64 protein-coding genes, 1 pseudogene and 1 riboswitch are annotated in these 84,552 nt (G+C 74.6%); of the genes and pseudogenes, 24 read left to right on the plus strand and 41 right to left on the minus strand.

Translation table 11 applies throughout. The features are described from left to right. Nucleotides 1–280: 280 nt before the first annotated feature. A complete protein-coding gene (locus tag KJS59_RS18500; RefSeq protein ID WP_213454179.1) occupies nucleotides 281–2,590 on the minus strand; it encodes a putative bifunctional diguanylate cyclase/phosphodiesterase in 2,310 nt (769 codons plus the stop codon). Nucleotides 2,591–2,740: 150 nt separating this feature from the next. On the opposite strand from KJS59_RS18500, the gene ilvD reads away from it, so the two are divergent. Continuing rightward, on the plus strand, nucleotides 2,741–4,588 hold the full coding sequence (ilvD, locus tag KJS59_RS18505) for a dihydroxy-acid dehydratase (protein WP_213454180.1): 1,848 nt from the start codon (nucleotides 2,741–2,743) through the stop codon (nucleotides 4,586–4,588). 123 nt (nucleotides 4,589–4,711) lie between these two features. Here ilvD and KJS59_RS18510 read toward each other — a convergent pair whose 3' ends face one another. Together KJS59_RS18510 and KJS59_RS18515 are read right to left on the minus strand one after the other, a co-directional pair. After that, entirely contained in the window at nucleotides 4,712–4,849 is a 138-nt protein-coding gene (locus KJS59_RS18510) for a hypothetical protein (protein ID WP_213454181.1), read from the minus strand. Then, on the minus strand, nucleotides 4,846–7,287 hold the full coding sequence (locus KJS59_RS18515) for a glycoside hydrolase family 2 protein (protein WP_213454182.1): 2,442 nt from the start codon (nucleotides 7,285–7,287) through the stop codon (nucleotides 4,846–4,848). The genes KJS59_RS18510 and KJS59_RS18515 overlap by 4 nt, the downstream gene beginning before the upstream one ends. A 254-nt stretch (nucleotides 7,288–7,541) precedes the next feature. On the opposite strand from KJS59_RS18515, the gene KJS59_RS18520 reads away from it, so the two are divergent. Together KJS59_RS18520 and KJS59_RS18525 are read left to right on the plus strand one after the other, a co-directional pair. Then, nucleotides 7,542–8,576, plus strand: coding sequence for a LacI family DNA-binding transcriptional regulator (locus tag KJS59_RS18520; RefSeq protein ID WP_213454183.1), 1,035 nt, complete (start codon nucleotides 7,542–7,544; stop codon nucleotides 8,574–8,576). A gap of 63 nt (nucleotides 8,577–8,639) precedes the next feature. Next, nucleotides 8,640–8,727: riboswitch (ZMP/ZTP riboswitch) on the plus strand. A gap of 21 nt (nucleotides 8,728–8,748) precedes the next feature. Continuing rightward, nucleotides 8,749–10,020 (plus strand): serine hydroxymethyltransferase, encoded by a 1,272-nt coding sequence (locus KJS59_RS18525; protein WP_213454184.1) that lies wholly within the window; start codon nucleotides 8,749–8,751, stop codon nucleotides 10,018–10,020. Between the two features lie 61 nt (nucleotides 10,021–10,081). On the opposite strand, the gene KJS59_RS18530 is transcribed toward KJS59_RS18525, so the two are convergent. Next, a complete protein-coding gene (locus KJS59_RS18530; RefSeq protein WP_213454185.1) occupies nucleotides 10,082–10,816 on the minus strand; it encodes a class I SAM-dependent methyltransferase in 735 nt (244 codons plus the stop codon). A gap of 47 nt (nucleotides 10,817–10,863) precedes the next feature. After that, complete coding sequence (locus tag KJS59_RS18535) at nucleotides 10,864–13,530, minus strand: putative bifunctional diguanylate cyclase/phosphodiesterase (RefSeq protein WP_249714403.1); 2,667 nt, start codon at nucleotides 13,528–13,530, stop codon at nucleotides 10,864–10,866. Nucleotides 13,531–13,686: 156 nt separating this feature from the next. Between KJS59_RS18535 and KJS59_RS18540 the strand changes: the two genes are divergently transcribed. Next, nucleotides 13,687–14,178 (plus strand): PH domain-containing protein, encoded by a 492-nt coding sequence (locus KJS59_RS18540; RefSeq protein WP_213454186.1) that lies wholly within the window; start codon nucleotides 13,687–13,689, stop codon nucleotides 14,176–14,178. On the opposite strand, the gene KJS59_RS18545 is transcribed toward KJS59_RS18540, so the two are convergent. Beyond that, complete coding sequence (locus KJS59_RS18545) at nucleotides 14,149–15,078, minus strand: 2-hydroxyacid dehydrogenase (RefSeq protein WP_213454187.1); 930 nt, start codon at nucleotides 15,076–15,078, stop codon at nucleotides 14,149–14,151. The genes KJS59_RS18540 and KJS59_RS18545 overlap by 30 nt on opposite strands. Before the next feature lie 89 nt (nucleotides 15,079–15,167). On the opposite strand from KJS59_RS18545, the gene KJS59_RS18550 reads away from it, so the two are divergent. The 3 genes from KJS59_RS18550 (at nucleotide 15,168) to KJS59_RS18560 (ending at nucleotide 19,177) form a co-directional block, all read left to right on the plus strand. Then, nucleotides 15,168–16,304 carry a PQQ-dependent sugar dehydrogenase gene (locus KJS59_RS18550; protein WP_213454238.1) on the plus strand — a complete coding sequence of 379 codons (1,137 nt, stop codon included), beginning with the start codon at nucleotides 15,168–15,170 and terminating at the stop codon, nucleotides 16,302–16,304. Between the two features lies 1 nt (nucleotide 16,305). Next, nucleotides 16,306–17,430, plus strand: a complete 1,125-nt coding sequence (locus KJS59_RS18555) for a PQQ-dependent sugar dehydrogenase (RefSeq protein ID WP_249714405.1) — start codon at nucleotides 16,306–16,308, stop codon at nucleotides 17,428–17,430. An 82-nt stretch (nucleotides 17,431–17,512) separates the two neighbouring features. Then, nucleotides 17,513–19,177, plus strand: coding sequence for a metallophosphoesterase family protein (locus KJS59_RS18560; RefSeq protein WP_213454189.1), 1,665 nt, complete (start codon nucleotides 17,513–17,515; stop codon nucleotides 19,175–19,177). 7 nt (nucleotides 19,178–19,184) lie between these two features. Here KJS59_RS18560 and gatB read toward each other — a convergent pair whose 3' ends face one another. From gatB to KJS59_RS18625, 13 genes are all read right to left on the minus strand, one after another. Continuing rightward, nucleotides 19,185–20,681, minus strand: coding sequence for an Asp-tRNA(Asn)/Glu-tRNA(Gln) amidotransferase subunit GatB (gene gatB / locus KJS59_RS18565; protein WP_249714407.1), 1,497 nt, complete (start codon nucleotides 20,679–20,681; stop codon nucleotides 19,185–19,187). 686 nt (nucleotides 20,682–21,367) lie between these two features. Next, the gene (locus tag KJS59_RS18570) at nucleotides 21,368–22,747 is read right to left on the minus strand and encodes an AAA family ATPase (protein ID WP_213454191.1); all 1,380 of its coding nucleotides are present in this window, start codon (nucleotides 22,745–22,747) and stop codon (nucleotides 21,368–21,370) included. 27 nt (nucleotides 22,748–22,774) lie between these two features. Further along, nucleotides 22,775–24,250 carry an Asp-tRNA(Asn)/Glu-tRNA(Gln) amidotransferase subunit GatA gene (gene gatA / locus KJS59_RS18575; protein ID WP_213454192.1) on the minus strand — a complete coding sequence of 492 codons (1,476 nt, stop codon included), beginning with the start codon at nucleotides 24,248–24,250 and terminating at the stop codon, nucleotides 22,775–22,777. Between the two features lie 3 nt (nucleotides 24,251–24,253). Continuing rightward, on the minus strand, nucleotides 24,254–24,553 hold the full coding sequence (gene gatC / locus KJS59_RS18580; RefSeq protein WP_213454193.1) for an Asp-tRNA(Asn)/Glu-tRNA(Gln) amidotransferase subunit GatC: 300 nt from the start codon (nucleotides 24,551–24,553) through the stop codon (nucleotides 24,254–24,256). A gap of 71 nt (nucleotides 24,554–24,624) precedes the next feature. Then, on the minus strand, nucleotides 24,625–26,733 hold the full coding sequence (locus KJS59_RS18585; protein ID WP_213454194.1) for a putative bifunctional diguanylate cyclase/phosphodiesterase: 2,109 nt from the start codon (nucleotides 26,731–26,733) through the stop codon (nucleotides 24,625–24,627). A gap of 114 nt (nucleotides 26,734–26,847) precedes the next feature. Next, a complete protein-coding gene (ligA, locus tag KJS59_RS18590) occupies nucleotides 26,848–28,995 on the minus strand; it encodes an NAD-dependent DNA ligase LigA (RefSeq protein ID WP_213454195.1) in 2,148 nt (715 codons plus the stop codon). 295 nt (nucleotides 28,996–29,290) lie between these two features. Continuing rightward, the gene (locus tag KJS59_RS18595; protein ID WP_213454196.1) at nucleotides 29,291–30,313 is read right to left on the minus strand and encodes a uroporphyrinogen decarboxylase/cobalamine-independent methonine synthase family protein; all 1,023 of its coding nucleotides are present in this window, start codon (nucleotides 30,311–30,313) and stop codon (nucleotides 29,291–29,293) included. Next, nucleotides 30,310–31,533, minus strand: a complete 1,224-nt coding sequence (gene mnmA / locus KJS59_RS18600; protein ID WP_213454239.1) for a tRNA 2-thiouridine(34) synthase MnmA — start codon at nucleotides 31,531–31,533, stop codon at nucleotides 30,310–30,312. Before mnmA ends, KJS59_RS18595 begins: the two co-directional genes overlap by 4 nt. A 16-nt stretch (nucleotides 31,534–31,549) precedes the next feature. After that, entirely contained in the window at nucleotides 31,550–32,725 is a 1,176-nt protein-coding gene (locus tag KJS59_RS18605) for a cysteine desulfurase family protein (protein ID WP_213454197.1), read from the minus strand. Nucleotides 32,726–32,736: 11 nt separating this feature from the next. Continuing rightward, nucleotides 32,737–33,114 (minus strand): hypothetical protein, encoded by a 378-nt coding sequence (locus KJS59_RS18610; RefSeq protein ID WP_213454198.1) that lies wholly within the window; start codon nucleotides 33,112–33,114, stop codon nucleotides 32,737–32,739. Between the two features lie 31 nt (nucleotides 33,115–33,145). Next, nucleotides 33,146–34,126 carry an electron transfer flavoprotein subunit alpha/FixB family protein gene (locus KJS59_RS18615; RefSeq protein WP_213454199.1) on the minus strand — a complete coding sequence of 327 codons (981 nt, stop codon included), beginning with the start codon at nucleotides 34,124–34,126 and terminating at the stop codon, nucleotides 33,146–33,148. Between the two features lie 11 nt (nucleotides 34,127–34,137). Then, complete coding sequence (locus tag KJS59_RS18620; RefSeq protein WP_213454200.1) at nucleotides 34,138–34,917, minus strand: electron transfer flavoprotein subunit beta/FixA family protein; 780 nt, start codon at nucleotides 34,915–34,917, stop codon at nucleotides 34,138–34,140. 121 nt (nucleotides 34,918–35,038) lie between these two features. Then, nucleotides 35,039–35,866, minus strand: coding sequence for a GNAT family N-acetyltransferase (locus tag KJS59_RS18625; RefSeq protein ID WP_213454201.1), 828 nt, complete (start codon nucleotides 35,864–35,866; stop codon nucleotides 35,039–35,041). 24 nt (nucleotides 35,867–35,890) lie between these two features. Here KJS59_RS18625 and KJS59_RS18630 point away from each other — a divergent pair, with 24 nt between their 5' ends. From KJS59_RS18630 to KJS59_RS18650, 5 genes are all read left to right on the plus strand, one after another. Next, a complete protein-coding gene (locus KJS59_RS18630) occupies nucleotides 35,891–36,271 on the plus strand; it encodes a YidH family protein (RefSeq protein WP_213454202.1) in 381 nt (126 codons plus the stop codon). Next, nucleotides 36,268–36,564: a DUF202 domain-containing protein gene (locus KJS59_RS18635; protein ID WP_213454203.1), complete on the plus strand. Its 297-nt coding sequence runs from the start codon at nucleotides 36,268–36,270 to the stop codon at nucleotides 36,562–36,564. Before KJS59_RS18630 ends, KJS59_RS18635 begins: the two co-directional genes overlap by 4 nt. 45 nt (nucleotides 36,565–36,609) lie before the next feature. Continuing rightward, the gene (locus KJS59_RS18640; RefSeq protein WP_213454204.1) at nucleotides 36,610–36,996 is read left to right on the plus strand and encodes a PLD nuclease N-terminal domain-containing protein; all 387 of its coding nucleotides are present in this window, start codon (nucleotides 36,610–36,612) and stop codon (nucleotides 36,994–36,996) included. Between the two features lie 116 nt (nucleotides 36,997–37,112). Beyond that, nucleotides 37,113–37,988 carry an SDR family oxidoreductase gene (locus tag KJS59_RS18645; protein ID WP_213454205.1) on the plus strand — a complete coding sequence of 292 codons (876 nt, stop codon included), beginning with the start codon at nucleotides 37,113–37,115 and terminating at the stop codon, nucleotides 37,986–37,988. Between the two features lie 79 nt (nucleotides 37,989–38,067). Beyond that, nucleotides 38,068–39,255 (plus strand): serpin family protein, encoded by a 1,188-nt coding sequence (locus KJS59_RS18650; protein WP_213454206.1) that lies wholly within the window; start codon nucleotides 38,068–38,070, stop codon nucleotides 39,253–39,255. A gap of 71 nt (nucleotides 39,256–39,326) precedes the next feature. Here KJS59_RS18650 and KJS59_RS18655 read toward each other — a convergent pair whose 3' ends face one another. Beyond that, complete coding sequence (locus tag KJS59_RS18655; RefSeq protein WP_213454207.1) at nucleotides 39,327–40,949, minus strand: acetolactate synthase; 1,623 nt, start codon at nucleotides 40,947–40,949, stop codon at nucleotides 39,327–39,329. 94 nt (nucleotides 40,950–41,043) lie between these two features. Continuing rightward, the gene (locus KJS59_RS18660) at nucleotides 41,044–41,817 is read right to left on the minus strand and encodes an enoyl-CoA hydratase-related protein (protein WP_213454208.1); all 774 of its coding nucleotides are present in this window, start codon (nucleotides 41,815–41,817) and stop codon (nucleotides 41,044–41,046) included. Nucleotides 41,818–41,910: 93 nt separating this feature from the next. On the opposite strand from KJS59_RS18660, the gene KJS59_RS18665 reads away from it, so the two are divergent. The 3 genes from KJS59_RS18665 to KJS59_RS18675 are packed head-to-tail and all read left to right on the plus strand — an operon-like array spanning nucleotide 41,911 to nucleotide 43,780. Then, nucleotides 41,911–42,426 (plus strand): DUF6232 family protein, encoded by a 516-nt coding sequence (locus KJS59_RS18665; protein ID WP_249714409.1) that lies wholly within the window; start codon nucleotides 41,911–41,913, stop codon nucleotides 42,424–42,426. Nucleotides 42,427–42,467: 41 nt separating this feature from the next. Beyond that, nucleotides 42,468–42,944, plus strand: coding sequence for a DUF6232 family protein (locus tag KJS59_RS18670; RefSeq protein ID WP_213454209.1), 477 nt, complete (start codon nucleotides 42,468–42,470; stop codon nucleotides 42,942–42,944). Nucleotides 42,945–42,991: 47 nt separating this feature from the next. Further along, a complete protein-coding gene (locus KJS59_RS18675; RefSeq protein ID WP_213454210.1) occupies nucleotides 42,992–43,780 on the plus strand; it encodes a DUF6042 family protein in 789 nt (262 codons plus the stop codon). 15 nt (nucleotides 43,781–43,795) lie between these two features. On the opposite strand, the gene KJS59_RS18680 is transcribed toward KJS59_RS18675, so the two are convergent. Genes KJS59_RS18680 through KJS59_RS18690 form a run of 3 tightly spaced genes read right to left on the minus strand, consistent with a single transcriptional unit; the run spans nucleotide 43,796 to nucleotide 45,974 of the window. Then, nucleotides 43,796–44,209, minus strand: a complete 414-nt coding sequence (locus tag KJS59_RS18680; RefSeq protein ID WP_213454211.1) for a YccF domain-containing protein — start codon at nucleotides 44,207–44,209, stop codon at nucleotides 43,796–43,798. A gap of 27 nt (nucleotides 44,210–44,236) precedes the next feature. Continuing rightward, nucleotides 44,237–45,133, minus strand: coding sequence for a ribokinase (locus KJS59_RS18685; RefSeq protein WP_213454212.1), 897 nt, complete (start codon nucleotides 45,131–45,133; stop codon nucleotides 44,237–44,239). Between the two features lie 4 nt (nucleotides 45,134–45,137). Then, nucleotides 45,138–45,974 (minus strand): ABC transporter ATP-binding protein, encoded by an 837-nt coding sequence (locus KJS59_RS18690; RefSeq protein ID WP_213454241.1) that lies wholly within the window; start codon nucleotides 45,972–45,974, stop codon nucleotides 45,138–45,140. A gap of 18 nt (nucleotides 45,975–45,992) precedes the next feature. Here KJS59_RS18690 and KJS59_RS18695 point away from each other — a divergent pair, with 18 nt between their 5' ends. After that, entirely contained in the window at nucleotides 45,993–47,006 is a 1,014-nt protein-coding gene (locus KJS59_RS18695) for an ABC transporter ATP-binding protein (RefSeq protein WP_213454213.1), read from the plus strand. Beyond that, nucleotides 47,003–47,989: an ABC transporter permease subunit gene (locus tag KJS59_RS18700; RefSeq protein ID WP_213454214.1), complete on the plus strand. Its 987-nt coding sequence runs from the start codon at nucleotides 47,003–47,005 to the stop codon at nucleotides 47,987–47,989. The genes KJS59_RS18695 and KJS59_RS18700 overlap by 4 nt, the downstream gene beginning before the upstream one ends. Before the next feature lie 41 nt (nucleotides 47,990–48,030). Here the strand turns inward: KJS59_RS18700 and KJS59_RS18705 are convergent, their stop codons facing one another. Further along, a complete protein-coding gene (locus tag KJS59_RS18705; RefSeq protein WP_213454215.1) occupies nucleotides 48,031–49,206 on the minus strand; it encodes an ROK family transcriptional regulator in 1,176 nt (391 codons plus the stop codon). 176 nt (nucleotides 49,207–49,382) lie between these two features. Between KJS59_RS18705 and KJS59_RS18710 the strand changes: the two genes are divergently transcribed. Then, a complete protein-coding gene (locus tag KJS59_RS18710) occupies nucleotides 49,383–50,834 on the plus strand; it encodes a glycoside hydrolase family 3 protein (protein ID WP_213454216.1) in 1,452 nt (483 codons plus the stop codon). Here KJS59_RS18710 and nhaA read toward each other — a convergent pair. The 4 genes from nhaA to KJS59_RS18730 form a co-directional block, all read right to left on the minus strand. After that, nucleotides 50,818–52,008, minus strand: a complete 1,191-nt coding sequence (gene nhaA / locus KJS59_RS18715) for a Na+/H+ antiporter NhaA (protein WP_213454217.1) — start codon at nucleotides 52,006–52,008, stop codon at nucleotides 50,818–50,820. The genes KJS59_RS18710 and nhaA overlap by 17 nt on opposite strands. 4 nt (nucleotides 52,009–52,012) lie before the next feature. After that, a complete protein-coding gene (locus tag KJS59_RS18720; RefSeq protein WP_213454218.1) occupies nucleotides 52,013–53,305 on the minus strand; it encodes an ArsB/NhaD family transporter in 1,293 nt (430 codons plus the stop codon). A 189-nt stretch (nucleotides 53,306–53,494) separates the two neighbouring features. Beyond that, complete coding sequence (locus tag KJS59_RS18725; RefSeq protein ID WP_213454219.1) at nucleotides 53,495–53,941, minus strand: CBS domain-containing protein; 447 nt, start codon at nucleotides 53,939–53,941, stop codon at nucleotides 53,495–53,497. 99 nt (nucleotides 53,942–54,040) lie between these two features. Then, the gene (locus KJS59_RS18730) at nucleotides 54,041–59,014 is read right to left on the minus strand and encodes an NAD-glutamate dehydrogenase (protein ID WP_213454220.1); all 4,974 of its coding nucleotides are present in this window, start codon (nucleotides 59,012–59,014) and stop codon (nucleotides 54,041–54,043) included. Nucleotides 59,015–59,186: 172 nt separating this feature from the next. On the opposite strand from KJS59_RS18730, the gene KJS59_RS18735 reads away from it, so the two are divergent. Then, nucleotides 59,187–61,109 carry a penicillin-binding transpeptidase domain-containing protein gene (locus KJS59_RS18735; protein WP_213454221.1) on the plus strand — a complete coding sequence of 641 codons (1,923 nt, stop codon included), beginning with the start codon at nucleotides 59,187–59,189 and terminating at the stop codon, nucleotides 61,107–61,109. Nucleotides 61,110–62,016: 907 nt separating this feature from the next. On the opposite strand, the pseudogene KJS59_RS18740 reads toward KJS59_RS18735, so the two are convergent. The 7 genes and pseudogenes from KJS59_RS18740 to KJS59_RS18770 all read right to left on the minus strand — a co-directional run. Continuing rightward, nucleotides 62,017–62,920 (minus strand): annotated as a pseudogene (locus KJS59_RS18740) (arginase family protein); the annotation flags it as partial. A 27-nt stretch (nucleotides 62,921–62,947) separates the two neighbouring features. Further along, nucleotides 62,948–63,868 (minus strand): tetratricopeptide repeat protein, encoded by a 921-nt coding sequence (locus KJS59_RS18745; RefSeq protein ID WP_213454222.1) that lies wholly within the window; start codon nucleotides 63,866–63,868, stop codon nucleotides 62,948–62,950. Nucleotides 63,869–63,874: 6 nt separating this feature from the next. After that, nucleotides 63,875–66,946 (minus strand): FtsX-like permease family protein, encoded by a 3,072-nt coding sequence (locus KJS59_RS18750; protein WP_213454223.1) that lies wholly within the window; start codon nucleotides 66,944–66,946, stop codon nucleotides 63,875–63,877. After that, nucleotides 66,943–70,119: an FtsX-like permease family protein gene (locus tag KJS59_RS18755; protein WP_213454224.1), complete on the minus strand. Its 3,177-nt coding sequence runs from the start codon at nucleotides 70,117–70,119 to the stop codon at nucleotides 66,943–66,945. Before KJS59_RS18755 ends, KJS59_RS18750 begins: the two co-directional genes overlap by 4 nt. Then, nucleotides 70,116–70,988, minus strand: a complete 873-nt coding sequence (locus KJS59_RS18760; protein WP_213454225.1) for an ABC transporter ATP-binding protein — start codon at nucleotides 70,986–70,988, stop codon at nucleotides 70,116–70,118. The genes KJS59_RS18755 and KJS59_RS18760 overlap by 4 nt, the downstream gene beginning before the upstream one ends. Before the next feature lie 263 nt (nucleotides 70,989–71,251). Next, nucleotides 71,252–72,940, minus strand: a complete 1,689-nt coding sequence (locus tag KJS59_RS18765) for an acyl-CoA mutase large subunit family protein (RefSeq protein WP_213454226.1) — start codon at nucleotides 72,938–72,940, stop codon at nucleotides 71,252–71,254. A 70-nt stretch (nucleotides 72,941–73,010) separates the two neighbouring features. Further along, nucleotides 73,011–73,727 (minus strand): Asp23/Gls24 family envelope stress response protein, encoded by a 717-nt coding sequence (locus KJS59_RS18770; RefSeq protein ID WP_213454227.1) that lies wholly within the window; start codon nucleotides 73,725–73,727, stop codon nucleotides 73,011–73,013. Nucleotides 73,728–74,002: 275 nt separating this feature from the next. Between KJS59_RS18770 and KJS59_RS18775 the strand changes: the two genes are divergently transcribed. Next, the gene (locus tag KJS59_RS18775; protein WP_213454228.1) at nucleotides 74,003–74,785 is read left to right on the plus strand and encodes a class I SAM-dependent methyltransferase; all 783 of its coding nucleotides are present in this window, start codon (nucleotides 74,003–74,005) and stop codon (nucleotides 74,783–74,785) included. Nucleotides 74,786–74,818: 33 nt separating this feature from the next. Here the strand turns inward: KJS59_RS18775 and KJS59_RS18780 are convergent, their stop codons facing one another. The 4 genes from KJS59_RS18780 to KJS59_RS18795 form a co-directional block, all read right to left on the minus strand. After that, on the minus strand, nucleotides 74,819–75,475 hold the full coding sequence (locus KJS59_RS18780; RefSeq protein ID WP_213454229.1) for an ABC transporter ATP-binding protein: 657 nt from the start codon (nucleotides 75,473–75,475) through the stop codon (nucleotides 74,819–74,821). After that, nucleotides 75,472–76,359 (minus strand): ABC transporter ATP-binding protein, encoded by an 888-nt coding sequence (locus tag KJS59_RS18785; protein WP_306345179.1) that lies wholly within the window; start codon nucleotides 76,357–76,359, stop codon nucleotides 75,472–75,474. Before KJS59_RS18785 ends, KJS59_RS18780 begins: the two co-directional genes overlap by 4 nt. Before the next feature lie 116 nt (nucleotides 76,360–76,475). Then, nucleotides 76,476–77,426, minus strand: coding sequence for a methylmalonyl Co-A mutase-associated GTPase MeaB (gene meaB, locus KJS59_RS18790; protein WP_213454230.1), 951 nt, complete (start codon nucleotides 77,424–77,426; stop codon nucleotides 76,476–76,478). Further along, nucleotides 77,423–78,607 carry an acetyl-CoA C-acetyltransferase gene (locus KJS59_RS18795; RefSeq protein WP_213454231.1) on the minus strand — a complete coding sequence of 395 codons (1,185 nt, stop codon included), beginning with the start codon at nucleotides 78,605–78,607 and terminating at the stop codon, nucleotides 77,423–77,425. The genes meaB and KJS59_RS18795 overlap by 4 nt, the downstream gene beginning before the upstream one ends. A gap of 52 nt (nucleotides 78,608–78,659) precedes the next feature. Here KJS59_RS18795 and mce point away from each other — a divergent pair, with 52 nt between their 5' ends. Continuing rightward, the gene (gene mce, locus KJS59_RS18800; RefSeq protein WP_213454232.1) at nucleotides 78,660–79,136 is read left to right on the plus strand and encodes a methylmalonyl-CoA epimerase; all 477 of its coding nucleotides are present in this window, start codon (nucleotides 78,660–78,662) and stop codon (nucleotides 79,134–79,136) included. On the opposite strand, the gene KJS59_RS18805 is transcribed toward mce, so the two are convergent. Beyond that, nucleotides 79,133–79,906, minus strand: coding sequence for a class I SAM-dependent methyltransferase (locus tag KJS59_RS18805; RefSeq protein ID WP_213454233.1), 774 nt, complete (start codon nucleotides 79,904–79,906; stop codon nucleotides 79,133–79,135). The two genes, mce and KJS59_RS18805, sit on opposite strands and share 4 nt — an antisense overlap. Before the next feature lie 260 nt (nucleotides 79,907–80,166). Here KJS59_RS18805 and KJS59_RS18810 point away from each other — a divergent pair, with 260 nt between their 5' ends. From KJS59_RS18810 to KJS59_RS18820, 3 genes are all read left to right on the plus strand, one after another. Further along, nucleotides 80,167–81,441 carry a DivIVA domain-containing protein gene (locus tag KJS59_RS18810; RefSeq protein ID WP_213454234.1) on the plus strand — a complete coding sequence of 425 codons (1,275 nt, stop codon included), beginning with the start codon at nucleotides 80,167–80,169 and terminating at the stop codon, nucleotides 81,439–81,441. 86 nt (nucleotides 81,442–81,527) lie between these two features. After that, nucleotides 81,528–83,042, plus strand: a complete 1,515-nt coding sequence (locus KJS59_RS18815; RefSeq protein WP_213454235.1) for a Laminin subunit beta-1 — start codon at nucleotides 81,528–81,530, stop codon at nucleotides 83,040–83,042. Nucleotides 83,043–83,125: 83 nt separating this feature from the next. After that, on the plus strand, nucleotides 83,126–84,280 hold the full coding sequence (locus tag KJS59_RS18820; RefSeq protein WP_213454236.1) for an AI-2E family transporter: 1,155 nt from the start codon (nucleotides 83,126–83,128) through the stop codon (nucleotides 84,278–84,280). Nucleotides 84,281–84,552: the final 272 nt, after the last annotated feature.

Raw genomic sequence — 84,552 nt, forward strand, 5'->3', positions numbered from 1 at the left:
GGCGAGTGGGGCGCCGGCGGCGTGGGGCGCGGCCTGCGCGCCGTGCGCTGCCGCGTGGGCTCGGTGGGCGAGGGTCTCTGGCGTGGGTCTGGTCATGGCGAATCCGACCTTAGGCTCGACGATCGTGGGACTGGTCCGCTACGGGGCTGCTCGCTACGAAGATCCATTTTTGACCAACAAAAAGGCCCACCGTGCCGAATGCACGGGGGCCAGCGCACTCTCGCGGCAGCGGGAGTGCGCTCAGGTAAGTACTCGGAGCGACCAAGTCAACGACATGGGGCTAACTCTTGCGCATCTCATGCCCTGAGTCAACTTGTCCCACCTGATGGGCCCCGGACGGGGACACCGGACCGGCTGCCGGCCGGGACGCGGGCGGCGACCCGTCGCGCTGGAGCGGCACCAGCGGCGGCGGGCTGGCGGCCAGCCGCGCCTCCAGGTGCTCGGCCGGCACCGCCCCGCCGAACAGCCAGCCCTGGCCCCAGCGGCACCCGGCCCGCTCGACGGCGATCCGGTGCCGCGGCTCCGCCATCCCCTCGGCGATCACCTCCAGGCCCAGCTTGTGCCCCAGCCGGACGCCGATGTCCACCAGGGGCGCCTCGGCTCCGCCGGGGCCGGCCGCCACGTCGGCGACCAGCCGCTGGTCGATCTTGAGGATGTCCACCGGCAGCGTGCGCAACTGGCCGAGCGACGAGTAGCCGGCGCCGAAGTCGTCCAGCGCTATCCGCACCCCGGTGTCCCGCAGCGCGCGCAGCCGGCGCACCAGCTCCGCCAGGTCGGTGGCCACGGCGTGCTCGGTGACCTCCAGCACCAGCCGCTGCGGCGGTACCCGGTGCGCCCGCAGCGCGCCCGTCACCCGTTCGACGTAGTCCGCGGCGTGCAGCTCCCGCGGCGACACGTTCACCGAAACCCACACGTCGTGCCCCGCGGCCAGCCAGAGCGACAGCCGGTGGCACGCCTGGCGCAGCACCCAGGCGCCGATCGGGACGATCTGCCCGGTCTCCTCGGCGATCGGCACGAACTCCTCCGGCGACACCGCGCCCAGCTCCGGGTGGTCCCAGCGCAGCAGCGCCTCGGCGCCGACCGGGCGCACCGACGGCAACGTCACCACCGGCTGGTAGGCCAGGCGCAGCTCGCCCCGCTCGATCGCGCGGCGCAGCTCGTGCTCGATCGTGCTGCGGCGGCGCAGCAGCCGGTCGTACGCGACGTCGTACGGCTCCACCCGGGACTTGCCGCGCTGCTTCGCGTACCGCAGCGCCAGGTCGGTGTTGCGCAGCAGGGTGGGCACGTCCGGGGCGCTCGCGCCGCTGGCCAGGCCGATGCTCACCGACAGGAACAGGGAGGATCCGCCCAGCTCGTACGGCTGGCCGAGCACCCCGAGCAGCCGCTCGGCGACCCGCCGCGCCTCGGCCGGGTCGGCGGGCATGAACACCGCGAACTCGTCCCCGCCGAGGCGGGCCGGCACGTCGTCCGGGCGCAGGCTCGCGCGCAGCCGCCGGCCCACCTCGACCAGCACCGCGTCGCCCACGTCGTGGCCGCGCATGTCGTTGACGTTCTTGAACCCGTCCAGGTCCAGGCCGAGCAGCACGCACGGCGGGCCGCCGACCGTGGCGTACATGGCGCGCAGCAGGCCGCGCCGGTTCGCCAGGCCGGTCAGCGGGTCGGTGTGCGCCAGCTCACGGAAGTGCGCCTCGCGCTCGGCCAGCCGCTGCGCGTACCGGCGCACGTCGCGCAGGGCGAAGAACTGCCGGCCGGCCAGGGCCAGCCCCTCCAGCATCCCGGCCACCAGGCCCACCGCGTCGTAGTGCCCGCCGGCCATCAGGTGGTACAGCGCCGCCACCGACATGGCGAGCATCGGCAGGAACGCGTACGCCGTGCCGGCGCGGACCAGGTTCGCGTCCAGTTCGGCCGGGCGGTCCCGGGCCCGGGAGACCAGCGCCACCATCGGCAGGCCGACGCCGACCGCCACCGCGGCGCCCCCGACCAGGCCGTTGCGGCCCTCGCACAACCCGCTGGCCAGCACCCCGCCGCCGGCCGCGGTCAGCGCCACGCCGGCGCCCGCCAGGCCGGCCCAGTGGCGCGGGGCGGGGCAGCGCACGGCGCACACCACGGCCAGCCCGAACGCGAACGCGGCCAGCGCCGCGGGCAGCAGCGCCTGCGCGCTGGGCGGGGGCAGGCCGCGCTCGAACGGGAACACGTGCACCTTCAGCAGGGCCCAGCCCACGTACCAGACGGCGGCGGCGGCGACCACCGCGTCCAGCCCGTGGCGGAGGATCAGGCCGGGCGTGCCGCCGATCCCGGGCAGGCTCAGCACCCCGGCCAGCAGGAGCAGCACCGCGATCACGATGCCGGCCGAGACGCCGGTCGCGGCGGCCACCGAGTCGACGCTCGGCGGGCCCTCGGGCAGCGTCAGGGCCACCGCGACCCCACCCACGGCGGTCACCCCGGCCAGCGCCGACCCCGCCGCCAGCAGGCGGTGCCCCAGCCGCGCCGGGCCGGTGCGCCGCCGCGCCGACGCCAGCAACTGCGTCACCCCGGCCGCGGCGGTGACCGCCGTCACGGCCGCCGCCCAGGCGCTGGAGTGAGGGAGCACGGGTCCACTGTGCAGGATCACGGCCGGGCCCGGGGGGACGGGCGGTGCGATGTGTGACGATCTGGCACAACGGGCACCGGCCGTCCCGGAAGATGGACGCCGGGCGGGCGCGGGCGGCGGCCCGGTGCCGTCCGGGTGCACACTGGCAGGATGCCTGAGCTGCGGTCGAGGACCTCAACCCACGGCCGGACCATGGCCGGCGCCCGCGCGCTGTGGCGGGCCACCGGCATGACCGACGCCGATTTCGGTAAGCCCATCGTGGCCATCGCCAACAGCTACACCCAGTTCGTACCCGGCCACGTGCACCTCAAGGATCTCGGCGGGCTGGTCGCCGACGCGATCGCCGAGGCCGGCGGGGTCGGCCGGGAGTTCAACACGATCGCCGTGGACGACGGCATCGCCATGGGCCACGGCGGCATGCTGTACTCGCTGCCCAGCCGCGAACTGATCGCCGACGCGGTCGAGTACATGGTCAACGCGCACTGCGCGGACGCCCTGGTCTGCATCTCGAACTGCGACAAGATCACTCCGGGCATGCTGCTCGCCGCCCTGCGGCTCGACATCCCGACCGTGTTCGTCTCCGGCGGCCCGATGGAGGCCGGCAAGACCGTCGCGATCGAGGGCGTCGTCCACGAGAAGCTGGACCTGATCGACGCCATGATCGCCTCCTCGAACGAGGCGGTCACCGAGCAACAGTTGGACACCATCGAGCGGTCCGCCTGCCCCACCTGCGGCTCCTGCTCCGGCATGTTCACCGCCAACTCGATGAACTGCCTCACCGAGGCGATCGGCCTGGCGCTGCCCGGCAACGGCTCCACCCTCGCCACCCACGCCGCCCGCAAGGCGCTGTTCGAGCGCGCCGGCCGCCTCGTCGTGCAACTGGCCAAGCGGTACTACGACGGCGACGACGCCTCCGTGCTGCCCCGGGCGATCGCGTCCCGGCCCGCGTTCGAGAACGCCGTGGCCCTCGACGTGGCGATGGGCGGCTCCACCAACACGGTCCTGCACCTGCTGGCCGCCGCCCGCGAGGCGGACCTCGACTTCTCCGTGGCCGACATCGACGCCATCTCCCAGCGGGTGCCCTGCCTGGCAAAGGTCGCCCCGAACACGCCCAAGTACCACATGGAGGACGTGCACCGGGCCGGCGGCATCCCGGCGATCCTCGGCGAACTGGACCGCGGCGGCGCGCTGAACCGCGACGTGCACGCCGTGCACTCCCCGGACCTGGACAGCTGGCTCGCCGAGTGGGACATCCGCGGCGGCAAGGCCGGGCCGGAGGCGGTCGAGCTGTTCCACGCCGCGCCGGGCGGGGTCCGCACCACCGAGCCGTTCTCCACCGCCAACCGCTGGGCGACCCTGGACACGGACGCCGCCGGCGGCTGCATCCGCGACCTGGCGCACGCGTACTCCGCCGACGGGGGCCTGGCCATCCTGTTCGGCAACCTCGCCCCCGAGGGCGCCGTGGTCAAGACCGCCGGCGTGCCCGAGGAGTGCCTCCGGTTCCGGGGTCCGGCCCGGGTCTTCGAGTCCCAGGACCAGACGGTCGAGGCGATCCTGCGCGGCGACATCGTCCCCGGCGACGTGGTGGTGGTCCGCTACGAGGGCCCCAGGGGCGGCCCGGGGATGCAGGAGATGCTCTACCCCACCTCGTTCCTGAAGGGCCGCGGGCTGGGCCGGAGCTGCGCCCTGATCACCGACGGCCGGTTCTCCGGCGGCAGCAGCGGCCTCTCGGTCGGCCACGTCTCCCCGGAGGCGGCCAGCGGCGGGCTGATCGCCCTGGTCCGGGACGGCGACGAGATCGTCTTCGACATCCCGGCCCGCACCGTCTCGCTGAACGTCCCCGAGGACGAACTGGCCGCCCGCCGGGTCGCCCAGGAGAAGCGGGACCGCCCGTACACCCCGGAGAACCGCGACCGCCCGGTCTCCGCCGCGCTGCGCGCGTACGCCTCCATGGCCACCTCGGCCAGCGACGGCGCCTACCGCCGCGTCCCGGACTGACGGTTCCCGGGCGCCCAGCCCTCGGTGCCGGACTCGAACGAGGCGATGCGGATCGGGGCGCCCGGCGGGGGCTGCACGGTGACGGTCAGGGTGGCCACGTCGCCACGCCGGACAGCGCGGCGATCACCGCGGCCGGGTCCCGCCCGTCGGGGTCCGCGCGACCGCGCGGGCCCGGATCGTGCCGTCCGGGGCGACGACGGCGGCGAGTTTGGTGCCGCCGACGTCCACCGCGAGGACGGCACCGGTCGCGCCGCCGGTCACGCTCCGCCCGCCGGCAGGTCGTTGACGCAGCGCAGCACCGGCCGGGAGGTCAGCGCGACCGGGTCGAGGCCGACCGCCCCGGTGACCCCGAACGTCACCGACTCGCCGGGCAGCAGCGTGACCAGTGCCCGGTCCACCTCGGCGGCCGGGTCCAGCCGGTCCGGGAACAGGGTCAGGTCGCGCAGGATCGTGCGGGCGGTGACCGTTACCCGGGTACCGCCGTCCGTGGGCTCCACGGCGGCGTCGTAGGCGGCTTGCGGGTAGGCGACGTCCTTGTCCTCGGCGAAGAAGCGCAGGGCCAGCCGCTCCTCCCCGGCGTCAGCGACCAGCAGTTCGGCGCGGGGGTCCCCGGCGGTGCCTACCTCGGCGGGCAGCGGCACCACCCGGGCCGACCGGGGCTCCACGGCCAGGTCCACGGCGGTCTTGGCGAGCGGCTCGCCGGCGAGCGAGACCCGCGTGACGGTGACCGGGTCGCGCCAGGCGGTGCCGGCCTCGTTGACGGCGACCAGCGCGAGCCCGGCGCCGTGCGGCTGGATGGTGAGCAGCCGGTCCGCGTAGAGCCGGCGCAGCGCATACCACAGCGGCTTGCGCCGCCCGTCACCGTCCACGGCGGACCATGAGGTGACCGGCCAGCAGTCGTTGAGCTGCCAGACGATCGTGCCCATGCACACGGGTTGCTGCGCCCGGTACCGCTCCACCGCCAGCTCGATCGCCCGCGCCTGGTTGAGCTGGGTCAGGTAGTGCCAGTCGTCGAAGTCGCGGGGCGGGGGCAGGTGCCCGTCCAGGCCCCGCTGGAGCTTGGCGTCGCCGTCCACCGCCTTCTGGTGGTGGCGCATGCCCGGCGAGTCCACCGCCAACGGGTCATCCGACAGGGCCCGGCGCAGCGTCGCGTACGCCGGCGGCGCCTGGTACCCGAATTCGGCGACGAAGCGCGGCGAGTACCCGGCGTACCTCGTGTAGTCGTCGGTGTTCCACACATCCCAGATGTGCATGGTGCCGTGCGCCGGGTCGTTCGGGTGGATGTCGCGGCTGCCCGAGTACGGGCTGCCCGGCCAGTACGGGCGGGTCGGGTCCAGTTCCGCGACGATCGCCGGCAGCAGCTCGAAGTAGTACCCGGCGCCCCAGGTCCGGTCCCCGAGTTGCTCGCGCCAGCCCCAGTCCTCGCGGCCCCAGATGTTCTCGTTGTTGCCGGTCCAGGTGACCAGGCTCGGGTGGCTGGCCAGGCGCACCACCTGCTCGCGCGCCTCGGCCGCCACCTCGGTGGCCAACGGCTCCTCCTCCGGGTAGGCCGCGCAGGCGAACAGGAAGTCCTGGCCGACCAGCAGCCCCAGCTCGTCGGCCAGGTCGTAGAAGTCCTCGGACTCGTACCGCCCGCCGCCCCAGATCCGCAGGTAGTTCACGTTCGCGGCGCGGGCCTGGGCGAACCGGCCGGCCAGCCGCTCGCGGGTGATCCGGGTGACGAACACGTCGTCCGGGATCCAGTTCACCCCGCGGACGAAGACCGGCACGTCGTTGACGACCAGCGTGTACGGGGTGCCGTGCGGGTCCGGGGTGGTGTCCAGCCGGACGGTGCGGAAGCCGATCCGACGGGACCAGGTGTCGCCCCCGCCCAGGGTGACCGTCAGGTCGTAGAGCGGCTGGTCGCCGTAGCCGCGCGGCCACCAGCGCCGCACGCCCGGCACGGTCAGCGCCAGCACGGCGGCGGTCTCGCCGGGCGCGATCGTGGCCACGGCCCGCACCCCGGCCACCTCGGCGGCGACCGGCAGTGGCCCGTCGGCGGCGCGCTCCACCCGGACGTGCACCTCGACCCGCCCGTCGGCGCCATCGACCCCGACCAGCGGGCGCACCTCGGCCAGCCGGGCACCGGACCACGCGTGCAGCCCGATCTGCTGCCAGATGCCGGCGGTCACCAGGGTGGGTCCCCAGTCCCAGCCGAAGTTGCAGGCCATCTTGCGGATGAAGTTGAACGGCTCCCGGTACGCGGCGGGCCGGTCGCCCAGCTCCTCCGCCAGCCGCTGCGTGTACCGGTACGCCGAGTCGAAGCGCACCCGCAGGTCGTTCGCGCCGGGGCGGAGCAGGGCGGCCACGTCGAACCGGTACCCGCGGTGCATGTTCGCGGTGTGACCGACCTCGGTGCCGTTCAGCGCGACCGTGGCGACCGTGTCCAGGCCGGCGCAGACCAGGTCCACCCGGTCGTCGCCGGCCGGCTGCCAGTCGAACGTGGTCTCGTAGACCCAGTCGGTGCGGCCGATCCAGCCCAGCCCGACCTCGTTGTCGTCCAGGAACGGGTCCGGGATGCGGCCGGCGGCCAGCAGGTCGGTGTGCACGCAGCCCGGCACCGTCGCCGCCACCCGGCCCACGGACGCCGCGGCCGGCAACTGCGCGCCGAGCGCCGGGGCCACCGTCCAGCCGTCGTGCAGGGGGCGGTACGAACTCATGCTGGCTCCACGGTTACTGAACCGGATAAGTACGGCCAACCGTACGGCCGGCCCGAATGGGTGTCAATGGAGTAGCGGAAGCGGCCGGTTGGCGTAACGTAAACGGTTCGGCGGGCCGCCCCGCACACTTAACCGCGCAAGCGCCGCGGGCCGAACGGCGGAGCGCGCGGGGGCCGTCCGGCGCCAGGTAGCGTGATGAGCCGTCCGCGCAGCCCACGTGCGGGGCACGTGGCCGCGGCCAGAGAGGAGTCCCGGTGAAGCGCCCCACGATCGCCGACATCGCCCGGCGCGCCGGCGTCTCCAAGGGCGCCGTCTCGTACGCGCTCAACGGGCAGCCCGGCGTCTCCGAGGCGACCCGGCGGCGGATCCTGGACATCGCCGAGGAGATCGGCTGGAACCCGAACAGCGCCGCCCGCGCGCTCTCCGGCGCCAACGCCAAGGCGGTCGGCCTGGCCCTGTGCCGGCCCGCGCGCACCCTGGGCATCGAGCCCTTCTACATGGAGCTGATCAGCGGGGTGGAGGCCGAACTGGCGGACCGCTCCTACGCGCTGACCCTCCAGTTCGTCGCCGACCAGGCGGCCGAGGTGGCCGTGTACCGCCGCTGGTGGGGCGAGCGCCGGGTGGACGGCGTGTTCCTGTGCGACCTGCGGGTGGACGACCGCCGGGTGCCCGCCCTGGAGGAGATGGAACTGCCCGCCGTGGTGATCGGCGGCCCGACCGGCGTGGGCCGGCTGGCCAGCGTCTGGTCGGACGAGGCCGCGGCGCTCGCCGAGACCGTGGAGTACCTGACCGCGCTCGGTCACCGCCGCATCGCCCGGGTCGGTGGCCTGCCCGGCCTGCTGCACACCGAGCAGCGCGGCGAGGCGTTCACCGCCGTCTGCCGCGGCCTCGGGCTGGCGGACGCGGTCACCGTGCCGTCCGACTACACGGGCGAGGAGGGTTCCCGGGTCACCCGCCGGCTGCTCAGCGCCGGGGCGAACCGCCCGACCGCGGTGATCTACGACAACGATGTGATGGCCATCGCCGGCCTCGCGGTGGCGCAGGAGATGGGGCTGTCCGTCCCCGGGGACCTGTCGATCGTCGCCTGGGACGACTCGCCGCTGTGCCAACTCGTCCACCCGCCGCTGACCGCGCTCAGCCGGGACATCCCCGCGTACGGGGCGAACGCCGCCCGCCAGTTGCTGGCCGCCATCGCCGGCGAGCAGATCACCAGCTACCAGGACGAGACGCCACACCTCACGCCGCGGGGCAGCACCGCGCCACCGGCCACCGCCCGGGGCGCCGCCTAGCCAGGGAGCCGCTCCAGGGGTGCTCAGCGGCGCATGGTCCCCCCGCCGCGCTGGGTAGGATGCCGGGGTAACCGCGACTGGCGCAGCAAAAGGTGGAACCGACCACCGGGGAGCGACCTCAGACGCGGCACCGCGCGCCTGGGTGCCCGCGCCGACCCGTAGGAGCGCGCCCATGCACGTACCGCCGATCCCGACGCTCACCGCCGCCGACCCGCAGATCGCCGATCTGATCGAGCGGGAGAGCCAGCGCCAGCACGACAAGCTGCGCATGATCGCCTCGGAGAACTACGTCTCCGCCGCCGTGCTGGAGGCCACCGGCACGGTGCTGACCAACAAGTACTCCGAGGGGTACGCCGGCAAGCGGTACTACGAGGGCCAGCAGCTCATCGACCCGATCGAGACGCTGGCCATCGAGCGCGCCAAGGCCCTGTTCGGCGTCGAGCACGCCAACGTCCAGCCGTACTCCGGCTCCCCCGCCAACCTCGCCATCTACCTGGCCTTCCTGGAGCCGGGTGACACGGTGATGGGCATGGCCCTGCCGATGGGCGGCCACCTGACCCACGGCTGGTCCGTCTCGGCCACCGGCAAGTGGTTCCGCTCGGTCCGGTACAACGTCTCCCGGGAGACCGGGCTGATCGACTTCGACGAGGTCCGCGACCTGGCCCGGCGCGAGCGGCCCAAGGTGATCTTCTGCGGCGGGACGGCGATCCCCCGCACCATCGACTTCCCCGCCTTCGCCGAGATCGCCCGGGAGGTCGGCGCCGTCCTGGCGGCCGACATCGCGCACATCGCCGGCCTCATCGCGGGCGGCGCCCACCCGTCCCCGGTCGGCCACGCCGACGTCATCTCGACCACCACGCACAAGACCCTGCGCGGGCCCCGGGGCGCCATGCTGATGTGCACCGCCGAGCACGCCAAGGCGATCGACAAGGCGGTCTTCCCCGGCCTGCAGGGCGGCCCGCACAACCACACCACCGCCGGCATCGCCGTGGCCCTGCGCGAGGCGTCCACCCCGGAGTTCGGCGCGTACGCCCACCAGATCGTGGCCAACGCGCGGGCCCTCGCGGCGGCGCTGATCGAGCGCGGCTTCGACCTCATCTCCGGCGGCACCGACAACCACCTCATCCTCGCCGACCTGAGCAGCAAGGGCATCGGCGGCAAGCCCGCCGCCCAGGCGCTGGACCGCGCCGGCATGGAACTGAACTACAACACCGTCCCGTACGACACCCGCAAGCCGTTCGACCCGTCCGGCATCCGGCTGGGTACCGCGGCGCTGACCACCCGGGGGCTGACCGAGCAGCACATGCCCCAGGTCGCCGCGTGGATGGACGACGCGGTGTCGGCGGCCCGCAAGGAGGACGAGGCCGCCCTGGAGCGGATCGCCGGCGAGGTTCGCGACCTGCTGGCCGCCTTCCCCTCTCCCGGCTGGGCCGCCACCGCCTGACGGCGTACCCGGCCCCGCCCGCCGCGACCGTCCACGGGTCGCGGCGGGCGGGGCCGCCGCGTCAGCGCAGGACCAGCAGGTCGAGGTAGTCCATCGCGGGGCGGGTGTCGGGTCCGGCCGCGGCGGCGCGGAGGCGGGCCAACCCCGCCCGGTACTCGCCGTCGGCCAGCAGGCGCAGCGGCGTGTGCGCGGAGCGGTTCAGGGTGGCCGCCAACTCCATGACGCGGGGCGCGGGCTGGCCGACGGGTTCGAGACAGACCCGGCGGTAGCCGGCGGTGGCGAACGCCGCCTCGACGGCGGAGACCGCCGGGTAGCGCTCGTCGATCACGCGGCCGGCCTCGGGGAAGTACCGGAACAGCGCGATCCGGTGCCAGCGGCCGGGAAAGGTGCCGCGGATCAGCACCGGGGCGCCCGGGGTGAGCACCCGGCGCAGTTCGCGGGCGGCGGCGGCCAGGTCCGCGATGTGGTGGACCACCGTGGACAGCCAGCCCGCCCCGGCGACCCCGGCGGCGAGCGGCAGGGCGGTGGCGGTGCCGGCGCACCAGTGCACGCCGGGCGAGCGGGTGGCCAGGCGCAGCATCTGCGACGACGGCTCCACCGCCAGGACCCGGGTGCCGTACCAGCCGGCGAACGCGTCGGCGAAGACACCCGTGCCCGCGCCAACGTCGAGCAGGGTGCCGCGGCCGGACAGGTAGGGCTGCACCGCGACCCGCCAGCCGGCCAGGCCGGAGCGCGTGAGCCCGCGCTGCGAGACGAAGCCGCGCGCGGCCGCCGCGTCGTACTCCATCATGGCCATGCAGGCAGCGTTCCAAACGCCGGGCGTTACGGCCAGCGTGCGTTCGGTTACAGGGACGGGGTGCGGTGCTCCTCGAGGTACGCCTCGATGTGCTCGGCGGGGGCCGGCCGGCCGAGCAGGTACCCCTGGCCGTACCGGCAGCCGGCGCCGACGACGAGGTCGCGGTGGGCCGCCGACTCCAGCCCCTCGGCGACGATCTCCACGCCGAGGCGGCGGCCGAGACCCACCACCACGTCGACCATGGAGGTCGCGGCGCCCTGCCGGCCCGCGGGGTCGACGAACAGCGCGCTGTCGACCTTGAGCACGTCCACGGGCAGGCGGCGCAGGTGGGCCAGGGACGCCTGGCCGGCGCCGAAGCCGTCCAGCGCGGTACGCACGCCGAGGGCGCGCAGGCCGGCGAGCTGGGTGACGGCGTTCGGCAGGTCGGCGCCGACCTGGGACTCGGCGATCTCGACGAGCAGCCGCTCCGGCGGGGTCGCGTGGGCGGCCAGCACGCGGGCGACCGAGCCGACGAAGCCGGGGTCGGCGAGCTGGCGGACGGAGACGTTCACCGCCAGCCAGACGTCCCGCTCGTCGCGCAGCCAGCGGGACATCTGCCGGCAGGCGGTGCGCAGCACCCAGTCGCCGACCTCGCCGACGACGCCGAGCTGCTCGGCGACCGGGATGACCTCCGCCGGCAGGATCGTGCCGAGCACCGGGTTGCGCCACCGCAGCAGCGCCTCCAGCCCGACCGGCCGGCCGTCGGTCAGGTCCACGATCGGCTGGTAGACCAGGTCCAGCTCGCCCCGGCCGGCGGCACCGGGCAGCTCCCGCTCCAGGTCCAGCCGGCGGACCAGCTGCTCCTCCAGGGACTCGTCGTACCACTCGACGCGGTCCCGCCCGAGCTGGCGGGCGCGCCGGCGGGCCAGGTCGGCGCGGGAGAGCACGTCGTCCACGCTGTCGTCGGCGCCCAGGTCGGCCAGGCCGATGCTGGTGTGCAGGTGCACGGTCGCGCCGGGCAGCTCGTACGGGCGGGTCAGCTCGGCGAGCAGCCGGGTGCCGAGCGCGTACGCGGGGACCGGCCCCTCGGCGGTGACCATCCCGAACTGGTCCCCGGAGAGGCGGGCGACCAGGTCGTCCTGGCCGGCGACCGCCCGGAGCCGGACCGCCACCTCGATCAGTACGGCGTCGCCCACGTCCCGGCCGCGCAGGTCGTTCACGCCGGTCATGCCGTGCAGGTCGATCACGAGCAGGGCCCCGCTCGGCCCCGGCCCCCCGCGACCGAGCCGGGCGGCGACGGTGCGGGTCAGCTCGCGCCGGTTCGCCAGCCCGGTGAGCTGGTCGGTGAAGGTGAGCTGGTGCAGGGTGCGTTCCAGGTGCTTGCGCTCGCCGACGTCCCGCAGGTGGATCACCAGCGCGCCCACCTCGGGGGTGGCCCGCTGGTCGCTGACCGTGGACTCGGTGTCCCGCCACCGCCCGAACCCGTCCCGCAGCCGCGCCTCCACCAGCGTGGACCGGCCGGGCCCGTCCTCCCGGCTGCCGGGCAGGTTGCGCAGCGACCGCGCGACGCCGGCCGCGTCCTGCGGGTGCAGCAGGTTCGCGAAGGGGTGGCCGAGCACGTCCTGGTCGGAGAGGCCGAACTGGCGGGCGGCGGCCGGCGACTGCCATCGGACGATCAGCTCCTCGTCGAGGACCATCGTCACGTCCTTGGCGCCGGAGACCAGCGCCCGGAAGTGCGCCTCCTGGGTGACCAGGCGCGCGGCGTAGCGGCGCACGTCCACGACGGCGAGCGCCTCGCGGGTGACCATCGCGGACGAGACGCCGATCGCCAGCAGGATCGACGTGTGGTCGAACTCACCGCCGGTGAGCAGGTGGTACCCGGCGGCCAGCACCGCCATCCCGAGCGGGAGGGCGAGCACCGGGTACCCGGCGAAGGCGCCGTCGGCCTCGGTCGGCGACAGCGCGGGCGGCCTGGCCTCGACCCGCTGGGCGCCGGCCCAGACCAGCAGCGGCCCGGCCACGATCGGCGCCGCGGGCAGCAGCAGGGCCGGCTCGGGCGCCCCGTAGGCGATCATGGCCACGGTCCCGGCGAGCCCGAGCACGGCCAGTTCGGCACCGCTGGCGCAGAGCAGGGCGGCCCTACGCTGCCGGGCGGAGCGCAGCCCGTTGAGCGCGACGGCCGGCGTGGCGACCGTGACGGCCAGCGCCGCGAGCAGCGCCGCCGGCGGGATCGGCCCGCCGGCGGGCAGTAGCACGTACGCCACGAACGAGAGGCTGACGCCCACGCTCAGCCCGTCCAGCGCGCGGCGCAGGCGGACCTGCGGGCCGAACGACATGCCGGGCAGCATGAACAGCCCGAACGTGTACACCGCGACCGCCACGACCAGGCCGAACGCGCCCCCGAGCGCGCGCATCGACGCGGACCACAGGGGCAGCGACCCGGTGGTCAGCGCGGTGAGGATCACCGCGATCCCGAGGAAGCCGGCCCCCCGGCAGGGCCCGAAGCTGCGGGTGGCGCGGTGGATGGACAGCGCGTGCCGGATCAGCCGGAACGCCGGGCCGGCGGCCGCCAGGACCACCGCGACGGCGATCGTGACCAGCGGCGGCAGCAGCCCGACGGCGCCGCCGCCGAGCACCGCGCCGGCCAGCACCCCGGCGCCGGCGAGCAGCAGGATGGACCGGCCGGAGCGGGCGGGCCGCCCGGGCCGGTGCCGGGACGAGAACGCCATGGACATCTGCTGGCGATCCTCTACAGGGGGCGACAACGGGGGGTGGTGCGGGGGCGCCGCCGGAAACGGCACCACCTACCAACGGTCAACGGGCGCCGGCCGTTCGGGTTACGCCCGGCGGTCGAACAAAGATCACAATGCGACGGGTGGCAGGATGGCCGGATGAGCGCCCCCGACCCGTCCCCCCGCACGCCGACGCACGGGCTGCGCTTCCGCCCGCACGGCGCGCTGGCCGTCGCGGCCCTGGTCGCGGCGCTCGGGGGGCTACCGCTGATCAGCACCGCCTGGTACACGGCGCCGGTGCTGCTGGTCCCGCTGGCCGTGGTGGTGTGGGTGCTGCGCTCGGGCACCGTCGCGGACGCGACCGGCCTGCGGGTCCGGGCGCTGCTCGGCGAGCGGTTCGTGCCGTGGACCGAGGTGGAGGAACTCGCGGTGGAGCGCCGGCGCCGCGTCGTGGCGGTCCTGCACGGGCACCGTTCCGTGTGGCTGAGCGCGGTGCGGCCCGCGCACCTCCCGGCGATCATCGCCGTCGCCGGTGGCACACCGCCACCCGCGCCGCCGTCCCCCGAGCAGCCGCCCCCCGCACAAACGCCCCCCGCACACACACCCCCGGCGCAAACGCCCTCAGTAGCCGTCGACCACCCGGTTGACTAGCGGCTCGCCGGCCAGGTAGCGGCGTAGCTGGTCGACGACCAGCCGGTAGGCGCGGGGCAGCAGCCCGTGCACCGCGCCGCCCGTGTGCGGGGTGATGAACACGTTCGGCATCGCCCACAGCGGATGGTCGGCGGGCAGCGGCTCCGGATCGGTCACGTCCAGGGCGGCGGCGATCCGCCCGGTGGCCAGTTCGGCGGTGAGCGCGGCGGTGTCCGCGACCGGCCCCCGGGCCGCGTTGACCAGCAGCGCGCCGTCCGGCAGCCGGGCCAGGAACTCCGCGTCCACCATGCCCCGCGTGGCATCCGTGTGCGGGACCACGAGGACCGCCACGTCCGCCTGCGGCAGCAGGGCCGGCAGCTCGGCCACGCCGTGCACCCCCTCCGCGGGGCGGGGCCGCCGGGCCACCAGGGTCAGCTCGACCTCGAACGGCCGCAGCCGCGCGGCGATCGCCGCCCCGATCGAGCCCGCACCGATGATCAGCACCCGCTTGCCGGCCAGCTCGTCGGTGGGCGCGTACTCCCGGTTCGACCAGCGTCGCTGCGCCTGCGCGCGGGCGAACGCCGGGAACTGGCGCAGCACGCCCAGGACGGCGCCCACCACCCACTCGGCGGTCGGCGCGTCGTGCACCCCGCGCGCGTCGCACAGCGTCACCTCGCCGGCCAGCCGCCCGACCCACGCGTCCGCGCCGGCGCTGAGCAACTGGACCACCCGCAGCGCCGGCATCTTGGCGGCCAGCCCGACGGAGTCCGCCTGGGCCAGGAACGGCGGCACCCAGAACCCCACCTCGCCCGGGTCACCCGGCGGGGTGGCATCGCCACTGGGGAAGACCCGCAGGACGACACCGTCCGGCGGCGTTCCGATCATGGCCAGGCCCTGCTCGTGCGGGATCCACATCTCCACGCCGTCCGACACTAGCCGGGCGGCATTCCGGCGGGGACGGCGCCACCGGCGACAGCGGCTACCCTGGGCCGGTGAGCTTCCCGTACCGCATGGCCCTGGCCGCCGCGCTGGCCGCGACGCTCGCGGCGACCGCGTCGTGCAGCTTCGGGCCGCCCAGCGCGGACCGGGCCGGCCAGCCGCCCACGTTCCCCACCCCGACCGCCACGCCGAGCGGGGTCAACGAGGCCGCCGCCGCGATCACCACGGTCCTCGCCAAGCGGCTGAAGGTTCCGTGGGGGGTGGCGTTCCTGCCGGACGGCGGCGCCCTGGTGACCGAGCGCGACACCGGCCGGATCCTCCAGGTCGGCCCCGGCGGCGGGGTGGACGGGCTGAAGGTCGCCGAGGTGCAGACCATCGCGGAGGCGGACAGCCGCGGCGAGGGCGGCCTGCTCGGGATCGCCGTCTCGCCCGACTACGCCACCGACAAGACCGTCTTCGTCTACTACTCCACGGCGCGGGACAACCGGATCGCCAAGCTGACCCTGGGCGGCGCCCCGAAGCCGATCGTCACCGGTATCCCGCTCGCCGGCATCCACAACGGCGGCCGGCTCGCCTTCGGCCCGGACGGGTACCTGTACGCGACCACGGGCGACGCGTCCCGGCGCGAACTGGCGCAGGACAAGCGCAGCCTGGCCGGCAAGATCCTGCGGATGACCCCGGACGGCAAGCCCGCGCCGGGGAACCCGTTCCCGCGCTCGTTGATCTGGTCCTACGGGCACCGCAACGTGCAGGGCATCGCGTGGGACGAGGGCAAGCGGATGTACGCGACCGAGTTCGGCCAGGACACCTGGGACGAGATCAACCGGATCGAGCCGGGGAAGAACTACGGCTGGCCGACCGTGGAGGGCAAGGGCGACGACCCGAAGTTCACCGACCCGATGGTGGTCTGGGCCCCGAAGGAGGCGTCCTGCGCCGGCGCGGCGGTGGTCGCGCAGACGCTGGTCGCGGCGTGCCTGCGCGGCGAGCGGCTGTACCTGATGTCGCTGACCGGCCGGGGCGCCCTGTTCGGGGCGCCGCAGCCGGTGCTGACCGGCGACTACGGGCGGCTGCGCACCGCCGTCGCGGCGCCGGACGGCTCGCTGTGGGTCACCACCTCGAACCGGGACCAGAACGGCAAGCCGGGCCCGGACGACGACCGCATCCTGCGGATCGTGCTGCCCGGCGGTGGCGGCGCCGGAAAGAGCTGACGTGCGCCGACTCGCCGCGTCCGGGGTCGCCCTCGCGCTGCTCGGCACCGCCGCGTGCGGCACCGGACGGCCCGGCCCCACACCGACCACCCTGCCCGTCACCGGGCCGACCACCACCGCGCCGGCACCCGCGACGAGCGCCGCCCGCCCCGCACCCGGCCCGCCGAGCGTGATCGCCACCGGGCTGGAGGTGCCGTGGGAGGTCGCCTTCCTGCCGGACGGGGCGGCGCTGGTCACCGAGCGGGACAGCGGGCGCATCCTGCGGGTCGAGGCGCCGGCCGGCGGCGGGCAGGCGCGGGTCAGCGAGGTGCGGCGGATCCGCCCATCGGTGCACCGGGGCGAGGGCGGGCTGATGGGGCTGGCCGTCTCACCCGGCTACGCCACCGACAAAACGATCTTCATCTACTACACGACCGGCGACGACAACCGCATCGCCCGGCTGACCCTGGGCGGCGAACCGCAGCCGATCGTCACCGGCATCCCGGCCGCGGCCAACCACAACGGCGGGCGGCTGGCGTTCGGCCCGGACGGGTACCTGTACGCGAGCACCGGCGACGCCGCCGACCGGGCCCGCGCGCAGGAGCCGGGCAACCTCGGCGGCAAGATCCTGCGGATGACCCCGGACGGCAGGCCCGCGCCGGGCAACCCGTTCGGCACGCTGGTCTGGTCGTACGGGCACCGCAACGTGCAGGGCCTCGCCTGGGACCGGGCCGGCCACCTGTACGCGACCGAGTTCGGCCAGAACACCTGGGACGAGATCAACCTGATCGAGCGGGGTGGGAACTACGGCTGGCCCGCGGTCGAGGGGCGCGCCGGCAACCCCCGGTACATGGACCCGGTGGCGCAGTGGCACACCGGCGAGGCGTCCTGCTCCGGCGCGGCGGTCGTCGGCGACGTGCTGGTCGCGGCGTGCCTGCGGGGCGAGCGGCTCTGGGCGATGGACCTCAAGCCCGGCGGCGGGCTCGCCGGCCAACCCCGCGCCCTGCTGCACGGCGACTACGGCCGGCTCCGCGCCGCGGTGGTCGCCCCGGACGGCGCGCTGTGGGTCACCACCTCGAACCGGGACGGCCGGGGCAGCCCGAGCGCCGCGGACGACCGGATTATCCGGGTCACCGACGTCGGTTGATTTCGCCCAACGCCCGGTGCATGCCCCGATCAGTGCCGCCGTGGTTTCGCCAACCCGCAACCAGGAAAGGTCATGATTAACCATGGCCGAATCGGACCAGACCCCCACCGACCCGACCCCCAACCCCCGACGCCGACCCACCGCCGCCCGCGCGGCCGCGGTGGCACGGCGCGCGGCCGGTAGAGCCGGCCGGGTGGCGGGGCGCGTGGCGAGCGCGATCGCCCACCCCGGGCGGGCACGGCGGCACCCGGTGCTGTGGCGCGCCGCCACCGTCCTCGCCGTCCTCGCGGTCGGGGTCGGCGGCGCGGTCCTCGGCATCCTGCTCTTCGGCCGGACCGGCGTCGACGTGGGGCCGTTCCACGCCGAGATGCGGCTCTCCCCGTCCGCCTCCGGCGGCAGCCAGGTCAACATCCCGCCGCTCGGCGCCCTGCACCTGGCCACCCACGCCGGCCCCGCCCACTTGAGCATCACCCTCGACTCCCTCGACCAGCGCCGGACCGAGGAACTGATCACCGACCCGAACGCGATCACCCGGGCCAGCCAGACCGCCGTCTCCGACGTGACGAACGGGGTGATCCGCCTCAGCCTGCGCACGCTGGCCGTGGCCGTGCTGACCGGGCTCCTGCTCGCCGCACTGATCTTCCGGCGGGTGCGGCTGGTGGCCTGGTCGGGCACGGTCGCGCTGGCCACCACGGCGGCGAGCCTGGGCATCGCCGCGGGCACGTTCCGGGTCGGCGCCATCGAGGAGCCGCGGTACACGGGCCTGCTGGTCAACGCCCCCGCCGTGGTCGGCGACGCGCGCCGCATCGCCGACCGGTACGACCAGTACGCGGCGCAGTTGCAGTCGATCGTCGGCAACGTCAGCCGCCTCTACACCACGGTCTCGACGCTGCCGGTGTACCAGCCCAACTCCGAAACCACCCGGGTGCTGCACGTCTCGGACCTGCACCTGAACCCGACCGCGTGGTCGCTAATCCGGACCGTGGTGGAGCAGTTCGACATCGACGTGGTGATCGACACGGGTGACATCAACGACTGGGGCAGCGAACCGGAGGCGTCGTTCGTCGACACGATCGCGCTGCTCCGGGTGCCGTACGTGTACATCCGCGGCAACCACGACTCGTACCTGACCGAGCGGGCGGTGGCCCGGCAGCGCAACGCGATCGTCCTGGACAACTCGATCCGCACCGTCGCGGGACTCACCATCGCGGGCATCGGCGACCCCCGGTTCACCCCGGACAAGCAGGAGTCGCCGCCCGGCTCCGGCAGCCTTCCCGGCACCATCGACAGCGTCCTGAACTCGGGTCGGCAACTCGCCGACACGATCCACGCCTCCGGCCGCCAGGTGGACATCGCCCTGGTGCACGACCCGGCGTCGGCGGGGGCACTGGCCGGCGTCTGCCCGCTGGTACTCGCCGGGCACCTGCACAACCGCACGGTCAGCGAACTCGACCCGCCGCCCGGCAGCCTACCGGGAACGAAGCCGACCCGGCTGCTCGTGGAGGGCTCCACCGGCGGGGCGGGGCTGCGCGGGCTGGAGGGCGAGCAGCCCACCCCGCTGGCGATGTCGGTGCTGTACTTCGACCGCCTGCACGCCCTACAGGCGTACGACGACATCACCGTCGGCGGGACCGGCCAGTCCCAGGTCGAGCTGAAGCGCCACCTGGTCGGCGAGCCCCAGCCGGCGGGGACAGCGACACAGGCGCCGCCGCCCGCGCAGTCCCCGCCGCCGACCCCGACCCGCTAGCGGGACGCTACTGGACGCCCAGCCGCGACAGGATCAGCTCGCGGACCGCCTTCGCGTCCGCCTGCCCGCGGGTGGTCTTCATGACCGCCCCGACCAGCACCCCCGCCGCCGCCACCTTGCCCTCGCGGATCTTGGCGGCCACGTCCGGGTTGGCGGCGATCGCCTCGTCCACGGCCGCGCCCAGCGCGCCGGTGTCCGACACGACCTCCAGGCCGCGCGCCGCCATCACCTCGGACGGCGTGCCCTCGCCGGCCAGGACGCCCTCGAGCACCGTCCGGGCGAGCTTGTCGTTGAGCCGCCCGGCGTCGACCAGCGACTGCAACTCGGCCACGTCCGCCGGCGTGGCGCCGACCGTCGACAGGTCGACCCCGGCCTCGTTCGCGCGCCGGGCCAGCTCGCCCAGCCACCACTTGCGGGCGCCCTCCGGCGACGAACCCGCCGCCACCGTACGCTCGATCAGCTCGACCGCGCCGGCGTTGAGCACCGCCTGCATGTCCAGGTCGGACAGCCCCCACGCCTGCTGGAGCCGGGCGCGGTGCACCCGCGGCAACTCCGGCAGTTCGGTCTTCAGCCGGGCCACCCACTCCGGGTCCGGCGCCAGCGGCACCAGGTCCGGCTCCGGGAAGTACCGGTAGTCCGTGGCCGTCTCCTTGGACCGCCCCGGCCGGGTGTCCCCGGTCTCCTCGTGAAAGTGGCGGGTCTCCTGCACGATCCGCTCGCCGGCGTCCAGCACCGCGGCCTGGCGCAGCATCTCCGCCCGGACCGCCCGCTCCACCGACCGCAGCGAGTTGACGTTCTTGGTCTCGGTGCGGGTGCCCCACTGGTCGCCCGGCCGGTTCAGCGACGTGTTCACGTCGCAGCGCAGCGAGCCCTGCTCCATCCGTACGTCCGAGACGCCGAGCACCCGGATCACGTCCCGCAGTTCGGTCACGTACGCGCGGGCCACCGCGGGCGCGTCCGCGCCGGTACCCGGGATCGGCCTCGTCACGATCTCCACCAGCGGGATGCCGGCCCGGTTGTAGTCCACAAGCGACTCGGTGGCGCCGTGGATCCGGCCGGTCGCGCCACCCACGTGCAGCGTCTTGCCGGTGTCCTCCTCCAGGTGCACCCGCTCGATGTCGATCCGCACCGGGCGCCCGTCCACCTCGACGTCCAGGTAGCCGTCCGTGCACAGCGGCTCGTCGTACTGGCTGGTCTGGAAATTCTTCGGCATGTCCGGGTAGAAGTAGTTCTTCCGGGCGAACCGGCACCAGGACGCGATCGTGCAGTTCAGGGCGAGCCCGATCCGGATCGTCGCCTCGATCGCGGCGGCGTTGGCCACCGGCAGCGAGCCGGGCAGCCCCAGGCACACCGGGCAGACCTGGGTGTTCGGCTCGGCGCCGAACCCGGTCGGGCAGCCGCAGAACATCTTCGTCCGGGTACCCAGTTCGACGTGCGTCTCCAGGCCGATCACCGGCTCGAACCGGGCGGTCACGTCCTCGTACGGAGGCAGCGTGATGGTCATCGTCGCTCCTGACTGTTTGGGCGCTTGACGGCTACCCGCCCACAAAACATCAATCTCATTGACGCCGCCGGTAGCTATGTGAACGGGAGCATCAGCCGTGGAGTCCTGCCATTCAAGGAAGGACGGCACAGACCGCAGCCTCTCGAGCGATATCAACTCGGCCAAGCGTTCGAAGTAGTTTTCAACGGGCCGCCCGATACGCGTTCCAATCTTCGCGAGTGGAACCTTGGGATCGTGAATTCGTTCCACGTCGCAGGCGCGGACAGGTACGCCCAGCTCCGGATCACGCCAACGCACGCCGAGCGCCCGGCGAAGGGCCTCCCCGTCAGCCAGAACCCAGGACTCGGTCTCCCTGACGGGAATGACCATGACCAGTTTCTCCGGTCGCGGCCCCCATCCCGCCACGAGCGGTTCGACCCATTCTCGCTCGCACCGGGCGCGATTAGCTCCCTGATCCCGATGCACAAACACCACGGAAAAACTACCGCGGTTTCTGTCCACCAGCCGAAGTATTTCATCCCGCGAAGGCGGCCCTGACCTGTGCCGAACCACCGTGACATCCGGAATCTCGATGGCATCCAGAAACGCGGTAGCGCACAGGTCGTCGAGCGCGCGCCCCAGCAGCCTGGGCAACAGCCGATCGTCGGTGGCGCCTTCCGAGATGAGGGCGGATGTCAAGTATCGCATCAGACGCCCAGCGCCTCGCTGACCTCGAAGTCCGCTATCTCCGCCGGACTGACCACCGCGCCGACGTCCAAGCCCGGGCCGGTCTGCTCCATGGCGGAGACACCTCGCACCCGCGTAACGCGGCTCTTCGGCGAGCCCGGCGTCACCTTGGCGGCCGTGTCCACAAAGACCACATCTCTGCGCAGCCCGGTGCCGTCCGCCGAGCGGAGGGCACGCAATATTGCCGGGGAATGGCTGCTGAGGATGAGCTGGTTCAGAGAGGACCGATCGTCGGTAAGCCGCCGCTCAAGTGAACGGTCCACGAGTGTACGCAGATGCCGCACGAATTGCGCCAGGCGTTCGGGATAGATTCCGTTCTCGGACTCTTCAAAGCAGATCAACCCGGGCCCTCTGGGGTCATATAGAGCCGCAAGCAACGCGATGGCCCTAAGCGTGCCGTCTGACGCGACGCGGGCCGAGAACGGGGCCTCGTCGCGCGCGACGACCTGAACTTGGCGCTGGCGGCGTGCCTCATCCTCGTCGAGGCCGACCCCAACGACTTCAGGAATGACCGCCGCGAGGTCTGCGGACAGGTCGTTCAGGACACCGTCCGGCCGGTCAGCGCTGCCGGTCTCCTGGGCTATCCGTCGAAGAGCGTTTGCCAGATGAGCGCCGTTTGCGCCGAGTACATCGGGGTCGTCGTAGGAGTCGGCGGCGCGCAGCGCCGTGGGGTCCAGATGCAGCAGCTTCCACGACCGGAACTCGGCTCTGAGGGCATACAATAGAGGGAACTCATTCGCCGTGGTGAGACTCGAAAGAACGGTAGCGGTCGCCTCGCTGGCGGGCAGTTCCCGAGGACGGCCCTGCGCACCCTTCTGTTGCCTGATCACGAACTTTGGTCGCGCCGGATCGCTCGTATCCGTCTCAAGGAGATCGGATGTGCGCGAACTGTAGACAGCCAGTCCCGGAGCGAATGTGGCGATCCATGTGTCTTCGCTGCGCCTGATCGGTCTGACTGACTCCCGGACGACGTACGGCCGCAGACCGCGCGACTCCCGCAACTCGATCGACACTTCATATCTCAGCCGCGAATGGCCGACAGGCGCCGTATCACCGAAGGCGTCGGTAACACTGCGATCAAGCAGGACCTCCGCGGCGAAGGTCATGCACGTCGCTCTGCCGCCGTCGCTGTAACGATGAAATAGCTCCGTAACCTCGCCCCGCGCGTGCTGAGCGGCTTCTAGCAGCGACCCGTCAGCCAGCAGACGGAGAAACTGCAGCGCGTCGAACAGGTTGGACTTACCGGCCGCGTTGCGTCCGAGCACGACAAGAAAGGGGGGCACGTCCAGAGCGAAGTCTCGAAACGTCTTAAACCCATCTATCTCTATTCTCGTCAGCATTAGCTCTCCCCTGCCCTCCAGTCGCCATCACAGCGCCGGCGGGGTGAGCGTGCCGACGGCGGACTCCAGCGCCGCGGCCACCCGGTACATCCGGTCGTCGGCCATGGTCGGCGCCATGATCTGGAAGCCGACCGGCAGCCCGTCCGACAGGCCGCACGGGACCGAGATGGCCGGGCCCCCGTACAGGTTCGTCGGGATCGTGAACAGGTCGGCGAGGTACATCTGGTACGGGTCGGAGGTGCGCGAGCCGAACGGGAACGCCACGAACGGCGTGGTCGGCGACACCAGCACGTCGACCCGCTCGAACGCGGCGGTGAAGTCCCGCGTGATCAGCGTGCGGACCTTCTGCGCCTGCCCGTAGTAGGCGTCGTAGTAGCCGGACGACAGCGCGTACGTGCCGATGATGATGCGCCGCTTGACCTCCGGGCCGAAGCCCGCCTCCCGGGTCAGCGACATGACCTCCTCCAGCGAACGCTGGCCGTCGTCGCCCACCCGCAGGCCGTACCGCACCCCGTCGAAGCGGGCCAGGTTCGACGAGCACTCGCTCGGCGCGATCAGGTAGTACGCCGGCAGCGCGTACTCGAAGTGCGGGCAGGACACCTCGACCACCTCGGCGCCCAGCTTGGTCAGGCGCTCCAGCGCCTCGCCGAAGGCGGCCATCACCCCCGGCTCCGCCCCCTCACCGGAGAACTGACTCACCAGGCCCAGCCGCACGCCGGACAGGTCGCCCGTGGCGCCCCGGCGGGCCGCGGCCACCACCTCCGGCACCGGCTGCGGGATCGACGTGGAGTCGCGCCGGTCGTGCCCGCCGATCACGGCGTGCAGCAGCGCCGCATCCACCACCGTGCGGGCGCACGGGCCCGGCGTGTCCAGCGACGACGAGAACGCGATCAGCCCGTACCGGGACGTGCCGCCGTAGGTGGGCTTCGCCCCCACCGTGCCGGTGACCGCGCCCGGCTGGCGGATCGAGCCGCCGGTGTCCGAGCCGATCGCCAGCGGCGCCTCGTACGCGGCCAGGGCGGCCGCGCTGCCGCCGCCCGAGCCACCCGGGATGCGTCCCAGGTCCCACGGGTTGCGGGTCGGCCCGTAGGCCGAGTACTCCGTCGACGAGCCCATCGCGAACTCGTCCATGTTCGTCTTGCCGACGATCACCGTGCCGGCCGCCCGCAGCCGCTGCACGATCGTCGAGTCGTACGGCGGGCGCCAGCCCTCCAGGATCTTCGAGCCGGCGGTGGTCGGCACGCCCCGGGTGGTCAGCACGTCCTTCACCGCGACCGGGACGCCCGCCAGCGGGCCCAGCTCCTCGCCGGCGGCGCGGGCGCGGTCCACCCGCTCCGCGGCGGCCAGCGCGCCGGCCTCGTCCACGTGCAGGAACGCCGCCACCTGGCCGTCCACCTCGGCGATCCGGTCCAGGTGGGCGCGGGTCGCCTCGACCGCGGACGCCTCGCCCCGGGCGATCGCCCCGGCCAGGTCCGCGGCGCTCAGCCTGATCAGGTCGGTCATGGCTCAGGCCTCCTCGTCCAGGATCCGCGGTACCCGGAACCGGTCCTCCGCGGCGTCCGGCGCACCGGCCAGGACCTCCTCGCGGGGCAGGCACGGCTCCGCCACGTCGTCGCGCAGCACGTTGGTCAGCGGGACCGAGTGCGACGTGGGCGGGATGTCCCCCGCGGTCACCTCGCCGACCCGGGCCACCGCCTGGAGGATCACGTCCAGCTGGCCGGCGAACGTGTCCAGCTCCGCCTCGGTGACGGCGAGCCGCGACAGGCGCGCCAGGTGCGCGACCTCCTCGCGGGAGATGGCGGCCATGGGTAACTCTCCCTGTCCGTGGACGACCGGTGGCGCGCGCGGCGTCCCACGCGCGCGGTGACCCCGCGAGTCTATTTGCCGCCCGCCGCGCCCGAGATGCTGGGTGGCTTCCTGTGCCGCCCACCGCCGCCCGACACCGCGGGCGGCCGGTAGCGGGCCAGCCAGCCGATCAGCTCGTCACCCGGCATGGGGCGGCCGAAGAACCAGCCCTGCGCCGCGTGGCAGCGCGCCTCGCGCAGCCGCCGCCAGGTCGCCTCGTCCTCCACGCCCTCGGCGACGACGCGCAGCCCCAGGGCCCGCGCCAGCTCGATCGTGGACGTGACGATCGCGGCGTCGTCCGCGTCCTGGACCATCCCCAGCACGAACGAACGGTCCACCTTCACCTCGGTCACCGGAAGCCGCCGCAGGTGTTGCAGCGACGAGTACCCGGTGCCGAAGTCGTCCAGGGCGATCCCGACGCCGATCCGGTCCAGCCGGGCGATCGTCGCCAGCACCCGGCGCGGGTCCGCCATCAGCGCGCCCTCGGTGATCTCCAACTGGAGCAGCGCGGCCGGCACCCCGTACCGCGCCAGCCGGTCCGCGACGCGGTCGGCCAGCTCGCCGGTGTGCAGGTCCCGGACGCTCACGTTCAGCGAGGCGCGCAGCCGCACCCCGCTCGCCGCCCACTTGGCCATCTGCTCCACCACGTCGTCCAGCACCCGGTGGGTGAGCAGGCGCATCACCGCGGTGTGCTCGGCCGCCCGGATCAGCTCCTCCGGGTTCACCCGCCCGCGCCGCGGGTGGTGCCAGCGCAGCAGCGCCTCCACCCCGACCACCTCGCCGGTCTCCAGTGCCACCTGCGGCTGGTAGTACATGGTGATCTCGTCGCTGCCCGGGGTTTCCAGGGCCCGGCGCAGGTCGGCGAGCAGGCTCAGCCGCTCCGGCGAGTTGTGGTCGCTCTCCGGCGCGTACACCGAGACCGTGGCGCCCCGGCTCTTCGCGTCGTACATCGCCACGTCGGCGTGGCGCATCAGGGTGGCGAAGTCGTCGCCGTGCTCCGGGTACAGCGCCACGCCGATCGCGGCGCCCACGTCCAGCGGCAGCCCGTCCAGCCACACCGGCTCGGCCAGCGCCAGCGCCACCCGCCCGGCCGCCGCGCGGGCGTCGTCGGCGTCGACCAGCCCCGGCACCAGCACCGCGAACTCGTCCCCGCCCAGCCGGGCCACCGCCGCCGCGTCGCCGACCGTGTGCACCAGCCGCTGCCCCACCTCGACCAGCAGGCGGTCGCCGACCGCGTGCCCCAGCGCGTCGTTGACGTGCTTGAACTGGTCCAGGTCCAGCAGCAGCAGCGCCATCCGCCGCTCGGCCGCCCCGTCCGCCGCCCGGGTGGCGTGCGCGGCCGCCTGGTCCGCCACCTCGGCCAGCAGCGCCTTACGGTTGGCCAGCCCGGTCAGCGGGTCCATCCGGGCGAGCTGCTCGTGGTCGACGGAGGCCCGGACCATCCGGTGCACCGCGTACAGCGGCAGCAGCACCAGCGGGATCAGCGCCCAACTCGCCGCCGCGGCGGCCAGCAGCACCGGGCCGAGCAGCAGCAGCGCCCCGGCGCAGATCGCCTCGAACAGCAGCGCCCGCGCGTCGGCCGCACCCGCCGCGGGACCGAGCCGCAGCCGCGCGCCGGCGGCGTCCAGCCCGTACCGGACCGCGAACCAGGCGCCCGCCGCGGCCACCGTCACGGTCACCGCCGACCACCGCGGCTGCCCGCCGAAGGCCAGCTCGCCGTGCCGCGCCAGGCCGACCACCAGCGCGGCCGCGGCCAGCGCCAGCTCGTACTGCGCGACCGCCAGTCCGACCTGCCACGCCGGCTGCCGCAGCCGCAGCGCGCCCACCGCGACCGCCACCGCCTGCACCGCCACGGCCGGGCCCAGGCCCCAGCCCAACATGATCGCGAAGGAGAAGCAGATGGACGGGTAGATCGGCGAACCGAGCCCGCGCCCCTGTGGCGCCAGCGGCCGGGCCCCGGCGGCGACCGCCAGCCCCGCCATCACCCACCACGCCACCGGCAGTTCGGGCAGGCGGGCCGGCAGCCCCGCGAGGGGGACGGCGACCGCGGCCACGGCGAGCGCCGCCACCGCCGCCACGAAGCCGAAGAACGGCACGGCCCGGTCCGGCGGTACGGAGCTCCGCAGAGCGGCGCTCTCCATGCGCACCTCCGTACGCGGAAGGAGGAACTACCCACTTGGGGTAACGCCTGGGGCCGTTCGTAGCCACTAGTCGCGACTAAGTTGAAATAGACCACATATCCGAATTACCGGCGGTCACTCCTGGGCCTCATCCCCCGACCGGGCCACTTCAAGCGCCGCCTCGGCGCCCCGGGTCAGCAGCACCTCCAGGCCCGCGTCGTCCAGCACCGGCACCTTCAATTGCACGGCTTTGTCGTACTTCGACCCGGGGTTGTCGCCGGCCACCACGAACGACGTCTTCTTCGACACCGAGCCGCTGACCTTCGCGCCGCGCGCCTCCAGCGCCTCCTTCGCCCGGTCCCGCGAGTAGCCGCTCAGCGTGCCGGTGACCACGACAATCACCCCTTCGAGTGGCCTCGGCCCGGTCTCCTGGCGCTCCTCGGCCATCCGCACCCCGGCCTCGGTCCACTTGCGGACCACCTCGCGGTGCCACTCCACCGAGAACCACTCCAGCACGCTCTCGGCGATCGTCGGGCCGACCCCCTCGGCCGCCGCCAGCTCCGCCACGCTGGCGTCGCGGATCCCCTGCACCGAGCCGAACTCCCGCGCCAGCGCCCGCGCCGCCGTCGGCCCCACGTGCCGGATCGACAGCGCCACCAGCACCCGCCACAGCGGCCGCGCCTTCGCCTCGCCGAGGTTCTCCAGCAGCTTGACCGCGTTGCCGCCCAGCGAGCCGTCCTTGTTGACGAAGAAGTCGCAGCGACGGAGTTTGTCTTCGGTCAGGTCGAACAGGTCGCCCTCGTCCGCGATGATCCCGGACTCCAGCAGCGCCTGCGCGCCCTTGTACCCCAGCACCTCGATGTCCAGCGCGCCCCGGCCCGCCAGGTGGAACACCCGCTCCCGCAACTGCGCCGGGCAGGACCGGTTGTTCGGGCAGCGGATGTCGACGTCGCTCTCCTTCGCCGGCGCCAGCGGCGTGCCGCACGCCGGGCAACTCGTCGGCATCTCGAACGCCCGCGCGTCCGCCGGCCGCCGCTCGATGACCGGCCCCAGCACCTCCGGGATCACGTCGCCCGCCTTGCGCACCACCACGGTGTCGCCGATCAGCACGCCCTTGCGCTCCACCTCGCGCTGGTTGTGCAGCGTCGCCAGCGCGACCGTCGACCCCGCCACCCGCACCGGCTCCAGCACCGCGAACGGCGTGACCCGGCCGGTCCGCCCCACGTTCACCTGCACGTCCAGCAGCTTCGTGGTGACCTCCTCCGGCGGGTACTTGAACGCGATCGCCCAGCGCGGCGCCCGGCTCGTCGAACCCAGCCGCCCCTGGATCGCCACCGGGTCCACCTTCACCACCACGCCATCGATCTCGTGCTCGACGTCGTGCCGGTGCTCCGCGTAGTGGTCGATGTACTCGCGCACCCCGGCCAGGTCGTCCTTGAGCTGCCACCGGTCGCTCGTCGGCAGCCCCCACGCCCCCAGCGCCGCGTACGCCTCGCTCTGCGACCGCGGCTGGAACCCCCGCCGCGCGCCGATGCCGTGCACCACCAGGCGCAGGCCCCGGGACGCCGTGATCCGCGGGTCCTTCTGCCGCAGGCTCCCGGCGGCCGCGTTGCGCGGGTTCGCGAACGGCGCCTTGCCCTGCTCCACCAGCCCCGCGTTCAGCTCGGCGAACGCCGCCACCAGGAAGTAGATCTCGCCGCGCACCTCGATGAACTCGGGCACGTCGTCGCCGGTCAGCCGGTCCGGCACCGGCCGGATCGTGCGGACGTTGTTGGTCACGTCCTCGCCGGTGTGCCCGTCCCCCCGGGTCGCGGCGCGCACCAGCCGCCCCTGCTCGTAGGTCAGGTTGATGGCCAGCCCGTCGACCTTCAGCTCGCACAGGTACGGCACCGGCCCGCCCGCGTCCCGCTCCGTCCGCTCGACCCACGCCGCCAACTCGTCGAGGTCGAAGACGTTGTCCAGCGACATCATCCGCTCGGCGTGCCGCACCGGCGTGAACTCGGTGGAGAACGTGCCGCCCACCCGCTGCGTCGGCGAATCCGGCGTGCGCAGCGACGGGTAGTGCTCCTCCAGCGCCGCCAACTCGCGCAGCATCGCGTCGAACTCCGCGTCCGAAATGGTGGGCGAATCCAGCACGTAGTACCGGTACTGGTGCTCGCTGACCTCCGCGCACAGCGCCGCGTGCCGCTCCCGTTCCGCCACCGGCGGCTCGGCCAGCAGGCCAGCCGCCGAGGCGGCCCGCTCCGCCGCCGACACCCGCTCCGCGATACCGTCCTCAGACACCGGCTGACCTCCGTCTTTCCGCACCACAGCGGAAACGGTATCGGCCCCCACCGACACTCCGCCGCCCCCGCTCGTTGTGTCGCACGGCGCTTTGCACTGCTCCCTTCCCGATGGGAAGCACCACCCCTGACACCGCCGCCCGAGGGGCAGCCCCGGGGCGAGATCTTGGTACGACACGCCGCTTTTCTGGCCAGATCGGTACCAAGATCTCCGACTCGCGACCGTCACGGGCGCCGACCGGTGAGGGGTGGTGTTTCCTCCAGGAAGCGGAGCAGGCAGGGGGTGGCACCCGAGCTCAGCCGGCATCCTCCGCCAGCCGGCGCCCGGCGTCCCGGCACGCGGCGAGCACGGCCCGCGCGTACGGCACCGGCGCGCCGGCCAGGCCGCACGCCGGGGTCACCACCACCTGCGCCGCCGCGGCGGCCGGCGGGAAGCCCAGCTTGCGCCAGATCTCGCGGACCCGCTCGGCGACCTGGGCGGACGACGGCGCGCGGGATGGGAACGGCGGGGTGGTGGACGCGGCACCGGCCAGCAGCCCGAGGCCGGCGTCGATGGCCTCACCGAGCGCGTCGAGGTCACCGACCCGGTCCAGGTCCAGCGCGACCGCGGTGGCGCCGGCCTCGCGGAGCAGCGCGAGCGGGGCGTCCGCCGCGCAGCAGTGGACGATCACCGGGGCGCCGACCGCGGCCACGACCGTGCGCAGGCGCTCGCGGGCGACGGACGCGTCGACGGCGCGCAGCGTGCCGAGGCCGCTCTCCGTGGGCACCCGGCCGGCCAGCACCGCCGGCAGCGCCGGCTCGTCGAGCTGGAGCAGCACGGTGGTGCCGGGGACGCGGGCCCGCACGTCGGCGACGTGGGCGCGCAGCCCGTCCGCGAGGGACTGGGCGAGGTCGCGCACGGCGCCGTGGTCCCGCAGAATGGCGCCGCCGAGCGGCAGGTCGACCGTGGCGGCGAGGGTGAACGGGCCGCCGGCCTGGATCTTCAGCGGGCCGGTGTACTCGCCGGCCTGCTCGGTGAGCTGGTCGAGATCCCGCTCCCACAGGTCCCGGGTGCGGCGCAGGTCGCGACCGGGGCGGCCGGCGATGCGCCAGCGGGCGGCGTACAGCTCGACCGGCAGCTCCACCAGCAGGCCGGCGGTGCGGCCGACCAGTTCGGCGCCGGGACCGCGGGCCGGCAGCTCGGGCAGGTGGGGCAGGTCGGGCAGCTCGCCGAGGACGATCCGCTGCGCTTCGGTGATGTCGGTGCCGGGCAGCGACCCGATGCCGGTGGCCGACCCGGGCGCCCAGGGCCAGGCGCCGCCGGCCTCCGCCGCGCTCACCCGGCACCGCCCCCGGAAACAGCGGGCCCCGCGAAAACCGCAGGCCCCGCGGAACCGCCAGACCCCGCAGAAACGCCAGGGCCCCCGGAAACAGCAGGGCCCCCGGAAACGCCAGACCCCGCGGAAACGCCAGGCCCCGCGGCGACGGACGCGGACGTGATGGTGGCGGAGAGGAGGACCACGTCGCCGGCCCGCTCCGGGCGGTACGCGACCAGCGCCTGCCCCGGTGCCACCCCGCGCGCCGGGCGGTGCAGGTCGGCGCGGACCCCCTCGGGCGTGGCGACCAGCGTGGCGGGCAGCGGCTCGCCGTGGGCGCGCACCTGGACTTGGCACTCCATCGGCAACTCCAGCCCCGGCGCCGTCCACACCGGGCGGTCGGCGCACACCGCCGAGACGTCCAGCGCCTCGGCCGGGCCGACCGTGACGGTGTTGGTCACCGGGGTGATCGACAGCACGTACCGGGGGCGGCCGTCCGGCGCCGGCCGCTCCAGGCGCAGGCCGCGCCGCTGGCCGACCGTGTACGCGTACGCGCCCTCGTGGCGGCCGAGCGTCTCCCCGGTCGCGGCGTCGACGATGTCGCCGGGGGCGGCGCCGAGGCGGCCGGCGAGGAAGCCGCGGGTGTCCCCGTCGGCCACGAAGCAGATGTCGTGCGAGTCGGGCTTGTCGGCCACGGCCAGCCCGCGCGCGGCCGCCTCGGCGCGGACCTGCGCCTTGGTGGCGTCGCCCAGCGGGAACATGGCGTGCGCGAGCTGCTCGCGGGTCAGCACGGCCAGCACGTACGACTGGTCCTTCGCGGCGTCGACCGAGCGCCGCAGCAGGCCGTCGGGGCCGAGGCGGGCGTGGTGGCCGGTGACCACCGCGTCGAAGCCGAGGGCCAGCGCCCGGTCCAGGACCGCCGCGAACTTGATCTTCTCGTTGCAGCGCAGGCACGGGTTCGGGGTGCGGCCGGCGGCATACTCGGCCACGAAGTCGTCCACCACGTCGGCGTGGAAGCGGTCCGCCATGTCCCACACGTAGAACGGGATGCCGATCACGTCGGCGGCGCGGCGGGCGTCCCGGGCGTCCTCGATGGTGCAGCAGCCCCGGGCGCCGGTGCGGTACGTCTGCGGGTTGCGGGCGAGCGCCAGGTGCACGCCGGTGACGTCATGCCCCGCCGTGGCGGCCCGGGCCGCGGCGACCGCCGAGTCGACGCCGCCGGACATCGCGGCCAGCACCCTCATGCCCACGCCGCAAAGCCTATCTGGCCGGCTTGACCGCGCCGGCCCGGCGGGCCCGCTCCACGGCGCCGGGCAACGCCGCGATCAGCGCGTCCACGTCCGCGCGGGTGGAGGTGTGGCCGAGCGTGAAACGCAGCGACGAGCGGGCGCGGTCGTCGTCGGCGCCCATCGCGAGCAGGACGTGCGACGGCTGCGCCACCCCGGCCGAGCAGGCCGACCCGGTGGAGCAGGCGATGCCCTGCGCGTCCAGGAGGAGCAGCAGCGCGTCGCCCTCGCAGCCGGGGAAGGAGAAGTGGGCGTTGCCGGGGAGGCGCTCCGCCCGGTCCCCGTTGAAGACCGCGTCGGGGACCGCGGCGCTGACCCGCTCGACCAGGTCGTCGCGCAGCGCGCCGACGGTGGCGGCGAAGTGCTGCTGCTGCTTGACCGCGGTCTCGACCGCGACGCCGAACGCCACGATGCCGGGCACGTCGAGGGTGCCCGAGCGCACGTCCCGCTCCTGGCCGCCGCCGTGCAGCAGCGGCGTGCACGGCACGTCCCGGCCGAGCAGCAGCGCGCCCACGCCGACCGGGCCGCCCAGCTTGTGCCCGGTGACGGTCAGCGCGGCCTGACCGCTGGCGGCGAAGTCCACCGGCACCTGGCCGACGGCCTGCACCGCGTCCGTGTGCGCCGGCACCCCCGCCGCGGCGGCCGCGGCGGCCAGGTCGGCGACCGGCTGGACGGTGCCCACCTCGTTGTTGGCCCACATGGTGCTGATGACGGCGACCTCGTCGCCGCGCGCCGCCAGTTCGGCGCGCAGCGCGGCCGGATCGAGCCGGCCCCGGTCGTCAGCCGGGAGCCAGGTGACCTCGGCCCCCTCGTGCGCGACCAGCCAGGCCACCGAGTCCATCACCGCGTGGTGCTCGACGGCGCTGGCGACCACCCGGTTGCGCCGCGGATCGGCCGCCCGGCGGGCCCAGAAGATGCCCTTGACGGCGAGGTTGTCGCTCTCCGTCCCCCCGGTGGTGAAGATCACTTCGGACGGGCGGGCGCCCAGCGCGGCAGCGATCCGCTCCCGGGACTCCTCCACCCGGCGGCGGGCACACCGGCCGGGGGCGTGCAGCGACGACGCGTTGCCGACGTCGCGGGCGGTGGCGGCGTACGCCTCCAGTGCCTCGTCGAGCATCGGGGTGGTCGCCGCATGATCCAGATAGGTCATCGCCGTCCAGCCTAGTCCTTGAACCCGCTGGCAGCGGTGCCGCCAGGGGCGAACGTCACCCGACACGCGAAGCGGTCACCCGCGCCAGCACGGCCTGCCACGGGTGACCGGGATGGGCGAGCGCCAGCGCGTCGCGCAGCCAGGACCTGCCGGGGGCCACCTGAATCTGGTCCAGGACCGGGACGCCCGTGAGCCGGCTCGGCGAGTACCGGATCGGCGAAGGCGTCCACCAGGCAGGCGGCGCCCACCGGCGTCGGCCCGTCAAACGCGATCAGAACCGCGCCCACCCCGGGACGGGCGAGGCGGTGGGCGAAGTACTCGCCCTCGCCCACCGCGAGGACCAGGCTGTCCAGATCCTCGCGGCGGGCGGGGCGGATGTCGACGGTCATCGCGTGACCCTAGAGCAGGGCCGCGCGGCCGTCACGTGCGTTTGCGGATCTCCTCGGCGGCCTGCGGGACGACCTTGAACAGGTCGCCGACGACGCCGAAGTCGGCCAGTTCGAAGATCGGCGCCTCGGGGTCCTTGTTGACCGCGACGATCGTCTTCGAGGTCTGCATGCCGGCCCGGTGCTGGATCGCCCCGGAGATGCCCAACGCCACGTACAACTGCGGGGACACCGTCTTGCCGGTCTGCCCGACCTGGAACTGGTGCGGGTAGAACCCCGAGTCGGTCGCCGCCCGGGACGCGCCGACGGCGCCGCCGAGCAGGTCGGCGATCTCCTCGACGAGCTTGAAGTTGTCCGCGCTGCCGACCCCCCGGCCACCGGACACGACGACGTTCGCCTCGGTCAACTCCGGCCGGGTCCCCTTCTGCTCGGCGACCCGCTCGACGACCCTGGCCAGGGTGTCGTTCTCCCCCAGCGCGACCGCCACCGCCTCCACCGCCGGCGCGGCCGCCGGGGCGGGGGTCGGGGTGACCGAGTTGGGACGCACCGTCACCAGCGGCAGGCCCCTCGTGACCCGGGACTTGACGATGGTGGAGCCGGCGAACGCCACCTGCGTCGCCGTGCCGTCCGCGGCCAGGGCGACCACGTCGGTCAGCAGGCCGTTGTCCAGCTTCACCGCGACCCGGCCGGCGATCTCCTTGCCCTCCTGCGTGGAGCCGATCAGCACCGCCGCGGGCTGGACCCGGCGGATCAGCTCGGCCAGCACGGTCGCCTTCGGCGCGACCAGGTGAGCGGTGATCTGCTCCCCTTCCGCCGCGTAGACCTTCACCGCGCCGTACTCGCCCAGCTTCGCGCCCAGTTCCTGCGCGCCACCCGGGGCGCCGAACACGACGGCGGCCGGCTCGCCCAGCTCGCGGGCGAGGGTGAGCATCTCCAGCGTGACCTTCTTCACCCCGTAGCCACCAGCGGCCCCCACCGCCCCGGTGGTTTCGACGACGACCAGAACCTCAGCCATGCCACACCCCCTTATACGAACTTCTCGGCCGCGAGGAACTCGACCAGCCGCACGCCGCCGTCGCCCCCGTCGGTGATCTTCTGTCCGCCGGAGCGCGGCGGCCGCTGGCTGTGCTCCACCACCGCGCTGGTCGCACCCGCCAACCCCACCTCATCGGCCGGAATGCCCAGGTCGGCCAGGGCCAGCGTCCGCAGCGGCTTCTTCTTCGCCGCCATGATTCCCTTGAACGACGGGTACCGCGGCTCGTTGATCGTGTCCCACACCGACACCACCGCCGGAGCCGGCGCGGTGACCACCTCGTACCCCTCCTCGGTCTGCCGCTCGACCGTCAGCGTGCCGCCGTCGACGGTGAGCTTCCGCGCGCCGGTCAGCGCCGCGACGCCGAGGCGCTCGGCCAGCATGTGCGGCACCACCTGAACCCGCCCGTCGGTGGACTCCGCGCCGCAGAGCACCAGATCGGGGCTCAGCGTGCGCAACGCCGCGGCGAGCACCTTCGAGGTGGCCACCGCGCAGGAGCCGTGCAAGGCGTCGTCCACCACGTGGACCGCCCCGTCCGGGCCCATCGACAACGCCTTGCGGATCGACTCGGCGGCGCCGGCCGGGCCCATGCTCAGCACGGTCACCTCGCCGCCGTGCGCCTCCCGGATCCGCAGCGCCTCCTCGATGGCGTACTCATCCATCTCATTGATGACATTGCTCGCCGACCCCCGGTCGACCGTGCTGTCGTCAGAACGCAGGTTCCGCTCCGCACCGGAGTCCGGCACCTGCTTGACGAGGACGACGATGTTCATCGCGCTCGGGACCCTCCTGCTTGTTCGCGTGTGGCCGTGTTCGGAATGTTACTCGCTAGTAGGTTGTTGCCGTCCCGCCACTCAGCGTGACGCCCCTCACCGCGCCGGGAGCGACCCGGTGTCACCGGTTCGGGTCGAACACGTACGGCGTCGTCGTGGTGACCGCCACAAACCCCAGGCGCTGGAGGACCGGCCGGCTGTCGTCGGACGCGTCCACCTGGAGGTAGACGAAACCACGCGCGTCGGCCAGCCGGGCGCGGTGGGTCACCAGGGCCTTGTAGATGCCCTGACGCCGCCACGCCGGCAGGGTCGAGCCGCCCCACAGCGTCGCGAAGCCGGTACCGGGCACGTAACGCACCCAGCCGGCGCTGACCACCTCACCGCCGCCCGCACCGCCAGCGCCCACGCCGGTCTCCGCCACCACGACCGACAGCCCGTCCGGGTCGGCGGCCAGTTCGCGCTCCAGGCCATCGGCCAGCCACCCGCGCGAGTCGCCCCAGACCCGCTCCTCCATCCGGGCGATCCGCTCCAGGTCGACGCGGTGGGTCACCTCGCGCAACCGGATGCCCTCCGGCAGGACCGGCATGGTCGCGGCCAGCGGGGCGGCCGGGCCGATCACCACGGTCTCCTCCGGCTCCGGCAGGAAGCCGGCCGCGCGCAGCCGGTCGCCCAGGTCAGCCGGCTCGTCGTGGCCGTGCAGCTTCCACTCCACCGCCTCGCCGCGGGCGGCGAAGAACTCCCGCTGCCGCCGGATCAGCCCGTCCAGGTCCGGGCCGTCCAGGCCACCCAGATCCCGGTACGTGAGGAAGCCGCCCCGGTCCAGCCCGCTGATCCGCAGCAGGGGGCCGTCGCGGTCGGTGGTCGCCCCCGGCGGCACCGGATCGGGTTCGCGGGCGCGCACTTTCGTGTCGTACGCGACCCGCAGGGCCACCGGGTCCAGATCAGTCATGTGGCCAGCCTAAATAATGGCCACATGATCGGCTTCGTGAGGCGGTGGTTCGACCCGGTCGACCTACGCCAGGCCGGCGAGCGCCCGGACTACCGGTTCTCGCTGGCCAACGAGCGCACCTTCCTGGCCTGGATCCGCACCGGCCTGGCCCTGGTCGGCGGCGGGCTGGCGGTGGCCCAGTTCCTGCCGCCGCACGGCGGCCTGCGCACCGTGCTCGCGATCGCCCTGCTGCTGCTCGGCGCCCTGGTCGCGCTGCGGGCGGTCGATCACTGGGCCCGCGCCGAACTGGCCATGCGCCGCCGCGAGGAGTTGCCCACCTCCCGCTTCCCGGGGTTGCTGTCCATCGTGGTCGGGGCGGGCGCGCTGGCCCTCGCCGTCGCGGTCCTGGCGGGCGTACTCGGGTGAGCGCCCCCGACGGGCTGGCCTGGCAGCGCACGCAACTGGCGTGGCGGCGCACCGTGCTCGCCGCCGGCGTCGTGGCGCTGCTGGCGGTCCGGCTGGCCGTGTACCGCGGCGCCGACCCGGCCCGGCTGGTGATCGCCGCCGCCACGCTGGCCGGCTGGTCCGCGCTGGTGGTGCTGGCGAACCGGCGGTCCCGGGCCGCCGAGCGGCCCCCGTCCCGGGCCGCGCTGCTGCGGGTCGCCGCGCTGGTGGTGGGGTACGGCGCGATCGGCGCCACGCTTGTCATCCTATTGTGACGCTCCGTAGTAGGCGGTGCGCCGGGGCGGCGTCATCATTGGGCGATGGTCCGCCTGTACCTCCTGCTCTTCCTCTCCGGCCTGTCGCTCACCGTCGTCGCCGTGATCGGCTGCCTGTCCGCCGAGCCCGACCGGGTCCGGGTCCTGTCCCGGCCGGTCTGGCTGCTGGTGATCCTGCTGCTCCCGGTGGCCGGCGCGATCGCCTGGTTCGTCACCGGGCGCCCGCTGCCGGTCGGGACGGCCCCCGGCCAACACCCCGCGTCGGGCCGCACGCCGCCCCGCCCCCTCGCCCCGGACGACAACCCCGAGTTCCTCCGCTCCCTCGACGAGGCGCTGGGCCAGGAGCGGTCCGAGCGAAACCAGGAACTGTTCGAGCACTGGGAGGAGGACCTGCGCCGGCGACGCCGCGCGGACGGCGAGGAACTCCCCTAGCCATCCTCGGCCCACGGACCTCCCCCTGTGCCACCGGACGACTGAGCGCACCGGCGGACGGCGACTTCGCCGGGGAAGGCCGGACGCCCCGCGGCGCGGGGTGACATGGTGGTGGGGTGGGCGGCCCGCTGGCGATCACCGGTTCGACCGGCCGGCTGGGCGGGCGGATCGCGCGGCGGCTGGCGCGGGCGGGCGTGCCGCAGCGGTTGCTGGTCCGCGACCCGCGACGGGCGCCCGAACTGGCCGGCGCCGAGGTCGCGGTCGCCGGTTACGGCGACGCGGCGGCGGTCCGCGCCGCGCTGGCCGGCGTCGGGACGGTCCTGATGGTCTCCGCCGCCGAGAACGAGCACCGCCTCGACGAGCACCGGACCTTCGTCGACGCGGCGGTCGCGGCCGGGGTGCGGCGGCTGGTCTACACCTCGTTCGCGGGCGCCTCGCCGGGTGCCACGTTCACGCTCGCCCGCGACCACTGGCACACCGAGCGGCACATCGCCGCCAGCGGCCTGGCGTACACGTTCCTGCGCGACAACCTGTACCTGGACTTCCTGCCGCTGATGGTGGGCGCGGACGGGGTGATCCGGGGGCCGGCCGGCGAGGGGCGGGTGGCCGCGGTGGCGCTGGACGACATCGCCGACGTGGCCGTGGCGGTACTGCGGGCGGCGGACGACCGCGGCAGCCCGCACGACGGCGCCACGTACGAGCTGTCCGGACCGCAGGCGCTGACCATGGCCGAGGCCGCGGCGGCGCTGACCCGGGCCACCGGCCTCAGGGTCACCTACCGCGCCGAGACGGTGCCCGAGGCGTACCGGTCGCGCGCCCGGTACGGGGCGCCGCCGTGGCAGGTGGACGTCTGGGTGAGCACGTACACGGCGATCGCCGCCGGCGAACTGGCCGAGGTCACCGACGCGGTGGACCGGCTCTGTGGCCGCCCGCCGATGAGCCTGGAGCAACTGCTGGGCGTCACCGCCCGGCTGCGCGAGCTTGACAGGTGATCGCGGTTCCGGGGGCCGCTCGCATCCGGGCCCGCTCGCGCATGCGTGACACCGCCCGCCGCGGTTAGGCTTCGGCGGCATGAGCGCTGGGCTGGAACAGGGCACCGTGGCGGCGGCGAACCGGCTCACGGCGGGCTGGGTCGAGCGGCTGGCGGGCACCGGCTCCACCGTGCTGTCCGGCGCCGGCGCGTGGCCGCTGCTGGCGCTGCTGGCCGCCGCCGCGGCCGACCCGGCCCGCGCGGAACTGGCCGCGGCGGTGGGCGTCCCGGCCGAGGGCGCCGAGGCCCGAGCCCGGGAGCTGCTCGCCGCGGTGGCGGCGGCCGAGGGCATGGACGGCGCCTTCGGCGTGTGGACCCGCGCCGACCTGCCCGTCGCCGACTGGTGGCGGCAGCACGCGCCGTCGGGCGTCCATGGCACGCTGACCGGTGACCCGGCGACGGACCAGGGCGTCCTCGACGCCTGGGCGGCCGGGCACACCCGGGGGCTGATCCCCCGCATGCCGGTCGCGGTCGGGCCGGATACGCCCGCCGTGCTCGCCACGGCGCTCACCGCGGTCACCACGTGGCCCGAGCCGTTCCGGGACACGCCGCTGCGGTCCGACGAGGGGCCGTGGTCGAGGCCGGCGCCGATCGCCGGTCTGGTCCGCACCGACCGGGATCTCGGGGCGGTGACCGTCGCGCGGACCAGCGCCGGCCCGGTCACCCGGTACGCCGTCGCCGGCGCCGGCGACTTCGACGTCCATCTTGTACTCGGGGAGCCCGGCGCCCGCCCCGGCGCGATCCTGGCGGCGGCGGTGCGCGGCGAGGGCACCCCGGTACCCGGCGCGGAGCTGCTGGCCAACGGCGCCGGCGGCCCCGGGCTGCGGGTCACCGAGGAGAGCAGCTTCGACACCCGGCCGCGGGTGCGGGCCACCACGGTCCGCTTCACCGTGGCCGCCGAGCACGACCTGCTCGCGCGGGCGGACCTGTTCGGGCTCGCCGCCGCCGCGCGGGAGGGCGCGTTCCCCGGGCTCAGCCCGGTGCCGCTGCGGATCGGGGCGGCCCGGCAGGCGGCCATGGCCACGTTCACCGCCGAGGGTTTCAAGGCGGCCGCCGTAACCGCCGCGATGATGCTCGTCGGCATGCCGAGCGGCACCGCGCCGACCCTCGCCGTCACCTTCGACCGCCCGTTCGGCTTCGTGGTGACCCACCGGCGCAGCGGGTTGGTGCTGTTCGCCGGCTGGGTCGCCGAGCCCGAGCCGTACCCGCCGGACACCGGCCCGTGGTGAGCCGGCCGCAGTGAGCCGGCCGCAGTGAGCCGGCCGCAGTGAGCCGGCCGCAGTGAGCCGGCCGCGAGCCGCTAGGCCAGGTTCGCTGACCGGGGGTAGGCGTCGGCCGGGTCGGTGAGCACGTTCACCAGGTACGGCACGCCCGCGTCGAACGCCCGGGTCAGCGCCGGCCCCAGGTCGGCCGCCCTCGCCACGGTCTCCCCCGCGCCGCCGAGCGCCCGCACCACCTCGTCGTACCGCAGGCCCGGCTGGAGGTCGGCGGCCACGTCGTACCCGTACATGGCGCGCATCGGGTGCTTCTCCAGCCCCCAGATGCCGTTGTTGCCGACCACGATCACGACCGGCAGCCCCTGCCGGGCCAGCGACTCGGCGTCCATCAGCGAGAAGCCGGCCGCGCCGTCGCCCATCAGCACGCACACCTGGCGGTCCGGGTAGGTGAGGCGGGCGCCCATCGCGTACCCCATGCCGGTGCCGAGGCAGCCGTACGGGCCCGGGTCCAGCCAGGTACCGGGCAGCGCCGGCTCCAGGTAGCGCCCCGCGTACGAGACGAAGTCGCCACCGTCACCGATCGTCACCGCGTCCCGGTCCAGCACGCGCCGCAGCTCCCCGTACACCCGGGCCGGCTTGATGGGGTCGGCGTCGGCGGCCATCTCCCCGGCGTGCCGCGCGGCGGCGGCCGCCTCCCGCTCGCGCAGCCCGGCGACCCAGCCGGCGTGGTCCGTGCGGGGGCCGGTGTGGTCGGCGAAGGCGGTGAGGATGAGCCGCAGGTCCCCGGCGGGTGAGACGGCCGGCTCGACGTGCCCGGCCCGCTGGCCCGGCGCGTCCACGACGTGGATCACCGTGGCGGCGCCGAAGTCGCCGAAGCCCAGCCGGAAGTCCAGCGGGGTGCCGACGACGGCCACCACGTCCGCGCCGCCGAGCGCCGCCCGGCGCGACTTCGAGAACGCCAGGCGGTGCTCCGGTGGCAGGGCGCCCCGGCCCATGCCGTTGGTGAACACCGGCACGTCCAGCGCCTCGGCGGCGGCCCGCAGCGCGTCGACCGCGTCCCCCGCGTACACGTCCGAGCCGGCGATGAGCACCGGGCGCTCCGCCCGGGCCAGCAGCTCGGCGGCGCGGGCGACCTGCTCGGGGTCGGCCTCGGCGGCCGGGGGCGCGACCGGGCCGGGCTCGTCGGCCGCCCCGGTCGAGAAGATCACTTCGAGCGGCAGGTCCAGGAAGGCGGGGCCGCGGTGCGGGGTGAGCGCGGCGGTCAGCGCCGCCGCGACCGCGCCCGGGATGTCGTCCGGCGCGCCCACCGTCGCCGCGTACTTGGTGACCGGCGCGACCAGCGGCACGTGGTCGATCTCTTGGAGGCTGCCCGACCCCCACCGGAACGCGGGCGCCCGCCCGCCGAGCACCAGCACCGGCGAGCCGTTGAAGAACGCGCTGGTCAGCCCGGAGATCCCGTTCGTCACGCCGGGACCGGCGGTGAGCACCGCGAGGCCCGGCGCCCGCCGCAACTTGGCGACCGCCTCGGCGGCGAACACCGCGGACTGCTCGTGCCGCACGTCGTGGATGGGGAAGCCGGCCCGGTGCGCGGCGTCGTACAGCGGGAACACGTGCCCGCCGGAGAGGGTGAACATCTCCCGCACCCCGGCCGCCTTCAGCACGGCCAGCGCCAGGTCCCCGCCGTGCCCCTCGATCCGCCCGCCCATGCGTCCTCCCGCGTCGTCCTCCCGCCGACCTTACCGGCCGGTAGCCCGCGGCTCCCGCCGCCGGGTCCACTGCCGACCGGCGGTCGGCGCGCGCCTACCGGCCGGTGAACGTGGGCTTGCGCTTCGCCACGAAGGCCGCCATGCCCTCGGCCCGGTCCTCGGTGGCGAACAGCGCGGCGAACAGCTGGCTCTCCCAGGCCAGGCCGCCCGCCAGGTCGCGGTCCAGGCCACCGTCGATGGCCAGCTTCGCGGCCCGCAGCGCCTGGGCCGGCCCGTCCACGTACTGCCGGACCAGGGCGACCGCCTCGTCGTAGACGGCCGCGGCGGGGACCACCCGGTCGGCCAGGCCGATGCGCAGCGCCTCGGCGGCGTCCACCATCCGGCCGGACATCACCAGATCCTTGGCGCGGGCGGGGCCGACCAGCCGGGCCAGCCGCTGGGTGCCGCCGGCGCCGGGGATGATGCCCAGCTTGATCTCGGGCTGGCCGAGCTTGGCGTCCTCGGCCACCACCCGCCAGTCGCAGGCCAGCGCCAGTTCGCAGCCGCCGCCGAGGGCGTACCCGGTGACCGCCGCCACCACCGGCTTGGGGATCCGGGCCACGGCGTCGAACGCGCCGGACAGCGCGCCCGCCCGGGCGGCCATGTCCACGTAGGACATGGCGGCCATCTCCTTGATGTCGGCGCCGGCGGCGAACACCTTCGCCCCGCCGTAGACCACGACCGCGCGCATGCCGTCGTCGGCGGCCGCGCCGGCCGCAGCCGCCCGCAGTTCCTCCTGGACCTGCGCGTTCAGCGCGTTCATCGGCGGCCGCTCCAGCCGGATCGTGCCGATTCCCCCGCTCACCTCGAGCCGCACGAACTCGCCCACGCTGACCTCCTCGTCGAAGCCGACCGCCGCAGCGAGCCTACGTCGGGCAGTACCGCGGGCGGGCCGCGGGTAAGTACAGTGACGACGGAGCGCATGATGATCACCTATTACCGGGACCGCTCGGTGCTCGTGACCTCCGCCGCCATCCAGGTGGACGGGCGCAGCTACCCGCTACCCGACCTGGCCCGCGTCTGGCACCGCCGGGGCGAGCGCTCCTGGCGGATCCTCGCCGGGCGCGGCGCGCTGCTGGCGACCGTCGGCATACCCGTGGTGCTGGCCCTGTGCGGGGTGATCGCCGCGCTGGCCTGGCGGACCACCGCGCTCAACCGGCTGGCCGTGATCGCCGTGGCGGCGCTGGTCGGCATGCTCACCGGCCCGCTGCTGGACTACGTCCTGGAGCACGTGGACCGCTCCTACGCCCACGGGGCGCACGAGTACGAGATCTGGGCGGAGCCGCGCGGCGGCGAGGGCTGGCGCGGCGCGCCGGTGCGACTGTGGCACACCCGGGACGCGCTGCGGTTCGGCCAGGTGTACCGGGCGATCCAGCGCGCGGTCGAGAACCACGCGCCCCGGCGGGCGGTACCGCCCGCGCACCGCGGCCGGCCGTAAAGCCGACAGTAAAAGTGGCGCCGACACGGTTTCCTTGACGAGTGACTGTCCACTATCAGGACGCCACGATCCAGGTGACGTCGACGGCGATCCGGATCGACGGGGAGGTCTACCCGATCCGGGACCTGACCTACGTCTGGCACCAGCGTGGCCGCCCCTCGGTACGCATCGGCGCCCGCCGGGTCGGCCGCGGCGTGCTGATCCTGCTGCTGTCCATCCCGCCGCTGGTCGCCGCCGTGTGCGTGCTCTCCCTGGCGTACTCGGCCCAGGAGCGGGCGAACTGGCGGCTGGCGCTGATCATCCTGGCGGTCGGCGCCGTCGCGGCGTTCGCCCTCGCCCCGCTGGTGGAGATCCCGCTGGCCTGGCTGGACCGCTCCTACGACCGGGGCAACCGCACGCAGGAACTGTGGGTGCAGTTCCGGGGCGACCGGGTCATGCTGCTGCGCAGCGGCGACGAGCTGCGATTCGGCCAGGTGTACCGGGCGGTCCAGCGGGCCGTCGAGCGCTCCGAAGCATGACCGTCCGGCCCTCCTGCCGGCACGCCCCATTGCAGTAGGGTGCCCCGGTGACCGCGCGTTGGCAGCGCGCCACCGTGGCGCCATCCTGGGTCCGGTGGTTGCCGTGCGCGTTCGCCTACCTCACCGTGGTCCCGCCGCAGCGGCCGTTCCGCCGCTCGGTCTGGGACGAGGTGGTCCCCTGGGACGAGCCCGTGTGGTGCGACCCGGGCGACGTCACCGAGTGGGTCAGCCGGGCGCGCCGCCTCGGCCGGGACCGCCGCGACCCGGCCGGCCTGGACGCGCGGGCCCGGGCGCACTACGCGCAGGTGGTCCAGCTACGCGAGCAGCGGATCGCCCTGTTCGCCGAGGCGTGCCGCCGGCTCGACGTGCCGGTGCCGCACACGCTGCGCGACCTGCTGCCGTGCCTGGCCGGCTTCGGCCTGTTCACGCTGGCCGACGACGGGGACGGCGACCCGTGGGTCACCACCCGGCTCGAGCGCGACCCGCTGGACCTGCTGCCGCTCGTCGAGGACGAGATCGCCGCCGAGCGCGAGGCCCAGCGCGCCGACCGGGCCCTGCTGGTGGCCATCGAGATCCGCAAGCTGGTCGAACGGGGACGCGGCCGGTGGCGCCGGCGCAGCGCCCAGACCACCCTGCCCGAGTTGGCCGCCCGCAGCGGCGTCGCCCCCGCCGACCTGGCGGCGGCGCTGACCGACCTGCGGGCGGCCGGACGGCTGGCGGTCGAGGTGGCCCGGGCGGGCGGCGAGCCGGCCCGGCTGCGGGTCACCGTGCCGTGGCCGGCGTTCGGCCACCAGTACCCCTTCGACGACCTGCCCGCCCCGGAACACGGCCTCTGACCGGGGCAACCGGCCTCACCGGACGGTGACGGGGCGCGGGGCGCGCAGGTCGTCCAGGTCGACGACCTCGCGACCCAGGGGCCAGAAGGCGGCCGGCACCAGCTTGAAGTTCGCGATGCCGAACGGGATGCCGATGACGGTCACGCACAGCGCGACGCCGGCCAGGATGTGGGTGAGCGCCAGCCACCAGCCGGCCAGGACGACCCACAGCACGTTCCCGATACCGGAGCCGATGCCGGCGCCCGGCTTCGGGACGAGGGTGCGGCCGAAGGGCCAGAGCGAGTAGTAGGCCAGACGCAGGGAGGCGATCCCGAACGGGATCGTGACGATGAACACGAAGCAGATCAACGCCGCGATGCCGTACCCGAGGGCGAGCACGATGCCGCTGCCGAAGAACAGCCAGAGCAGGTTCAGGACCAACCGGATCATTCGTTCATGGTGGCAGCCGGGCGCCAGCTACCGGTAGGTCTCGCGGTAGAGGGCGTCGATGGCGGCGCGCTCGGGCAACGCGACGGAGGCGCCCAGCCGGCGGGCGCAGGCGGCACCCGCGGCGCTGGCCCAGCGCACGGCGTCCACGAGGTCCCGCCCCTCGCCCCAGGCGACCGCGAGCGCGCCGGTGAACGCGTCCCCGGCGGCGGTCGTGTCGACCGCCGCGACGACGGGCGCCGGCACGTGGACCGGGTCGGCGCCGCGCTCGGCGTACCGGGCGCCCTCGCCGCCCAGCGTGAGCACCACCCGGGGCACCAGGGCGAGCAGGGCGGCGGCGTCCCGGCCGCGACCGGTCAACTGGTCGGCCTCGAGTTCGTTGACCACCAGCAGGTCCACCGCCTCGAACAGCTGGTGCCCGGGGATCGCGCGGGCGGGCGCCGCGTTGAGCACGACCCGGGTGCCGCCGTCGCGGGCGCAGCGCGCCGCGTCGGCCACCGTCTCGATCGGGATCTCCAGCTGGGCGACCAGCACGTCCGCGGCGGCGATGGCGGCGCGCTCCTCGCCGGTCAGGTTCTTCAACGCCGCGTTGGCGCCGGGGGTCACCACGATCTGGTTCTCCGCCCGCTCACCCACCACGATCAGCGCGACCCCGGAGGCGCCGTACACCACCCGGGTCAGCGAGGTGTCCACCCTGGACGCGGTGAGCCGGGCCTTGAGGGTGACGCCGAACGAGTCCGAGCCGATGGCGCCGAGGAAGGCGCAGTCGGCGCCGGCCCGCACCGCGGCGATGGCCTGGTTGGCGCCCTTGCCGCCGGGCACGGTGGTGAAGTCGCGGCCGAGCACCGTCTCCCCCGGCCGGGGCAGCACCGGCGACGTGGCGACCAGGTCCATGTTGGCGCTGCCGACGACCACGACCCGGGTCATCGGGTCAGGCCGACCGGGCGGTGAAGCGGTCGCCGGCGCGGTCGACGCGCAGCGGCAGGCCGAACGTCTTGGACAGGTTCTCCGCCGTCACGGTGTCATCCAGCGGGCCCTGCGCCACGATCGCGCCCTCGCGCAGCAGCAGCGCGTGGGTGAACCCGGGCGGGATCTCCTCCACGTGGTGGGTGACCAGGACCAGCGTGGGCGCGTCCGGGTCCCGCGCCAACTCGGCGAGGCGGGCCACCAACTCCTCGCGGCCGCCCAGGTCCAGGCCGGCGGCGGGCTCGTCGAGCAGCAGCAGTTCGGGGTCGGTCATCAGCGCGCGGGCGATCTGCACCCGCTTGCGCTCGCCCTCGGACAGGGTGCCGTAGTCGCGGTCGGCCAGCCCGGCGACGCCCAGCTGCTCCAGCAGGCCGCCGGCGCGGCGCTCGTCCATCGCCTCGTACGTCTCCCGCCAGCGGCCCAGCACCCCGTACGCGGCGGTGACGACCACGTCCCGGACCCGCTCGTCGCCGGCGATCCGCTCGGCGAGGGCGGCGGTGGACAACCCGATGCGGGTGCGCAACTCGTTGACGTCCACCAGGCCGAGGCGCTCGCCGAGCACGTCCACCGTGCCGGTGGTCGGGTGCATCCGGGCGGCGGCCAGGTTCAGCAGGGTGCTCTTGCCGGCGCCGTTCGGGCCCAGCACCACCCAGCGCTCGTCCTGCGCCACCCGCCAGTCGATGCCGCGCACCAGGTACCCGCCGGAGCGGGTGACGCCCACGCCGGCAACGTCGATCACCACATCGGCTTGCACGGCACCATCCAACCACGCTCCACGCCGCGCCCCCCACGGCGGGCCGATTACCCGTATGGTCCGCGCATGACGACCGCGGTCATCGAGATCGAGAACCTGCGCAAGACGTTCCGCGCGTGGCACCGGCCCGAGCGGGTGGCCCTGGACGGCTTCGACATGCGGGTCGAGCGCGGCCAGGTGCACGGGTTTCTCGGTCCCAACGGCTCCGGCAAGACCACCACGCTGCGGACCCTGCTCGGCCTGGTCCGCCCGGACGGCGGCCGGATGTCGATCCTGGGCGCCCAGGCGCCGCGGGAGCTGCCGGCGGTGGCGCCGCGGTTCGGGGCGATCGTCGAGAGCCCGCAGTTCTACGGCAACTTCACCGGCCGGCGCACGCTGCGCCTGCTCGCCACCGCGGGCGGGGTGCCGCCCGGGCGGGTCGAGGAGGTGCTCACCCAGGTCGGCCTGCGCGACCGCGGCGACCAGCGGGTCAAGGCGTACTCGCTGGGCATGAAGCAGCGGCTGGCGGTGGCCTCGGCCCTGCTGAAGAAGCCCGAGCTGCTGATCCTGGACGAGCCGGCGAACGGCCTGGACCCGGCCGGCATCCGCGAGATGCGGGACCTGATGCGCACGCTGCGCGAGGCCGGCGTGACCGTGCTGCTGTCCAGCCACATCCTGGCCGAGATCGAGCAGATCTGCGACTCCGTGACGATCATCTCGCGGGGCCGGCGGGTACTCGCCGGCCCGGTGGCGCAGGTGCTGTCCCGCTTCGACTCGGGCCGCTTCCGGGTGCGCGCGGGGGACCTCGCCGCCGCGGCCGCCGTGCTCACCGAGGCCGGGCAGCGGGTCGAGACGCAGCCGGACCACCTGGTCGTCTCCGGGGTCGCCGACGGTGCCCTGATCGCCGAGACGCTCGGCCGGCGCGAGGTCTGGGTGACCGAGCTGACCCCGCTCGCCCCGGATCTGGAGAGCGTCTTCCTCACGCTCACCGGCACCACGCCCACGCCGGACCGGCCGCTCCAGGTGGACGACTCGGTCCGCCCGGGCGCGCCGCCGGGCAGCGTCGACCTGGGCCCGACCGGTTCGGAGGTGCCGGCATGATCGTCAACCTGGTCCGGGCCGAGGTGGTCCGGCTGGCCGCCCGCCGGTTCGTCGGGGGCATGCTGGCGCTGCTGCTGGGCGCGCTGGTGATCACGTTCGCCACCACGGTGGCCAGTTCGCACGCCCCGAGCCAGGTCGAACTGGACCAGGCGCGGGTGTCCATGCAGGAGGAGCGGGCCCGGATCGTTCAGACCCGGCAGGAGTGCCGGGAGGCGCAGGCCAAGCCCATCGGCGGCTGGCCCGGGGTGGACTGCGAGCGGCAGTTCGACCCCGACCGGGTCCGGGTGGAGAACTTCCTGGACGGCGTGTTCGTGTTCGCCGGCTCGATCCGATCCCTGGTGCTGTTCCTCACCGCGTTCCTGGCGCTGTTCGGCTTCCTCGTCGGCGCGTCGTTCGTCGGCGCGGAGCTGGCCTCGGGCGGGATGACCAACCTGCTGCTGTGGCGACCGCAGCGGCTGACCGTCCTGGGCACCAAGCTGGGCGTGCTGCTGGCCGCCGTGCTGGCGCTGTCGGTGGTGGTGACGGCCGGCTACCTCGGCGTGTTCCGGCTGCTCGCCGAGGTCGGCGGCACGGCCGGCGACACCGGCGGCACCTTCTGGCCGGACCTGCTCTGGCTGAGCGTGCGGGGCATCCTGCTGGCGGTCGGCGCCACGGCGCTCGGTTTCGTGCTGGCCACCGTCGGGCGGCACACCGCCGCCGCGCTGGGGGCGCTGGCCGCGTACGCCGTGGTCTGGGAACTCGGCGGCCGGATCGTCGCGGAGATGATCCGCGTGTCCCGGCCGTCGCTGCTGTTCCTGGGCACCTACCTGGCGGCGTGGCTGGACGGCGACATCCGGCTGCACGACACGCGCTGCGGGTTCGCGGACCCCTGCGTGAGCTTCTACACGATCACCTGGGTGGAATCCGGGGCGGTGATGTTCGTCGCGTTGGCCGCCGCCCTGGTGGCCACGTTCGCGCTGTTCCGCCGCCGCGACCTGACCTGAGGCCGCGGCGGCACCGTCCGGGGTGCCCGGGCGGCCGCCGCTCAGCCGACCGTGGAGCCGAAGACCTCCTCGCGGACCGCGTCGAGGGCGGTGCGCAGCGCCCCGGTGAGCACCGGCTCCTCGGTGACCTCGGTGACCAGCACCCGCGGCGCGGTGAGCGTGATCGCGGCCACCTCGTGCTGGACCCGCTCGGCCAGGGCGCTCCCGCCCGCCTGGCCGATCTCGCCGGCCAGCACCACCAGCGGCGGGTCGAGCACCACGCAGATGCTCGCCACGCCGAGCGCGAGCCGGGCGGCGACCGCGTCCAGGAACGGGCCGCCGCGGGTGCCGGCGGCGATGGCGGCGCGGACCGCGGCCGCGGCGCTGGACGCCCGGAAGCCGTGCTCGCGGGCCAGGGCGCGGACCGCCTCCGCCGCCGCGATCTGCTGGAACGCACCCTTGCTGCGCCGCCACACGTCGCGCGGGACGGGCGCGCCGGCCACCGGCAGGTACCCGATCTCACCGGCCGCGCCGCTGCTGCCGCGGTGCAGCCGACCGCCCAGCATGACCGCCAGGCCGACGCCGCCGGCCGCCCACACCAGGGCGAAGTCCGAAACGCCGCGGGCGGCGCCGATCTCCGACTCGGCGACCGCCGCCAGGTTCACGTCGTTCTCGAACAGGACGGTGGTGTCCAGGTCCTCGCGCAGCGCGGCGAGCAGCCCCCGGTGCCAGCGGGGCAGGTTCCAGGCGAACGCGATGTCGCCGGTGGCCGGGTCCACGAGGCCGGGCGTGCCGAGCACCACCCGACGGATGCTCGACAGGTCCGCCCGGGCGGTGCCGGCGACCTCGATCACCGCGTTGTGCACCACCCGCAGCGGGTCGTCGGTGTCCTGGGTGGACTGCTCGACCCGCCCGGTGACCTGGCCGGTGATGTCCGCGCAGGCGGCCACCACCCGGTCCGCCCTGACGTCCACCCCGACCACGTGGGCGCTGTTCGGCGCGACCGCGTAGAGCTGGGCGTTCGGCCCGCGCCCGCCGGCCTGCTCGCCGACCCGGGTGACCAGCCCGCGCTCCTCCAGCCGCTCCACCAACTGGGACGCGGTGACCTTGCTCAGCCCGGTCAGCTCGCCGAGCTGCGCGCGGGTCAGCGGGCCGCGGGCCAGCAGCAGCTCCAGCGCGGACCGGTCGTTCAACGCGCGCAGCAGGCGGGGGGTACCGGGGAGCCGCGGGGAGCCCATCAGCCGTCCTCTGGTTTTTTAGGAAACCTAACTATTACAGTGGTGCACCTTAACGACAGCCGTAGCGTAGCCGCAGCGAGCGGCGCCACACGGCCTACGATCAGACAGGTACGCGATCCACCAACCGGGCATGGGAGCGCTCCCCAGCCTGGTCGGCGGGCACGGGGAGGATGACGATGGCGATGGACCCAGGGCTGCGCCGGCTGGCGCTGCGGACCCTGCTGGCGGCGTTCCCGGGCACCGTACCGCCGCCGTGGGCGCTGGACCTGGTCGGCGAGGGCCTCGCGGGGCACACGCTGTTCGGCTTCAACATCATTGACCCGGCTCAGGTCGCGGCGACCGCCGCCGCGCTGCGCGACGCCCGCCCCGACGTGCTCATCGCCATCGACGAGGAGGGCGGGGACGTCACCCGCCTGGCCCACCTGACCGGCAGCCCCTACCCCGGCAACGCCGCGCTCGGCGCCATCGACGACCCCGAACTGACCCGCCGGGTCTACCGCTGCATCGGCGCGGAACTGGCCGGCGCCGGCCTCAACCTGAACCTCGCGCCGACGGTCGACGTCAACACCGCCGACGACAACCCGATCATCGGCACCCGCTCGTTCGGCGCCGACCCCGGGCGGGTCGCCGCGCACTCCGCGGCCGCCGTCGAGGGCCTCCAGGAGACCCGGGTCGCCGCCTGCGCCAAACACTTCCCCGGGCACGGCGCCACGGTCACCGACTCGCACCACGAACTGCCCACCGTGGACGTCCCACCGGCCGTGCTCAAGGCCCGCGACCTGCCCCCGTTCGCCGCCGTCATCGCGGCCGGGGCGCGGGCCGTGATGACCGCGCACATCCGGGTACCGGCGCTGACCGGCGAGGCGCCGGCCACGTTCAGCCGCGCCGTCCTGGTCGACCTGCTGCGCGCCGACCTCGGCTTCGACGGCGTCGTGGTCACCGACGCGCTGGAGATGAAGGGCGCGGCCGGGGCGGCCGGCGGCGTCGGCCCCGGCGCGGTCCACGCCCTCAACGCCGGCGCCGACCTGCTCTGCATCGGCGCGCGGGTCGACGCCGGCCTGATCGAGCACGTGCTGGACGAGATCGTCGCCGCCGTCCGCGACGGGCGCCTGCAGCGGGCCCGGATCGAGCAGGCCGCCGCCCGCACCGCCGACCTGGCCGCCTGGACCGCCGCCGCCGGCACCCCCGAGGCCGGCCCACCCGACCTGGGGTACGCCGCGGCCCGCCTCGCGGTACGGATCGAGGGCTCGCTGGACGGCTTCGACCACCCGCTCGTCGTCCAACTCGAATCGTCCTCCACGATCGCCGAGGGGCGGGTCCCCTGGGGTCTCGGCCCGCACCTCAACGGCACCGAGCAGCTTCGGGTCGTCGCCGCCGAGGTCGACCCCGCCGCCATCCGGGCCGCCGCCGCCGGCCGCCCGATCGTCTTCGTCGGCCGCCACACCCACCGGGTACCGGGGGCCGCCGCGCTGGTCGAATCCCTCGCCGTCGACCACCCGGTCGCGCTGGTCGAGATGGGCTGGCCGGCCACCTGGCGACCGGCCGGCGCATGGGCCTTCGTCACCACCTACGGCGCCAGCCACGCCAACGGCCGCGCCGCCGCCCAGGCGCTCAACCTCGCGGCCTGACCGGTCCGGCGCGGGCCCGGGCGGTCCGCCGGCGCAGCAGGCCGACGGCGATCAGCGACGCGGCCGTGGAGGCGGCGAGGACCGCGGCGGCGGCCCGGTCCTGCGCGGCCGCGTCGGGCAGGGCCAGCCGGGCGACCAGCAGGCTCACCGTGTACCCGATGCCGCCCAGCACCGCCACCGGCAGCATGTCGCCCCAGCCGACGCCGGCCGGCAGCCGGCCCACGCCCAGCCGCACGGCCAGCCAGGCACCGCCGAAGATGCCCAGCGCCTTGCCGACCAGCAGGCCGGCGACGATACCGTGCGCCACCGGGTCGGTCACGGCGGCCCGGGCGGCAGCCAGCGGGATGCCGGCGGCGGCGAGCGCGAACAGCGGCACGGCGAGCCCGGCCGAGAACGGGTGCAGGCGGTGCTCGAACCGCTCCGCGAGCGACTCCTCCTCCCCGGCCGCCGGGCGGACCGGGGTGAGCAGGCCGAGCAGGATGCCGGTGACCGTGGCGTGCACCCCCGACGCGTGGACGCAGCCCCACGCGGCCACCCCGAGCGGGACCAGCAGCCAGACCCAGCGGCGCCGGGCGGCGTACCCGTAACCGGCGCACAGGGCCAGGCCGGCCAGCAGCCACCACGGGCGCAGGTCCCGGGTGAACAGCGTGGCGATCAGCGCGATCGCACCGAGGTCGTCGATCACCGCCATGGACAGCAACAGCACCCGCACACCGGACGGCAGCGCCGACCCGGCCAGCGCCAGCACCCCGAGCGCGAACGCGATGTCCGTGGCCACCGGGATGGCCCACGCCCCGCCCCCGGCCAGGGCGCCCCGCGAGGCGCCGAGCGCCACCAGGGCCGGCACCACCATGCCGCCCGCGGCAGCGGCGACCGGCAGCGCGGCGGCCCGCCACCCCGCCAGCTCGCCGACGGTCAGTTCGCGCTTGACCTCCAACCCGGCGACGACGAAGAACACCGCCAGCAGGCCATCGGCCACCCACCCGGACAGCGGCAGGTGCAGGTGCAGCCCGCCCGGCCCGACCTCGGTACCCCAGAACCGGGTGTACGACCCGGCGGCGAGATTGGCCCAGAGCAGGGCCAGTGCGGTGGCCGCGAGCAGCAACCGGCCACCCGTGGTCTCCTGCCGAAGGAACTCCGTAAGCGCTCCGACCCGCCGACGCATCTCCCGCATCCCCCTACGCGAAGGCGAAGTACCGCAGCCACAGGTAGGGAACCGCGAGCGCGATCGAAACCGCGGTCACCACGAGCCCGTACCGGGTGAACTGCCAGAACGTGATGGGGCGGTGGGCGCGCTCGGCGAGCCCCAGAATGACCACGTTGGCCGAGGCGCCCACCGCCGTGGCGTTGCCACCCAGGTCGGCGCCCAGCGCCAGGGCCCACCACAGCACGTGCCCGGGCCCGCCGCCGGCGCCGCTGAGGTCCGCCACGACCGGACTCATCGTGGCCACGTACGGGATGTTGTCCACCACCCCGGACAGCGCGGCCGAGCCGCCGAGCAGGACAATCGACGTCAGCAACGGACGGCCCCCGGCGGCGTCGGCGGCGGCCCGGGAAACCGCGTCGATCACGCCGGTGGCGACCAGGCCACCGACCATGATGAACAGCCCGGCGAAGAAGACCAGCGTCGGCCACTCCACGTCCCGGACCACCTCGCCGGCATCCAACCGGGACAGCGCGAGCAGCAGCAGGCCGCCGCTCATCGCGACCACCGCCGGGGCCAGCGGAAGCACCGAGTGCAGCACGAACGCGGCGGTCACGGCGCCCAGCACGGCCATGCTGACGACCAGCAACCGGCGCTCCCGGATGGCGTCCCGCTCGCGCAGGCGCAGCACGTCGGCGACCCGATCGGCGTCGAAGACGAACGCCTTGCGGAACAGCACCCGGCACAGCCCCACGAACACCACCAGCAGGACCGCGATGAACGGCGCCAGATGCACCAGGAAATCGTTGTACGTCAGCCCGGCCCGGGACGCGATGATGATGTTCGGCGGGTCGCCGACCAGGGTGGCCGTGCCGCCGATGTTGGACGCCATCGCCTCGGCGATCAGGTACGGGGCGACCGGCACCGCCAGCCGGTCGCAGACCAGGAACGTCACCGGCGCGATTAGCAGCACCGTGGTGACATTGTCCAGCGCGGCCGACGCGACCGCGGTCACCAGCACGAGAATGACCATGACCCGGAACGGCCGGCCACGCGCCCGCTTCACCGACCAGATCGCCAGGTACTCGAACGCGCCGGTGCGCCGCAGCACGGAGACGATGAGCATCATCCCGGTCAGCAGGAAGATCACGTCCCAGTCGATGCCGGAACCGGCCGAGTAGAACGCGTGCTCCGGATCGGTGACGCCGAGCAGCAGCATCAGGACGGCGCCGCCGAGCGCCGCCGCCACCCGGTGCACCCACTCGGTCGCGATGAGCAGGTACGCGCCGGCAAAGATCGCCACCGCCACCCAGCCGGTGACGCTCACCGGGCTTGCCTTTCGCTCGCGACTGCGGTGCTTCCTCCGCGGCTCTCGCTCGCGACTGCGGTGCTTCCTCCGCGAACACCAACCAGCACGCTCCGGGCGCTCCTCGCGCTCACCGGGCTTGCCTTTCGCTCGCGACTGCGGTGCTTCCTCCGCGAACACCAACCAGCACGCTCCGGGCGCTCCTCGCGCTCACCGTGCCAGCATTCGGTCCAGCAGACCGTCCAGGGTCACGGCGCCGATCATGCGACCGGCCGGGTCCACGACCGCGACCAACGGGCTGCGGGACCGGGCCATCAGCGCGGCCAACTCCAGCACCGTGGCGTCGGCCGTCACCACGGGCAGCTCGCGCCGCTCCCGGGGGAGCGCCTCGGCCACCGTCCGGTCGCCCAACTCCCGCAGGAACAGGTCCGCCGCGTCCTCGTCCACGACCCGGGCCAACGCCGGGTCGTCCTGGCAGTAGTCGGGCACCGCCATGCGCAGAACCTGGGTGCCGGGGAGCACGGTCACCGGGCAGCCCTCGTCGTCCACCACCACCAGGCCGGGCAGATCCTGGCCGGCGAGCAGCCGGGCCGCCTCGATCGCCCGGGTGCGCGGGTGGACCGTGGGGAAAGGTACAGCGAGATCACCAGCGTGCACGGAACCTCCCGGAGCCGTCGTCGAACCCGACGCCGACCAGGCTTCCCGGCACACCTGTCGGTCACACTACCCGGTCGGGCGGGCAGGGTGACCGGCCCGCTACGCCGCCGCCGTCCGAACCAGCGTGCGCACCTGACGCAGCAGCACCGACAGCGCCGCCAGGTCGGCACCGGAGTCGTCCACCTCCCCGATGGCGACCCGCGCCTGCGCGATCGAGGCGGCGTTGACCTGCTCCCACTGGCTGACCCGGTCCTGGGCGGAATCCTCCGCGGTGGAGCGCAGAACCTCGCCGGTCAGCGCCGCGAGCGCCGCGTACAGGTCGTAGCGCAGGGCCATCCGGGCCAGGGTCTGCCACCGGTCCTCGCGCGGCAGGGCGGAGATCTTGGAGAGCAGGTCGTCCACCCGGAAGCGCTCGGAGAGCACGTAGTAGACCTCGGCGACCCTGGCCGGGTCGGTGCCGGTGCCGGCGGCGGTCTCCAGCACGTCCAGCAGGCCGAAGCCGTAGATCAGCCGGGCGGACCAGGTCGCCAGCTCCGCCGGGACCCGCCGCTGCACCAGCGCCTCGACGTGCTGGCGCAGCGCCGCCCGGTCCCGCTCCAGGAACAGGTCCTCCATCCGCGGCAGCAGGCCCTCCAGCGGGCCGCGCAGCCGCTCGATCTCCCCCGGCACGTCCAACGGCGAGCGCCGGTTGCTGATCAACCAGCGGACCGCCCGGTCCATCAGCCGGCGGGCCTCCAGGTAGACGGCGGTCTGCGCGGCGCTCGGCACCCGGTTGTCCAGCGCCTCCACGGCGGCCCACAGCGCGCGCAGGCCGTACACCTCGCGGACGATCACGTACGCCCGCAGCACGTCGGCGGCGGTCGCGCCGGTCTCCTCCATCGCCCGGTACACGAAGGAGGTGCCGCCCCGGTTGACCACCTCGTTCACCAGCACGGTGGTGACGATCTCGCGGTGGAGGCGGTGCCCGGGCATCCGGTCGGCGAAGCGCTCGCGCAGCGGGGTCGGGAAGTACTCGCGCAGCACCTCGTGGGTCCACTCCTCGTCCGGCAGCCCGGACACGAGCACCTCGCCCTCCAGCACGATCTTCACGTACGCGAGCAGCACCGCGAACTCGGGCGAGGTCAGGCCGGCGGGGCGGGCCGCCAGTTCCTCGTCCGTGGGCAGCGCCTCCAGCGACCGGTCCAGCTGGCCGGCCTTCTCGAAGTCGGTCAGCATCCGCCGGTGCACCGGCAGCAGCAGGCCGGACTGCTCCCGGGCGTTGCCCAGGGCGGTGGCCTGCGCGTAGTTGTCCCGCAGGACCAGCGCCGCCACCTCGTCGGTCATCGCGGCGAGCAGCTCGTTGCGCTCGCCGTCCGGCAGCGGCGGGTCGGCCAGCAGGATCTTGATGTTGACCTCGCGGTCCGAGCAGTCCACGCCGGCGGAGTTGTCGATGAAGTCGGTGCCGATGCGCCCGCCCCCGAGCGCGTACTCGATCCGCCCGCGCTGGGTCATGCCCAGGTTCCCGCCCTCGCCGACCACCTTGCAGCGCAACTGCCTGCCGTTGACCCGGATCGCGTCGTTGGACTTGTCGCCCACGTCCGCGTGGGACTCGGTGCTGGCCTTGACGTAGGTGCCGATGCCGCCGTTGAACAGCAGGTCGACCGGGGCGAGCAGGATCGCCCGGATCAGTTCGGGCGGGGCGAGCCGGGTCACGTCGTTGGCCAGGCCGAGCGCGGCCCGCACCTGCGGCGTGATCGGGATGGACTTGGCGGTGCGCGGGTAGACGCCGCCGCCCTCCGAGATCAGCTCCCGGTTGTAGTCGTCCCAGGACGAGCGGGGCAACTCGAACAGCCGGCGGCGCTCCGCGTGCGCGGGGGCCGCCTCCGGTGACGGGTCCAGGAAGATATGCCGGTGGTCGAACGCGGCCACCAGCCGGATGTGCTCGGAGAGCAGGGCGCCGTTGCCGAACACGTCACCGGACATGTCCCCGATGCCGACCATGGTGAAGTCCTGCGCCTGGGTGTCCACGCCCACGCTGAGCCCATCGCTTCCGCTGGCAAGCTCGCGGAAGTGGCGCTTCACGGACTCCCAGGCGCCCCGGGCGGTGATGCCCATCTTCTTGTGGTCGTACCCGGCCGACCCGCCGGACGCGAACGCGTCGCCGAGCCAGAACCCGTGCGCCACCGAGATCGCGTTGGCCGTGTCGGAGAACGTGGCGGTGCCCTTGTCGGCCGCGACCACCAGGTACGGGTCGTCATCGTCGTGCCGGACCACGTCCGGCGGCGGGACGATCCGGCCGCCGACGATGTTGTCCGTCACGTCCAGCAGCGCCGAGATGAAGCGCTTGTAGCAGGCCACGCCCTCGGCCTGCAACGCCTCCCGGTCGCCGGGCGACGGCGGCTGCTTCAGCACGAAGCCGCCCTTCGCGCCCACCGGCACGATCACGGCGTTCTTCACCGTCTGCGCCTTGACCAGGCCCAGCACCTCGGTGCGGAAATCCTCCCGCCGGTCGGACCAGCGCAGCCCGCCGCGCGCGACCCGCCCGAACCGCAGGTGCACGCCCTCGAACCGGGGCGAGTACACGAAGACCTCGAACCTGGGGCGGGGCGCCGGGAGCAGGTCCGGTATCGCCTGCGGGTCCAGCTTGAAGGCCACGTAGGACTTGGGACGCCCGTCCGGGGTCCGCTGGAAGAAGCTGGTGCGCAGGGTGGCCTGGATCAGCTTCAGGAAGCTGCGCAGGATGCGGTCCTGGTCCAGGCTGGTCACCGCGTCCAGCTCGCCGTCGATCCGCTCCACCACGGCCTTGACCCGCGCCGCCCGCTCCTCGGCGGACCACCGCTCGGCCGGCGAGAACCGGTGCTCGAACAGCCGCACCAGCAACTCGGCGAGCCGCGGGTACGCGATGAAGGTGGTCTCGATGTACTTCTGCGAGAAGACCGTGCCGGCCTGGCGCAGGTACTTGGCGTACGCGCGCAGCACCACCACCTGGCGCCAGGTGAGCCCGGCCCGCAGCACCAGCTCGTTGAAGCCGTCCACCTCGGCCTCGCCGCGCCAGGTGGCGGAGAAGGCGTTGGCCACCTTCGCCCGCACCTCGGCGATGGCCCGGGCGCCCTCCGGCAGGCCCAGGCCGAAGTCGTACAGGTAGATCGTCCCGTCCGCGCGGCCGATCTCGTACGGGCGCTCGTCGTTGACCAGCACCCCGAGCGAGTGCAGCACCGGCAGCACCGCGGACAGGATCATCGGCTCGCCGTACCGGAACACCTTGAACCGCACGTCGGACTCGTCCACCGTGCCGTCCGGCCGGCGCCGGCGGAACAGGTGCATCTCCAGCTGGCCGGGCTCCTCCAGCAGCTCCAGCTTGGCCAGGTCCTTCACCGCGTCCATCGGCGTGTGCTCGTTCTTGTACGCCTCGGGCAGCGCGTGCGCGTACCGGTCGAACAGCTGCTTCTCGGCCGCGTCGCCGAGCTTGCGCTCCAGCACGAGGCGGAAGTCGTCGTCCCAGAACCGGGTGGCGTCGGCGAGCAGCTCGGCCAGCCCGTCGGGGTCGACCGCCGCCGGCGGGTTCTTCGGGTCGGTGCGGACGATGAAGTGGACCCGGGCCAGCATCGACTCCGTCACCCGGGTCGTGTAGTCGACGCCGACGCCGTTCAACTCGCGCAGCAGGATCTCCTGCATGCGCAGCCGGTTCCCGGTGGTGAACCGGTCCCGGGGCAGGAAGATCAGGCAGGAGATGAACCGGCCGTACCCGTCGCGGCGCAGGAAGAGGCGAAGCTGCCGGCGGCCGGCCATCCGCAGCACGCCGACCACCGCGTGGTACAGGTCCTCGGTCTTGATCTGGAACAGCTCGTCCCGCGGGTAGGTCTCCAGGATCTCCAGCAGGTCCTTGCCGGAGTGGCTGCGCGGGCTGAGCCCGGAGCGGTCCAGCACCTCCGCCACCTTGCGCCGGACCACCGGCAGCTCGCGCACGCTGGTCCGGTAGGCCGAGCTGGACAGCAGTCCGAGGAAGCGCTTCTCGCCGGTCACGTTGCCGGCCTCGTCGAAGGTCTTGAAGCCGATGTAGTCCAGGTAGTGCGAGCGGTGTACGGTGGCCCGGGAGTTCGCCTTCGTGATGATCAGCAGGCGTTTCTCCAGCACCTTCCCGTACGCCTCGGGGGCCAGCGAGCTGATCACCCGCGGGGCCACCTGGTCCTGGCGGAGGATGCCCAGGCCGCTGCCCAGCCTGGCGCGCAGCACCATCTCGCCGCCGGGCCCGCCCACCAGCTCGTACTCGCGGTACCCGAGGAACGTGAAATGGTCGTCCGCGAGCCAGTGCAGCAGCTCGACGGAGTCGGTGATGTCCTTCTCCGGCACCGGCGGCTTCTCGGCCAGCAGCTCGTCGGCCAGGCGCCGGGCCCGCTCACGCATCCGCGGCCAGTCCTCGACCGCCTCGCGCACGTCGGTCAGCACCCGCTGGAGGTCGTTGCGCAGCTCGTCCCGCTCGGCCGGGTCGCGGACCGGGTCTGTCTCGACCCGCATCCAGCTCTCCAGCTGGTCGGTCGCCAGCGCGTCGTCCGGCTCCACGTCGGCGCAGACCTCGACCAGCCGGCCCAGCGGCTCCCGGTGCACCACGAGGATCGGGTGGACCAGCAGGTGGACGCCCAGGTTGCGGGCGCTCAGGGCGCCGGTCACCGAGTCGACCAGGAACGGCATGTCATCGACGACGATTTCAATGGTGGTGCGCTCGACGGCGGCGCCCACGTGCGCGTCCCGGATCCGCAGCTTCAGCTCGCCGCTCACCCGCTGCCGGGCCAGCTCGCGGTGCTCCCGCGCCGCGGCCAGCATCTCCTGCGGCGTGCAGCCGACCAGTTCCTCGTCCGGCGCGAAGCGCCAGTACCGGTCGACCAGGGTCGCCAGGTCCAGATCGTCGCCGGCCAGCGCCACCGCCTGGGCCACCAGGCGCTCGGCGTTGGGCACCGCGTCGTCCAGTTCGGCGTCGTCGGGCTCGTCGCCGTCGGCGCGGCCGGCACTACCGGTGGCCAGTGGGGTCTCGATGAACGGGGTATCCACGCTCGCGCCCGCCACGGTGGTGACAGCGTCCAGCGGCGGCCGGTTCATGAGTACACCTCTCCCCTCACCCACCACGTTGTGGGTCGTCCGTCCCCTAGCCTAGGCCCTCGGCTGACCCGGCATATCGAGTAGGCGGGGCGGCGCGCCGCTGGCAGCGCGTACTACGGTCGGTAACGGTAATCAGCCGCCGCTGGTCGCCCCGCCGGTAAGGAGTGCCCCCATGCGTCGCGTGACCACCGTCGCCGCAGCCCTGGCCGCCGCCCTGCTCGCCACCGGCGGGCTGGCCGCGTGCTCCGGCCAGGACGAGCCGAAGAAGACCCTCGGCGCCTTCCTCGCCGGCTGGCCCGGCGGCACCCTCGACGCCATCGGGTTCGCCTCACCCAGCGGCCAGCGGATCCCCGCCGACCAGGTGGCGGAGGAACTGCGCGGCCTCGCCGGAGAGTTCCGGGACACGCCGCCGGCGCTGTCCATCGCCGAGGGGCCGAAGGTGGTCGAGGACGTGGCCACCGCCACCGTCACCGTGGACTGGCCGCTGCCCGGCGGCGCGCGCTGGAAGTACCCGACGACCGTCCGGCTCGGGAAGGTCAAGGAGGGCTGGCAGATCCTTTGGGAGCCCGCGATCGTCCATCCGGAGCTGACCGCCGGTGACAAGCTCGGCATCCGCCGGGAGCCCGCGCAGCGCGGCGCCGTCACCGACGGCGCGGGGCAGCCGCTGGTCGCGCCCCGCAACGTGGTGCGGGTGGGCGTGCAGCCCAACGCCGTCCAGGACGAGAAGGCCCTGATCCGGGAACTGGACGCGGCGTTCAAGTCGGTCCGCGGCGAGATCGGCGACGTCGGCCTCGCCGACCTCCCGGCCCGGCTCAAGGCCGCGGACGGGGGCGCGTTCGTCGACGTGGTGACGCTCCGCGAGCCGGTCTACCTGAAGATCAAGCCACGCATCTACCGGCTGCCCGGCACCAAGTTCGTGGCCGAGAAGCGGGACCTGGCGCCCACCCGCGAGTTCGCCCGCGCCCTGCTCGGCAGCGTGGACGACGTGCAGCGCGACGACCTGGTCCGCAGCCCCGACAAGTACGGCACCGGCGACAAGGTCGGCCACGGCGGGCTCCAGGGCGCGTACGACGACCGGCTGCGCGGCACCGCCGCCACCCGGGTCGTGATCGTCACCACCAAGCCGGACAAGAGCACCAGCGAGCGGAAAATCTACAGCACCGAGGCCGCGGCCGGACAGCCCGTGCACACCACCCTGGACGTGAAGGTGCAGAACGCGGCGGACCAGGCCCTCGCGTCGGACACGAAGCACCGCAGCGCGCTGGTCGCCATCCGTATCAGCGACAACGCGGTCCTGGCGGCGGCGAACGGACCCGCCGGGCAGGGGCAGAACTTCGCCTTCACCGCCCAGGTGCCGCCCGGCTCCACGTTCAAGGTGGTCAGCGCGCTCGGCCTGCTCGACAACGGCGCCGTCACCCTGGACTCGCCGGTCGCCTGCCCGGCCCGGTACACCGTGGAGGGGCGGTCGTACAAGAACTCCCACGACTTCTCCATCCCCGGCCAGGTCCCGTTCCGCACCGACTTCGCCCGCTCGTGCAACACCGCGTTCGCGTCCCTGTACGAGCGCCTCGGACCGGATGGGCTGAACGCCACCGCCACCACCCTCGGCATCGGCGGCACGTGGAACGCGGGCCTCGACGCCTTCACCGGCTCGGTCGGCACCGGCGGCGGTGCCACCGCCCGGGCGGAGGCCATGTTCGGCCAGGGCGACACGATCGTCAGCCCGCTCGCCATGGCGGCCGCCACCGCCGCGGTCGCGCGCGGCCACTGGCAGCAGCCCCGCCTGGTCACCGACCCGGCGCCGCAGAACCCCGCGCCGGACGGCCCGCGACTGAAGCCGGAGAGCATCGCCGCGCTCAAGACGATGATGCGCGAGGTGGTGACGCAGGGCACCGCCACGCAGCTCAAGTCGGTGCCCGGGGGCCCGGTCTACGGCAAGACCGGCACGGCCGAGTACGACGACAACTCCGACCACTCGCACGCCTGGTTCGTCGGCTGGCGCGGCGACGTCGCCTTCGCCGTCTTCGTGGAGGCCGGCGGCAACAGCACCGACACGGCCGTACCCCTGGCCGGTCGCTTCCTCCGCGCCTTCTAGCCAGCCGCCCGCCCACCGCGCCCGCCGGTGAAAGGCGGGCCGGCGAGTCGGCTCCCGTTGAGGCCGGCGGTCAACTCCACCCGAAGCCGGCGTGGCGGCTCCCCCCCAGGGCAGCGTGACGACGCCGCCCGGGGCCGACGCTGTGGCGCCGCCCGGGGCCGTGGCGCGGCTCCATCCGGGGCGATGTGGTGGCGCCGCCCGGGCCGACGCGGCCGGCGGGAGCGGCGGGAGCGTGGTTAGGCGATATCAGCAGAGGCCGTGGGGTCGGCGGGCGTGCGGGGAGTGGGCGCCGCGGGCCCGGACGGCCCGGCACCCTCTCCCGGCGAATCATCGCCCGACTCGCTCGCCGGGCCGCTCGCGGACGCTGCCCCGGGCTCGTCACCAGGCGCCGGCCCGTCGCCGGGCGCCGACATGCGCGCCTCTTCGACCGGCCGCCGCCGCAGCTTGCCGGGCGCGGTCGAGTCGTCCGCCGCGCTGCGCGCCAACCGGCCGGGCGCCGTGGCGTCATCCACCGCGCCCCGGGCGAGCCCACCCGGCGCCGTGGCGTCGTCCACGACACCCCGGACGGACCGACCTGGCCGCGTGGCGTCATCCACCGCGCCCCGGGCGAGCCCACCCGGCGCCGTGGCGTCGTCCACAGCACCCCGCGCAAGCCCACCCGGCGTCGTAGCGTCATCCACGACACCCCGGACGGGCCGACCTGGCCGCGTGGCGTCATCCACCGCGCCCCGGGCGAGTCGGCCCGGGGCCGTGGCGTCGCCGGTGCCGCGGCGGGGCTTAGCGCGAGCGGCGGACGCACTGCGCGCCCCGGTGGTCGTGGCGGCGCGGGCGGGTGGTGGGGCGGCGACCGGAGGCAGGGCGGTGGTCGCCGTCATCGCGACGTGCGCCGGCGTGGGGGCCGGCGGGCGCAGCGGGGCCAGGCCGGCGACCAGGGTGTCGGCGATGTCGGCGGCGTAACCGCCGTCCGGGTCGTAGTCCGGGTCGAAGACCGTGATCTCCAGGCCCAGGCAGTGCGGCGTGCTGACCAGGCCGGCGATGAGCAGTTCCAACTCGCCGAACGCGATGCCGCCCGGGTCGGGGGCGTCGACCGCCGGCATGACCGCCGGGTCGAGCACGTCCACGTCCACATGCGCCCAGAAGCCGGCGCAGTCGGCCAACTGCTCGATGGCCCACTGGGCGCTGCGGGCGGCCCCCTCGGCGCGCAGGGTCGGCACGGCACGGGCGACGATGCCGGCGGCCTGGAGGTCGAGGCGGTACTCGTCGTGGCCCCGGATGCCCATGACCACCACGTCCGCGTCCCGGAAGTACGGGCGGCGGCCCTCGATGGCGGCCAGGTCGGCCTGGCCCCGGCCGGTGACCAGGGCCAGGTCCTCGCCGGCGGCGGCGCCCACGTACGAGGCGTTGCCGGGGTGCCGGAAGTCGGAGTGCCCGTCCACGAAGACCAGCCCGATGCGCCCGCCGACCGCCTCCCCGAGCCGGTGCATGGCCAGCGCCGAGCCGAGCAGGATCGAGCAGTCGCCGCCAAGGATCAGCGGGAACTCGCCCGTGTCGATGATGCCGCCGATCCGCTCGGCCAGGCGCATCGTGTAGCTGGCGATCTGCTGGGCGTGGCAGATGCCGTCCCCGGGGCGCCAGCCGCCCGGGTCATACCGGGGCGGGGTCAGGCAGCCGGCGTCCCGGGCGCCGAGGCGGGCCAGCAACTGGTGGTCGCGCAGGGCCCCGGGCGCCTTGCCGCAGCCCGGCACCGAACTCTCGGTGGGCGGGCGCAGGCCGAGGTTCGACGGTGCGTCGAGGACGGCGATGCGGCGCATCGGCTCAGCGTGACAGAACTCGCGGGGTTAGAACAGCGCGCTGGCCAGGGCGCGCCGGGCGGCGGCCACCGCCGGGTCGTCCGGGCCGGCGACGGTGAACAGCGAGACCAGGTGCTGGCGGATCCGGTCCCGGTCCTCGCCCGGGGTCCGCCGGACCAGGCCGATCAGTCGGGTGTACGCCTGCTGGGCGAGCCCGCTGAGCATCTCCACGTCGGCGGCGAGCAGTTGGGCGGCGATGTCGTCCGGGTCCGCCTCGGCCTTGGCGAGCGCGGCCTGCGGGTCCACACCGGTCACGCGGCGGGCCAGGCGCACGTGGGCCAGGCCGGCCTCGGCCGACGCGTCCGCCGGGTGCTCCGCGAGGATCTTCTTGTACGCCTGCTCGGCCGCGTCCAGGTCGCCGGTCATGAGCGCCTCGTCGGCGACGTCCATGCGTGGGTCCTCGGGGGTCTCCACCTGCACGCCGCCGGCCTTGAGCACGGCGCCGATCCACTGCCGCAACTGGGCCTCGGGCACGACGCCGGAGAACGCGTCCACGGGCTGGCCGCCGACCACCGCGAAGACCATCGGGATGCCCTGCACCCGGAACATCTGCGCCAGCCGCTGGTTGGCGTCCACATCGATCTTGGCGAGGACCCAGGCGCCGCCGCCCTCCATCGCGAGCCGCTCCAGCACCGGGGAGAGCTGTTTGCACGGTTCGCACCACTCGGCCCAAAAGTCGATCACCACCGGGGTCCGCAGCGAGCGCTCCAGCACCTCCGACTGGAACGTCGCCTCGGTGACGTCGATCACGGCGACGCCGCCGCCGGGGCCAGGTGGGGCCGCCGTGGCGGCGGGCGCACCGCCGGCGGGTGCGGGGGACGGCGCGGGCCGGGATGGGGCGCTGCGCAGGGCGGACAGGTCCACCGCGCCACGGGTGAAGATGGAAGGCGAGGTCCGCGGGTCACTCATGGTTGTCTAGTCTGGCACGCGCGCGCCGGGTCGTCGCCCACCGCCGACCGTGCCGCCCCGTCCGGTGACGGTGCCGCGGGCGGAGCCGTTGAACCGGGCCGCGAAGCGGGCGGCGAGCAGCAGCACCACCCCGGCGACCAGGCACGGCAGCAGCGCCGCGAGCGGACCGGGCCAGCGGGGCGGCTCGATCGGCACGGCGGCGTCGGCGAACAGCGGGATCCGGTCGCCGGCCGCCCACCACGCGGCCGCGGCGGCGAGTACCCCGCAGGGCAGCGCGGCGGCGGCCACGGCCAGGTACGTCCAGCGGCCGGCCCGGGCGGCGGCGCCGCCAGGCAACCCCTGCCGGCGCAGCGCGCCCAGGTCGGCGGTGCGGGGGCGGCGTTCCACGGCGGCGACCAGGACCAGCCCGGCGAGCGCGAGCAGCACGGCGAAGCCGGCGGCGAGCGGCAGGAAGCCGAGCGCGAGCGCCGGGGCCTGGCCGTCGAGGGCCACCCGCTGCCCGGACGCGTCCCGGTTCCCGGTCACCGTCAGCCCCTGCCCGGTGAGCCGGGCGGCGACGTCGGCCGGCGCGTCCGCGGCCAGCCACACCTCCGGTTCGGCCAGGCGGGTGTCGCCCAGCGCGGCCCGGTACGCGTACTCGAGGTCCTGTAGCACACCGCCATCGCCGACACCGGGCAGCGCCCGCTGCTCCGCCGCCGGGCGCACGGCCAGGGGCTTGCTGTCCAGCCCGCCGAGTTCCGTGGGCTGGGCGGACCCGCCGCTGATGGCCAGCGGCAACGGCACCGGGTGGTCGGCCGGCACCGCCACCACGTCGGTGGAGCCGCCGGCGATCGTGATCAGTTCCAGTCCGCCGGAGCCGGCCCGGACCCGGCCGGGGTCCCCGATGGCGGCCTGCCACCGGTCCGCCACGGCGAACCCGGCGTCCACGTCGGCGTCGGCGCCGGAGACGGCACGCAGGACGACCCGCGTCTCCGCCCGGCTGACCCGGCTGTACACGACCCGTACCCCGGTCAGCCGGCAGCCCTCGGCGCAGGCGGGCACCTCCGCCCGGTACGCCCCGGCGCCCTGGCGCACCTCGCCCAGCGCGGCGGTGATCAATGCCTGGCCGGGCGGGCGCAGCAGCACCTCGAGCCGGGGGCGGCTGGCGCCGGCCGGCGCCCGGTACTCCAGGTCCACGGTCAGGGTGGTCCCCCGGACGGTGATCGGCTCGGCGACCGGCGGGCGGATGCGCCCGGCCACCTCGGCGGCGTCCAGCGGGCCGAAGCCCGGCCGCCACTGCGCGACCGCCGCCAGCCGGGCGGCGTCCACCGCCAGCCGGGGCATCGTGTCGGCGCTGCCCCGGGAGAGCACCCCGACGGCCATCGCGTACCGGCCTTCGGGGTCGACCGCGCGGACCGCGGCGAGCAGGGCACCCGCGTCGACCGGCGCGACGGTGAGCACCCGCTCGGCGCCGGCCTCGGCCAGGGCCCGTTCGGCACGCGCCCGGCCGGCCACGTCCACCGCCGCGGCGGCGAAGCCGACCTGCGCCACGGCGACCGCGAGCAGGATGAACAGGCGCGGAGCGCCGGGGCGCCGGGCCAGCGCCAGGGCGCCCAGCGCCGTGGTCAGCCGGCCCCGGCGCAGCGCCCGGTGGCCGAGCGCCGCGGCGAGCGGGCGCAGCAGGCGGGCACCGAGCATCGCCACCACCACGGCGAGCAGGCCCGGCGCCAGCAGCCCCACGCCGGCCAGCCGCCCGGAGGGGCCGCGCACCTGGAGGACGGCCACCACGGCCAGCGCCGCGACCAGCGCCTCCCCGGCGAGCGCGCGCCACCAGCCGGAGCGGGCCGGGACGCTGCGCAGCAGTTCCGACACCGGCGTGGTGATTGCCCGGTACTGGGCCAGCACGATCGCCAGCACGGCGCCGAGCACGGCCAGCACCGCCCAGGGCAGGGCGGCGGCGCTGAGCCCGGCACCGGCGGTGTCGCCGAACCGCACCCGCGCGACCAGGGCCACGCCGGCATGGCCCAGCAGGTACCCGAGCGGCGCGCCGAGCAGTACCGCGAGCAGCGCCTCGCCGGCGGTCAGCCACCAGCGGGCGGGCAGCCGGGTGCCGCGCAGCGCGACCAGCGCCAACTCGCCCCGGCGGGCGGCCGTGGCGGACCCGACCGCCAGGAAGATCACGAACCAGCACAGCGCGACCATCGGCGCCGAGGCCAGCGGCACCACCTCGCGGGCCAGCCGCTGCCCGCTGTCGATCCGGTTCAGCAGGTCGGTGAAGCCGGCGAAGCCGACGGGGTGGCTGTTCTCGCCGCCCCGGGCCTGCTGGACGGCGCGGTCGGCCTCCGCCACCCGGACGCGGACCTCCGCCAGGTGCTCGCCGGCCAGCGCACCGTCCCCGGCGATCGCCTCCAGGCTGCGGGACTCCCTCAGGTGGTCCAGCGCGTCGAGGGTGGTGCGCGGGGTGAACGTCGGTTCCTGGAGGGGGTCCCGCGGGCCGGGGCGGAAGTATGGGGCGCGGCCCCAGTACAGCTCCTTGGTGTCGGTGGGCCGGTAGATCCCGACGACGGTCAGCGACGTCGGGGCACCGAACGGCGTGAAGGCCCGGGAGAGCTCGTTGTACTCGGCGTACTGGACGGTGACCGCGCGCCCCGGCTGGACGCCCGCGCGGGCGGCCGTCTCCACGCCCAGCACCACCTCGCCGGTGCCGTCGGCGCACCGGCCGGCCACGATCGTCAGGTGCTGGCAGACCCCGTCGCGCGTGGTCAGGTAGGAGATGTCGCCCTCCCGGGGCTCCACGCCCAGCACCTGGACCTGCGCCGAGTACACCCGGGTGAAGCCGGGCAGGGCGAACAGTCCGGCGGCGAACGTGTCGCGGTCCCGCCCGAACTGGAAGCCGCTGAAGACCTCGTCGGCGAGGACCGCGACCGTCCGTTCGGTGGGCGAGGCCGCCGCGACCGCGCGGGACGCGGCGGCGGCGTCGGAGGCGCCCAGGTAGACCGGGCCGGCGGTGGCCGCGGCGGTGGCCAGCGCGGCGAGCAGCAGCAGCGTGGCGGCCTGCGCCCGGCGCGCGCCGAGCGCGGCGAGGACCAGCGCGATCATGCGGACCTCCCGGCGCCGGCACCGGCCATCGCGGCGGGTTGCCCGCCGGGGGGATCGACGGGGGCGCTCGACCGGCCGGTCGAGCCGTTGGCGCCCGCCGCGGCGGCCAGCCCGCGGGCGGCGACGGTCGCGACCGCGCCGAGAACCGCCAGCGCGGCGAGCGCCGCCAGCACGGTCACCGCCCACGGCGGGATCGTGGTGCGCGGATGGCCACCCCAGCCGCTCACGAACAGCGGGAGCGGGATCTCCACCGTGTACCGGGCGATGACCGCGGTGACGGCGCCGGTCAGCGCGGCGAGCACCACCAGCGGCAGTTGGCCGCCGTAGGCGACCCGGCGGGCGGCGGCCGCCGGCAGGCCCTGGCGGCGCAGCGCGGTCAGCTCGCCGGCCCGGGTGGCCCGCTCCACCGCGCCGGCCACGGCCAGCGCGCCCGCCGCGAGCAGCACGCCGAACACGGCGGCCAGCAGCCGGAACCGCAGCGCCGCGGGCGGACCCTCGCCGGCCATCCGGTCCCGGGCGGCGGCGATGGAGTCCTCGCCGATGACCGGCAGGCCGGCCGCCGCGAGCCGGTCCCGCAGGGCGGTGGGCGCGCCCGGCGCCAGCCATACCTCGTACTGGTCGCCCGCCGGGCCGTCCAGCGACCGCGCCAGCATCTCCAGGTCGACCATGGACCCGCGCCGGCCCAGCGACGGCAGCGCTTGGACCGAGGCGACCAGCCGGTACGGGATCGCGGTAGCGCCGAAGATTCCCAACCGCGGGTCGCCGAGCACGTCCGGCGGATCCAACCGGCCGGCGACGACCAGCGGCACCGGCACCGGCGCGTCGGTCAGGTACGCCGCGGTACTGCGGATGCTGCCCTTGCCGAGGCGGGGATTGTCCGGCTGGGCCACGATCCGCAACCGCCCGTCGGCCGGCTCCAGCGCGGGCACCGCCTCCCGCACCGCGTACGAGCCGCGCCAGCGCAGCGGGTCGCCGAACGCCTCCGGGGAGATCGCCACCCCGCCGGGGCCGGTCAACCGGTACAGGTCGACCCTGGCGCCGGCCGGTGCCTGGATCCGCGGACCGCCGGGCGACTGGGCGAGCGACTCCAACCGCAGCAGGCGGCACCCGTCCGCTGCGCAGCCGCTCAACCGGGCGGGGCGGGTGGCGCGCTCGGCCCCGAACGGACCGAACGTGACCGTGACGGCGCGCCCGGCCGCGGTCGCCAGGTGCGCCCGGACCAGCATGTCGGCGCCGGGCAGCAGCGGACCCGGGTCGCCCGCGGCTTCCAGCGTGAGCGGCCCGTCGCGAAGCCGCACGGACTCGGGCACCGGTGGCCGCAGCGCCGACGCGACCGCGGCCACCGGGTGGCCGGTGCCGAACCCGCCACCGTGCAGGTCGGCCTCCGCCGGCGCCGGGGTGCCGTCCACGCCGGCCGGCCAGGCGGCCACGGCGGCCAGCCGGGGTGCGTCCACGGCGAGCACCGGGCCCGGCCCGTCGCCGGTCCGCTGGAACCGAGCCACCGCCATCGCGTACCGGCCGGTCGGGTCGGCGGAGCGGACGCCGGCCAGCAGCTCGGCGAGCCCCTGGGCCCGCACCGACAGGACCCGGTCCGCGCCCACCTGCTCGGCGGCCCGGGCGGCGCGGGCGTCCCGGCTCTCCTGCATCGACAGCGCGGCCGTCACCAGCAGCGCCACCGCCACCCCCACCAGCGCGAAGACCCGGTTGGCGCCGGGCCGGCGGGCCAACTGGGCGGACGCGAGCGCGGTACCGACGCGCCCGGCGCGCAGCGCGGCGGTGCCCAGCCGGGCGGCCAGCGGCGCGGCCAACCGGGCGGCGACCAGCGCCACGGCCAGCGCCAGCAACCCGGGCGCGAGCAGGCTGAGCCAGGTCGGCTCGGTGTGCGAGCCGGTCGCGTACGCCTGGTAGACCCCGGCCGCGGCCAGCGCCACCAGGATCAGGTCCACCGCGTCGGCCCGCCACCGGCGCCGGGCCGGCACCCGGCGCAGCAGCTCCACGACCGGCGCGCGGGCGGCCCGCCACTCGGCGGCGATCGCCACGACCAGCGCGCCCACCACCACGCCGGCCCCGGCCAGGGCGGACCGCAGCAGCGCACCGCGCACGTCCGCGGGCCCGTCCAGCTCGCCGCCGAGCGCGCGGGCCAGCAGGTACCCGCCGCCGTACCCGCCCAGCAGGCCGGCCAGCATCGGCACGGCGCTCTGCGCGACCGTGACCGTCCACACCCGCCACCCGGCGGCGCCGCGCAGCCGCAGCAGGGCCAGGTCCGGGCGGCGCTGGGCGGCGGTGTGCGCGACCGCGAAGTACAGCACGAACCAGCACAGGCCGATCAGTTCCAGCGCCGCGGCGGTGACCCCGAGGGTGATCAGCTGCTGATCCCGCCGGACCAGGTCGGCCAGGCCCGCGGCGTTCGTGGTCATCGTCAGCCCGGCGGCCTGGCTGCGCGACCGGGCCCGGGCCAGCCGGTCGGCCACGTCCGCCCCACTGGAGTACAGCGCCGCCGCCGCGATCGTCACCTCGTACCGCAGGCTCGCCTGGCGCACGCCCGCGGCCAGCAGCGTGCCTTCCACGGCGAACAGCGGCTCCGCCGCGCCCTGCGCGCCACCGCCGAGCATGTCGTTGCCGGCCCAGTAGGCGCCGAGCGGGTCCTTCGGCTCGTAGACGGCGGTGACCCGCAGCGGAAGCGGGTCGGACCCGTACGCGTGGGAGGTCAGCTTGCCGCCGGGCGCGATTCCCCACTCCTCGGCGTCGCGGCGGCTGACCGCCACCTCGCCCGGCTCGTCCGGGCAGTCGCCGGTCAGCACCAGGTGCGCGCAGACGTCGTCCCGCGCCACCAGGTACCCGCCCTGGCTACCGCCGGGCCGGCGGATGTCGGTGGACATCCGCACGTCCATCACCCGGCTCTCGGCGCGCAACTCCAGCAGGTCGTCGGCCCGGCGGGCGAACGGCTGGCCGACCCCGCCGGCGCCGGGCGACACGGCCTGGACGCCGGAGAGGATCAGCATCCGCTGCGCGACCGGCGCGGACGCCACGTCCGCCCGGGCCACGGCGCGCGCCGACGCGGTCAGGTACCAGGGGGCGGCGGCCGCGGCGGCGACGGCGAGCGTGGTCAGCAGCAGCACGGTCAGCGCCTGGGCCCGCCGGAGGGACAGCGCGGAGAGGACGAGACGGATCACCGCGCCACGCCCAGGTCGTCCGGGTGCGCGCCGTCGGCCGGGTGCCCGCCGAGCAGCAGTGTGACCGTGCCCTCCTCGTGGTCCACCGTGAACAGCGTGCCGGGCGGGAACGCGCCGAGCACCTCCGGCGGCAACTGGATGGTGCCGTCGCCCGCGACCACCGCGAAGTCCTGGCCGTCGCGCCCCTCGGCGCCGACCCGGCCGTCCCGGATGGTCACCGCGCGGCCCAGCCGGGCGCCGACCTCCGAGTCGTGGGTGACCACCACGATCGTGGTCCCCCGCTCCGCGTTGACCGTCTCCAGCGCGGCCAGCACCTCGTCCCGGCCGCGGGTGTCCAGTTGGCTGGTCGGCTCGTCGACCAGCAGCAGCCCCGGCGAGGCGGCCACGCCCACCGCCAGGGCGGCCCGCTGCCGGGCGCCGGGGGCCAGGTCGCCGACCTTCGCCGGGCCCATCCCGCCCAGCCCGACCAGGCTGAGGATGCGGTCCGGGTCGTCCAGTTCGACGCCGGCCAGGCGGGCGGCGCGGCGCTGGGCGAGCCAGATGTTGCGCTGGAGCGTCGCGTACGGGAGCAGGTTGCGGGCCGCGCCCTGCAGGACCACGCCGATCTCGGTGCCGCGCAGCCGGGCGATCTCGGTGTCGGTGAGCTTGCCCAGGTCGTAGGTGCCGACGCTGACCCGGCCGGCGGACGGGCGCATCAGCCCGGCCAGCAGCGCGACCAGCGTGGACTTGCCGGATCCGGACGGCCCGACCAGCGCCAGCATCTCCCCGGGCGCGATCGACAGGTCCACCCCGGACAGTGCGACCACGTCACCCGCGCCGGCCCGGTAGATGTGCACCACCCGCCGGCAAGCAACCGCCAACCCCGTCATGGGCGCTCCTCAGCACGATTCGGTACCGCGATCACGTGCCCGTCGGCGTCCTCGACGACCAGCAGTGTCCCCGGAGGATACGACTCCAGCGTGGACGGCGGGGGTGGGCCGGCAGGATCCCCGGCCGGCACCGCGACTTCCCGGGTAGCCGTCACCCGCCGCCCCTCCGCCGAGCATCACGAGACGGCGTAAGAGACGCGACGGCCCCGGGGGCTGGTTGCCCCACGGAACCGGAGACTTACCGGAGATTTACCGAAGCGTTATCAGAACCGCGCGGGCTCGCGGTAATTGCCCCACTCGTCCCGCAGCGCACCGCAGATCTCACCGAGCGTCGCCTCCGCGCGGGCGGCGTCGAGCAGCGCGGGCACCAGGTTCGCGTCGGTGCGCGCCTCCGCGACCAGCCGCGACAGGGCCTTGCGCACGGCGGCCTCGTCCCGGGCGGCGCGCCGCCCGGCGAGCAGCCGGCGCTGCTCCAGCTCCACCTCGTGCGAGATGCGCAGGATCTCCAGATCCTGCGCGACCGTGCCGGTGTGCACGTTCATCCCGACGATCTTCTTGGTGCGCCGCTCCAGCGCCTGCTGGTACGTGAACGCCGAATCCGCGATGTGCGCGGTGAACCAGCCGTCCTCGATGCCGCGCAGGATGCCCGAGGTCATCGCGCCGATCCGGTGCGGGCCCTCGCCGGCCAGCCGGAGAATCTGCTCGAAGATCTCCTCCGCCTGCGCCTCGACGGCGTCGGTCAGCGCCTCCACGTACCAGGAGCCGCCGAGCGGGTCCGCCACGTTCGCGACCCCGGTCTCCTCCATCAGCACCTGCTGCGTGCGCAGCGCGATCTCGGCGGAGGCGTCGGTCGGCAGCGCCAGCGTCTCGTCCAGCGCGTTGGTGTGCAGCGAGTTGGTGCCGCCCAGCACGGCGGCCAGCGCCTCCACGGCCGTACGGACCACGTTGTTGACCGGCTGCTGCGCGGTCAGCGAGACGCCCGCGGTCTGCGTGTGGAAGCGCAGCCACAGCGCCTTCGCCTCGGTCGCGCCGTAGCGCTCCCGCAGCCAGCGCGCCCAGATCCGCCGGGCCGCCCGGAACTTCGCGATCTCCTCGAAGAAGTCCACGTGCGCGTCGAAGAAGAAGCTCAGCCCCGGCGCGAACCGGTTCACGTCCAGGCCGCGGGACAGCCCCAACTCCACGTACCCGAAGCCGTCCGCCAGCGTGTACGCCAACTCCTGCGCGGCGGTCGCGCCGGCCTCCCGGATGTGGTACCCGGACACCGACAGCGGCTTGTACCGCGGGATCTCCGCCTGGCAGTACTCCATCAGGTCGCCGATCAGCCGCAGGTGCGGCTCGGGCGCGAACAGCCACTCCTTCTGGGCGATGTACTCCTTGAAGATGTCGGTCTGGAGGGTCCCGTCCAATGTGGATAGGTCGGCGCCCTGCCGCTCGGCGGCCACCAGGTACATGCAGAACACCGGCACGGCCGGGCCCGAGATCGTCATGCTGGTGGTGACCCCGGCCAGGTCGATGCCGTCGAACAGCACGTCCATGTCGGCGGCCGAGTCGATCGCCACCCCGCAGTGCCCCACCTCGCCCAGCGACTGCGGCTCGTCCGAGTCGCGGCCCATCAGCGTCGGCATGTCGAACGCGACCGACAGCCCGCCGCCCCCGGCCACCAGCAGCATCTTGTACCGCTCGTTCGTCTGCCGGGCGTTGCCGAAGCCGGCGAACTGCCGGATCGTCCAGGTGCGCCCCCGGTACCCGGTCGGGTAGAGGCCGCGCGTGTACGGGTACTCGCCCGGCCAGCCGATCCGTTCGAAACCGGGGTACGCCGCACCCTCGGGCGGCCCGTAGACGGGCTCGACCGCGGTGCCGGACAGCGTGGTGAAATCCGCGTCGCGCTTGCGCGCGGCGTCGTACCGGGCCTGCCACCGGGCGCGACCGGCGGCGATCTCCTCGGCGTTCATGGCCCGATACTAGCCACCACCCTGAACGATCGCTAAGGAGACGCCGCCCGCGCGCCCCGGCGGCCGCCGGCTACGGCTGGTACCCGGCGGCGCGCGCCTCGTCGTCGCCCACCGGCCCGGAGTGGTCCACGTGCACGTCGTCCACGAGGATGTTCACCTCGGCCACCTCGAGCCCGAGCAGGTTCTCCACCGAGTGGATGACCTTGACCCGCACCGCCTCGGTGACCGAGTGCACGACGAAGCCATACTCGATGACGATCGTGATGTTGATGACGGCGCTGCGCCCCTCCAGCCGCACCGACACGCCCCGGTCGCTGTCGTCGCCGACATCGCCGAGGCCGATCCGCTCCTTGACCGCCGCGAACACCCGCGCCACGTCCCCACCGAGGTCGTAGACGCCGGGCACCTCCCGCGCCGCGATCCCGGTGATCTTCTCGACCACCTCGTTCGCGATCGTCGTCCGGCCCCGGTCGGCGGCCAGTTCGGCGTTGTTGCGCAGCCGCTCGACCACGTGCGAGGCCACCCGCCCCGACGCGGCCGCCGCCCGCTCCACCGCGTCGCCCGCGCGCGCGACCACCTCGTTCACCCGCTCGCCGATCGGCTGCTCGGTCGGCGAAGCCGGTGAAATCGGCGGGGTCGGCGCCGGCCGGGTGGCGGAGGGCACCACGGTCCCCACGAGCGCACCCGATGCCGCGGGCGCGGCGGGCGTCTCGGGCGCGGCGGGCGTCGGCGCACCGGCCTCGTCAGAAGCGCGCTGAGCGGGGACCTCCGAAACGACATCCGTCATGGTTCACTCCCAATCGGGCGGGCCGGCGACAAGCAGCCGCCGAGGGGTCGGCATGCCCCGCGAGCGTACCGGCCGGGCACCAGCCGCCACAGCCCGCACGAACCCGTCCCACCGCCATGATCAGGGGCGGGCGAATGGCGCCCATCCACTCAGGGTCGGTCCTATTTGCCCGGAAAAACGGCCATGATGCGGTAGTGGGTCATTGCGACGGAAGGGCACCCCCCGGCACAATGCCTGCGAAGGCTTTCCGATCTTGACAGGGGCGTACACCGCGCATGGGCACTCTTCAGCGAGTTCTTCGACGGGTCCTTCCGGCGCAGCAGAGCGGCGGGAAGGGCAAGCCAGGCGGCACCGGACCACGGGGCGTCGACTACGAGGGCGCCTGGAACCAGTACGCCCGGCAGTGGAGCCAGCGCTTCCCGGGGCTACGGCACCTCGGCGACGAGTGGACCGGCCAGGAGGCCGGCGCGGCGCAGACGGTCGAGGAGTACACCCGGCTGATCGAGGAGAAGTACGTCACGCCGTACGTGACCAAGGACGACACCGTCCTGGAGATCGGCGTGGGCGGCGGGCGGACCGCCGTGCTGCTGCGGGCCCACGGCAAGCGGCTGATCTGCGCCGACATCGCGGCCGACATGCTCGCGGCCACCCGCGAGCGGCTCGGCGACGACGGCGTCGACTACGTGAAGATCGACGGCATCCGGCTGGCCGGGATCGAGCCGAAGAGCGTGGACGTGGCGTTCTGCTTCGACACCATGGTCCACATCGAGCCGCGCGACATCTACAACTACCTGACCCGCGTCCCGGCGCTGATGCGCGGCCGGCGGATCTGCCTGTTCCACCACTCGAACATGCTCAGCGAGCGGGGCTGGAACCGCTTCCTCGGCGAGTGGGACAAGAACCTGATGGGCAAGCGGCACGGCCGGTCGTTCTCGGTGATGACCGACAGCATCATGGAGCGGTTCCTCACCCACCTCGGCTACGAGATCCTGGTCAAGGACACCGAGTCGATCCCGCGCGACTGCGTCTGGGTGGTCCGCGCCCCCGAGGTCGACTGAGCGGCCCGGGCCGAGCGAACCGGCCGGCGGCGGCTACTCGCGGACCAGTTCGGCGCGGCCGTCGATCAGGTGCAGTTCGGCGTCGCAGGCGGCCGCCGCCTCCGGGTCGTGGGTGGCGAAGACCACCGCCGCGCCCCGCCGGGCCTCGTCGTGCAGCAGGTCCAGCACCCGCTGCCGGTTGGCCGCGTCCAACTCGCTGGTCACCTCGTCGGCCAGCAGCACGTCGCCGTGCAGCGCCAGCCCCCGCGCGATCGCGGTGCGCTGCTGCTGACCGCCGGACAGTTCCTCGACCAACTGGTCCGCCTGGCCGGACAGGCCCAGCCGCTCCAGCTTCTCGCTGGTCAGTCGGCGGGCGTCGGTGGGCGGCACACCGTTGGCGATGAGGGCGACCTGGAGATTCTCGCCGGCGGTGAGGATCGCGGCGAGGCCGTTGTCCTGGGGGATGATGACGACCCGCTCGGCGACGGCGTGGTCCCGGTCGCGCAGCGGGGCACCGTCCACGGTGACCGACCCGGCGGCGGGCCGCAGGATGCCGGCCATGGCGGCGAGCAGGGTCGTCTTGCCGGCGCCGGACGGGCCGGTGACGGCGAGCACCCGCCCCGGCCAGGCGGTGGCCGAGACATCCCGCAGCACCGGACGGTCGGGGGCGTAGGCGACGCTGACCCGGTCCACCACAACGGTCTTGGTCATCGCTCCTCCAAAGGTGCCTCGACGGGGACGAGTAGCAGCGTGCCGTCCGGCTGGGGCTGTACGCGCAGCAGGGCGCCGGGACCGAGCGCCGCGGCGAGTTCCGGGGGCAGGTGCAGGCTACCGTCGCGGCCGAGGACGCTGTAGTCCTCACCGCTGCGCCCCTCGGCGCCGACCCGGCCGTCCCGGATCGTCACGACGCGGTCCATCGTGCGCGCCACGTCGGGGTCGTGGGTGACCAGCACGACGGTGGTACCGGCGCGGTGCGCGCCGGCGAGGGCGGCGAGCACCTCGTCCCGGGCGGCGGCGTCGAGTTGGCTGGTGGGCTCGTCGGCCAGCAGCAGGCCGGGCCGGTTGGCCAGGCCCACCGCGAGGGCGAGCCGCTGGCGACCGCCGGGCGCCAGGTCGGCCGGGCGCACCCGGGCGGCGTCGGCCAGCCCGACCAGGCGCAGCACCTCCCGCGCCGCCGGCCGGACCCGTCCGGCGGGCGCCCCGCGCTGGGCGAAGCGCACGTTCTGCTCGGCGGTCAGGTACGGCAGCAGGTTGCGTTCGCTGCCCTGGAGCACGACGCCCACGTCGCCGGCCCGCATCCGCTGCAACTCGGCCGGGCCCGCCTTGACCAGATCGTGCTCGCCGACGCGCAGCCGCCCGGCGGCCGGCGGCAGCAGACCGGCGAGCAGCGAGAGCAGGGTGGACTTGCCGGAGCCGGACGGGCCGACGAGCGCCACCGACTGGCCGGGCGCGATGTCCAGGTCCACGCCGGAGAGCGCGACCACGTCGTACCCCTCCAGGCGGTAGATGTAGACGAGGCCGCGGCAGGTCACGCCGATGGGTGCGGCGGCGGGCGGCGCCCCGCCCGCACCGCCGATCTCCAGCAAGCCCGTCACGGATGTTGGAACGCGCACGGCCCCGCGCGAGGTTGCCGCGGTACCGGCCGTTGTCGCACTGAGATCCGCTGTCGCCACGGATCCGGTACCGGCCGCCGGCTCGGACCGCCGCCGACTCAGAGCGCGGCGAGGAGCCGGTCGGCCGCGGCGTAGGGGTCCAGTTCGCCGTCCGCCACCTTCTCGGCCAGGGACTCCAGGGCCGTGCCGTGCCGCACGGAGCCCAGCCGCTCGCGCAGCGTGCCGAGCGCGATCGCCTCGACCTCGGCGGCGGCCCGGCGCACCCGCCGGGCCCGCAGCTCACCGGTGTCGGCGAGCCAGCCCCGGTGCTTGTCCACGGCGGCGAGCACGTCCTCGATGCCCTCGCCCCGGGCGGCCACCGCGCGCACCACCTGGGGGCGCCACTGCCCGGGCGCCCGCTCGCCCAGGCCGATCATGCCCTGGATGTCCCGGTAGGTGGCGTCGGCGCCGTCGCGGTCCGCCTTGTTCACCACGAACACGTCGGCGATCTCCAGGATGCCGGCCTTGACCGCCTGGATGGCGTCCCCCATGCCGGGGGCGAGCAGCACGAGCGTGGTGTCGGCCAGCGACGCGACCGCCACCTCGGCCTGGCCGACCCCGACGGTCTCCACGAGGATCACGTCGCAGCCGGCGCCGTCCAGCACGCGCACCGCCTGCGGGGTCGCCGCCGCCAGGCCGCCGAGGTGGCCCCGGGACGACATGGAGCGGATGTAGACGCCGGGGTCGGTGGCGTGGTCCTGCATCCGCACCCGGTCACCGAGGATGGCGCCACCGCTGAACGGGCTGGACGGGTCCACGGCCAGCACGCCGACCCGGCGCCCGCGCGCCCGGTACGCCCGCACCAGTTCGTTGGTCGTGGTGGACTTGCCGACGCCCGGCGAGCCGGTGAGCCCGACGACCTCGGCGTGCCCGGCGTGCGGGGCGAGCGCCGCGGCCACCTCGGGCAGCGCGTCCGCGCCGGACTCCACCAGCGAGATCAGCCGGGCGACCGCGCGCGGGTCGCCCACCCGGGCCCGCTCGACCAGGCCGGGCACGTCCCGTCCGGTCATGCCTGGGGCACTCGCAGCAGCAGCGCGTCGCCCTGGCCGCCGCCGCCGCACAGCCCGGCCGCGCCCAGGCCGCCGCCGCGGCGGCGCAGTTCGAACGCGAGGGTGAGCGCGAGCCGGGCGCCGGACATCCCGATCGGGTGGCCGAGCGCGATCGCCCCGCCGTTGACGTTGACGATCTCGGGGCGCACCCCGAGCTGCCGGGTGGACTGGATGCCGACCGCCGCGAACGCCTCGTTGATCTCGACCAGGTCCAGGTCCGCCGCGGTCAGGCCGGCCTTGGCCAGGGCCGCCGAGATGGCGTTCGCGGGCTGGGCGTGCAGGGAGTTGTCCGGCCCGGCCACCGCGCCGGCCGGGCCGATCTCGGCCAGCCAGCTCAGCCCCAGCTCCTCCGCCTTCGCCCGGCTCAGCACGACCACGGCCGCCGCGCCGTCCGAGATGGGCGACGCGGAACCGGCGGTGATCGTGCCGTCCTTCGTGAACGCCGGACGCAGCCTGGCCAGCGACTCCACCGTGGTGTCCGGGCGGATGCCCTCGTCCTCGGTCAGCACGATCGGCGCGCCCCCGCGCTGCGGTACCTCGATCGGGGTGATCTCGTCGGCGAACGCGCCATTCTGCTGGGCCGCGGCGGCGCGCCGGTGGCTGGCGGCGGCGAAGGCGTCCTGCTCCTCGCGGCTGATGCCGAGCCCGGCCCCGTGCCGCTCGGTGGACTCGCCCATCGAGCAGCATTCGTACGCGTCGGTGAGCCCGTCCAGCGCCATGTGGTCCTTGACGACCACGTCGCCGTACTTGTAACCCTGGCGCTGCCCGACCAGCAGGTGCGGCGCGTTGGTCATGGACTCCATCCCGCCGGCCACCACGATCTCGAACTCGCCGGCCCGGATGAGCTGGTCGGCCAGGGCGATCGCGGCGAGCCCGGACAGGCACACCTTGTTGACGGTCAGCGCCGGCACGGTCATCGGGATGCCCGCGGCGACGGCCGCCTGCCGGGCCGGGATCTGCCCCGCGCCGGCCTGGAGGACCTGACCCATGATCACGTACTGGACCCGCTCGGGGGCGACACCGGAGCGCTCCAGCGCGGCCCGGATCGCCACGCCGCCCAGCGCGGTGGCCGGGAAGTCCTTGAGGTTTCCCAGCAGGCGACCCATCGGGGTGCGCGCCCCGTTGACGATGACCGAGGTCATGTTCCGCCCGCCTTCCTGGCACCTGAACGTTGGGTTAGGCCACACTATCGCCATGACCGAGCAGCCCCGGCCGGCACCCGCCGCCGACTTTGTCACACGGGTCGGCGTCCTGCGCATCGACCACGTCGGCATCGCGGTGGCGGATCTGGACGCCGCGATCGAGTTCTACGGCCGCACATTCGGCATGCGCTGCCTGCACCGGGAGACCAACGAGGAGCAGGGCGTCGAGGAGGCCATGCTCGCCGTCGGCCCGGACCCGGCCGGCGGCCGCGTGCAACTGCTCGCCCCGCTGTCGCCGCGCTCCACCATCGCCAGGTTCCTGGACCGCAACGGCCCCGGCGTGCAGCAGGTGGCGTACGAGGTGGAGGACGTGGCCGCGGCCGCCGAGGCGCTGCGGGCGCGCGGGGTGCGCCTGCTCTACGAGCGGCCGAAGCGCGGGACGGCCGGCTCACTGGTCAACTTCGTCCACCCGAAGGACGCGGGCGGCGTCCTGATCGAACTCGTCGAGAAGCCCCACCCGGAGCGCTAGTGCGTGCGCACCAGCAGGCCGTCATACTCCAGCACGCACAGCGTCTGCGGGTCCCGGTCCAGCGGATACAGCCCGGAGAGGGCGAAGCCGGCCGACTCGTACACCGCCAGCGTCTCGGCCAGGCCGGGGCGTCCGCGGCGCGCGCCGGGCGGGATGAGGACGGACTGCAGGCCCACCACGTGCGCGCGGCGGTGGCCGAGGCCGGCGAACGCGGGCAGGTCGTGCCCCCCGGCGTCCAGGCGCAGGAACAGGGCTTCGGCATGGTTGCCGGCACCGCCGGGGAGCAGTTCGTCCAGCAGCGTGGCGAGCCGGCGCCGGCGGCGGTCGGGACCGTCGTCGGCGCCGACCGCGATCCGGTGGGCCGACCAGCCCGCGTCGTGCGCGGACCACTGGGCCAGTTCCGCGTAGCGGTGCGGGTCCGGCTCGAAGGAGAGGATCCGGCCCCGGTACCCGACCCGGCGCAGCAGTTGGCCGTACTGCCCGGCGCGGGCGCCCACGTCGACGACCACCGAGACCTCGTACTGGGCGAGCAGGTCGGCCAGTTGCCGCTCGGCGATCCAGGTGAACAGGCGGCGGTCCCGGTGCCACCGGTCCCCGGGCGAGGGCCGGGGCGGTGCCAGCAGGGCCGCGTGCGGGCCCGAGTCCACCAGCCGGAACCGGGCCGGCCAGGGCTCGCGGCGCAGCGTGTAGGTGCCCGCGCCGACGTGGTCCAGGTGCAGCCCGAGGCGGGCCAGCGCCCGCCGGGCGAGCTGCCGAACCGTGGTCGCCATGGCCCCTCCCGCCGAGTCCGCCGCGGCCGGTGCGGCCGTTCGGCGGGGGGATCTTAGCGGTCCACGTCGATGCGGTGTGGCACGCCTGCGAGCTGGGCAGCGTGAGCGGCGCGAGGGGCGATCGACCACTTTCGCGGTCGGTGATCTTACCGGTACTACCGGGCTAAACGGGCAAAGTAGATCAAGGTCCGGCAGAATACCCGGCGACATTAGCCCCGGCGCCTTGCGTTGCACCCCGGGTCGTCTGCCAGTATGTGCCAATGCCCCAGCAGCAGCCGCCTCAGTCAACCCTCGCGTTCTTTGATAACGCCAGCACCCAGCACGACTTCACCGTCGTCCTGCGTGGTTACGACCGTGGGCAGGTCGACGACTTCGTCGGCCGGCTCAACGCCGCTCTGTCCCAGGCGGATCAGGCTCGTGCCGAGGCCGAGCAGCGGATGAACGACGCGCAACGCCGGCTCCGCCAGGCCGAGCAGCGGCTCAACGCGATGGAGCAGAAGCTCACCGACACCAACAAGCAGCTCGAGGAGAACAGCCGGCCCACGCTGTCCGGCCTCGGCACGCGGGTGGAGCAGATCCTGCGGCTGGCCGAGGAGCAGGCCAACGACCACCGCAGCGAGGCCAAGCGGGAGTCGGAGGGCATCCTCTCCGCGGCGCGGCTGGAGGCGCGGGAGATCACCGACAAGGCGCGCGCCGAGGCCGCCGCCATGAAGGCCACCGCCGAGCGCGAGGCCGGCAACGTGCGCACCGCCGCCGAGCGGGAGGCCGCCGAGGTGCGGGTGCAGGCCCGCCGGGAGGCGGACACGCTGCGCGCGGACGCGGACCGGGAGACCAAGCAGCTGCGCACGGTCACCGCGCACGAGGTGGCCGAGCTGAAGTCCACCGTGGAGCGGGAGGTGGCCACGCTGCGCGCCACCGCCGAGCGGGAGATCACCCAGCAGCGGGCGAAGGCGGCCCGGGAGGCCGAGGAGAAGCGCGCCGAGGCGACCAAGCTGCTCACCGACGCCCGCGACAAGCGGGACAAGGACCTCCAGTCGCTGGCCCTGGAGATCGCCGAGCGCCGGGAGAAGGCGGAGCGCGAGGAGTCCGAGCGGCACGCGGCCCAGCTGTCCGCCACCCAGAAGATGGTCGCCGAGGCGGAGCAGCGGGCGCGGGCCGCCGAGGACCGGGCCAAGGAGATCGAGCAGCGGGCCGAGGCGCGCCGGATCGAGTCCGAGCGGCACGCCCACGAGACCGTGGAGAAGGCGAAGGCGCTGGCCGAGAAGACCCTCTCCGAGGCGCGCGCCGAGGCGAAGCGGCTGGTCGGCGACGCCCGCACCGAGGCCGACCTGACCACCCAGCAGGCCCGGCGCGAGGTCGAGGACCTGACCCGACAGAAGGACGCGGTTACGGCGCAACTGGGACAGATGCTTTCCGGTCTGGCGGGTATCGTTCCTACCGTGGCACCGCCCGGCGAGGCCAAGGGCGGCGAGAAGGCGCCGGGCAACCCCGGCGAGGACACGGACCGGGTACCGGCCGGCAACGCCTCCAGCTGAGGGGCCGGAGTCCGAGGAGTTCGCACGTCCCGCCAAGCCGGTGTGTAACCGAGCGAGGCGGGATGTTGCGTGTGAGGATGGAAAACATGTCACAGGGCAGCGATCTGTTCGATCTGACCGGCGGTGGCGCGGAGCCGGGATTCGAGGTGGTCCGCCGGGGCTACGACAGGCGGCAGGTCGAGCGCTACGTGACGCAGGTCGAGGGCGAACTGGCCGCCCTCGCCGGTGAGCGGGACCAGGCGTACGCGCAGATCCAGGCCCTCGCCGGGCAGCTTGAGCAGATCCAGATCGAGGTGGTGGACCTGCGCCGGCGCGGCAGCGCGCTGGAGCAGGTGTCGTTCCGGCACCTCGGCCCCCGGGTGGAGCAGATCCTCGCCATGGCCGAGGAGCAGGCCGAGGAGATCCGGGCCAGCGCCCTGCAGTCCATCGACGACCGGCGGGCCGAGGCCGAGCGGGTCGTGGCCGAGGCTCAGGAGAAGGCGCAGACCGCCATGCGCGACTTCGAGATCGCGCTGGCCGACCGCCGGGCCCGGGAGGAGAAGGCGGACGTCGAGCGGCGCACCGCCGTGGTCAACGAACTGGCCGCCGCCGAGCGGAAGGCCAAGCAGGTGCACACCGAGGCGCAGGAGGTCGCCACGCGCGCCCGGGCCGAGGCCCAGCAACTGCTCGACCAGGCCCGCCGGGAGGCGGCCGAGCTGACCACCAAGGCCGACGAGTACGCCCGCCGGGTGCACGCCGAGGCGGACCAGTACGCCGAGACCACCCGTACCCAGGTGGAGAAGGAGCTGAGCGGCCAGCGGGCCAGCTTCGAGAAGGAGCTGGGCGACTGGCGCGCCCGGGTCGAGCAGGAACTGGGCGAGTGGCGCGGCGGCGTCGAGCGCGAGGTGGTCACCCGGCGCACCGAGGCGGAGCGGGAGGTGGCCGAGCTGCGCGAGGGCGCCGAGCGCGAGGCGGCGACGCTGCGGGAGAAGGCGCAGCGGGAGGTCTCCGCGCTACGCGAGGAGGCCGAGCGCGAGGTGGCGGCGCTGCGCGCCGAGACCGACCAGGTCACCGCCGAGCAGCGGGTGGCGGCGGAGCGCTTCGCCACGGACACCCGCGCCGAGGCGGAGCGGGTGCGCGCCGAGGCGCACCAGCGCGGCGAGCAGGCCCGCGCGGAGGCCACCGAGCTGGAGCAGCGCCGGGACGCGGCGCAGGCCCGCCTGACCGAGCTGGAGAACGAGCTGGAGCTGTCCCAGGAGGAGCTGGCCGGCATCCGGCAGCAGGTCGCGGGCGCCCGGCAGGAGGCCAAGCTGGTCCGGCGCCGGCTGGCGGAGGTGCAGGAGCAGCTCGCCGCGCGGCAGGGCCGGCCCGGCGGCAAGCCGGCCGAGGCCCGGAAGGCACCGGTGCCGACCAGCCCGGCACCGGCCGGCGGTGCCGCCGAGCCGGCCGCGGACAGCGCCCCGACCGAGGTGGTGGCGCCGGTCGACGGCGCCAAGGCCGAGGCCGGCGCCGGCGAGGCGGTGGATTCCGCGAAGACCGAGGTGATCCGCACCGACGGCGCGGCCAAGCCGGCCCGGGCGGGCGGCAAGGCCGAGCAGCCGGCCTCCTCGTCCCGTCGCTGACGGGGTGTGGCTGGGCGGTGCGAAGATGAGCGCCGGCGATCCCGGTCGCCGCGCTGACACCCCCTCGCCCGCGGAGGCCGCCGATGCCCGAGACGATCGACGACGCCCCGGCGGAGCCGGCCGAGCCAACCGCCGCCGGGGACGCCGAGCCGGCCACCGCCGGCGCGGGCGGCGGCACCGGGCCGGTTGAGCACAGGTTCGGGCTTCCCGGGCGGCCGCTGCGCCGCAACAGCTTCCTGATGGGGTTCACCGCGACGCTCGGCGTGCTGCTCGCGTACAGCCTGTACCTGGCGGTGCGCAGCGCGGCCTCGATGCTGGTGCTCATCTTCATCGCGCTGTTCCTGGCGATCGGGCTGCACCCGGCGGTGGTCCGGCTCCAGAAGTGGCGGGTGCCGCGCGGGCTGGCCGTGGCCATCGTCGCGCTCGCCGTGGTGCTGCTGCTCATCGGGGGCCTGTTCGCGCTGGTCCCGCCGCTGGTCGGGCAGGCCGCCGACTTCCTGAAGGCGCTGCCGGGCTACATCGAGGAACTCAAGCGCAACGAGACGCTCAACGACCTGAACAGCCGGTACGACATCATCGACCGGGCCAAGTCGTTCGCCAGCAGCGCGACGGTCAGCGGCGCGGTGGGCGGGGTGTTCGGCGGCGTCCGGCTGCTGTTCGGCGGCATCTTCAACGTGCTGACCGTGCTGATCCTGACGATCTACTTCATGTCCTCGTTCGAGCGGGTCAAGACCTGGGGGTACCGGCTGGTGCCGGCGTCCCGACGGCAGCGGGTCCAGCTCATCGGCGACGAGATCCTCACCAAGGTGGGGGCGTACATGGTCGGGGCGCTGGCGATCGGCCTGCTCGCCGGCGCCAGCACGTTCGTGTTCCTGATGATCGCCGGGGTGGCGTACCCGTTCGCGTTGGCCGTGGTGGTCGCGGTGACCGACCTGATCCCGCAGATCGGCGCCACCCTGGGGGCGATCGTGGTGACGATCGCCGGCTTCGCCACTTCCACCCAGGCCGGCGTCGCCAGCATCGTGTTCTTCCTGCTGTATCAGCAGGTGGAGAACTATCTGATCTATCCGCAGGTGATGAAGCGCTCGGTGGAGGTGAGCGACCTGGCCGCGATCGTCGCGGCGCTGCTCGGGGTGGCGCTGCTGGGCGTGATCGGCGCGCTGATCGCCATTCCGGCGGTCGCCGCCATCCAGCTGATTGTCCGCGAGGTGGTCTTTCCCCGGCAGGACGCTCGCTGACCAGCCGATCCGTCGCTCGTCCGGGCGGTGGAGAGGCCTGTCGCCAAGTGGACACAGCACCGGGACGGGACGGCCGGCACCCATAGCATCGGTCCCGTCCGCCGGGCCCTGGGCGCCGTCGCGGGTCTACCTGCCAACCGGCCACGCGCCGATCCTGCCCGGAGGGGGCTGTCCGTGAGCCAATTCAGTTCCGACGCCGTGATCATCGGGGGCTGTGGCCGGGTCGGCCTGCCGCTCGGCATCGCGCTGGCGTCCCGCGGTCTCAAGGTGGT

It is taken from the genome of Rhizomonospora bruguierae, assembly GCF_018397995.1.
In the GTDB taxonomy this organism is placed as follows: domain Bacteria; phylum Actinomycetota; class Actinomycetes; order Mycobacteriales; family Micromonosporaceae; genus Rhizomonospora; species Rhizomonospora bruguierae.

What these genes read in the sequence shown, in the direction of transcription:
- KJS59_RS18810 (WP_213454234.1), top strand. Translation starts at nt 80,167, where the DNA reads ATGCCCCAGCAGCAGCCGCCTCAGTCAACCCTCGCGTTCTTTGATAAC.
- KJS59_RS18705 (WP_213454215.1), bottom strand. Translation starts at nt 49,206, where the DNA reads ATGGGCTCCCCGCGGCTCCCCGGTACCCCCCGCCTGCTGCGCGCGTTG.
- meaB (WP_213454230.1), bottom strand. Translation starts at nt 77,426, where the DNA reads ATGACCGGACGGGACGTGCCCGGCCTGGTCGAGCGGGCCCGGGTGGGC.
- KJS59_RS18625 (WP_213454201.1), bottom strand. Translation starts at nt 35,866, where the DNA reads ATGACTGATCTGGACCCGGTGGCCCTGCGGGTCGCGTACGACACGAAA.
- gatB (WP_249714407.1), bottom strand. Translation starts at nt 20,681, where the DNA reads ATGACCATCACGCTGCCTCCGTACGAGGACGTGACCGCCCGGTTCGAG.
- KJS59_RS18605 (WP_213454197.1), bottom strand. Translation starts at nt 32,725, where the DNA reads ATGACCTATCTGGATCATGCGGCGACCACCCCGATGCTCGACGAGGCA.
- KJS59_RS18665 (WP_249714409.1), top strand. Translation starts at nt 41,911, where the DNA reads ATGATGATCACCTATTACCGGGACCGCTCGGTGCTCGTGACCTCCGCC.
- KJS59_RS18570 (WP_213454191.1), bottom strand. Translation starts at nt 22,747, where the DNA reads ATGCTGACGAGAATAGAGATAGATGGGTTTAAGACGTTTCGAGACTTC.
- KJS59_RS18630 (WP_213454202.1), top strand. Translation starts at nt 35,891, where the DNA reads ATGATCGGCTTCGTGAGGCGGTGGTTCGACCCGGTCGACCTACGCCAG.
- KJS59_RS18680 (WP_213454211.1), bottom strand. Translation starts at nt 44,209, where the DNA reads ATGATCCGGTTGGTCCTGAACCTGCTCTGGCTGTTCTTCGGCAGCGGC.
- KJS59_RS18535 (WP_249714403.1), bottom strand. Translation starts at nt 13,530, where the DNA reads ATGTCCATGGCGTTCTCGTCCCGGCACCGGCCCGGGCGGCCCGCCCGC.
- KJS59_RS18760 (WP_213454225.1), bottom strand. Translation starts at nt 70,988, where the DNA reads ATGACGGGGTTGGCGGTTGCTTGCCGGCGGGTGGTGCACATCTACCGG.
- KJS59_RS18530 (WP_213454185.1), bottom strand. Translation starts at nt 10,816, where the DNA reads ATGGCCATGATGGAGTACGACGCGGCGGCCGCGCGCGGCTTCGTCTCG.
- KJS59_RS18525 (WP_213454184.1), top strand. Translation starts at nt 8,749, where the DNA reads ATGCACGTACCGCCGATCCCGACGCTCACCGCCGCCGACCCGCAGATC.
- KJS59_RS18795 (WP_213454231.1), bottom strand. Translation starts at nt 78,607, where the DNA reads ATGACCTCGGTCATCGTCAACGGGGCGCGCACCCCGATGGGTCGCCTG.
- gatA (WP_213454192.1), bottom strand. Translation starts at nt 24,250, where the DNA reads ATGACCGACCTGATCAGGCTGAGCGCCGCGGACCTGGCCGGGGCGATC.
- gatC (WP_213454193.1), bottom strand. Translation starts at nt 24,553, where the DNA reads ATGGCCGCCATCTCCCGCGAGGAGGTCGCGCACCTGGCGCGCCTGTCG.
- KJS59_RS18650 (WP_213454206.1), top strand. Translation starts at nt 38,068, where the DNA reads ATGAGCGCTGGGCTGGAACAGGGCACCGTGGCGGCGGCGAACCGGCTC.
- KJS59_RS18620 (WP_213454200.1), bottom strand. Translation starts at nt 34,917, where the DNA reads ATGAACATCGTCGTCCTCGTCAAGCAGGTGCCGGACTCCGGTGCGGAG.
- nhaA (WP_213454217.1), bottom strand. Translation starts at nt 52,008, where the DNA reads ATGCGGGAGATGCGTCGGCGGGTCGGAGCGCTTACGGAGTTCCTTCGG.
- KJS59_RS18730 (WP_213454220.1), bottom strand. Translation starts at nt 59,014, where the DNA reads ATGAACCGGCCGCCGCTGGACGCTGTCACCACCGTGGCGGGCGCGAGC.
- KJS59_RS18560 (WP_213454189.1), top strand. Translation starts at nt 17,513, where the DNA reads ATGGCCGAATCGGACCAGACCCCCACCGACCCGACCCCCAACCCCCGA.
- KJS59_RS18770 (WP_213454227.1), bottom strand. Translation starts at nt 73,727, where the DNA reads ATGACGGATGTCGTTTCGGAGGTCCCCGCTCAGCGCGCTTCTGACGAG.
- mnmA (WP_213454239.1), bottom strand. Translation starts at nt 31,533, where the DNA reads ATGAGGGTGCTGGCCGCGATGTCCGGCGGCGTCGACTCGGCGGTCGCC.
- KJS59_RS18745 (WP_213454222.1), bottom strand. Translation starts at nt 63,868, where the DNA reads ATGAGTGACCCGCGGACCTCGCCTTCCATCTTCACCCGTGGCGCGGTG.
- KJS59_RS18735 (WP_213454221.1), top strand. Translation starts at nt 59,187, where the DNA reads ATGCGTCGCGTGACCACCGTCGCCGCAGCCCTGGCCGCCGCCCTGCTC.
- KJS59_RS18700 (WP_213454214.1), top strand. Translation starts at nt 47,003, where the DNA reads ATGATCGTCAACCTGGTCCGGGCCGAGGTGGTCCGGCTGGCCGCCCGC.
- KJS59_RS18765 (WP_213454226.1), bottom strand. Translation starts at nt 72,940, where the DNA reads ATGAACGCCGAGGAGATCGCCGCCGGTCGCGCCCGGTGGCAGGCCCGG.
- KJS59_RS18655 (WP_213454207.1), bottom strand. Translation starts at nt 40,949, where the DNA reads ATGGGCGGGCGGATCGAGGGGCACGGCGGGGACCTGGCGCTGGCCGTG.
- KJS59_RS18550 (WP_213454238.1), top strand. Translation starts at nt 15,168, where the DNA reads ATGGCCCTGGCCGCCGCGCTGGCCGCGACGCTCGCGGCGACCGCGTCG.
- KJS59_RS18515 (WP_213454182.1), bottom strand. Translation starts at nt 7,287, where the DNA reads ATGAGTTCGTACCGCCCCCTGCACGACGGCTGGACGGTGGCCCCGGCG.
- KJS59_RS18750 (WP_213454223.1), bottom strand. Translation starts at nt 66,946, where the DNA reads ATGATCGCGCTGGTCCTCGCCGCGCTCGGCGCGCGCCGGGCGCAGGCC.
- KJS59_RS18780 (WP_213454229.1), bottom strand. Translation starts at nt 75,475, where the DNA reads ATGACCAAGACCGTTGTGGTGGACCGGGTCAGCGTCGCCTACGCCCCC.
- KJS59_RS18805 (WP_213454233.1), bottom strand. Translation starts at nt 79,906, where the DNA reads ATGGCGACCACGGTTCGGCAGCTCGCCCGGCGGGCGCTGGCCCGCCTC.
- KJS59_RS18820 (WP_213454236.1), top strand. Translation starts at nt 83,126, where the DNA reads ATGCCCGAGACGATCGACGACGCCCCGGCGGAGCCGGCCGAGCCAACC.
- KJS59_RS18775 (WP_213454228.1), top strand. Translation starts at nt 74,003, where the DNA reads ATGGGCACTCTTCAGCGAGTTCTTCGACGGGTCCTTCCGGCGCAGCAG.
- KJS59_RS18585 (WP_213454194.1), bottom strand. Translation starts at nt 26,733, where the DNA reads ATGGAGAGCGCCGCTCTGCGGAGCTCCGTACCGCCGGACCGGGCCGTG.
- KJS59_RS18710 (WP_213454216.1), top strand. Translation starts at nt 49,383, where the DNA reads ATGGCGATGGACCCAGGGCTGCGCCGGCTGGCGCTGCGGACCCTGCTG.
- KJS59_RS18540 (WP_213454186.1), top strand. Translation starts at nt 13,687, where the DNA reads ATGAGCGCCCCCGACCCGTCCCCCCGCACGCCGACGCACGGGCTGCGC.
- KJS59_RS18695 (WP_213454213.1), top strand. Translation starts at nt 45,993, where the DNA reads ATGACGACCGCGGTCATCGAGATCGAGAACCTGCGCAAGACGTTCCGC.
- KJS59_RS18815 (WP_213454235.1), top strand. Translation starts at nt 81,528, where the DNA reads ATGTCACAGGGCAGCGATCTGTTCGATCTGACCGGCGGTGGCGCGGAG.
- ilvD (WP_213454180.1), top strand. Translation starts at nt 2,741, where the DNA reads ATGCCTGAGCTGCGGTCGAGGACCTCAACCCACGGCCGGACCATGGCC.
- KJS59_RS18615 (WP_213454199.1), bottom strand. Translation starts at nt 34,126, where the DNA reads ATGGCTGAGGTTCTGGTCGTCGTCGAAACCACCGGGGCGGTGGGGGCC.
- mce (WP_213454232.1), top strand. Translation starts at nt 78,660, where the DNA reads ATGACCGAGCAGCCCCGGCCGGCACCCGCCGCCGACTTTGTCACACGG.
- KJS59_RS18640 (WP_213454204.1), top strand. Translation starts at nt 36,610, where the DNA reads ATGGTCCGCCTGTACCTCCTGCTCTTCCTCTCCGGCCTGTCGCTCACC.
- KJS59_RS18610 (WP_213454198.1), bottom strand. Translation starts at nt 33,114, where the DNA reads ATGACCGTCGACATCCGCCCCGCCCGCCGCGAGGATCTGGACAGCCTG.
- KJS59_RS18685 (WP_213454212.1), bottom strand. Translation starts at nt 45,133, where the DNA reads ATGACCCGGGTCGTGGTCGTCGGCAGCGCCAACATGGACCTGGTCGCC.